This is a genomic window from Pseudomonas sp. Lb2C2, assembly GCF_052112205.1.
GTDB lineage: Bacteria > Pseudomonadota > Gammaproteobacteria > Pseudomonadales > Pseudomonadaceae > Aquipseudomonas > Aquipseudomonas kilonensis.
The window spans coordinates 628,381-740,033 of record NZ_JAUTYW010000002.1; the positions used below are offsets into that span (position 1 = coordinate 628,381).

Here is a 111,653-nt window from a genome sequence, read left to right on the forward strand (position 1 = left end):
AGTCTGGGGCCGTGGGCAAACCACGCGTCTGACCCAGTTGTGGATCAAGCAGAAGTACTTCGACAGCAAACTGGATGTCAAAGCCGGTTATTTCGGTGAGGGCGAAGACTTCAACACCTTCCCGTGCGAGTTCCAGAACCTGGCGTTCTGCGGTTCGCAAGCGGGTAACTGGGCGACCGGCATCTGGTACAACTGGCCGATCATGCAGGCGGCGATTCGCGTCAAATACAACCTCACGCCTGAGCTCTATGCGCAAATCGGCGCCTACAACCAGAACCCTTCGCAACTGGAAAACAACAACCGCTACAAGCTCAGCGGCAGCGGTACCAAGGGTACCCTTATTCCGGTCGAGTTGGTCTGGTCCCCCAAGATCAATAACCTGCCGGGCGAATACCGTGTCGGTTACTACAAAAGTACGGCCAAGGCTGATGACGTCCGTGAGGACGAGGATGGCAACGACGCCGCGACCACCGGCAACGCCTATCGCAGCCACAGCAGCAAGGACGGCTACTGGCTCGTCGTGCAACAACAGCTCACCAGCCACAACGGTGATGCTTCGCGCGGCCTGAACATCGCGGCCAACGCGACTTTCCATGACAAGGAAACCAACGTCGTCGACAACTACCAGTCGTTGATGTTCGTGTACAAGGGGCCGTTCGATGCACGTCCAAAAGACGATGTCGGGATCGGTTTCTCGCGTATCCATGTCAACGAAGACGTGAAGAAAAACGCCGAGTTGGTCAACGCCGCCAATGGCGTCAGCGACTACGATGATCCGCTGTTCTCGCCGCTGCGCAGCACTGAGTACAACTACGAGATCAACTACGGTTTCCACGTGACCAACTGGCTGACCGTGCGTCCGAACCTGCAATACATCACTCACCCAGGTGGTGTGGATGAAGTCGACAACGCGCTGGTGGCCGGCCTGAAAATTCAGTCGGTGTTCTAACGCTGTTGCGATAAGCTCCTCTCTATGTGCGCATATTTGCGGACGGCCAAGGCTGTCCGCTTTTTTTTGGAGTGCGTGTTTGGTTGCGCGCGCAGAACCTGTGGGAGCAAGGCTTGCCCGCGATGAAGACAACGCGGCCTCCCAGGGAAGCGAGGCGCTTGCATCGCGAGCAAGCTTTGCTCCCACAGATAAATCGCCTTGCCGCAACAAGCGTTGCAAACAGATGAGCAATTCAATGATTTCCAGGACCGCGGCCCATGCATGAGCATCCGCTACAACGCTTTTTCAGATCCTTGCGCGAACGCCCGGTGTTCGCGTGGGAGCGCTATCGGCAGCGCGATGTGTTGGTGATCGATCACCCGTTGTGCCAGGCGGTGTTCAGTCGCCAGGGCGCACAGTTGCTGCATTTTCAGCCCAAAGGCCAGAAACCCTGGTTGTGGTGCGCGTCCAAGTGGCCGCAAGTGGGGGCGATACGCGGCGGGGTGCCGGTGTGCTGGCCGTGGTATGGCCGCCATCCCAGCGAAAACGCCTGGCCGTCCCACGGCTGGGCGCGGTTGATCGACTGGAAACTGCTCGACAGTCGCAGTGATGACGACGGTGTGCATTTGCACTGGCAACTGCAGTTGTGCGACTGGCAAGTGGACCTGCATGCGGACCTGGGTGAGCGCATGGAATTGCGCTTGAGCACCGAGCACCAGGACAGTCTGCCATGCCAGTTGAGCCAGGCCTTGCACGCCTATTGGCGTATCGGTGACGTCGGTGAGGTAGCGCTGTCTGGTCTCGAAGGCGCCCAGGGCTATGACCAGTTGAGCCGTGCTGTTTGCCAGCAGGAAGGCGAGTTGCGGGTCGAGGGTGGCTGCCAGCGGGTGTTCCAGCATGAGGGGGAGTTGCAGCTCAAGGACCACGCCTGGCAGCGCGAATTGTGCATCGACACCGGCGACAGCGCCGACACCGTGGTCTGGCATCCCGGCGCACGGCCGTTGCTGGGGGTGAGTTGGGATGAAGTCAGCGAATTCGTCTGCGTCGAAGCGGCCAGTGGCGGCACCGACAGCTTGTGCCTGGCGCCGGGGGAGCGGGCGCATTTGAGTTTGCAGGCGCGAGTGGGGGCTTGATTCAGGTTAGTGGGTGAGACTAATGGTCCCTTCGCGAGCAAGCTCGCTCCCACAGGGGTTTTGTGAACACCAAAGATCCAGTGTGGGAGCGAGCTTGCTCGCGATGACGGCTTATCAGGCAATAAAGCAATCAGGCTCGGTCAGTTGAACTCATCCCCCACCGGATACCGGCTGGCGTTCAAGCTTTCCTTGATCTTGCGCAGATGCGGCTGGAAGTCCACGCCCCGACGCAGGGTCATGCCGGTGGCGAGCACGTCCAGCACGGTGAGTTGGATGATCCGTGAGGTCATCGGCATATAGATATCAGTGTCTTCGGGCAGGGGAATGTTCAGGCTCAGGGTACTGGCCTTGGCCAGTGGCGAGCCTTCGGCGGTCAGGCCCAGCACCGACGCGCCGTTTTCCCGGGCAATGCGCGCCACTTCCACCAGCTCGCGGGTACGACCGGTGTAGGAAATGATCACGAACAGCTCGCCCGTATGGGCCACCGACGCGATCATGCGCTGCATCAGTACGTCGGCGTGGGCGGTCACCGCCAGGTTGAAGCGGAAAAACTTGTGCTGGGCATCCAGCGCCACCGGGGCGGAGGCGCCGAGGCCGAAGAAGTGGATTTGCCGGGCCTGGATCAGCAGGTCCACGGCGCGGCTGATCAAATTGGGATCAAGGGCCTGGCAGGCGCTGTCCAATGAGGCAATGGCACTGCCAAAGATTTTCCGGGTGTAGGCTTCCGGGTTGTCGTCGGCCTCCACCGCACGGCTCACATAAGCAGCGCCGCTGGCCAGGCTTTGGGCCAGTTGCAGCTTGAGTTCCGGGTAACCGCTGACGCCAAACGAGCGGCAGAAACGGTTGACGGTCGGTTCACTGACCGAAGCCGCCTGGGCGAGGGCGGCGATGCTGAAGCGGGTCGCCTGCTGCGGGTTGAGCAGGATGATCTCGGCCACCTTGCGTTCGGCCTTGTTCAGGTCTTCAAGGCGACTCTGGATCTGTTCCAGTAAATTTCGCACGCGGTCCATACAAGATTCCTAGGAAGACGGGTCTTTGATACGACCCTTTGCGGTGGCCTATCCTACTGATGGCTCCGACGGACCACCACTCGGAATCGGTATTTTCGAAAAATGTTGTGGTTATTACTACATTTTTCCTTGAGTGATACCTTGAAAAAAGGTATTTGTAGTTTAACTTGATAAAAGAACAAACATCATGCCTTCGATTACGGTTGAACCGTGCACCTTTGCCTTGTTCGGCGCGTTGGGCGATCTGGCCTTGCGCAAGCTCTTTCCTGCCCTGTATCAGCTCGATGGCGCCCAGTTGTTGCACGAGGACACGCGAATCATTGCGCTGGCCCGTGAACCCGGCAGCGAGCAGCAGCACCTGGCATTCATCACCGCCGAACTGCGGCGCTACGTCGGTGAAAAAGACCTGGACGAAGGCGTACTCGAGCGCTTCCTGGCACGATTGACCTACCTGCACGTGGATTTCCTCAAGACCGACGATTACGTCGCCTTGGCCGAAGCGGCCGGCTCGACCCAACAGGTCATTGCCTATTTCGCCACCCCGGCGGCGGTGTATGGGGCGATCTGCGAGAACCTGGCGAAGGTCGGTTTGAGCGAAAATACCCGTGTCGTGCTGGAGAAGCCCATCGGCTCGGACCTGGAGTCTTCGCGCAAGGTCAACGACGCCGTGGCGCAGTTCTTCCCGGAAAACCGTACCTATCGCATCGATCATTACCTGGGCAAAGAGACGGTCCAGAACCTGATCGCACTGCGGTTCGCCAACAGCCTGTTCGAAACCCAGTGGAACCAGAACTACATTTCCCATGTGGAAATCACCGTGGCCGAGAAGGTCGGTATCGAAGGCCGCTGGGGCTATTTCGACAAGGCCGGTCAACTGCGGGACATGATCCAGAACCACCTGTTGCAGTTGCTGTGCCTGATCGCCATGGACCCACCGGCCGACTTGTCCGCCGACAGCATCCGTGACGAGAAGGTCAAGGTGCTCAAGGCCCTGGCGCCGATCAGCCCGGAAGGCCTGACCACCCAGGTGGTGCGCGGCCAGTACATCGCCGGCCACAGCGAGGGCAAGGCAGTGCCTGGCTACCTCGAAGAACCCAACTCCAACACCCAGAGCGACACCGAGACGTTCGTCGCCCTGCGCGCCGACATCCGCAACTGGCGTTGGGCCGGGGTGCCGTTTTACCTGCGTACCGGCAAGCGCATGCCGCAGAAGTTGTCGCAGATCGTCATCCACTTCAAGGAACCGTCCCACTACATCTTCGCGCCCGAGCAGCGCTTGCAGATCAGCAACAAGCTGATCATCCGCCTGCAACCGGACGAAGGGATTTCCTTGCGAGTGATGACCAAGGAGCAGGGCCTGGACAAGGGCATGCAATTGCGCAGCGGTCCGTTGCAACTCAACTTCTCCGACACCTATCGCAGCGCACGGATTCCCGATGCCTACGAACGGTTGTTGCTGGAAGTCATGAACGGCAATCAGAACCTGTTTGTCCGTAAAGATGAAATTGAAGCCGCGTGGACGTGGTGTGACCAGTTGATCGCCGGCTGGAAGAAATCCGGCGATGCGCCCAAGCCGTATGCGGCTGGGTCCTGGGGGCCGATGAGCTCCATTGCACTGATCACGCGGGATGGGAGGTCATGGTATGGCGATATCTGAATTGAAACTGCCGCAGGGCGTTAGCGCCCATGAATTCAAGAACCCGGTGGTGCTGGCCGAAGGCCTGGCGCTGAACGTGGCCGAGCAGTTGCGCAATGCAATCGAGGCACGCGGTGCGGCGACCCTGGTGGTCTCCGGTGGCCGCAGCCCGGTGGCGTTTTTCCAGCACCTGGCCAAGCAGGCGCTGGACTGGTCCAGCGTGGTGGTCAGCCTGGCCGACGAGCGCTGGGTACCGGTTGAACACGCCGACAGCAACGCCGGCCTGCTCAAGCGTTACCTGCTGCAAGGCGCGGCAGCCAAGGCCCAGTTCCTGAGCCTTTACAGCGCCAGTGCCAACCTGGAAGCGGCTGCCGAGCAGGCCGATCGTCTGTTGGCCGAGTTGCCGCCGATCGATGTGCTGATATTGGGCATGGGCGATGACGGGCACACCGCCTCGCTGTTCCCTGGCAGCCCGAACCTGGCCCAGGCCCTGGACGCCAATGGCACACGTCGCTGCTGGCCGATGCTGGCGCCGACCGTGCCGCACCAGCGCTTGACCATGAGCCGCGCCTTGCTGGCTTCGGCGCAACACAAAGTGCTGTCGATTTCCGGTCAGTCGAAATTGACCACCTTGAACGCTGCGGTGGCGGGTGACGATGTCGCCGAAATGCCGATCCGCGCGTTTTTGCAAACTACGTTAGAGATTTACTGGTGCCCATGAACCAAGGATCAGCCGCTATGACAAACCCATCCCCGACCGTTTCCATGGCGGACAAAGTTGCCCTGATCGACAGCCTCTGCGCCAAGGCGCGGATCCTGCCGGTGATCACCATCGCCCGTGAACAGGACATCCTGCCGCTGGCCGATGCCCTGGCCGCCGGTGGCCTGACTGCGCTGGAAGTGACGCTGCGTTCCCAATACGGCCTCAAGGCCATCCAGGTGCTGCGCGAGCAGCGTCCGGAATTGGTGACCGGTGCCGGCACGGTGCTCGACCGCCACATGCTGGACGCCGCCGAGGCGGCCGGTTCGCAGTTCATCGTCACTCCGGGCATCACCCGTGATCTGCTCGAGGCCAGCGTCTACAGCCCTATCCCGTTACTGCCCGGCATCAGCAATGCCTCGGGCATCATGGAAGGCTACAGCCTGGGCTATCGCCGCTTCAAACTGTTCCCGGCCGAAGTCAGCGGCGGCGTCGCGGCCATCAAGGCCTTGGGTGGTCCGTTCGGCGAAGTGAAATTCTGCCCGACCGGCGGCGTGAGCCCGGCCAACATCAAGAGCTACATGGCGTTGAAAAACGTGATGTGCGTGGGCGGAAGCTGGATGCTCGATCCTGAGTGGATCAAGAACGGCGACTGGGCCCGCATTCAGGAATGCACCGCCGAGGCCTTGGCGCTGCTGGACTGATTGTTTTACCGAACCTCGTTGGGTGTTCTACGGTTTTACGGTGCGCTTGGTCGGCGCGCCGTTTTTTTTGCCTGGGTTTTATCTCTCCAAGCAGGGTGAACACTGAATTTGTGGCGAGGGGATTTATCCCCGCTGGGCTGCGCAGCAGCCCCAAACAAGGTTGACTCAACCTATCTGACGCACCGAGTTGTCAGGTTTTGGGGCCGCTGCGCGCCCCAACGGGGATAAATCCCCTCGCCACAACTACATTCGGCTCAGGTGAATAAGTGCTTTGGTCAACCGCTCGATATCACTCGCCAAGGTAATCAGCCCCGGGGTAATGCGAATGCACGGCCCGACGCTGGTGTGGCGCACCACCGTGAAGATCCCGTGCTCATTGAGCAATCGATCGGCCATCGCCTGTTGATCGGCGTGGGCGGTGAAGCGCATCGCGGTGATCGCGCAATAGAGACGCTGGTCATCCGGGGTCATGACTTCGATGCCCGGCACATCGCGCACGGCGCTCACCCACAGATCACGCAGATAACAGAGGCGCGCGCCTTTGGCCGAAGCGCCGCCCAGGGCCTGGTGTTCTTCGAAGACCAGCGGCAGGGTGAGCAAGGCAGGGATGTTGGGCGTGCTGTGGGGCGTACGTGAGCGGACGTCGGTGGCGGGGTAGCTGTCTTCGTCCATGTCCGGGTCGATGTCGGCCAAGCGCTGCGGGGCGATGTACAGGAAGCCCTGGGAGAGGGGCCCGCCGATCCACTTCTGCAGGTTGAACCCGGCGAATTCGATCCCGAGCTTCTTCAGGTCGAAATCGATCTGGCCCAGGGCGTGGGCCCCGTCGAGGATGATGTCGACGGCGAACTCGCGGGCATTCTCGGCAATGGCCTGGACCGGCATCACCAGCCCGGTGAGGTGGTTGACGTAGGTCAGCGCCATCAGCTTGAGGCGCGGGTAGCGAATGAACGCTTCGCGATAAGTGCCCACCAGGCTTTCGAAACTGGCAGGGTGCTGGTGGACGATTTCGATCACCTCCACGCCACGCTGGCGGGCCAGCCAGCGCATGGCGCTTTTGACCGAGGCATATTCCAGATCACAGATCAGCACTTGATCGCCCGGCTTGAGGCCGTTGTAGTTGCGAATCAGCGTCTGCAAGGCATCCACCGCACTGCCGGCCAACCCGACGCACTGGGGTGAAGCGTGGATCAGCCGGGCTACCTGCCGACGAATGGCTTCGCCGTGTTCACGGTCGAAATGCTGGCGCACGTACACCGAGTTGCCTCGGTTGATGAATTCGATGTTGCGCTGGTACTCCTCCACCACGGTGCGGGACATGCGCCCGAAGTAGCCATTTTCCAGATTGAGTGGCCCGGCGGGATCGATGTCGTAGCGGCCGACAAACGTCTGCCAGAAAGCTTCATCATGGGCGCGTAGCGTGTTTTCGGGCATGACGGGGCTCAACTGATCAGGGGCGAGGCTTGGGTTTGCCGTGTTTGGCGCGCAATGGATCGAGCAGGTCCGACAGCCCGTTATGATCGATTTCCTGCATCAGTGCCAGCAAACCACCCAGTTCACCGTGAGGAAAACCCTCGCGGGCGAACCAGTTCAGGTATTGACCGGGCAGGTCAGCCAGGATTCGACCCTTGTATTTGCCGAACGGCATTTGACGCGTGATGAGCAATTCGAGCTTTTCCGGGTTCATGGCAATCGTCTTGATTCGAATCTGCTTCGAAAATACAGGCATTCTGCATGCAGGCCAAATGACAGATCATGCAAATAACGCGGATACAGTTTTCTTATTTTTTTATAACTAATTGATTTTTAATGAAATTAATCAGGTTCTTGGGCTGGCATGGCCGATGCAATATCCCTTGCAGGTTTTCTATTCACCCAGCAAAGGAACTGAAAAATGACTGACATCAACAAAGAATCCATCTCCGTCTTGAACGACCTGATCGAGACCAGCAAAGATGGCCAGGAAGGCTTCAAGACCTGCGCTCAAGACATCAAGCACCCACAACTCAAGGCGCTGTTCGTTCAACGTGCTGCGGATTGCGCGACCGCTGCGGCCGAGCTGCAAGCGGCGGTTCGTTCCCTGGGCGGCGATCCGGAAACCTCCACCAGCGTTGCTGGTGACCTGCACCGTCGTTGGGTGGACGTGAAATCCATGTTCACCGGCAAGGATGAAGAAGCGGTGCTCAACGAAGCCGAGCGTGGCGAAGACCATGCGCTCAAGGCCTACAAGGAAGCGCTGGAGAAAATCAGCAAACACAACCTGGTGGGTATCCGTGATCTGGTTGAGCGTCAGTACCACGGCGTGCAACGCAACCATGACCAGGTCAAGGCTCTGCGTAACCAGGCGCGCGCCAGCTAACAACGCGTCCTGATCGAAAAAAACGCCAGCTTGCTGGCGTTTTTTGTGGGGACGACTCAGATTTAAGGTGAACACTCGTGTGGCGAGGGAGCTTGCTCCCGCTGGGCTGCGCAGCAGCCCCAAAAATCAGGGTCGCTGCGCAACCCAGCGGGAGCAAGCTCCCTCGCCACGAAAGCCTTCGCATGGTGGGGCGACAATCACCTCTAGACTCTGATAGATAGCTAGCTAATAATTGCACCGCCGATCCCTCGCATTGCATCTATTGTTACTGGCGTCCCCCAAAGAGTTTATCGCGTGCCCATAACCTTCCAGGCCTTGTTTGCCCCTGACCGCCTCGCTTTGCAGTTCGCCATCAAGACCGTGCTGGGTGCTGGGCTGGCGTTGTGGCTGGCGTTGCGCTGGGGGCTGGAGCAGCCGTCATGGGCGCTGATGACCGCGATCATCGTCGCCCAGCCACTGTCCGGGATGGTGGTGCAAAAGGGCTTGGCGCGCTTGCTCGGCACGTTGGTGGGCACCGTCATGTCGGTGGTGTTCATGGGCCTGTTTGCCCAGGCGCCTTGGTTGTTCCTGCTGGCCCTGGCGCTCTGGCTGGGGTTGTGCACAGCCTGTTCGACGCTGCTGCGCAGTGCCTGGTCGTATTCATTCGTGTTGGCCGGCTACACAGTGGCGATCATTGCCTTGCCGGCCATTTCCCACCCGCTGGGTATATTCGACCAGGCGGTGGCGCGCTGCACCGAGATCAGCCTGGGCATCGTCTGCGCCACGGCGGCCAGTGCCTTGCTCTGGCCGTTGCGGGTCGAGCGGCAATTGGCTGGTCAGGCGTTTGCTGCCTGGCAGAGCGGCATGCAGGCCGCCCGTGCCACCCTGGCAGGCGATGCCCAGGCCCGTAAAGGGTTGCTGGAAATCCTGGGCAGGATCGTCGCGGTGGATGCCCAGCGCGAACATGCCTGGTTCGAAGGCAGCCGTGGCCGACAGCGCGCCCGGGCTATCAGCGGCTTGAGCCAGAAATTGCTGATGCTGCTGCGCCTTTCGCGCTCGGTGCGTCGGCAGTGGAAACAGCTCGACCCCGAGGAGGCCGAGGCCCTCCAGCCGTGGATGAACGAGGTGCAGCAGGCCCTCGACGCCGACGGTGCGACCCTGCAAGCCTTGCGCCCCCGGGTATGGGATGCGTCCCACGACCCGCAGATCAGCTCGGCGCAAAGTTACTGCCTGGCACGGTTCGCCTTGTTGCTCGATACCGCCCTGGCCGCCTGCGCGGCCTTGACGGCGGTGCAGGAGGGCAGGGCGGCGGCGGATCCACCGCGAACCCTGGCGCCTCATCGTGATCTGTCCCTGGCCATGGTCTTCGGTGCGCGCAGCGCCCTGGCGTTCTTGGTCGTTGCCGGTTTCTGGCTGGCGACCGCCTGGCCCGCCGCATCGGGCGCGATGCTGTTGACGTGCGTGGTGTGCAGCCTGTTCGCCAGTCGCGAAAACGGCGCGCAGATCGGCATGAGTTTTCTGCGCGGCATTCTGTTGGCCGTGCCGACGGCGTTCGTGATTGGCGAGCTTTTGCTACCGCAATGGAGCAGCTTTGCGATGCTGTGCATGGCCATGGGCGTGCCGTTGTTTTTCGGTGCGCTGGGTATGGCCAAGCCGCAGATCTTCGCCACGGCGACGTCGTTCTGCCTGCATTTTGTGGTGTTGATTTCACCGCTCAACGCCATGAAATATGACGTCGCAGCGTTCTTCAACAATGCCCAGGCGATGTTGATCGGTGTAGGCGCGGCGGTGCTGGCTTTCAATCTGCTGATTTTGCGCAACCCGGCCTGGCACAGCCGCCGCCTGCTGGCCGCGACCCTCCACGATCTGGTGCGTTTGACCCATCGCAGCCTGCGTGGCGCCGAGAGCTGGTTCGGCGGGCGCATGGCCGACCGGCTGTTGCAACTGGCGCGGCATTACCCTGAATTGCCGGTGCAGGCGCGCAGCCGTTGGGATGATGGTTTGCTTGGCCTGGACATAGGCGATGAACTGTTGCATTTGCGCCTGAGCCTGGCCGTCGCCCAAGTGCCCGATTCCCGCGCTCAGCGTCGTTATTTCGCAGCGCTGGAGCAGGTGCTTGAACGCGGCCCGAGCGGTGACCAGGCCGATGCGTTGGCCCCGGCGAGCGCCGAATTGCTGAGCGTGTTGTCGACCCAGCCGCCCGGTGACGCATTGAAGCTGGCCCAGGGCGCGGTGGTGCAATTGCAAAACAGCTGGCGCGCCTGGTGCCGCCAGCACGAACCTGAACGACGGGAGCACAGCCATGGGCTTGCGTGAGTGGTCGATTGGCGGGGTGTTGCTCAGCCCGTTCCTGATTTATGTGGTGCTGGCGTTGCTGGTGACCGGTGCGTTGCGCCTGTTGCTCAGCCTGGTGCCGGCCGGGCGCTGGATCTGGCATGAAGCCTTGTTCGACTGCGCCCTGTATGTCTGTGTCCTGACCGTTATTACCGTGGTCCTCGGGCCGCTATAGGAGTTGAACATGCGTACATCCGTACGTGTCGCCGTCACGCTGTGCATGGTGGCTGTGGCGATCTTCGCCGGGTTTCACTTGTGGCAGTACTACATGCTCACACCCTGGACCCGCGATGCGCGGATCCGCGCCGACGTGGTGGTGATTGCCCCCGACGTGTCGGGTTGGGTGCGTGAGCTCAAGGCGGTGGATAACCAACAGGTCAAGGCCGGCGATGTGTTGCTGAGTATCGACCGTGAGCGTTTCGAGGCAGCGCTGGGGAAGGCACGGGCCGTGGTGCAGACGCGCCAGCAGCAACTGAGCCTGCGTGAACACGAAGCCAGCCGTCGCGCCGCCCTTGGGCCTCAGGCCATCAGCGCCGAACTGCGGGAAAACGCCCAGATCAACGCCGGCATCGCCCGAGGCGAACTGCGCGAAGCCCAGGCCGAGGCCAAGGTCGCCGAACTGAACCTGGCGCGCAGCCAGGTCCTGGCCCCACGCAACGGTCACATCACCAACCTGCGCCTGGCCGAAGGCAACTACGTGAATGCCGGACAGCCGGTGATGGCGCTGATCGACGACTCGACGTTCTATGTGCAGGCCTATTTCGAAGAAACCAAGTTGCCGAGGATTCGCGTGGGCGATCCGGTCAAGATCTGGCTGATGAGCGCCGGCCATGCGCTGGAGGGTCATGTCGAGAGCATCAGCCGTGGCATTACCGACCGCAACACCAACCCCGATGCGCAGTTGCTGGCGGAGGTCGAGCCGACCTTCAACTGGGTGCGCCTGGCCCAGCGGATACCGGTGCGGATCAAGTTGGACAAGGTGCCGGAGGGGGTGAACCTGAGCGCGGGGATGACGGCGAGCGTGCAGGTGCGCGAAGACTCGCCTTAAATGTGGGAGCAAGGTTTGCCCGCGATGAAGATAACTCGGTCTCTCAGGGAACCGAGGTGCCTGCATCGCGAGCAAGCTTTGCTCCCACACAACCGCTCACCACAAGTCACTCACCGTAGGCGCCTGTGAATCAACCCACAGTAATCGCCGGCAACGTCGGCAAGGTCACGGTCTGCTGCTTGCGCGGTGCGAGGATTTCGGCTTCGCCGTCCACCACCAGCTCATCGCGCTGGTTGAACACGCGGGTGGCGATGCGTACACGAAACTTCGGCAGTTTTTCCAGGATTTCCAGGCGCACGGTCAGGGTGTCGCCGATTTTCACCGGTTTCTGGAAGCTCATCTGCTGGCCGATGTAGATGGTGCCCGGCCCAGGCAGCTCGCAGGCCACCGCCGCGCTGATCAGCGCACCGCTGAACATGCCATGGGCGATGCGCTCCTTGAACATGCTCGCTGCGGCGAACTCGGCGTCCAGGTGCACCGGGTTGTGATCGCCCGACATCGCCGCGAACAGCTGGATGTCACGCTCTTCGACGGTCTTGCTGTAGCTGGCGGTCTGGCCAATTTCGAGGGCTTCGTAAGGGGTGTTGGTAACCTGGGTCATCTGTTTCAAATCCTGTGACGGGGTAAAGGAAAAACGCGGCAAGCCTACTCGCTGCGTGGCGGCCGCTTGTGGCTCAGGGCCTGGGCAATCCAGGCCAGCACGTCGGCGGTCACTTCATCGCGGTTGGTTTCATTGAACAATTCGTGCCGGGCCTGTGGGTAAATCGTCAATTGCAGGTGCTGGCTGCCGGCGTCGCGCAGGGCGTCGGCCAGATCCTTCAGACGCTTGCCTTCGCTCACCGGATCACATTCGCCGCCGATCACCAGCAGGGGCAGGCCCGGATCGATCTGGGCGAGATTGGACGCTTTGCTGATTTGCTGCAAGCCACCGAGCAGATCGACCCACAGTTGATTGGTGCAGCGAAAGCCGCACAGCGGGTCGTGGACGTACTTGTCGACTTCGGCCGGGTCGCGGCTGAGCCAGTCGAAGGGGGTACGCGTGGGTTTGAATTTCTTGTTGAAACTGCCGAACGACAGCCACTCGATCAACGCGCTGCGCCCCGTGGCACCCTGGCGCCAGCGTTCGAAGCGGGCGATCAGGCGAGCGCTGCGGTAGAGCGTCACCGGCTGAAAGTTCGAACCGCTGAGAATTGCCCCGTGCAGGCTGGCGCTGTGATGCAACAAATAACCCTGGGCGATGTAGCTGCCCATGCTGTGGCCCAGTAGCAGGATGGGGGTATCGGGATATTGCTGGACGATGTGGTGGTTGAGGCTGGCCAGGTCGCCCACGACCTTGAGCCAGCCGTCCTCATCGGCAAAGTGACCGAGAATCGCTTCCTCGCCCGTCTTGCCATGGCCGCGCAGGTCCACAGCGCAGACACCGTAGCCCTCGTCGCACAGTGCCTGGGCCAGGCGGGCGTAGCGGCCGCTGTGTTCGGCCATGCCATGGGCCAGCATGATCACCGCCAACGGGGCGGTTTCAGGCAGCCACTGGTTGACGAACAGGCGGCTATGGTCGGTCGCGGTCAGCCAGAACGTTTGGTGGATCATGGCGATTCCTTTGCACAAAGTCAGACGCAGCGTCGCTGCATTGTATAGCGCATCCGTTGCGTCTCGCCTGATCAGGCCACACCTAGGCAAGAAGATTCACACAATCTATGACGCAGGTTGCCATATTTGCCTGATTGGCCATAGCTGCTAGTGTCCCAGGAGCTCCGCCTCTGCAAGCGATACAGACGCGGCCCCGGACATGCTCAGGTAAAGAGGACAAAAACAATGCAGCCTGATTTCTGGAATGACAAACGCCCGACCGGCGTGCCCCTGGATGTTGACCTTGGGGCCTACAAGTCGGTGATCGAGGTGTTCGAGCGTTCCTGCAAGAAATTCGCCGACCGTCCGGCGTTCAGCAACATGGGGGTGACCCTCACCTATGCCGAGCTCGAGCGCTATAGCGCAGCCTTCGCCGGCTACCTGCAAGCCCATACCGACCTGGCGCCAGGTGATCGAATCGCAGTGCAGATGCCCAACATCCTGCAATACCCGATCGCCGTGTTCGGTGCCTTGCGCGCCGGGCTGGTGGTGGTCAACACCAACCCGTTGTACACCGCGCGGGAAATGCGTCATCAGTTCAAGGACTCCGGTGCCCGGGCGCTGGTGTACCTGAATATGTTCGGGCAGAAAGTCCAGGAGGTGTTGCCCGATACGGACCTGCAGTACCTGATCGAAGCGAAGATGGGCGACCTGATGCCCACCGCCAAGGGCTGGCTGGTCAACACGATGGTGAGCAAGGTCAAGAAAATGGTCCCGGCCTATTCGCTGCCCCAGGCCATTTCCTTCAAGAGCGCCTTGCGCCTGGGGCGCGGCCAGGGCATCAAGCCGCTGAACGTCAGCCTCGATGACATTGCGGTGTTGCAGTACACCGGCGGCACCACCGGGTTGGCGAAGGGCGCGATGCTGACCCACGGCAACCTGGTGGCCAACATGCAACAGGCCCGGGCCTGCCTGGGGCAGCTCGGCGATGACGGCCATCCACTGTTGCGCGAAGGCCAGGAGGTCATGATCGCGCCGCTGCCGCTGTACCATATCTATGCGTTCACGGCGAACTGCATGTGCATGATGGTGACCGGCAACCACAACGTGCTGATCACCAATCCGCGGGACATCGGTGGTTTCATCAAGGAGTTGAAGAACTGGCGTTTCTCGCTGCTGCTGGGGCTCAACACGCTGTTCGTGGCATTGATGGACCATCCGGATTTCAAGACCCTGGATTTTTCCAATCTCAAGGTCACCAACTCGGGTGGCACGGCGCTGATCAAGGCCACCGCCGAGCGTTGGGAGCAGATCACCGGTTGCGGCATCACCGAAGGTTATGGCCTGACCGAAACCTCGCCAGTGGCCAGTGCCAATCCTTATGGCGGCAAGTCCCGGTTGGGCACGGTGGGGATGCCGGTGCCGGGCACGCTGATGAAAGTGATCAACGACGATGGCGTCGAGCAGCCCCTGGGCGAGCGCGGCGAGCTGTGCATCAAGGGCCCGCAGATCATGAAAGGCTACTGGAACAAGCCTGAGGCCACGGCCGAAGTGCTGGACCACGAGGGCTGGTTCAAGTCCGGCGATATCGCAGTGATTGACCCGGACGGTTTCGTGCGGATCGTCGACCGCAAGAAGGACATGATCATCGTCTCGGGTTTCAATGTGTACCCCAACGAGATCGAAGACGTGGTGATGGCCCATCCCAAGGTGGCCAACTGCGCAGTGATCGGCGTGCCGGACGAACGTTCGGGGGAGGCGGTGAAGCTGTTCGTGGTGGCGCGGGAAACCGGCGTCAGCCTTGAAGAGCTCAAGGCCTACTGCAAGGAGAACTTCACCGGCTACAAGATTCCCAAGCACATCGTGCTGCGGGAGTCGTTGCCGATGACCCCGGTTGGCAAGATTTTGCGGCGGGAGTTGCGGGATATCGCCTGAGGCCAGAGAAGTCCAGTAGAAACCCCTGTGGGAGCGAGCTTGCTCGCGATGGCGGTGTATCAGCTAAATAAGATTCAGCTGGTCCACCGCTATCGCGAGCAAGCTCGCTCCCACAGTTTTTTTGGGTATTCAGGGCGATTCAGATGAGGCTTAGAATTTTTACTCTAAAAGTGACCATAAAATATTCATGAGTCATGTTTGTGACTGTGGGGGCTGCTTTTGGCTCTAGGCGGCCCTCGGCAAAGCTGCTACTCTCGGCGCGCTTTTGTGACTTCTCGGCCTTGATTCAAGCCAGATTCACCAATAAACACACACCAATAATAATCGCATCAAATGCGGTGAGAATTCGCGTTGCTGAGGAGTGGGCTTCCATGATTGAAGACTTTTGGAAGGATAAGTACCCAGCTGGGATTGCTGCCGACATCAATCCAGACGAGTATCCGAATATTCAGGCGGTGTTGAAGCAGTCCTGCCAACGCTTTGCCAACAAGCCGGCATTCAGCAACCTCGGCAAGACGATCACCTACGGTGAGCTCTACGAGTTGTCCGGTGCCTTTGCCGCGTACCTGCAACAGCATACCGATTTACAGCCGGGCGATCGAATCGCCGTGCAACTGCCCAATGTTCTCCAGTACCCGGTGGCCGTGTTCGGTGCGATCCGCGCCGGGCTGATCGTGGTCAACACCAACCCGCTGTACACCGCGCGGGAAATGGAACACCAGTTCAATGACTCCGGGGCCAAGGCGCTGGTGTGCCTGGCGAACATGGCGCACCTGGCCGAGACCGTGGTACCCAAGACGGGCGTCAAGCACGTCATCGTCACCGAAGTTGCCGACTTGCTGCCGCCGCTCAAGCGCCTGTTGATCAACAGCGTGATCAAGTACGTCAAGAAGATGGTCCCGGCCTATCACTTGCCCAAGGCCATCAAGTTCAACGACGTGCTGAGCAAAGGTCACGGCCAGCCCGTGAGCGAAGCCAACCCCACCAGCGACGATGTCGCCGTGCTGCAATACACCGGCGGCACCACCGGCGTGGCCAAGGGCGCGATGCTCACCCACCGCAACCTGGTGGCAAACATGTTGCAGTGCAAGGCGCTGATGGGCTCCAACCTCAATGAAGGTTGCGAGGTCCTGATCACGCCGCTGCCGCTGTACCACATCTACGCCTTCACCTTTCATTGCATGGCGATGATGCTGATCGGCAACCACAACATCCTGATCAGCAACCCGCGCGACCTGCCGGCGATGGTCAAGGAGCTGTCGAAGTGGAAGTTCAGCGGTTTCGTCGGCCTCAATACCCTGTTCGTGGCCCTGTGCAACAACGAAGCCTTCCGCAAGCTGGATTTCTCGGCCCTGAAAGTCACCCTGTCTGGCGGCATGGCCCTGCAACTGGCAGCGGCTGAGCGTTGGAAGGCGGTGACCGGTTGCCCGATCTGCGAAGGCTACGGCATGACCGAGACCAGCCCGGTGGCCACGGTCAACCCGATCCAGAAGATCCAGATCGGCACCATTGGCATTCCGGTGCCGTCGACGCTGTGCAAGGTGATCAATGACGCGGGCGTCGAACAGCCATTGGGCGAAATCGGCGAATTGTGTGTGAAAGGTCCGCAGGTCATGAAGGGTTACTGGCAGCGCCAGGACGCCACCGACGAGATCCTCGATAGCGAAGGCTGGCTCAAGACCGGTGACATTGCGCTGATTCAGCCGGACGGCTACATGCGCATCGTCGATCGCAAGAAAGACATGATCCTGATCTCCGGTTTCAACGTTTACCCCAACGAACTGGAAGATGTGCTGGCAACCCTGCCGGGCGTGCTGCAATGCGCGGCCATTGGCATTCCGGACGAGAAGTCTGGCGAGGCGATCAAGATCTTCATCGTTGCACGGCCGGGTGTCACGTTGACCAAGGAACAGGTGATGGAACACATGCGTGCCAACGTCACCGGATACAAAGTGCCCAAGGCCGTGGAGTTCCGTGATGCCTTGCCGACGACCAACGTGGGCAAGATCCTGCGACGCGAGTTGCGCGATGAAGAGCTCAGGAAGTTGGGGCTGAAAAAGTAAGCGTGTTGCCAACAAGACGTCCTGCAAATATGGCTAATGCCAGTCAGTCAAGCTGACTGGCATTAGCCATTCAGAGCCGGTTTTTACATCCCCCCTCCGTCGACGACGTGGCTGGCCGGCTCCTTCCTTCACGGTACCTGGAGCGCTCGCGATCAGGCCGGCCAGATCTTGGCTCGGGCCGGCTGGCTGTCGAGAGGGTATTTGTAGTCCTTGGTGTCCGATGCCTCGATGTTGAAGTGCTTCAACGCAGCGGCGACCCATGTTGCAGAGAGGTCGTGATTGGCGAACTTCTCTTTGCTGCAGTAAGTGGTGCGGGTCGATTTCTGCAGGAACGACTGATATCCCTTAGGCATTTCAATACTCCTTTCAAATAGGGGGTTAGAGCACACGACTGACGTTACTTGGCGACCAGCGCAGTTCCGTGTCACGACCACGGTACGACGCCACTCTCACGCGCCGATCTCCAAAGGCACGCAGGTCCCAATTCGGCTGATAGGACAGGCACAAAATAAAGGGGTAGCGCAGGTCCCACAGGTTGATGTCGAGATTGGGCGCGAAGGGCCGCAGCACCGCTTCCTTCTCCTGGGCCGCGCCACCGCTGTCCCATTGCAGAACGCCGCAGGTCTGGGCGTTGATCAGGTAGAAGGGGTGCATGCCGTATTTTGGCCCCGCCGGCTGCGCGTACCACAGGGCCTTGGCGGCATCGCCCGCGCTATCGTCTTCCAGGGTGACGCGCTCCGGGACATGGGGGTCGACGGCGATCTGCCATGTGTTCCAATGCTGGCTGCGGAACTTCAGGAAGGGGATGGCTTCTCCCTTGAAGATGTCGTTGCAAGTGAACTTCGCCGTACCGTCTTCAGTGGTGTAGAGGTCGGCGAAGATCTCAAGCTCTGGCCGCAGAGTTCGCTCCGGATCGCCGAAGCCGATCACGTAGGCATCCCCACCCTTGTCACGGGAGGTGCTGCTGCCGTAGCCGATCAGCCCATAGCTGACGCCGGCATAGGGACACGGCACGCAGCGAAGGGAGTCATCGCGCCAGCGATGCAGTGTCGCCTCCGAGCCGCCGCATTTATTTTTCAGGAAAGCGATGATGTGATCCGGCGGGCTATAGCGGCTTTCCCGCGGCCAGCATTCCGTCGCTAGCAGTATGATGGCGTGCTCAAGCCCCATGGACTCGATACCGGACTTGAACACACTCCAGAACTGGTTGATGTCGGACATGGCGCTACCGATGGCGGGGGCCGCGAAATACTCTTCCCGTCCCTGCAACGTTTTGCGATCAACCACGCGCACTTTGATACCGGGCGTGCCGACGGCACCGGCCTCCAGCTCTCGCCGTGTCATGTTGCCGACGGTCAGGCTGCTATAGCCCCAGGTCGAATGGACGCTCAGATAGCGGCCCATATAGTGATCCAAGGCCTTCTGTGCCGCCATGCGCCGCTCGTCGTCGGCAATGAAGGCGTGAACAGGCTTGAATTCCCGCCCGACGACAACCGGTTTTTTCCCGACGGAAGCGATCCATTTGTTCGTCTTGTCGTCATACTTCTTCGGCTTCGTGAAGATGACGCCGGAGAAGATGTCATTGTCGCCGCCCTCAGTGGTGACCGAGGCGTCGCGGCTCTCCATGTATTGCTTGCGCTCGATCGTATCATCGATCGAACCGTCGGCCGTGAAGAAGATGCCGTACTCGGCCTCCAGTTCGACCTTGATCTTTTCGAGTTCCGTCACTTTGGATTTCTGTACCAGGGCCTGGAAGTACAGATTTCCGCCCAGCGTGATCGAAGTCACTACGTCGGTCCCGAACATGTCGAAGAACCTATAGAATTTATTCGCCTGCTCGTGGCTGAACGTCATCGGCAGACGGGCGACTTCTTCGATGAACTTGGGCGAGAGCGCTGCGGTCGAGACCGCATCGAGCTTCGCGCCGCCGAAGACGAGGCGCAGGATGCGCACGGCGGCCGTGTTGTCTTGATGGGAGGTATATTTCTTTTCAAAGTTGAGGTGGAATTCGGCCGAGAATTCACCGTAGCTGGCAGTCGAATTGAATTCGGCCTTTGTTGTGTGGCGATAGTCCAGAATCGATCTGAAGAACGACGAGTAATCTTCGCGTCGTGTATCTGCATGACGATTGATGCCGGCGCCGGATGCCGGGTCAAATACGCGTTCATCCGGGGCACGGGCTGCGCTGAGGCGGTTTCGACCATAGCCTAGATCGCCGTTGAGCATATTGGAATCCTCGGCTTTGATGACACTTGCCATGTCCGTTTCGTCATTCATGGTTTGCTCCTGCCCAATAATTGGTTAATAGAAAATTGCGTTATGCAGTTTGGCCTTGGCCTTATCGGGTAGAGCCAATATGGGGCGGCGGCGCTCATGGCGACAGGCCACGGCGGTATCAGCTCGGTATCAGTTCGGTATCAGTCTCAACGATGAGAAATGAGCGAGCCGCCGCTCTGCGCCGCCGAGGCGAGAACCGCGTCGCTGGGAAGGGTTGTTCAAGGGCCTGCTCGAGGTGGGGCAGTTCCAGTGCCCAGGCGAGACGCATAAAAAAATCCGATGCCTGTTCAGGCATCGGATTTTGATTTCTTGCGGTCAAAGGTCTGCGATAGGGGTTAACGGATCGGCATTAGTCAGTGCGGGGATTTTGCTTGGGTTGATCGCGACAACAGCTCCCCCACTGCAGTTAGCTTGGGATTACAACCTGAACTGCGCAAAATCCAGATGGGTGCCACCTGGCCGCATGTCCTGCAGGTAGGAATCCTTGTCGGCGCTCAGTTCCAGGCTCAGGGCTGCCTTGCGCTTGCCCTGGTTGCGCACTTCCAGGCCTTCCATCTTCTCGCGCAGGAACACGGTCGGCACCTTCAGGTGCAGCAGCTCATCGGTGGCTGGCGTGTGCAGCAGCAGGTGGATCCATTCGTATTGACCGATGGCCAGGCGCGCCACCGGGATATTGAACCAGAAGATGTTGCGGTTGCGGTTCAATTCGCTGAAGTGGCAGTTGTTGACGCCCAGTACGGCGCCGCCCAGTTCCTGGTTTCTGCGGGCGATGGCCTGCTTTTTATCGAGTTTCATAACGTTCCTACGGGGTTGGAGCTTCAGGCCGCAGCCTGAATACGTGGGGCATTCTCGGTGGTTGCCGGGCAAACATAAAGCCCCGCCTGTAGGAACAATGAAACTTGGTTCGGCAATCGTCGGTCAATTCAGCGTCGGGCATGAAAGACGAAATTGATCCAAGGTCGCCAAACAGGCTACTTTGTTGTGATAACGGCCCTTGAGTCGCCAAGCGACCCCCCCCCTTTTTTGCGGCGAAAGGAGACGCACATGATGTTCCCGGCCTTGAAAGGCTTACCCTTGCATCGTGTGATGATGCGCACCGTGACCGAGTTTCTCGACGACGAGATGTCGACCTACGCCTCGGCATTGGCTTACCAAATGCTGTTTTCGCTGTTTCCTTTCATTCTCTTTTTGATCGCATTGATCGGCTTCCTGCACCTGCCGGACTTCTTCTCCTGGCTGCGCCTGCAATCGGAGCTGGTGTTGCCGCCCCAGGCCCTGGAGCAGGTCAACCCGGTGATCGACCAGCTCCAGCAATCCAAGGGCGGGTTGTTGTCGGTGGGTATCGTCATTGCCTTGTGGACCGCCTCGGCGGGCGTGCGGCTGATGATGAGCGCGATGAACGCTGCCTACGACGTAGTGGAAGGCCGCCCGGCCTGGAAGCGTTTTCCGCTGTCGATCTTCTACACGGTCGGCATCGCCGGCATGCTGCTGGCCGCTGCGGCGCTGATGGTGCTCGGGCCGCAGGTGATGGGCTGGATTGCGGCCCAGGTCGGCTTGGAGGAGTTCATCGTCACGCTCTGGACGATCGTGCGCTGGCCGGTGATCGTGATCTTGCTGATGGTGGCCGTGGCGCTGATCTATTACGTGATGCCCGACGTCAAGCAGGAGTTTCGCTTCATCACGCCGGGGTCGGTGCTGGCAGTGGTGGTGTGGATCATCGCCTCCCTGGGCTTCGCGTTTTACGTCAAGACCTTTGCCAACTACAACGCCATGTATGGCAGCATCGGTGCGATCATCGTGTTGTTGCTGTATTTCTATATTTCTTCGGCGGTGCTGTTGCTCGGTGCGGAGATGAATGCGGTGATCGAGCACATGTCCGCCGAGGGCAAGAACCCGGGCGAAAAGAGCGCGGGCGAGCACGAAAAGCAGCATGTGTCGGGCCTGGGCCGCGACCATTCCATCCCTCATCCCCACCCTGACGAAGCTCGACCATGATCCGTGAAATCCTGAAAATGGGCGACGAACGCCTGCTGCGCATCGCCCCGCCGGTGCCCGCCGACATGTTCGACAGCCCAGCGTTGTGGCAATTGATCGACGACATGTTCCAGACCATGGAAAGCGTCGGCGGTGTCGGCCTGGCGGCGCCGCAGATCGGTGTGGACCTGCAACTGGTGATCTTTGGCTTCGAGCACAGCGAGCGCTACCCCGACGCCGAAGCGGTGCCCCAGACCATCCTGATCAACCCGCTGATCACCCCGCTGGGCCCGCAGATGGAAGAGGGTTTCGAAGGTTGCCTGTCAGTGCCGGGCTTGCGCGGTGCGGTCGAGCGCTACCAGGACATCCGCTACGAAGGCTTCGATCCCAAGGGCGAGCCGATCGTGCGTTACGCGTCGGGCTTTCATGCGCGGGTGGTGCAGCATGAATGCGATCACCTGATCGGGCGCTTGTACCCGTCGCGCATCAGTGATTTCAGCAAGTTCGGGTTTGCCGAAGTGATGTTCCCGGACCTGGACCCCGCGGCTGACGATTGATCCCCCACCCCGAACCCTGTGGGAGCGAGCTTGCTCGCTCCCACAGTGGGCTGTGTTGATCTTTAGGGCTTTGAGGGTTCCAACCCCATCGCAATCATCGGCTTGCTCCGCGCATACCGGCTCAGGCGTTCGGCCATCGCATAGGGCAGTTCGGGGCCGAAGCTGAAACCACGCCGCTCATAAAAACCACGCAAGTCCGGGTGGCAGAACAGCCACACCGGCTCGTTCACGCCGTTCACCGCCTCGGCGATCAACCGCCCTGCAACGCCCTGTACGCGGTACGCCGGGTCGACGAACAACCCCGTCAACCAATGCCCGCCCGACACCGGTCGCAGGCATAGGGCGGCGACGATCTCATCGCGCCACGCCACCCAAAGCTGCGCATCACGCACGGCTTTCATCGAGGATTGGTGGGCGCGATAAAACTTGTTCATCAACGGCCAAAGCGATTCTTCGAGCACTGCGTAATGGATTTCGGGCATGGCAGGGTCGTGGGCGATAAGGGGAGGGCGATTATAAAAGAACGCAGGTGCGGCGATAGGTGTATACCTGACTTCACATCCCGTATGAGTGGAGTACGTATCATGGCCAAAGGCATGGATTCAAAAAAAGCGGCAAAGAAAAAACCGGCGAAGACTGCCGATGAAAAGCGCGCCGACAAAAAAACCAAGAAGGTGAACCTGTTCGGTCATTGAACCGATACTGCCTCGGTTGGCCTCAGGTTTGAGCTGGGGCGCTAACCCCAGCTCAAACGCTGCGCAATGTGCCGAGGCTTAAAGCGAGGCGAGAAACATGTCCGTGGCCGAGGCTTTGTCGTCGGTGCGGCTCTGCTGGGCCTTTTCCACTTGTGCAATCGCCGACTTGTCCTGCATGCGCTGGGCAATCTCCTGGCTGACCGCCATCTGCTTCTGGGGCGGCATCGCCTCGAACTCTTCCTCAGTAATGCCCATCTCTTCGAGAATGCTGTCGCGCAGGCGCTCTTCGGGCGTCTTGCTCATGTAGTCCTTGAATTCTGCTGTCGCAGAACCACCCAGTGTCGTGGTTTCTTCGGCCGCTGGTGAAGCCACGGTCTGCAAGTGCACACGGGTCTTGGCGAACGCCTCGTCCACCTTGTCGCTGATGGCGGTGGCGGCGTTGACCTGTTGCGTGGCTTGTTGGGTGAAGGAATCCTGGACCTGGGTACTGCCCTGGCTGGCCTGGGCCTGGACGTTATCGCGCAAGGCCTGCAACACGGCGCTTTGCAGGCCGCTGGCGGCTTCGGCGGTGGGATCCTCCCCCGGGCGTTTGAGCGGCAAGACCATCGCTTGCTGTTTGGCACTGACCAACATGATGAACACCTGTGGGTAATGGCTGAGCGATGGGCAGGAGCAATTCCCATGCCGTCGCCGCAAGGCCCCGTATTCCAACGCGATGGGCTGGCGCGTGGCGAGCGGGGCGGCCAATCCTTGCCGTTCGTCGGCATGGATCGACCGCATCGTGCCGGGCTCAGGTGCTTTCGCGAACCTTGAGCTCAAAGCCCATGTCCACCACTGGCTGCGCGATGCGGTTGCCAGCCATCAACGTCAGCATTTGCTCGGCGGCGCGACGGCCGATGGCTTCCCTTGGCGTGCTGATGCTGCTCAGGCGCGGCACCATGTGGGCCGAGGCGGGCAGGTCGTTGAAGCCCAGGACCGAGACCCGCTCGGGAATCTTGATGCCGCAGCGAAGGGCCTCGAACAGGGCACCGTGGGCCAGGTCGTCGTTGCCGAAGAAGATCGCATCGACGTCCGGGTGGCTGTCCAGCATTTGCAGGAACAATTCGCCGCCCAGGCCGACCGATGACGGGCGAGGGGTCAGCAGCTCCAGGTCCGGGTCATACAGGCCGGCTTTCTGCAGGGCGCGTCGAAAGCCTTCGCCACGCAGCAGGGTGCGTTGGTCCAATTGCGCGCCGATATAGGCCAGGCGCTTGCGGCCCTTGGAAATCAAGTGCTCGGCCGCCGTTTCGCCGGCCTTGAGCTGGGAAAAGCCGACGCAGTTGAGCCCCGCGCCGGGGTCCAGTTCCATCATGTACACGCAGGGAATGTTGCTGGCCTCGATCATGCGCCGGGCGCTTTCGGTGCGGTCGAAACCGGTCAGCAGCAAACCGCGCGGCTGATAGGCCATGTAGTTGCGCAGCAGGTCTTCTTCTTCGTCCCGGGAGTAGTGGTAGTTGCCGATCACCACTTCGAAGCCCTTGGGCCGCAGCACCCGATGAATGGCTTCCAGGGTGTCGATGAACAACAGGTTGGACAACGACGGCACCAGCACCACCACCGAATGGCTCTGGGCCGAAGCCAGGGCGCGGGCGGCGGGGTTGACGACGTAGTTGAGCTCCACGGCGGCCTGGCGGACTTTTTCCACCAGTTCCGAGGCAACGGTGCTGACGCCGCGCAGGGCACGGGAGGCCGTGATTGGGCTGACACCGGCCAGGCGTGCGACTTCATTGAGCGTGGGGCGACCAGTGGTGCGAGTATTCTTATCGTTTTTAGGGACGGTCATCAGGGCGGCTTGCCAAACAAAAATCAAGGTACTAAGGTAGCGCTGTCTCGACGCCGCTGCAAATGCGTGAATGGGGGTTGCCTGATCTCCCATCCGTTGGCGTCCTGAACGAACATGCTGCAACCACAAAAATGACAAGAAGGCGTCGGCAACTTCTGCTTTTGCTGCGGTGTCATAACTGGCAAAGGTAGCGCTGTCTGCGCGCTGAGGTGTTACATGAACAATCCCATCACCGCCCTGGTCATCATGGGCGTTGCCGGTTGCGGCAAAACTTGCGTCAGCCAGGCCTTGTGCCAATTGAGCGGCGCCACCGCCATCGAAGGCGACACGTTCCACCCCGCGGCCAACATCCAGAAGATGAGCGCCGGTATTCCCTTGAACGACGACGACCGTGCCGGCTGGCTCGACAGCCTGTGCGACGAGTTGCGCCGTGTCGACGCCACGGGCGAGCGCCCGGTGCTGACCTGCTCGGCCCTCAAGCACAGTTATCGCGAGCGTCTGCGCAGTGCCTTGCCCGGCCTGGGCTTCGTATTCCTTGAATTGACCCCCGAAGTGGCCGCCGACCGCGTTTCCCATCGTCCCGGTCATTTCATGCCGTCGACCTTGATCGACAGCCAGTTTGCCACCCTTCAATCCCCTGTCGGCGAGCCCCTGACCCTGGCTCTGGACGCGTCCAGCCACAGCGTTGAGGAGTTGGCGCATCAGGCTTACGTCTGGTGGCTGGACCATGGTTTGAAGCTTGCCGGCTGAGTTTCAAAAAATTTGCGTCAGAAAGATAGCGCTACCCCGACGGCTAACCAATAACTGCTTCAATAACAACAACAAATCAGGAGACACCTCCCATGTTCGGCATGTCCCACGAGACGTTCCTGCTGCTTGATGCAGTGGTCACGGTGATCGGACTCATCATCCTCATCACCAAGTTCAAATTCCACCCGTTCATTGCCCTGACCATCGCCGCCGCGTTCCTCGGCCTGACGTCGGGCATGCCGGCCGGCACCATCATCAAGGCGTTCCAGGACGGCTTCGGTGGCGTGCTGGGCTTTGTCGGCATCATCCTGGCGCTGGGCACGATGCTCGGCAAAATGATGGCCGAGTCGGGCGGGGCCGATCAGATCGCCCAGACCCTGATCCGCGCCTTCGGCAAGGACAAGGTGCAGTGGGCCATGATGTTCGCCGCGTTCCTGGTGGGCATCCCGCTGTTCTTCGAAATCGGCTTCGTGTTGCTGATCCCGCTGGTGTTCATCGTTGCGCGCCGTACCGGCGTGTCGATCATCAAGATCGGTATCCCGCTGCTGGCCGGCCTTTCCGCAGTCCACGGCCTGGTGCCGCCGCACCCGGGGCCGCTGCTGGCGATCGGCATATTTGGCGCTGACATCGGCAAGACCATTCTCTACGGCCTGATCGTGGCGCTGCCAACGGCCATCATTGCCGGACCGATCTTCGGTACGTTCATTGCCAAGCACATCCCCGGCCATCCGAACCAGGAACTGGTGGATCAACTGGCCCGCGAGACGAACGCCGCCGAGCTGCCAAGCTTCAGCATCACCCTGATCACCGTACTGTCGCCGGTGTTCCTGATGCTGCTCAAGACCTTTGCTGACGTAGCGCTGCCGGACGGCAACCTCTTCCGCGTCTGGATGGACATGATCGGTCACCCGATCTCGGCCTTGCTGCTGGCGTTGCTGCTGTCGCTGTACACCTTCGGCTACAAGCAGGGCATCGGCTCCAGCCAGATGCTCAAATGGCTGGACGCAAGCCTGGCGCCGACTGCCGCGATCATTCTGATCATCGGTGCCGGTGGCGGCTTCAAGCAGATGCTGGTGACCAGCGGCGTGGGCGATGTGATCGGCCACATGGCGGTCAGCGCGCAAATCTCGCCGATCCTGCTGGCCTGGCTGGTGGCGGCAGTGATTCGGATTGCGACGGGTTCGGCGACGGTGGCAACCATTACCGGTGCCGGGATCGTGGTGCCGGTGGTGGGGATGATGCCGGGTGTGAACCGTGAGCTGCTGGTGCTGGCGACCGGTGCCGGCTCGTTGATCCTGTCCCACGTCAACGACGCGGGCTTCTGGCTGGTCAAGCAGTACTTCAACATGACCGTGGCCGAAACCTTCAAGACCTGGACCGCGATGGAAACCATCCTGTCCGTGGTGGGGTTGATCTTTATCCTGCTGTTGTCGCTGGTGGTCTGAACCAGAGCAATACCCAACTGTGAGAGCGAGCTTGCTCGCGATGGCGGTGTAACAGTCGACAGAGATGCTGACTGTTATGTCGCTATCGCGAGCAAGCTCGCTCCCACACTGGTTTCGGGTGATCAACAGATCCAGGGTGGGAGCAAACTCCCACCGTTGTTTTTGCGTCAGGCGCCAGGTTTGTTTACCAAGCCATCGGCCCGAAACATCCCTCGGATCCCGCGCACAGCCTGGCGAATCCGATCCTGGTTTTCGATCAGCGCGAAGCGCACGTGATCATCCCCATATTCCCCGAACCCCACCCCCGGCGAGACGCAGACCTTGGCTTCGGCCAACAGCTTCTTGGCAAACTCCAGTGAGCCCAGGTGGGCATAGGCCTCGGGAATCTTGGCCCAGACGTACATCGACGCCTTGGGGTTTTCCACCATCCAGCCCAGCTCATGCAGGCCCTTGACCAATACGTTGCGGCGCTGGCGGTACTGCTCGGCGATGTCGCGTACGCATTGCTGGTCGCCTTCGAGGGCGGCGATGGCGGCCACTTGCAGCGGGGTGAAAGTGCCGTAGTCGTGGTAGCTCTTGATCCGCGCCAGAGCGTTGACCAGTTCCGGGTTGCCCACCATGAAACCGATGCGCCAGCCGGCCATGTTGTAGCTCTTGGACAGGGTGAAGAACTCCACCGCGATGTCTTTCGCGCCGGGCACTTGCATGATCGACGGGGCTTTCCAGCCGTCGTAGACGATGTCGGCGTAGGCCAGGTCGTGGATCACCAGCACGTCGTACTGCTTGGCCAGGGCGATGACCCGTTCGAAGAAATCCAGCTCCACGCACTGGGCTGTGGGGTTGGAGGGAAAACCGAGGATCATCATCTTCGGCTTGGGAATCGAGCCGCGAATGGCCCGCTCCAGTTCAGCGAAGAAATCCACGCCCGGCACCAGCGGTACCGAACGCACCTGGGCGCCGGCGATCACCGCACCGTAGATGTGGATCGGATAGCTGGGGTTGGGCACCAGCACCGTGTCGCCCTGGTCCAGGGTCGCCAGCATCAGGTGAGCCAGGCCTTCCTTGGAACCGATGGTGACAATGGCTTCGGTTTCCGGGTCGATGTCCACCTCGTAGCGGTCCTTGTACCAGCGCGAAATGGCACGGCGCAGGCGCGGGATGCCTTTGGAGGTGGAATAGCCGTGGGTGTCTTCCCGCTGGGCGACGGTGACCAGCTTTTCCACGATGTGTGGGGGCGTGGCGCCGTCGGGGTTACCCATGCTCAAGTCGATGATGTCTTCGCCGCGCCGACGCGCAGCCATCTTCAGCTCGGCAGTGATATTGAATACGTAAGGGGGGAGTCGATCGATGCGCGCAAAGCGGCGCGGCGAACCTTGTTCGGCCATTGTTGCCTCGAGATACGTGAGCGCCCGGAACCGTCCGAGCGACGTTGGCCACTGCGGTGGCCTGCGGCGCAAGATAATCGGGCGGATGTCGGATTGTCCAGTAGCGGCGCGCAACTATTTTCGACGACACTGTCGACCTCGCCACGCAGCCATCAACGCCGGCTGCGGGCAGTTGAATTCGCTGTAGCCCAATCGAACGGAATGAATGATGGAATTTTCCAGCGGTTTCCTGCTGAGTCTCTCCCTGTGCCTGGACATAGGCGTGGCCAATATCGCGATGATCACCCTGGCGATGCAGCGCGGTTACTTCCAGGGTTTCGCCCTGGGCCTGGGCACCTGTGTAGGCGATCTGGTCTATGCCGTACTGGCCCTGGCCGGCATGACCGTGCTGCTGCAATACGAAGCGGTGCGCTGGGTGCTGTGGCTCGGTGGCTCGGTGCTGTTGCTGTATTTCGCGGCGAAGATGATCCATTCGGCGATCTATCACAGCGCCGTGCTGGCCGAGGCCGGCGAGGTGCAGGGCAACTCCTCGCGCCAGGAGTTCTTTCGCGGGATTTTCCTGGCCATGTCATCGCCCAGTGCCATCCTCTGGTTCGCAGCGGTGGGCGGCACACTGATCGCGCGTTCGGGTGGTGGCACCTTGCTCAGCTCGGCGCTGTTCCTCAGTGGTTTTCTCTGCGCCGGGTTGTTGTGGTGCGCGGCCCTGTGCCTGGCGGCAACCCAGGGCGGCAAATTGTTGGGGGATAAACTGCTGCGTTACTCCTATTGGGCATCCGCCGCGATCTTCTGCTATTTCGCGGTGTACGTGATTGTTTCTGGCTACAACGAGTTTGTAGGGAAGACCCTCGCCAGCGCCCTGCCAGGCATCTGACAAGCGAAACGATCCTGGCAATCACGGTTTGGCTTCTATACTGCCAAACCCGACTTCACGTTTTGCTGGAGTGTTGCCGCATGGAAAAGCCCAAACGCGATTACACAGCTCAACCACGCTTTGAACAGGGACGTTTTCAGCTTATCGCCGGCTTTGGTGCTCGGTTCACCCAGGACACCGCCCAAGACATCCCTTTGCTCTGGGAAAAGTTCCTGCCCTGGCTCGGCAAGGTGCCAGGGCAGAAAGATGAAGTGACCTACGGCGTGTGTTGCAACCCGGACGGGAAGGGTGGGTTCGAATACATTGCCGGCGTGGAAATCAGCCGGCTCGACGATCTGCCGGAACAATACCGCTGGATCGAAATCCAGCCTGGGTATTACGCCGTCTTCGAACACAAGGGGCCGTTGAAACAACTGCCGGACACGTTCCAATACATCTGGAACGAGTGGCTGCCGCATTCCGGTCACACAGCGGCGCAATTGCCGGAGTTCGAGCGCTACAGCGAGGACTTCAACCCCAGGACCGGCGAAGGCACCCTGGAGATCTGGATCCCGCTCAGGCCGAGTTGATCGTCGCTACTTCAGTACAGGCTGGCCTGCACCCGCGCAGGTGCTTCACGGTCATAAGTCTCGGCATCGAACTGCCCATCATTCAAGCGCTTGTGGATCGCTCCGGCGCTGGGCAGGGCCGAGCGCTCGAGTTGGCGAGCTGGATTCCACAGGTCTGAGCGCACGATGGCTTTGGAACAATGGAAAAACGCCGCTTCGACCGTCACCAGCAGCACCGTGCGAGCCGGCTTGCCGTTGACTGCAAAACGCTCCAGCAGTGCGGGGTCGGCGCTGATCCGGGCGGTACCGTTGACCCGCAAGGTTTCGCCAATCCCGGGGATGAGGAACAGCAGCGATACCCGCGGATCGTGCAGGACGTTGCGCAGGGTGTCGATGCGGTTGTTGCCGGGGCGGTCTGGCAAGGCCAGGGTGCGTTCGTCGAGGACCTGCACGAAACCCGGCACATCGCCCCGGGGCGAGCTATCGAGGCCGTCGGGTCCTGCCGAACCGATGACCACCAGGGGCGAGGCCCGGACCATCGCCTGGTAATCCTCGTTCAGGAAGGGGATCTGTTTGCGCACTGCCCGTTCGTGGGGCAGGCCATAAAGCGCTTCCAGCTGTTCAATCGACGTCAACATCATCCATTCATCCTGAGTCTATGGGTCAAGGTCCATCAGAACGCCAACCCCATTCGCCGCTCGTAACCGATGCGGCCCTTGTAGGCTTCGCCACTGTCGACCCAACCCAGCCGGGTGTACAGGCCGATGGCCGAGTCGTTATCGGCGTCGACCGAGAGCTCCAGCCCGCGGATTTCCGGCCAGGCGGCTAGCGCCACGGCGGGCAGCGCCCGCAGGCAGGCCTTGCCATAACCTTTGCCCTGGACCCGGTGGTCGACTTGCAGGGCATGCAGGGTGGCGCTGTGTTCATTGGCCCAGGCGGGCAGTACCGGCGGGCGCTTGAGCAGCAGGAACGCCACCGGCACCTCCTCGGCCAATAACGCAAACCCTTTGACCCCGGGGCCGGGCCTGGACAGCAGCATGTGCAGGGCACCGTGGATATCGCCAGCGAACTTGATCTGTTCGGGGTGGATTTCGATCGCGGTGACCTGTTCGCGTTGGAGCGGGGTCAGGTCTTCGTAGGGTACGAGCTGAGCGGTCACAAAAAACGTCCATTGTCTGCCAGCAGAATAGGGTTGGGATTCTAGCGTTTTTTTTTCTTTGAATTATTTTTGTTGGGTTGTCGATTCGCTGTTTCTCCAAACGACAAAGGGTGTCTTCAACAAAAAAACTGCGGAGAATTCACCATGAATACCCAAGTCACTGAAACCGAAATCCAGGCCCTGATCGACACCTATCGCCAAGCGGTCATGGCCAAGGACGTCGAAAAGGTCATGGCGCTCTATGACGAAGACATCGTCTCGTTCGATGCCATCCAGGCCTTGCAATTCAAGGGCAAGACCGCTTACCGGGCCCATTGGCAAGCCTGCATGGAGATGTGCCCCGGCCCGCACAAGTTCGACTTTCATCAGGTCAAGATTACCCCGGCCGAGAACATCGCCTTCGCCCACTGGCTGGCCTATTGCGGCGGCACCAACGAAAAAGGCGAGGAACAGGCCTGCTGGATGCGCGTGACGGCCTGCTATCAGCGTGTAGCCGGGCAGTGGCGGATCGTCCACGAACATTGGTCCGCACCGTTCGACCCAATGGCCGGTACGGCGCTGTTCGACCTGCAGCCCTGATCGTCGGTTTTTTTGCTGAGCGTCATTCTGCCGTCCATAGTTGATCAGTCCGATCACGGAGCCTTCCATGAAGTACCTATGCCTGGTGTATAGCAACGAACACACGCTGCACAACTCGCCCGACAGTCCGGAGGACGCCGAGTGCATGGCCTATGCCGAATCGATCCAGGGCAGTGGGCGGATGCTGGCCGCCGAGGCCCTGGAGTCGGTGCAGACCGCCACCACGGTACGCATGCGCGGCGGCAAGCTGTCGATCACCGACGGTCCGTTCGCCGAAACCAAGGAGCAACTGGCGGGCTTCTACCTGATCGATGCCAAGGACCTCAACGAAGCCATCCAGGTCGCCGGCAATATTCCGGCGGCCCGGGTCGGCTGCGTCGAAGTGCGACCGGTACGCCAACTGAACCCCTGAACAACAAATACAAACAGGACTTCATTCATGAACCTTGCAGCTGTCCCTTATGGGTTATCCATCAGCCGAATGATCGACGCCCGGCGCCAGAAGATTTTCCGCGCCCGGAGCGAGCCGGCCTTACGGGGCCAAGGGTGGGGCCCCCAAGGCATGCCCGACTGATGTCGGTCGAAGCGGTCAAGGCGCGGGTCGAGCAGGTTTATCGGCAAGACTCGCGGCGGATCCTGGCGACGTTGATTCGCCTGCTGGGGGATTTCGACCTCGCCGAAGAAGCTTTGCACGAGGCCTTCTTCATTGCGGTCGAGCGCTGGCAGCGCGACGGGGTGCCGGACAACCCGCGGTCCTGGCTGGTATCTGCCGGGCGTTTCAAGGCCATCGACAGTTTGCGCCGGCGTGCACGTTTCGCCGCGTCCCGGCCGATGTTGATCGCCCAGCTCGAAGCGCTGGAGCAGGGCCAGTGGAGTGACGAAGACGTGGAAGACGATCGCCTGCGGCTGATTTTCACCTGTTGCCACCCGGCCCTGGCGGCGGATGCGCAGGTGCCCCTGACGCTGCGGGAAGTCTGCGACCTGACCACCGAGCAAATCGCCCGGGCTTTCCTCGCCGCCCCGGCGGCGATTGCCCAGCGTATCGTGCGGGCCAAGGCGAAAATCCGCGATGCCAGGATCCCCTACCAAGTGCCGTCCCGCGCGGAACTGCCGGAACGGCTGGACAGCGTGCTGCGGGTGATCTACCTGGTGTTCAACGAAGGTTATTCGGCCTCGATGGGCGCCGAGCTGACCCGCGAAGACCTGACGCGCGAAGCCATCCGCCTCGGGCGCCTGCTGATGGAGTTGCTGCCCGAGGCTGAGGTCATGGGGTTGCTGGCGTTGATGCTGTTGCACGAGTCCCGGCGCCCGGCGCGAACGTCATCGACCGGTGAACTGATCCTGCTGGATGAACAGGATCGATCTTTGTGGGACGCCGAGCTGATCACCGAGGGCTGCACGTTGGTGGAAGCTGCGCTGAAAACCCGGCGGTTCGGGCCGTACTGCCTGCAAGCGGCGATTGCGGCGGTGCATGCCGAAGCACCGACGGCGCAGGAGACCGACTGGCCGCAGATCGTCGGGCTTTATGATGTGCTGTTGCGGGCCGTGCCGTCACCGGTGATCGAACTCAACCGCGCCGCTGCCCTGGCCAAGCGCGACGGACCGGAAGTCGGCTTGCGCCTGGTCGAGGCGATCCTGGGGCGTGGGGAATTACTCGACTATCACCTGGCCTACTCGGCGCAGGCGGAGTTCTGTCGTCAACTGGGACGATTGGACGAGGCGAGGGCGGCGTATCGACGCGCGCTTGAGTTGACGCAGCAATTGCCGGAACGGCGGTTTATCGAAGGGCGGCTGGCGGGGTTGCAGTGATGACCACAAGCAGCACCCCCCCTGTGGGAGCGATGACTGATCACACATTTTCGAAACCCCAGAAACCACTGTGGGAGCGAGCTTGCTCGCGATAGCGGTAGACCAGCCAACATCAATGTTGACTGAAAGACCTCAATCGCGAGCAAGCTCGCTCCCACAGGTTTTGTGGCTTGGCTGGCTGCGTTAATCCGCTTCAGCCAGCCGGCATTGATCAGAACTCGTGATCAGCGCTGTCCGGGTTCAAGTCGCTGATGCCCAGTTTGCCCGCAGCCTGTTCGATCGAACCGGTCTGCTTGACCAGGGCGGCGATGGCGTCGCGCACGATCTGGTTGCCCGCGGTGTTGCCGGCGGCGATCAGTTGGTCGTAGTGCTCACCCTTGTTGGCGTGATCGACCATGACCTGGATCTTGGCCTCGGTGTCGGCCAGGTCGGCCTTGAGCGCGGTGTCCGCGGCCGGATCGGCCTTGGCGACCAGGGACGACAGGCTCGCGCCGGTCATCTTGGTGCCGTCTACGCGGGTGTATTCGCCCAGGTACACGTTACGCACGCCCTTGGCGTCGTAGAAGTGCGAGTTGTGGGTGTTGTCGCTGAAGCAATCCTGCTCGTCTTCTGGCGAGTTGGCTTCCAGGGACACCTTCATGCGCTCGCCCGCCAGTTCACCCAGGGACAAGCTGCCCATGCCGAACAGCATCTTGCGCAGGCCGCTTTCGCCTGGCTCGGCTTCCAGGGTGGCGCGGTAGTTGTCGGTCACGTTCGGCTTCCAGTTGCCGACCATCTCTTCCAGATCGTTGACCAGCAATTGGGTCACGGACTTGAGGTAGGCACGACGACGGTCGTTGTGGCCACCGGTGGCGCCGGTACCTTCCAGGTAGTCGGACGCCGGGCGGTTGCCGGCACCCGGGCCGGTGCCGTTGAGGTCCTGGCCCCACAGCAGGAATTCGATGGCGTGGTAGCCGGTGGCGACGTTGGCCTCGGAACCGCCCAGTTCGTTCAGGCCGGCGAGTTTTTCCGCAGTGATGTCTTTGACGTCGACCTTGTCTTCGCCGACCTGGACTTCGGTGTTGGCGATGATGTTGGCGGTGGCGCCCGGGTTACCCAAGGCGTGCTCGTAGGATTTGTCGACGTAGTCGATCAGGCCTTCGTCCAGCGGCCAGGCGTTCACTTGGCCTTCCCAGTCGTCGATGATGGTGTTGCCGAAGCGGAACACTTCGCTTTGCAGGTAAGGCACGCGTGCGGCAACCCAGGCAGCCTTGGCGGCTTTCAGGGTCTCGGCGTTCGGCTTGGCCAGGAACGCGTCGACGGCGGTTTGCAGGGTTTTCGCTGTGGATTCGGCATCGCTGTAGACGGCATAGACGATGTCGGCGTAGTGCGCGACAACGGCCTTGGCGGCAGCTTCGTCGACTTTGCCGGCAGCAGCAGGGGCGACCGGTGCCGCGGTGCTGGCGGCAGGCGTTGGCGCTTGCGGCGCGGCGGCCTTGTCTTTGCCTTCGCCGCAACCGGCGAGGGAAATAGCGATGGCCAGCAGACTGGCGGTAGCCAGGGGCATACGAATCATGGCGAACATCCTGCTTCGGTGATGGATGGGACAGGCGCGAGGGTGCGCAAAAACTGCGACATAATGCGAAAGATTTGCATTATGTGTAAAGGGTTATGGTTGTAAATATTTCTTATTTAATGATGTGGGTCGCTGCCTTTCGACAGCGCCTACAGGGGCTTGGCGCCCAGGAGAGAAATCAGATGATGGAAACCTTGCTGCGCTCGGCCTGCTTCAGGTAAGCGCCCAATTCCCGTGCCGGCAGCGGTTTGCTGTAGTAATACCCCTGACCTTCGTGGCAGCCCTCGGCGATGATGTAGGCTTCCTGCTCGACCGTCTCGACGCCCTCGGCAATGACCTGCATGCCCAGGCTCTTGCCCAACTGGATGATGGCCCGGACGATGGTTGCGTCGTCCTCGTCGTCGAGCAGGTCCTGGACGAAGCTCTTGTCGATCTTGATCTTGTCCAGCGGCAGGCTCTTGAGGTAGCTCAAGGACGAATAGCCGGTCCCGAAGTCATCGATGGCAATCAGCGCTCCGGAGCGGCGCAGGCTCAACAAATGCTGGGCTGCGGTGGTGATGTCTTCCATCAGGCCGGTCTCGGTGACTTCCAGTTCCAGGCTGCGCGGCGGCAGCCGGTACATTTGCAGGAGATTGTTCACCACCCGCGGCAGTTCGGCGTGGTGCAGTTGCACCGTCGACAGGTTGACTGCCATGCGCAGGTCGAGGAAGCCCTGGTCGTGCCATTCGCGCAGTTGCTTGCAAGCCTGGTCCAGCACCCACTCACCGATGGCGATAATGGTGCCGTTCTGCTCGGCCAGGGGAATGAACAGGTCCGGCGGCACCAGGCCGTGCTCGGGGTGGTGCCAGCGGATCAGGGCTTCGGTGCCCACCACTCGCAGGTCGCGGTAGCTGATCTGTGGCTGATACACCAGGCTGAACTGCTCGCGGGCCAGGGCCTCGCGCAAGTCTTTTTCCAGTTCACGACGGCGACGCATCTCGCTGTCGACGCTGGCAATGTAGAACTGGTAGCGATTGCGCGAGCGGCTCTTGGCCAGGGTCATGGTCTGCTCGGCTTTCTGCAACAGCTTCTCGGTACTGTCGCCATCCTCGGGGAAAAGGGTGATGCCGATGGTGGCCCGCAGGCGGATTTGCTGATCGTCGATGGCGAACGGCGCTTCCAGGTCATCAAGAATGCTCTGGGCCAGTTCGGCGGCCTCGTAAGGCTGTTCGATGTCGGCCTGGACCAGGGCGAACTGGTCGCCCCCCAGTCGCGCCAGTGCGCCGAGCCGACCACTGTGGGCCCGCAGCCGATCGGCCAGGGCCAGCAGCAGTTGGTCGCCGGTCTGATAGCTGAACTGTTCGTTGATGCCCTTGAAATCATCCAGCCCCACACATAGCACCGCCACCCGGCGTTGCAGGCGCCCGGCGTCCACCAGGATCTTGTCCAGTTGCTGTTGCAGCTGCTGGCGGTTGGGCAGGCCGGTGAGGAAGTCGTACTGGGCCATGCGTAGCAGGCTGTTTTCCGCTTCGTGGCGCAGGTGCGTGTTGCGCTCGATGGATTCGAGCAGTTGATTGGCCGTATTGATCCACAGGCCCAGCTCGTTTTGCTCGTGGCCGCGCAACTGCGGGATCTTGTGTGCGCTGGGGCGGTCAGGGTTGATTTCGGTCAGGTGCTCAATGATCCGCGACAACGGCTTGGTCAGCAGCCAGTGGTAGACCAGGTACAACACCAGGCCCATGGCCAGGGCCCGCAGCATCCCGGAAATGAAGATGATCACCGAACTGACGATGAAGGCTTGGCCGTAGGTGGCGGTGTCGAGGGTAATGCTCAGGTCGCCGTAATATTCGCTGTAGGGGCCGCGTCCCACCAGTTGCGTGGTGAACGTGCGCTCCTTGCCCAGGATCAGGTCGGTCAGCCAGCGGCTTTCGGAGTGCTGCAAGGGCCGGGTTTTTTCGGCGAGCATGGTTTCGCGGGGATGGCCGATGGAAGCCATGCGTACGGCTTCGTCCTGGAACAGGCCCTCGATCACTTGCATGCCCATCTCCCGGTCCAGGCTGTAGACGGCCTGGGTCGAAGGATCGCGGAACATGTCGAGGATCCGCTGGGCGTCACTGGCGACGGCCTGGTTGGTTTTGTAGGCATCGAACACGATCTGGGCGCAGCTCAAGACCATGCCAACGATCAATGCCGAGAGGAGCACGACCCGGAGCAACTTCACAGACAAGCTGTTCTTGAGTTCCAGCTTCAAAGAGTGGTTCCTTGTTCCGTGCGGGTAGCGTCAAGTTGCCATGAGTATTGGCAATCCTGTGATGTCAGTCAAAGGGACAATCAAACACAAGGGTTTTCGCTTGAAACCTGACCGATGTACGTTTTTTCCAGAGTGATTGCTCTACGACCATTGTGTCGGTTGGAAGGCGCCGCAACTTGAGGCCTCCAGGGATTTTTTCTTGGGTTCCAGACGCGAGGTATTTTGCCTGCGGTCATTTTTGCCCGGCAAAAAAAACCCGGCACGGTGCCGGGTTCTTTTGTCTGGCATCGGCGCTTAAGCGGTGAAGGCTTTGCCTTCGAACTGCTCGGCGACGAATTTCCAGTTGACCAGGTTCCAGAACGCTTCGACGTATTTCGGACGAACGTTGCGGTAGTCGATGTAGTAGGCGTGTTCCCAGACGTCGCAGGTCAGCAGCGGAGTGTCGCCGCTGGTCAGCGGGTTGCCGGCGCCGATGGTGCTGGCCAGGGCCAGGGAACCGTCAGCCTTTTTCACCAGCCAGCCCCAGCCGGAACCGAAGGTGCCGATGGACGTCTTGCTGAATTCTTCCTTGAACTTGTCGAACGAACCGAAGGCATTGTTGATGGCTTCAGCCAGCGCGCCGGTTGGTTGACCGCCGGCGTTTGGCGCCAGGCAGTTCCAGTAGAAGGTGTGGTTCCAGACCTGAGCGGCGTTGTTGAAGATACCGCCCGAGGAAGTCTTGACGATTTCTTCCAGGGTCTTGCCTTCGAACTCGGTGCCAGGCACCAGGTTGTTCAGGTTCACGACATAGGTGTTGTGGTGCTTGTCGTGGTGGTATTCCAGAGTCTCTTTGGAGATGTGCGGCTGCAGTGCATCGTGTGGATAGGGCAGCGGCGGCAATTCGAAAGCCATGGTGATTCTCCTAATCAGGTCAGGTGCGGTGAGCGCAAGGCCGATCACGGGCGGCCAGACTAGCGCCGGGGAGTTTGTACTCTTTGCGGCGCAGGAGTCGGATCATAGCACCGGGGGTGCGGCATAACCACGCAACAACTGTGTGGAATAGAGGTTCCAGAGCGGTTTGGAATAATCAGCCGTTGACGATCAATTGCACCGCCACGGTAAACATCATCACCGCCACCAGCAGGTCGAGGATCCTCCAGGTGCTGGGACGAGCCAGCCAGGGTGCCAGCCACGCAGCGCCGAAGGCCAGGGTGAAGAACCACAGCAGCGAGGCACTGGCTGCGCCCACGACATAGGCGCCGGGCACGCTCTGCTGGGCACCGAGGGAACCGATCAGCAGCACGGTGTCGAGGTAGACGTGGGGGTTGAGCAGCGTCACTGCCAGGGCGCTGAGCAGCACTGCCCGCAGCGAGCGCACGGCCTGGTTTTCACCTTGTTGCAGGCTTTGCTTCGAACAAGCCCGACGCAACGCCTGGCTGCCGTACCAGAGCAGGAAAACTGCGCCGCCCCAACGGGCAATGGCCAGCAACATCGGGCTCTGGGCCAGCAGCGTTGCCAGTCCGAACACGCCAGCGGCCACCAGCAGTGCATCGCAGGTGATACACAGCGCAGCTACCGGCAAGTGATGCTCGCGGCGCAGGCTCTGGGCCAGTACGAACGCGTTCTGCGCGCCGATGGCCATGATCAGCCCGAGGGCCACCAGCAGTCCGTTCACATAACTTTGCCACATGATTTTTACTCCCCATCGATACCTGAATGCTGGCCATTCTCCGGTGGCAAGCTGTATAAGAAAAACCAATCCTGCTGATTGCTCATTAGGAAAACTGATGTTCGATTACAAATTGCTCTCTGCCCTGGCTGCCGTGGTCGAGCAGGCCGGTTTCGAGCGCGCGGCCCAGGTGTTGGGTTTGTCGCAATCGGCCATTTCCCAGCGGATCAAGCTGCTGGAGGCGCGGGTCGGCCAGCCGGTGCTGGTGCGTGTCACGCCGCCCGCACCAACGGAAATCGGCCGACGGCTGCTCAATCACGTCCAACAGGTGCGTCTGCTTGAGCGCGACCTGCAAAGCCTGGTGCCGGCCCTGGATGAAGAGGGCCTGCCCGAACGGCTGCGTATCGCCCTGAATGCCGACAGCCTGGCGACTTGGTGGGCGGCGGCCGTGGGCGATTTCTGCGCCGAGCAGCATCTGTTGCTCGACTTGGTGGTGGAGGACCAGACCGTTGGCCTCAAGCGCATGCGCGCCGGTGAAGTGGCGGCATGTGTCTGCGCCAGCGAACGCCCGGTGGCTGGCGCCCGTAGCGTGTTGCTGGGGGCGATGCGTTACCGGGCGCTGGCCAGCCCGGGGTTCATCGCCCGGCATTTCCCCGGCGGCGTGCGGGCCGATCAACTGGCCCGTACGCCGGCATTAGTGTTTGGCCCGGATGATTTCCTGCAGCACCGCTACCTCGCGTCCGTGGGCGTGGAGGGCGGTTTCGAGCACCATCTGTGCCCCTCGTCCGAAGGTTTCATTCGTCTTGCTGAAGTCGGGCTCGGCTGGGGGCTCGTGCCGGAGCTGCAGGCGCGCGAACAGCTGGAGCGCGGCGTGCTGGTGGAATTGCTGGCAGATAAACCGATCGATGTGCCGCTGTACTGGCATCATTGGCGCAATGGCGGGCAGTTGCTTGGCTTGTTGACCGAACAGTTGATCCGCGCCTCCCGGCAGTGGCTGGTGCCTTGGGAGGCGCCGTAGACGTCAAGCTGCAGGTAAAAGCGGCGCACAGATAAATTTGCAGGTTGTAGCGCGAGGCTCGTAACCGCATTTCTTAGGAGCATTCATGAAAATTCTGGTCACCGGCGCGAGCGGTTTCATCGGCGGGCGCTTTGCGCGTTTCGCCCTGGAGCAAGGCCTGGATGTACGGGTCAACGGTCGCCGGGCCGAGAGCGTGGAACACCTGGTGCGTCGCGGTGCACAGTTTGTCCAAGGGGATCTGAGCGACCCGCTGCTGGCCCGGGATTTGTGCCTGGATGTCGAGGCCGTGGTGCACTGCGCCGGCTCCGTGGGGCTCTGGGGCCGCTACCAGGATTTCCACCAGGGCAATGTCCAGGTCACGGAAAATGTCGTCGAGGCCTGCCTCAAGCAGAAGGTTCGTCGCCTGGTTCATCTGTCCTCGCCGTCCATCTACTTCGACGGTCGTGACCACCTTGGGTTGACCGAAGAACAAGTGCCCAAGCGCTTCAAGCACCCTTACGCGGCCACCAAGTACCTGGCCGAGCAGAAAGTCTTCGGCGCCCAGGAGTTCGGCCTCGAAGTGTTGGCCCTGCGCCCGCGTTTCGTGACCGGTGCCGGTGACATGAGCATTTTTCCGCGTTTGTTGAAAATGCAGCGCAAGGGGCGCCTGGCGATTGTCGGCAACGGGCTCAACAAGGTGGATTTCACCAGCGTGCAAAACCTCAATGAAGCGCTGCTCAGCAGTCTGCTGGCTACCGATTCGGCTTTGGGCAAGGCCTACAACATCAGCAACGGGGCACCGGTTCCGCTGTGGGATGTGGTCAATTATGTGATGCGCCAGATGGAAGTCCCACAGGTCCGGCGTTATCGTTCCTACGGCTTGGCTTACAGTGTCGCCGCCCTGAATGAAGGTTTCTGCAAATTGTGGCCGGGCCGCCCCGAACCGACGCTGTCGCGCCTGGGCATGCAGGTCATGAACAAGAATTTCACCCTGGACATCAGCCGGGCCCGGCATTATCTCGATTATGATCCGCAGGTCAGCTTGTGGACCGCCCTTGATGAATTTTGTGCCTGGTGGAAGGTCCAAAGTGCCCGCTGATCGCCCCGTCATGAACCGAGTGCCGGGTTTGGGGTCAATCGGTGCGGCGGGCGAGGGGGTTATACTCGCCGAATCAAGCCATCACCGGTTTCCCAAAGGTTGAACCATGCCCATGCGTAACGATGCCAACGACGACTTCGATGATGTACCGAGCCTGCGGATGCGGGCCGACATTCCCGATGACGATGATTTCCTGCCCAACCGCCAGCCTCACGTGCAAGCGCGCCCGGCGCCCGTTGCCGCGGCCAAGGTCAAGGGGCCGAGCACCGGGCCACTGTGGGCATTGGTCGGCGCGCTGCTGTGTGCGTTCGGTTTCCTGGCCTGGTGGAGTTTCCAGCAGATTTCCCTGATGGAACAGCAACTGGTGGCCACCCAGGAAAGCTTCGCGCGGATCAGTGAAGATGCGGCGGGACGCCTGCAGGAGTTTTCCGGCAAGGTCGTCGCCGGCCAGTCCAATGTGATGAGCGACAGTGAGGCCTTGAAACTGCAAATCAAGCAGTTGGAAAGCAAGCTGCAGGATCAGGGCAAACAATTCGACAGCAAACTGCTGGAGCAGTACAAGCAACAGCAAGCTACCTTCGGTCCGTCCGCCGACCTGGACAAGGAACTGGCCCAGCTCATTGCCCAGGCCACTGAACAGCAGAACACCAACACTCAGTTGCAAGCTTCCAACAAGGAGCTCCAAGCCCAGGTCAAGACGCTGGTGACTGAAGTTAACGCCCTGAAAAGCCAAGGCGAGGGTGGTGCCCTGGATGCTCAGCTCAAGAGTATCGGTGCCGACATCACCGCCCTGAAAAGAGCCACCTCCAATTCTGCCATCGAACGCCTGGAACAGGACGTGATCGTGCTCAAGAGCCAGCAGGATAACGGTAACACTGCCGAGTTCGACGCCTTCCGCGGCCAGGTCACTCGCAACATCAATACCTTGCAAGCGCAGATCCAGAACTTGCAGCAGCAACTCCGCGCTGGGACTCAATAAGCCTGTGGGCGTTTGTTCGCGATAGCGATTCTGAATGTGCCGCCGCTATCGCGAGCAAGCTCGCTCCCACAGGAAATGCTGTCCAGTGTGGGAGCGAGCTTGCTCGCGATGGCGCCACCTCAGTCAATAACCATACCCACTGACTCTCCCGGCTCCCCAGCAATTCCCTGAATACTCCAACATCACCCCACGCCGTCTACGCTCTTGAAACACCAACAAGAACGAGGGGCGCGCATATGGTTTTTTTTCACAGGATGGCCTGGCTGGGCGCAATGCTTGTGCTGGGGCTGGCATCGGTTCAGGCAGCGACGCCGGATGACGGCCAGGCGGCCCGCTCGCTGCTGGAAAAGGCCTTGGCCTATTACCACGACAACGGCGACAAAGCCTTTGCCGCCTTCAGTCGCCAGGGGGAATTCGTCGACAAGGATCGCTATGTGTTCGTGGTGGATACCCAGGGTGTGATGCTCGCCAGCGGCGGGCCTTCCTCGGCGTTGATCGGGCGAGACGTGTCCGAAGTGCTGGGCCCGGACCTGCGCAAAGCCTTCAAGGACGCCTTGAAAACTCCCGAGGCCAGCGGCATCCAGCAAGCCGAGTACCGTTGGCAGAACTGGGCGGACGGCAAGGTCGAGCGCAAGCATGTGTATTTCCAGCGCGTCGGCGAACGAATCCTGGCCGTCGGCTACTACCTGCCACGGGCTTCCGCCGAACAGGCCAGGGCGTTGCTGGACAAGGCCTCGAGTGACCTGCTGAAAAACGAGAAAGCCACGCTGACGGCGGTCAATTCCCTCAAGGGCGGTTATCTGCAGGATGACCTGTATGTCTTTGTCGTTGACCTCAATACCCGGCGCTATGTTGGCCATGGCACTAATTTGCGCTTGATCAATACCGACTTCACCAAGGTCAAGGACCCCGATGGCAAGCCGGTGGGCGAGCCGATCCTGGCCATGATCGGCAAGCAGGACGTGGGGGAGTATGAGTATCGCTGGAAGAACCCGGTGACTGGCAAGGTCGAGGACAAGCATGCGTACTTGAAGAAGGTTGGGCATTTTCTGGTGGCGGTGGGGTATTACAGTCCTTGAGGGGTTAGGGCTGGGTTTTGGGTGTATATCCGTTTCTTTGGTAACGGCGGCTTAGGGTTCCGCCCTGACGGCGGCTCACTTTTGAAAAGCGCAAAAGTAAGCAAAACGCTTTTGCCCCACCACTTGGTGCCTCGCTAGGGCTCGGCATGCCCGAACGAAGGCATTGCTCCGTGGGCCCGCCGCGAAGGGCCATCCATGGCCCAGCGCGGCTATCCCGGCATCCATGCCGGGATGCCCACTGCGCTATACCTTCGTTCAGCCAGCGTGGTTAATGGGGCGCCCCAGATCAAAAACAAAACCGAGGCGGCCTGATAGCCGACCTGGTTCTTGGTGGGACCGCGTTTTTCCTGTGGGAGCGGGCTTGCTCGCGAAAGCGGTGGATCAGTTTGCAATGATGTTGGATGGTACCGACGCCTTCGCGAGCAAGCCCGCTCCCACAGGGTTCTGCGGCGTCTGGGCATCTTGTGGCTGCCGAAAATCCATGTGGGAGCGAGCCTGCTCGCGAAGGCGGTGCTCCAGTCGATGAAAATGTTGGATGTGCTGGCCTCTTCGCGAGCAGGCTCGCTCCCACTGTGGCTCTGTGTTGAATATAAATTTTGTGTCCGCTGAAAGTTGGATGTGGGAGCGAGCTTGCTCGCGATGGCGGTGGTTCAGTCACATGGATGTTGAGCTGACTGGCCCCATCGCGAGCAAGCTTTGCTCACACAGATCTGATGGGTGTACGACCGGGAGAGCCAGGTCGGCTACTAGGCCGCCTCGCGGTGGACGTTGATCTCAGCGCCCCGTTAACCACGCTGGCCGAACGCAGGCATTGCGCAGTGGGCATCCCGGCATGGATGCCGGGATAGCCGCGCTGGGCCATGGATGGCCCTTCGCGGCGGCCCACGGAGCAATGCCGGAGTGAGGGCACACCGAGCCTAAGCGAGGTGCCAAGTGGTGGGGCAGAAGCGCTTTGGTTACTTTCGCGCTTTTCGAAAGTGACCCGCCGTCAGGGCGGAACCCTAAGCCGCCGTTACCAAAGAAACGGATATACACCCGATAAAAGCACCACAGCGGGCCCCCAGCCAAACTCAGCCCGCCACCAACACCCGAATCGCCTCCAAACGCAACGCCGCCTTCTCAAGCATCGCCAGCCCTTGCTCGCGCTGTTGACGCAGGGCTACCAGTTCGCTGTCGCGCACGGTCGGGTTGACCGCTTGCAGGGCGGTCAGGCGTGCCAGTTCCTCGTCGGTATCGGCGGCCAGGCGACGCTGGGCCTCGGCCACGCGCTCGGCGTGACGCGGGGCGATCTTTTCTTCGCCGGCATTGATCCGTGGCGTGAGCTGGTCGCGCTGGGCCTGGATGAACTTGTTGGCGCTGGCACGGGGCACGCTTTCGAGCTGGTCGTTCAAGGTTTCGAACGAGACCCGGGCGGCCAGGTCGTTGCCGTTGGCGTCCAGCAGGCAGCGCAGGGCGGCCGGTGGCAGGTAGCGGCCCAGTTGCAGCGAGCGCGGGGCGACCACTTCACTGACGTAGAGCAGTTCCAGCAACACGGTGCCGGGCTTGAGGGCCTTGTTCTTGATCAGCGCCACGGCGGTGTTGCCCATGGACCCGGACAGCACCAGGTCCATGCCGCCTTGCACCATCGGGTGCTCCCAGGTGATGAATTGCATGTCTTCGCGCGACAGCGCCTGGTTGCGGTCGTAGGTGATGGTCACGCCTTCGTCGTCGCCCAGCGGGAAGCTGGCGTCGAGCATTTTTTCGCTCGGCTTGAGGATCAGCGCATTTTCCGAATGGTCCTCGCTGTCGATACCAAAGGCATCGAACAAGGTTTCCATGTAGATCGGCAGGGCAAACTGGTCATCCTGCTCAAGAATGGCTTCCACCAGCGCATCGCCTTCACCGGCGCCCCCGGAGTTGAGCTCCAGCAAACGGTCGCGACCGGTGTGCAGCTCGGCTTCCAGGCGCTCGCGTTCAGTACGGGCCTCGTCGATCAGCGCTTGCCACTGGCCATCGTCGGCTTCTTCCAGCAATGGCAGCAGGCGTGGGCCGAACTGGTGTTGCAAGGCGTTGCCGGTCGGGCAAGTGTTGAGGAAGGCATTCAGCGCTTCGTGATACCACTGGAACAGCCGCGCTTGCGGGCTGGTTTCCAGGTACGGCGCGTGCAGTTCGATGGTGTGTTTCTGGCCGATCCGGTCCAGACGACCGATGCGTTGTTCCAGCAAGTCCGGGTGCGCCGGCAGATCGAACAGCACCAGGTGATGGGCGAACTGGAAGTTGCGGCCCTCACTGCCGATTTCCGAGCAGATCAGCACCTGGGCACCGAACTCTTCGTCGGCGAAATAGGCCGCCGCGCGGTCGCGCTCCAGGATGTTCATGCCTTCGTGGAACACCGTGGCCGGGATGCCGGAACGCACGCGCAATGCGTCTTCCAGGTCCATGGCGGTTTCGGCGTGGGCACAGATCACCAATACTTTGGTGCGCTTGAGCATCTTCAGGGTGTCGATCAGCCACTCGACCCGCGGGTCGAAACGCCACCAGCGTTCTTCTTCGCTGGCGTCCGGCTGGGCCTGGAAGCTGACTTCCGGGTACAGCTCGGGGTGATCGCCCAGGGGCAGCTCGAGGTATTCGTCCGGGCACGGCAGCGGGTAGGCATGCAGCTTGCGTTCGGGGAAGCCCTGCACAGCGGCGCGGGTGTTGCGAAACAGCACGCGGCCGGTGCCGTGGCGGTCCAGCAACTCACGTACCAGGCGGGCACTGGCTTCGACATCGCCATCATTGACGGCGGTCAGCAAGGCTTCGCCTTCGTTGCCCAAAAAGCCGTGGATGGTCTTGTGGGCCTCAGGCGAGAGACGGCCCTTGTCCAGCAGCTCCTGCACGGCTTCGGCCACCGGGCGATAGTTTTCGCTCTCGGCGCGGAAGGCCTTGAGGTCGTGGAAGCGATTCGGGTCCAGCAGGCGCAGGCGGGCGAAGTGGCTGTCCTGGCCCAGTTGTTCCGGGGTCGCGGTCAGCAGCAGCACGCCCGGGATTGTCTCGGCGAGTTGTTCGACCAGCGCGTACTGCGGGCTGGCCTGGTCTTCGTGCCACACCAGGTGATGGGCCTCGTCGACCACCATCAGGTCCCAACCGGCGGCGAACAGCGCGTCCTGGGCCTTCTCGTCGTCCACCAGCCATTCCAGCGCCACCAGGGCCAGTTGAGTGTCTTCGAACGGGTTGCTGGCATCGCTTTCAATGAAGCGTTCTTCGTCGAACAGCGCGACCTGCAGGTTGAAGCGCCGGCGCATTTCCACCAGCCACTGGTGCTGGAGGTTTTCCGGCACCAGGATCAGGACGCGGTTGGCGCGGCCGGACAGCAACTGACGGTGGATGACCAGGCCGGCCTCGATGGTCTTGCCCAGGCCCACTTCGTCCGCCAGCAACACCCGCGGCGCAATGCGGTCGGCTACTTCTCGGGCAATGTGCAATTGGTGGGCAATCGGCTGGGCACGGACGCCGCCCAGGCCCCAAAGCGAAGACTGCAACTGGCGACTGGTGTGTTCCAGGGTGTGGTAGCGCAGGGAGAACCAGGCCAGTGGGTCGATCTGGCCGGCGAACAGACGGTCGCTCGCCAGGCGGAACTGGATAAAGTTCGACAGTTGGGTTTCGGGCAGGGTGACGACTTCGTTCTGCCCGTTGAGGCCGTGGTAGACCAGTAGCCCATCGACGTCATCGACTTCGCGCACGGTCATTTTCCAGCCTTCGAAGTGAGTGATCACATCGCCCGGCGAAAACCGTACACGGGTGAGCGGCGCATTCCGTAGCGCGTACTGGCGAGTGTCGCCAGTGGCCGGATAGAGCACGGTCAACAAGCGGCCGTCCTGTGCCAGAACGGTGCCTAAACCCAGCTCGGCTTCGCTGTCACTGATCCAGCGTTGCCCCGGTTGATACTGCTGCGCCATGCTGCCTGACTCCCGCCTTGAAAAAGCCGGTTATCTTAACGGAAGGATCCTTCAGACCAAAGGATTTACGTACGCTGATTCATTACCGGTGGCACGGAACTTAAGCTTGCCCAGGAATCAAACAAGCTTGGCCCCGGGGATCGCTGCAATGCCAACTGGGTCACAAGTTTCGGACCGGCGGTTCAAGCTGCCACTTTCCCAGCCGACAACCTGAAGACAGGAGACCTTTATGTTGCCACCCATGCTCCCTTTGAGCGCCGTACCCGTCACCGCTCAACAGGATCCGGTTCGCCAGCGACCGGACATACCGCCCGTGGTCCCGGTGCAGCAAAGCTCCAACGAAAGCACCATCGACCTGAAAAACCGCGACCCGGAAGAGGCCGCGTTGCTGTTGCGCGAGGAGCAGCGTCGCCGGCAGGAGCGTGACAAGCGCCACCGCGAGGCCGATGAAGACCCTGAAGAACACCTGGCCGTACCGGGCACCGAACTCAACGCCGACAACACCGTGCCGGTGGTGCCGCTGATAGACGACGAGTCGCGCCAGGGCTTGTGGGTCGATATCCAGATCTGATTCAGGTGTTTGCCGACGTGCGCAGGCTGGTCAACGCCGCCGACAGCCCGCATCATGGGTGCATCCGCAATTCACTGCATGATGCCCACACGCCATGAGCCAAGACGACAAGCTGATCGACCTCAGTGCCGAACGCGCCAAGCGCGTTCACGACCTCAACGAAAAACGCCTCAATGAAGTCCGTCAGGCTTTCGAGCAGGCCATGCCGTTGGGCAAGACCAAGAAAAAGTCGAAAAACAAACCGAAAAAGCGCTGAACCCCCTCGATCCATTGATGCAGATCAGTTATTTCCCCACCTTTTCGCCCGCTTGCGGGCGTTATTGACCCCGGTCAATTTTCATCCAGGCCTGATTGGTTAACTTGAACCCATCGCAACAGGGGCAAGACCAGGAGGCCAGTCATGTTTTTCGATAATGTGGTGTTTGCCGGAGTGCTGACGGTTGGCCTCATGGTCGTATTTTTCGCAGGCTTTGGATTATTCATCTGGAAAGACGCACACAAGCGCAAAAAACCGTAGGTCTTTCCGGTTACAACGAGCACGCAAGGCATTTTGGGCGACTTCGGTCGCCCTTTTTTTTGTCCGTGATTCTTCAGCCAGATACCAATCAACTGTGGGAGCGAGCTTGCTCGCGATAACGGTATATCTGTTGATACTTGTGTTGACTGACCCACCGCCATCGCGAGCAAGCTCGCTCCCACAGGTGTCTGATGTCAGGGCATAAAAAAAGGTGCGAGCCGCAAGGGTCGCACCTTCTTTTTTGAGCCGCTGGAATCAGCTGCCCAGGGCCTTGGACGCCAGCCAGAACAGCGCGGCGGACAGCGCCACCGTCGCCGGCAGGGTCAGCACCCAGGCCAGCAGAATGGTACGGACGGTGCCACCTTGCAGGCCGCTCTTGTTGGCGACCATGGTGCCAGCCACGCCCGAAGACAGTACGTGGGTGGTGGAAACCGGTAGGCTGAAGATGTTCGCCATGCCGATCATGCACGCGGTGGTGATCTGCGCCGACATGCCCTGGGCGTAGGTCATGCCTTGCTTGCCGATCTTCTCGCCGATGGTCAGGACCACACGCTTCCAGCCGACCATGGTGCCCAGGCCCAGCGCCAGGGCGACTGCCAGGATCACCCAGAACGGGGCGTATTCGGTGGTGGCGGTCAGGTCCTTGCGCAGCTTGTTCAGGTCGTCTTTTTCACGGGCTGCCAGGCCTGGCAGCTTGCCGACCTTCTTCGCTGTGTCGTCCAGGCAGAGCAGGTAGCGACGAACTTCGATGCGTCGTTCCGACGGCAGCGAATGGTAGTCCGCCACGCCTTTGAGCGTGTCGAGCAGGGCATTGATGGTCGGCTCTGTCTGCTGCGGGTTGCAACGGAATTTCTCTGGCAGATCGCCTTTCACGCTTTTGCCCAGTGCCAGGTATTCACCCAGGGACTCGCTGTTGCGTTGGTAGAACTGGCTCAGGTGCAGGGTCGCGTCACGGGTCCGCTCGATCTGGTAGGTGGTGCTGCCCAGGTCGAGTACGAACTGCGCCGGCACGATACCGATCAGCACCAGCATGATCAGGCCGATACCTTTCTGACCATCGTTGGAACCGTGGACAAAGCTGACGGCCATGGCCGAGATCACCAGCACCAAGCGGTTCCAGAACGGCGGGTGCTTCTTGTCGTCGATCTGGCGGCGCTGCTCCGGCGTCTTGTGCATCTTCGACAGCGGACGCCACCATTTCAGGCTGATCAGCACCAGGGCGGCGATCAGGAAACCGGCCATGGGCGAGAACACCAGGGAGGCGCCGATATCGATCGCCTTCTGCCAGTTCACCCCGTCGGCCAACGGAATATCGTTGATCAGCGCGTTGGCCAGGCCCACGCCGAGGATCGAGCCGATCAACGTGTGGGAACTGGACGCCGGGATACCGAAGTACCAGGTGCCCAGGTTCCAGGTAATGGCCGCTGCGAGCAGCGAAAACACCATGGCCAGCCCGTGTCCGGTGTTCACATTGATCAGCAGTTCCACGGGCAGCAGGTGAACGATGGCATACGCCACCCCCACGCCACCCAGCAGCACGCCGAGGAAATTGAACACACCGGAAAAGAACACCGCCAGATGAGGCGGCATGGCTTTGGTGTAGATAACAGTGGCAACCGCGTTAGCGGTGTCATGAAAGCCGTTGATGAACTCGAAGGCGAGGACAAAAGCCAGGGCGAGCAAGAGGCTCACAAGCACCCAAGCATCCAGTCCGCTGAATAAATCGATCATGAAGGTTTTCTGACCCGGTCATAAGGGGGCGCGATTATGCCAGAAAACCTTGGTAATCGATGCATTGCCTGCTCATCGGTAACATTCTTCAACGAAATAATTTGTAGGAAAGCCTCTGGAGCGAGGTTTTCCGCGGGGTGCGTAACCCTTTGATTAGGTAGCGCAAAGCGCACCCGAACAGGATCGCCGCCCACTGACGGACGCCTCACGCGGTTGTATGAAATATCTGAAAAGGAGGTCGGCCATGACCCTTCCAGGCCGTCGGACGGGAGCGGATGGCGGCCCGCTCATGGCGGGCGTGCGCTATGGTTTCCGGCCTGGGTGGTGGTCGGAGACCTCTTCACAAGAACATCAGGCCCAGAGCGTCATTGCTCTTCGGCTTTGAGTTCTTTTTCCATTTTCTGGAGTTCCTGGGTGAAGGCCTGGTCCTGAACGGTGGCGCGCTTACGCCAGGGTTTGCGTTCCGGTTCAGGTTGCGCGGCGTAGGTGGTGACTTCCCCGCCGTAAACTTCCTTGTAACGTTGTTCCTGACGCTCAAGTTCCGCGCGCAGTTCGTCTTTCGTCACAGTTTTACCTAATTAATTGAAATTGAATCTGGTGATACGCACTGCATGCAGAACATGCAGACGGCCACGGCACCAGAGCTGACAGCTGACGTAGCATCAGGGCTTCGTGTTGTTGCCAATACAGGGGAAGCGACCCTAGAGGTGCTTCGGGCGCCACGGTGTTAACCAAAGGTGCCGGCGTACGGGAGCGGTCGATTGGCCGTACCGTCGCTGAATTGCATTATAGCGGTCCAGCTGAATAACACTATCGGGAAAAATTCGAAGGGCCTGTTGTTTGTGTGAATTGATGTTTGTATGTGCAAACTTGTGTCAATCAGGTTTCAGAAGATGCCTGCTAGTGCAGGTATCCTGATGCCCTTCAAGGCGACAAGTTCAATATCGGCCACACCTTCCGTCAAATCGCTTGTCACTCTTGCTCAACTTGTTATCGAGCGTTCGACGGCTGGCAAATCCATGATGGCTGGCAGGATTGCGATTATCGGTTGCTGGTTCGATAATCGAACACTGTTGGCGGTCCGCCCCTTGTCTGTCCGTCAGGCAGCCGCTTGTAATAGCCGTCATTCCCGGGGAAGGACCAGACATGAACGACCAATTGCGCAATGCTTTCACTTCAGTCGCGCCACCGATCGTCGCTTCGCCGGCCAAGCGGATCCAGGCCCTGACCGGCGATCCTGACTTCATGACGTCCCTGGCCCGCGGATTGGCTGTGGTCCAGGCCTTCCAGGAGCGCAAGCGGCACCTGACCATCGCCCAGATCAGCCATCGCACGGAAATCCCTCGCGCCGCCGTCAGACGTTGCCTGCATACCTTGATCAAGCTCGGCTACGCCACCACGGACGGACGCACCTATTCGCTGCTGCCCAAAGTGCTGACGCTGGGGCACGCCTATCTGTCCTCGACGCCTTTGGCTGTTTCTGCCCAGCCGTACCTGGACCGCATGAGCGAGCAATTGCACGAAGCCTGCAACATGGCCACGCTTGAAGGCGACGATATCCTCTATATCGCCCGGTCAGCCACCACCCAGCGCCTGATTTCGGTCGATCTGTCGGTCGGCGGGCGCCTGCCAGCCTACTGCACCTCAATGGGCAGGATTCTCCTGGCGGCCCTGGATGATGCTTCGTTGCGCGACTACCTCGACCACGCCGACCTGCAAGCCAAGACCAGCCGCACCTTGCATACCCCCGAGGCATTGCTCGAATGCCTGGAACAGGTACGGCAGCAAGGCTGGTGCATCGTCGACCAGGAACTGGAACAGGGCCTGCGTTCGATTGCCGTGCCGGTCTATGACGCTTCCGGCCAGGTGGTCGCGGCGCTGAATGTCAGTACCCATGCCGGGCGGGTCAGCCGCAATGAGCTGGAACAGCGCTTTCTGCCAGGCCTGCTGGGGGCCAGCCGCGACCTGAGCGCGCAGCTGTTCACTTAAGCTGTTCGATAAACGCACACAGTCGGCGGCGATGAATTGACGGTATTTGCCTGCCCTCATTAATGTCGCGCAGCGTCATCCGGCGGGTTTCGCCGGTCCCTGATCGTTCGCCTGCGTTTATCGCGTGGAATAAAAATAAAATGAACCAGCCCCAGACCTCCGTAGGCAACTGCCTCGACGTGCAGTCCTTCATCAATGCCCAACCCATTTCGCGCTACCAGTGGCGGGTGGTGATTCTCTGTTTCCTGATTGTTTTCCTCGACGGCCTCGATACAGCGGCCATGGGCTTCATCGCCCCGGCGCTGTCCCAGGACTGGGGCATCGATCGCGCCAGCCTTGGCCCGGTGATGAGCGCCGCGCTGATCGGCATGGTGTTTGGCGCATTGGGCTCAGGGCCGCTGGCTGATCGCTTCGGACGAAAAGTCGTGCTGGTGGGCGCGGTCCTGCTGTTCGGCGCGTTCAGCCTGGCGTCGGCCTACAGCACCAACGTCGATCAATTGCTGGTACTGCGTTTTCTGACCGGCCTGGGATTGGGCGCCGGGATGCCGAACGCCACCACCTTGCTCTCGGAATACACCCCGGAACGCAAGAAATCCCTGTTGGTGACCAGCATGTTCTGCGGCTTCAACCTGGGCATGGCCGGCGGCGGGTTCATCTCCGCCAAGCTGATACCGGCGTTCGGTTGGCACAGCCTGCTGCTGATTGGCGGGATCCTGCCGTTGATCCTGGCGGTCGTGTTGCTGTTCTGGCTGCCAGAGTCGGCGCGTTACCTGGTAGTGCGCAATCGCGGTACCGACAAGGTGCGCAAGACCCTGGCGCCGATCGACCCGAACACGGTGGCCCAAGCGGCGAGCTTCAGTGTGCCGGAACAGAAAACCGTGAAAGCCCGCAACGTGCTGGCGGTGATCTTCTCCGGTACCTACAGCGCCGGCACCTTGCTGTTGTGGCTGACCTATTTCATGGGCCTGGTGATCGTCTACCTGTTGACCAGCTGGCTGCCGACCCTGATGCGCGACAGCGGCGCGAGCATGGAGCAGGCCGCGTTTATCGGTGCGCTGTTCCAATTCGGCGGCGTGTTGAGCGCCGTCGGGGTGGGTTGGGCGATGGACCGGTTCAATCCGCATAAGGTCATCGGCATTTTCTATCTGATGGCCGGGGTGTTTGCCTACGCGGTGGGGCAGAGCCTGGGCAACATCACCTTGCTCGCGACCCTGGTGCTGGTGGCCGGCATGTGCGTCAACGGCGCGCAATCGGCGATGCCTTCCCTGGCCGCGCGTTTCTACCCGACCCAAGGCCGCGCCACCGGTGTCTCGTGGATGCTGGGCATCGGTCGTTTCGGCGCGATCCTCGGCGCCTGGATGGGCGCGACCCTGCTGGGCCTGGGCTGGAACTTCGAACAGGTCCTGACCGCCCTGGTCATCCCAGCAGCTCTGGCGACCACGGCAGTGGTGATCAAGGGCATGGTCAGTCATGCGGATGCGACCTGAGCCCACGGACATAACCCCTGTGGAAGACAAATCTGAGGGCATGCAGGACCCCTGTGGGAGCCGAGCTTGCTCGCGATAGCGGTGGATCAGGGCATGTATCCATCGCTGACACATCGCTATCGCGAGCAAGCTCGGCTCCCACAGGGGCTGCTCCCACAGGGGCTCTGTGTGCTTGGGCGAATATAGATAGCCAAACAACAATCTGTTCGATAAACGAACACTCAGTCGATTATCGGATTGTTTGGCTTTTCCCCCAGGCTTAATCTTCAGTCACTCCGGCGCTTAACCTCGCGCCTTTTTCTTCATGTCGGTCTACTGGAAAACGGGAGCCTGCCCCATGGCTGAAATCCTTTCGCTGCACGACGCGGTGAAGCAATTCGTCAACGACGGCGATACCGTCGCGCTCGAAGGCTTCACTCACCTGATTCCTACGGCGGCGGGTCATGAAATCATTCGTCAGGGCAAGAAAGATCTGACCCTGGTACGCATGACGCCTGACCTGATCTACGACCAGTTGATCGGCGCCGGTTGTGCTCGCAAGTTGATTTTCTCCTGGGGCGGCAACCCTGGCGTCGGATCGTTGCACCGCTTGCGCGATGCTGTGGAGAAACAATGGCCGCACCCGCTGGAGATCGAGGAACACAGCCACGCCGACCTGGCCAACGCCTACGTCGCTGGCGCCTCCGGCCTGCCGTTCGCAGTGCTGCGAGCCTACGCCGGTTCCGACCTGCCGAAGGTCAACCCGCTGATCAAGAGCGTGACCTGTCCTTTCACCGGTGAAGTATTGGCCGCTGTACCTTCGGTGCGCCCGGACATCACGGTGATCCACGCTCAGAAAGCCGACCGCAAGGGCAACGTGCTGCTGTGGGGCATTCTCGGTGTGCAGAAAGAGGCCGCCCTGGCCGCCAAGCGTTGCATCGTCACCGTGGAAGAAATCGTCGACGACCTCAATGCACCGATGAACGCCTGCGTGCTGCCGACCTGGGCATTGAGCGCCGTGTGCCTGGTACCGGGTGGTGCCCATCCGTCCTACGCCCATGGCTACACCGAGCGTGACAACCGTTTCTACCAGGCGTGGGATCCGATCGCCCGTGACCGTGAGACCTTTACCGCCTGGATCAATGAATACATCCATGGCACTAAAGACTTCAGTGAATTCCAGGCCAGACTGGCAGCCGCTTCGCAGGTGAAACCATGACCTACTCCACCAACGAAATGATGACCGTCGCCGCGGCGCGTCGCTTGAAGAACAATGCCGTGTGCTTCGTTGGCATCGGCCTGCCGTCGAAAGCGGCCAACCTGGCGCGGCTGACGTCGTCGCCGGACGTCGTGCTGATCTACGAATCCGGCCCGATCGGTGCCAAGCCCAGCGTACTGCCACTGTCCATCGGCGACGGTGAGCTGGCGGAAACCGCTGATACCGTCGTACCGACCGGTGAGATTTTTCGCTACTGGCTGCAAGGCGGACGCATCGACGTCGGTTTCCTCGGCGCAGCCCAGGTCGACCGTTTCGGCAACATCAACACCACGGTGGTGGGCGACTACCATCAGCCGAAAGTCCGCTTGCCGGGTGCCGGTGGCGCGCCGGAAATCGCCGGCTCTGCCAAGAGCGTGTTGATCATCCTCAAGCAGTCGGCTCGCTCGTTTGTCGACAAGCTGGATTTCATCACCTCGGTCGGCCACGGTGAAGGCGGCGATTCGCGCAAACGCCTGGGCCTGCCGGGCGCCGGTCCCGTCGGTATCATCACCGACTTGTGCATCATGGAACCGGAAGTCGACACCCATGAGTTCGTGGTCACCGCGCTGCACCCTGGTGTGACCCGCGAGCAAGTCATTGCGGCCACCGGGTGGGCGATTCGTTTCGCCGATCAGGTGCAAACCACCGCCGAACCGACCGAAGTGGAGCTGCGCGCACTGCGCGACCTGGAAGCTCGTACCGCGGCGGCCCACGGCCAGGCACCGGGAGAAGCCTGATGCGCGACGTTTATATCTGTGATGCGATTCGAACCCCCATCGGTCGGTTTGGCGGCGGTTTGTCCGCCGTGCGTGCCGATGACCTGGCGGCCGTGCCGATCAAGGCGCTGATGGAGCGCAACCCATCGGTGGACTGGAGCGCGGTGGACGAAGTGTTTCTCGGCTGCGCCAACCAGGCCGGCGAAGACAACCGCAACGTGGCGCGCATGGCGCTGCTGTTGGCGGGCCTGCCGGAAAGCATTCCCGGCGTGACCCTCAACCGTCTTTGCGCCTCGGGCATGGACGCCATCGGCACGGCGTTTCGCGCCATCGCCAGCGGTGAAATGGAACTGGCCATCGCTGGCGGCGTGGAGTCGATGTCCCGTGCGCCGTTCGTAATGGGCAAGGCCGACGCGGCGTTTTCCCGCAACATGAAGCTGGAAGACACCACCATCGGCTGGCGTTTCATCAACCCATTGATGAAAGCCCAGTACGGTGTGGATGCGATGCCGCAGACCGCTGATAACGTGGCTGATGACTACGCCGTGTCCCGCGCCGACCAGGACGCTTTCGCCTTGCGCAGCCAACAGCGCACGGCAGCGGCCCAGGCGGCGGGTTTTTTTGCCGAAGAAATCGTTCCGGTGCGCATCACCCATAAAAAAGGCGAAACCGTGGTCGAGCAGGACGAACATCCTCGCGCCGATACCACGCTGGAAACCTTGAGCAAACTCAAACCGGTCAATGGCCCCGACAAGACCGTCACCGCCGGCAACGCCTCGGGTGTCAACGACGGCGCGGCTGCACTGATCCTGGCGTCGGCCGAAGCGGTGAAGAAACACGGCCTGACGCCGCGCGGCAAAGTGCTGGGCATGGCCAGTGCCGGCGTGGCGCCCCGAGTGATGGGCGTCGGTCCGGTGCCGGCGGTGCGCAAGCTCACTGAGCGTCTGGGCCTGGCGGTCGCGGATTTCGATGTGATCGAACTCAACGAAGCTTTTGCCAGCCAGGGCCTGGCGGTGTTGCGCGACCTCGGTCTGGCGGACGATGCGCCTCAGGTCAACCCGAACGGCGGGGCCATCGCCCTCGGCCATCCCCTGGGCATGAGCGGGGCGCGCTTGGTGTTGACGGCGTTGCACCACCTGGAAAAGACCGGCGGCAAGAAAGGCCTGGCGACCATGTGCGTCGGAGTCGGCCAGGGTCTGGCGCTGGCGATCGAACGCGTCTGACGCGTCGTTCTACTAATAAGAAATCGAGGAACGCTGCATGACTGACAAGCCTGGTTATCGTCGCCCCCAAGCGGGCACCCAGCCGGAGTATCTGCACCCACCGTACCAGTCCACCAACCTGCGCTCGCCGTCCAAGCCGTTGGTGTTCCTGCCTCATTCTCTGTCGGAAATTACCGGCCCGATTGTCGGTGCCGACCGCCTGCAGGAGAAGGACCACGACCTGACTGCCCAGCATGCCGGTGAGCCGCTGGGGGAGCGGATCATCATTCACGGGCGCGTGCTGGATGAGCATGGCCAGCCGGTGCCGGGCATCCTGGTGGAGATCTGGCAGGCCAACGCCGCCGGTCGCTACAACCACGACCGCGACAACCATGACGCGCCGCTGGACCCGAATTTCACCGGCACCGGTCGTACCGTCACCGACGCCGACGGCTGGTATCAGTTCCAGACCATCAAGCCTGGGGCCTATCCGTGGGGCAACCACCACAACGCCTGGCGCCCGGCGCACATCCATTTTTCACTGTTCGGGCCGAGCATTCTGACGCGCCTGGTGACGCAGATGTATTTCCCTGGCGACCCGTTGCTGGCCTACGACCCGATCTACAACTGCGTGCCGGACACCCGTGCCAAGGAACGCCTGATCGCCAGTTTCGACCTGGAAAAAACCGTCCCTCACTACGCCCTCGGTTACCGCTGGGACATCGTCTTGCGCGGCCGCGATGCCACGCCGATGGAGAAATAAGATGACGCTCACCGCCACCACGTCCCACACCGTTGGCCCGTACTACCACATCGGCCTGACCTGGCTGAACCGCGAAGACCTGACCGTCGCACAAACCCTCGGCCAGCGCGTGGCGATCACCGGGCAGGTGGTCGACGGCAATGGCCAGTTCGTCAACGACGCGATGCTGGAAGTCTGGCAGGCCAACGCCGCCGGCAAATACGCCCACCCGGAAGACGACCAGGACAAACCCCTGGACCCGCACTTCGAAGGCTTCGGCCGGGTGCCGGTGGATGCCGAAGGGCGCTTCCGCTTCACCACCATCAAGCCGGGCACTGTGCCAGGGTTGAACGGTACGACCCAGGCACCGCACCTGGTGGTGCTGGTGTTCGCTCGCGGGTTGGTCAAGCATTTGCTGACGCGCATCTACTTCGACGGCGAACAGGCCAACGAAACCGACCCGCTGCTGGCCTGCGTGCCTGAGGAGCGTCGCGCCACGATCGTGAGCAAACCCGATGCGTCGGGCGTGTACCAGTGGAACGTGATCCTGCAGGGCACGGATGCCGAGACGGTGTTCTTCGATTACTGAGTGAGCCAACCGTGGAGCCATCGCGGGCAAGCCTTGCTCCCACAGGGGTACACGACATGTGGTTGAGCAATGGCAACAACCCCTGTGGGAGCAAGGCTTGCCCGCGATAGCGTCAGTCCAGGCAATGCAATACTGTGGAACGGGACTGTTACTAAGTGTGTCTAGAACTTCGTCAGTCCCCAACGAGTGAGTAACCCATGGCCATCCCAATCAGCCATTACACCGGTGAAGAACGCAGCAAGCGCATCTTCGCCATCGTCGGCGCCTCATCCGGCAACCTGGTCGAATGGTTCGACTTTTACGTCTATGCGTTCTGTGCGATTTATTTCGCGCCGGCGTTCTTCCCCTCGGACAACCCTACGGTGCAACTGGTCAACACGGCCGGTGTGTTCGCCGCCGGGTTCCTGATGCGACCCATCGGCGGCTGGATTTTCGGCCGGGTGGCGGACCGTCACGGGCGCAAGAACTCGATGATGATCTCGGTGCTGATGATGTGCTTCGGCTCGTTGCTCATCGCCTGCCTGCCCACCTACAAGGACATCGGCGTCTGGGCGCCGCTGCTGCTGTTGTTCGCGCGCTTGCTGCAGGGCCTGTCGGTAGGTGGCGAATACGGCACCACCGCCACCTACATGAGCGAAGTCGCCCTCAAGGGCCAACGTGGCTTTTTCGCCTCGTTCCAGTACGTGACGCTGATCGGCGGGCAACTGCTGGCGGTGTCGCTGGTGGTGATCCTGCAACAGTTTCTCAGCGAAGACGAACTGCGCGCCTATGGCTGGCGGATTCCATTCGTGGTGGGCGCTGTGGCGGCGTTGATTTCCCTGTTCCTGCGACGCTCTTTGAAGGAAACCAGCAGCAAGGAAATGCGCGAGAACAAGGACGCTGGCAGCATCGCGGCGCTGTTTCGCGACCACAAGGCTGCGTTCATCACCGTGCTGGGCTACACCGCCGGCGGCTCGCTGATTTTCTACACCTTCACCACCTACATGCAGAAATACCTGGTGAACACCGCCGGCCTGCACGCCAAGACCGCCAGCTACATCATGACCGGCGCGCTGTTCCTGTATATGTGCATGCAGCCGTTGTTCGGCATGCTGGCGGACAAGATTGGCCGGCGTAATTCCATGCTCTGGTTCGGTGGCCTGGGGGCGTTGTGCACGGTGCCGATCCTGCTGACCCTCAAAAGCATCAGCAGCCCGTTCCTGGCGTTTGTCCTGATTACGTTGGCGCTGGCGATTGTCAGTTTCTACACCTCCATCAGTGGCCTGGTGAAAGCGGAAATGTTTCCACCTGAAGTGCGGGCACTGGGAGTAGGGTTGGCTTACGCGGTGGCCAATGCGATTTTTGGCGGTTCGGCGGAGTACGTTGCCTTGAGCCTGAAGGCCCAGGGCATGGAGAACGCCTTTTACTGGTATGTCACGGTGATGATGGTGGTGGCGTTCCTGTTCAGCCTGCGCCTGCCCAAGCAGCCGGCGTATTTGCACCACGACCTTTGACCCAACCGCGCCGGCCGTGAGGCCGGCGCACCCAAGGACTGTTTATGAGCGAACGACCGGGCAATCAGCTGTTCGATGCCTACTTCACCGCCCGCGACATGCGCGAGGTGTTCTGCGATGCGGGGCGGGTCCAGGCCATGCTGGATGTCGAAGCCGCGCTGGCCCGGGCCGAGGCTCGGGTAGGGTTGATTCCCCAGGATGCGGTGGCGCCGATCGAGAACGCCTGCCGTGCCCAGCTGTACGATTTTTCCGCGTTGAGCGATGCGATTGCCAGTGCCGGCAATTCGGCGATCCCGTTGGTCAAGGCGTTGGGCAAGCTCATCGCCACTGAGAGCGCTGAGGCCGAGCGCTATGTGCACCTGGGCGCGACCAGCCAGGACGTGATGGACAGCGGGCTGGTGCTGCAACTGCGCCAGGCGTTGGGCTTGATCGAGGCAGAACTGGCGCAGTTGGCCGTCACCCTGGCCCGCCAAGCCGAACGCTACGCCGCCACACCGCTGGCCGGGCGCACTTGGCTGCAACACGCGACACCGGTGACCCTGGGCATGAAAATCGCCGGTTGGCTGGGAGCAATCACCCGCAGTCGCCAACGTTTGAAAGAACTCAAGCCGCGCTTGCTGGTACTGCAATTCGGCGGTGCCTCCGGAACGCTCGCCGCGTTGGGTGAACAGGCGCTGCCTGTCGCCGAAACCCTGGCCGCCGAGTTGCAACTGAACCTGCCGGAACAGCCGTGGCACACCCAGCGCGATCGCCTGGTGGAGTTCGGCGCGGTGCTGGGTTTGATCGCCGGCAGCCTGGGCAAACTGGGCCGCGACATCAGCCTGTTGATGCAGACCGAGGCCGGCGAAGCGTTCGAGCCGTCGGCGCCGGGCAAGGGCGGTTCGTCCACCATGCCGCACAAGCGCAACCCGGTGGGCGCGGCAGTGCTGATCGGTGCGGCGACGCGAGTGCCTGGCTTGTTGTCGACGCTGTTCAGCGCCATGCCCCAGGAACACGAGCGCAGCCTGGGCCTGTGGCACGCCGAATGGGAAACCCTGCCGGAGATCTGCTGCCTGGTGTCCGGTGCCTTGCAACAGGCGCGGCTGCTGGCCGAAGGGCTGGAAGTGGACGCGGCGCGCATGGCCCGCAACCTGGAACTGACCCAGGGGTTGGTGCTGGCCGAAGCGGTGAGCATCGTCCTGGCCCAGCGTGTGGGGCGCGACACGGCGCACCATCTGCTGGAGCAATGCTGCAAGCGCGCCGTGGCCGAGCAACGGCATTTGCGTGATGTGCTGGGGGATGAACCTCAGGTCACTGCGCAGCTATCCGCGACCGAGCTTGATCATCTGCTCGACCCGGCGCACTACCTTGGACAAGCCCAGACCTGGGTCGCCCGGGCCGTGGCCGAACACCTTGCCTTGAACGCCTGAAAGGAGATTGTTGTGGGATTCGTCAAACTCGCCGAGGGCGATCTGAACTATCGTTTTGATGGGCCGCAAGACGCCCCTGTGTTGGTGCTCTCCAATTCCCTGGGCACTGACCTGCACATGTGGGACGAGCAGGTCGCGGCTTTCAGCGAACACTTTCGTGTGCTGCGCTTCGACACGCGCGGCCACGGTCAATCGCTGGTGACCGAAGGCCCCTACAGCATCGAACAACTGGGCCGTGATGTGCTGGCGATGCTTGATCAGTTGAACCTCGACAAGGTGCATTTCTGTGGCTTGTCCATGGGCGGGTTGATCGGCCAGTGGCTGGGGATCAACGCCGGCGAGCGCCTGCACAAACTGGTGGTGTGCAACACCGCGGCCAAGATCGGCGACCCGACGGTGTGGAACCCGCGAATCGAAACCGTGCTGCGTGACGGCAAGGCGGCGATGGTGGCGTTGCGCGATGCCTCGATTGCCCGCTGGTTTACCCCTGACTTTGCCGAGGCCCAGCCTGCGACGGCAAAAAAAATCACCGACATGCTCGCCGCCACTTCGCCTCAGGGCTATGCGGCCAACTGCGCGGCGGTGCGTGATGCCGATTTTCGCGAGCAGTTGTCGTCGATTCGCGTACCGCTGCTGGTGATCGCCGGCACCGAAGATGCCGTGACGCCGCCGTCGGGTGGGCACTTTATCCAGGAGCGGGTCCGTGGGGCCGAGTACGCCGAGTTCTACGCCGCGCACCTGTCCAACGTCCAGGCCGGCGCCGCGTTCAGCGCGCGGGTGCTGGATTTCCTGCTCGATTCCGGCCGTGCCTGAGGAGTTTTTTGTGGACGAGAAACAACGTTACGACGAAGGCATGCAAGTACGCCGCGCGGTGCTGGGCGATGCCCACGTCGATCGCAGCCTCAATGCCCTGACCGAGTTCAACAGCGAATTCCAGGAGATGATCACCCGCCACGCCTGGGGCGACATCTGGACCCGCCCGGGCCTGCCGCGCCATACCCGCAGCTTGATCACCATTGCCATGCTGATCGGCATGAACCGCAACGAAGAACTCAAGCTGCACCTGCGCGCCGCCGCCAACAACGGCGTGAGCCGCAGCGAGATCAAGGAAGTGATCATGCAGAGCGCCATCTACTGCGGCATCCCGGCGGCCAACGCCACCTTCCACCTGGCCGAATCCGTCTGGGATGAACTGGGCGTCGAATCGCGGGCTTGAGAACCACCGCCAGTCCCTGTGGGAGTCAATACTGTGGGAGCAAAGCTTGCTCGCGATGCAATGCCACTGACCCACCGCCATCGCGAGCAAGCTTTGCTCCCACACTGGATTTTCAGTGAGCACTGATTTTGTGCTCGGCACTGACCCCCTGTGGGAGCGAGCCTGCTCGCGATGACGGTGGTACAGCCTCCCTCCTTGTCTGGCTTTTACAGCAAGCTGATCGGGTAGCTGACAATCAACCGGTTCTCATCGAACTCATTGGTGCTGTAATCCCGACGCATCGTCGAGTTACGCCACTTCACATTGAGGCTCTTCAGCGCGCCGCTCTGCACGGTATAAGCCAGCTCACTTTCACGGCCCCATTCCTTGCCATCGTTGACCGTGGCGGTGTGCACGTTGTCGCCGCTGATGTAGCGGTTCATCAGGGTCAGGCCCGGCACGCCGACGGCGGCGAAGTTGAAGTCGTGGCGCACTTGCCAGGATTTTTCCTGGGCGTTGTCGTAGCTGGAGTTGTAGCTGTCGTTGGCCAGGGTGCCGCCGCTGGTGCCGTTGACGCGCATCCAGGCATCGTCACCACCGACTTTCTGCAGGCCGACGTAGAAGGTGTTGCCGCCGTATTTGGCCGAGAGCAGGGCGAACGCGGTTTTGTTGTCCAGGTCGCCGGCCAAGGCGCTGCCGTTTTCCTTGCCAGTGAAATAACCGAGGTTGGCGCCCAGGGTCCAGTCGCCGATAGGCTGGCTGTGGGTCAGGTTGAAATATTGCTGCTGGTAGATGTCGGACAGTTCCGCGTACCACACGCCGACCTGGGTGCGTTTTTCGTTGAAGGCGTATTCACCGCCACCGAAGTTGAAACGGTCGGAGGTGAACGCGCCGCGGCCGTTCATCGACATGTCTTCCATGCTCGCGTCGTTGCGCGGGCTGTTGGCGCGGAACTGGCCGCCGTAGAGGCTCAGGCCGTTGATTTCGGTGGAGGTCACCTGGCCGCCGCGGAAGGTTTGCGGCAAGGAACGGCCATCGTCGGAACGCAGGATCGGCAACACCGGCATCCATTCACCGACCTTCAGCTCGGTCTTCGACACCTTGGCCTTCAGGGCCACGCCCAGGCGACCGAAGTCGTCGGCGGGGCGACCATCATCATGCACAGGCAGCAATTGCGTACCGGCCGTGCCGCGGCCGCCGTCGAGCTTGACCGAGTACGTGCCCAGCACATCCACGCCAAAACCGACCACGCCCTGGGTGAAACCGGACTTGGCGTCGAGGATGAAACTCTGGGTCCATTCCTCGGCTTTGCCCTGGGCATTGTTCGGGTTGGTGAAGTTGCGGTTGATGTAGAAGTTGCGCAGGTTGAGGTTGACCTTGGCATCCTCGACAAACCCCGATTCCGCAGCCAGGACGGGCAGGGCGGTACTGGTCAGGGCTACGGCAATGAGGCTGGGGAACAGGTGCTGTGTGGGCTTCATGGGCGTTGTCTCTATTTTTTATGGACGAAGCGAGTTGTTGCCGCACGTTTGAGGTGCTGGCGGTAAGGGTGGAGCCAGGGGCGTCAGGGCGATCGAGGATCAGCCGGGTGAGGCGGGGTGTAGGGGCATGGCGTCGAACCTGTTGTTATTGGTTTTGTGCGAGCGATGGTGAAGGGCCGCCCGGGATCGGTTCAATTGCCGATTGTGGGTTTTGGGCGATTATCGAACGGCAAAAAACTGATTGGATGGACGCATTCCACTGTGGGAGCGAGCTTGCTCGCGATGGCGGCCTGTCAGTCTTGGCTGAGTACATATCCATTGCTGCGGTAACGGCGGCTTAGGGTTCCGCCCTGACGGCGGCTCACTTTTGAGAAGCGCAAAAGTAAGCAAAACGCTCATGCCCCACCCCTCGGTGCCTCGCTAGGGCTCGGCATGCCCGCACTCCGGCATTGCTCCGTGGGCCGCCGCGAAGGGCCATCCATGGCCCAGCGCGGCTATCCCGGCATCCATGCCGGGATGCCCACTGCACAATGCCTGCGTTCGGCCATCGTGGTTAACGGGGCGCCGAGATCAACGTCCACCGCGAGGCGGCCTTAGAGCCGACCTGACTCTCCTGGTCGTACACCCATCAGACCTGTGGGAGCAAAGCTTGCTCGCGAGGCGGCCTGACAGCCGACCTGATTCTTCCGGTCGTACCCCGATCCCATTGTGGGAGCGAGCTTGCTCGCGATGGCGGCCTAACAGTCGACCGGGTTCTGGCAGCTGTACTTCGACCCAACTGTGGGAGCGAGCCTGCTCGCGAAAGCGGCCTGACAACCGACCTAGCTCTGGCGGCTGTACTTCAATCCAAGTGTGGGAGCGAGCTTGCTCGCGAAGGCGGTATCACAGTCGGTGGAGATGTTGAATTTGCCGGCCTCTTCGCGGGCAAGCCCGCTCCCACAGGGAAAACGCGGTCCCACCAAGAACCAGGTCGGCTACCAGGCCGCCTCGTGGTGGACGTTGATCTCGGGCGCCCCGTTAACCACGATGGCCGCACGCAGGCATTGCGCAGTGGGCACCTCGGCATGGATGCCGAGGTAGCCGCGCTGGGCCATGGATGGCCCTTCGCGGCGGCCCACGGAGCAATGCCGGAGTGCGGGCATGCCGAGCCTAGGCGAGGCACCGAGGGGTGGGGCATGAGCGTTTTGCTTACTTTTGCGCTTCTCAAAAGTGAGCCGCCGTCAGGGCGGAACCCTAAGCAGCCGTTACCGCAGCAATGGATATGTACCCGATCAACAAAATCTTGGCCAGCCGTAAGGCCGCCATCGCGGGCAAGCCTTGCTCCCACATAGGCCAGCGTTAAAGCGCACACAAACAAAAAGCCCACCTTTCGGTGGGCTTCATGTTCAGCATTCAAACATCAATCAGAACAACTTCATCTTCGGCGCTTCTTCTTTCACCGGTTCGTTCTTGCCCGTCTCGGCATTCCAACCACCGCCCAATGCCTTGTACAGATTGACCTCGCTGGTCAGTTGCGCAAGACGGTCAGTGATCAGCGATTGTTGCGCGCTGAACAACTGGCGTTGGGCGTCGAGGAAGGTCAGGTTGCTGTCGACGCCGATGCGGTAGCGACGCTCGGCCAGGCGGTAGTAGTCCTGGTTGGCAGCGACGAAGTCGGTCTGGGCCTGCAACTGTTCGTTGTAGGTCTGACGCGCGGCCAGGCCGTCGGAGACTTCCTGGAACGCTGTCTGAATCGACTTCTCGTACTGCGCGACGTTGATGTCTTTCTGGATCTTGGCGTAGTCCAGGCTCGCACGCAGACTGCCGGCGTTGAAGATCGGCAGGTTGATTTGCGGCGCGAAGGTCCAGGTGCCCGAACCACCCTTGAACAGGCCGGACAGGTCCGGGCTCAGGGTGCCGGCGTTAGCCGTCAGGCTGATGCTTGGGAAGAACGCTGCCCGCGCGGCGCCGATGTTGGCGTTGGCGGCCTGCAGGTTGCGTTCGGCCTGGAGGATGTCCGGACGACGTTGCAGCAGGTCCGACGGCAGCCCGGCCGGCACTTCGCTGAGCAGGTCATCGCTCAACGGTTGCGAGCTCAGGTTGGTCGGCAGGCCGGTGCCCAGCAGCAGGGTCAGGCTGTTTTCGTCCTGGGCGACCTGGCGGGTGTACCGGGCCAGTTGCACGCGGGCGTTTTCCACGGCGGTGCGCGCCTGGCTCAGGTCCAGGGCCGAGGCCACGCCGACTTCGGCGCTGCGCGAGGTCAGCTTGAAGCTTTGCTCGTAGGCCCCGAGGGTTTCCTGGGTCAGCTTGAGCAGTTCCTTGTCGGCCTGCCAGGTCAGGTAGGCATTGGCGACGTTGGCCACCAGGCTGATCTGGGTGCTGCGCCGGGCTTCTTCGGTGGCGAAGTAGCTTTGCAACGCTTGCTCGCTCAGGCTACGAACCCGACCGAACAGGTCCAGTTCATAGGCGCTGATGCCCAAGGTCGCCGAGTAGGAACTGCTGATCGCCGCTTCACCGGTTTGCGAAGCCCGTGCCGGTACCCGCTGGCGGCTGCCGGAGCCGGTGGCCGAGACCGCCGGAAACAGGTCCGCGCGCTGGATGCGGTACTGCGCGGCGTAGGCATCGATGTTCAGCGCCGCGACGCGCAGATCGCGGTTGTTTTCCAGGGCAACCTGGATCAGCTGTTGCAACGCCGGGTCATGGAAAAACTGCTTCCAGCCTTGCTCGGCGGCGGCCTGGCCGGGCGCATTGGCCGCCTCGTAGGCCGGCCCTTGCGGGTATTGCGCCGCGACCGGTGCTTCGGGCCGCTGATAGTCGGGGATCAGCGAGCAACCGCTGAGCACGACGGCGGCGATTGTCAGGGAGAGTAGCGACTTGCTCATTGGCCAGCCTCTTTGGAAGTTTCAGGAGTGTCGTGCTCGTCGGTATTTTTGCGACGGCCTATCGACGACACGGTCACGAAGAACAATGGCACCCAGAAAATCGCCAGGATGGTCGCGGTCAGCATACCGCCGATCACACCGGTACCGATGGCGTGCTGGCTGCCTGAACCGGCGCCTGTGGAGATCGCCAGCGGGACCACACCGAGGACGAACGCCAGGGACGTCATGATGATCGGCCGCAGACGCATCCTACAGGCTTCAACGGCGGCTTCCACCAGGGTTCGGCCCTGTTCGTGGAGTTCCTTGGCGAACTCCACGATCAGAATGGCGTTTTTCGCCGCCAGGCCGATGGTGGTCAGCAAGCCCACCTGGAAGTACACGTCGTTGGACAGGCCGCGCAGGCTGGTCGCCATCAGGGCACCGATGATCCCCAGCGGCACCACGAGCATGACCGCGATCGGAATCGACCAGCTTTCATACAGTGCTGCCAGGCACAGGAACACCATCAGCAGCGACAAGGCGTACAACGCTGGCGCCTGGGAGCCCGACAGACGTTCCTCGTAGGACAGGCCCGTCCAGGAAATGCCGACACCGGCCGGCAGCTTCTTGGCGATGGCTTCGACTTCGGCCATGGCTTCACCGGTGGAATAGCCAGGCGCCGGGGTGCCGAGGATTTCCATCGCTTCCACGCCGTTGTAACGAGCCAGTTTCGGCGAACCGTAGACCCACTCACCCTTGGCGAACGCCGTGAACGGCACCATGGTCCCGGCGCTGTTGCGCACGTACCACTTCTGCAGGTCTTCGGGGCTCATGCGCGCGTTCGGCTGGCCCTGGACGTACACCCGTTTCACCCGACCACGGTCGATGAAGTCGTTCACATAGCTACTGCCCAAGGCAATCGACAGGGTGTTGTTGATCTCCGAGAGGGTAATGCCCAGGGCACTGGCCTTCTCGTCATCGATTTCCAACTGGTATTGCGGTTCATCGTTCAGGCCGTTCGGACGCACCTGGGCCAGTATCTTGCTCTGGGCCGCCATGCCCAGGAACTGGTTGCGGGCTTCCATCAGCTTGTCGTGACCGATGCCGGCGCGATCCTGCAGGAACACGTCGAAACCGGTGGCGTTACCCAGTTCCATCACCGCTGGCGGGGCGAAGGCGAACACCATCGCGTCGCGGAAGCTGAAGAAGTGTTGCTGGGCGCGGCCGGCGATCTTGAACACGGTGTTATCAGCGTTACGCTCTTCCCACGGCTTGAGCATGATGAACGCCAGGCCGGAGCTCTGGCCACGACCGGCAAAGTTGAAGCCGGTCACGGTGAACACCGAGGCCACGCCATCGCCTTCGCCGCCGTCCTTGCTCGGCCGCAGCAGGAACTCACGCATCTTGTCCACCACCACTTGGGTACGCTCGGCGCTGGAGCCGGCCGGCGTCTGTACCTGGGCAAACAGTACGCCCTGGTCTTCTTCCGGCAGGAACGCCGTCGGGATGCGGGTGAACAGCCAGACCATGCCAACCACGATGATGATGTAGGCCAGTAGGTACGGGGCCTTGTGCTTGAGCATATTGCCCACGCCGCGTTCGTAGCTCCTGACGCCACGGTCGAAGGTGCGGTTGAACCAACCGAAGAAGCCGCGTTTCGGCGTGCCGTGCTCACCCTTGGGGATTGGTTTGAGCATGGTGGCGCACAGGGCCGGGGTGAAAATCAGGGCCACCAGGACCGACAGGGCCATGGCCGAGACGATGGTGATGGAGAACTGCTTGTAGATCACACCGGTGGAGCCGCCGAAGAACGCCATCGGCAGCAGTACAGCCGAGAGCACCAGGGCGATACCCACCAGGGCGCCCTGGATCTGGCCCATGGATTTCTTGGTGGCTTCCTTGGGCGACAGGCCTTCTTCGCTCATGACCCGTTCGACGTTCTCCACCACAACGATGGCGTCGTCCACCAGCAAGCCGATGGCCAGTACCATACCGAACATGGTCAGGGTGTTGATGCTGAAGCCGAACGCCGCGAGGATGCCGAAGGTGCCGAGCAGTACCACTGGCACGGTCATCGTGGTGATGATGGTGGCGCGGAAGTTCTGCAGGAACAGGAACATCACCAGGAACACCAAGACGATCGCCTCGACCAGGGTTTCAACCACCCCCTTGATCGATTCGCTCACCACTGGCGTGGTGTCGTAAGGGAACACCACTTCCAGGCCTTGCGGGAAGAACGGCTTGAGGTCGTCGACGGTCTTGCGCAGGGCCTTGGCCGTGTCGAGGGCGTTGGCGCCAGTCGCCAGTCGCACCGCCAGGCCAGAAGCCGGGGCACCGTTGAACTGAGCGTTGATGCTGTAGTTCTCACCGCCCAGGGCCACGTCGGCCACGTCGCCGACACGCACTTGCGAGCCGTCCGGGTTGACCTTGAGCAGGATTGCCTTGAACTGCTCGGCGGTCTGCAGGCGGGTCTTGCCGATGATGGTGGCGTTCAGTTGCTGGCCGGGCATGGCCGGTAGGCCGCCGAGCTGGCCGGAAGCGATCTGGACGTTCTGCGCGGTAATCGCCGTGCTCACATCCACCGGGGTCAGGTTGAAGTTGTTCAGCTTGGCCGGGTCGAGCCAGATCCGCATCGCGTATTGGGCGCCGAAGACCTGGAAGTCACCGACACCAGCGGTGCGCGAGATCGGGTCCTGCATGTTGGATACGATGTAGTTGGACAGGTCTTCCCGGGTCATGCTGCCGTCGCGCGACACCACGCCGATCACCATCAGGAAGTTTCTCACTGACTTGGTCACGCGGATGCCCTGTTGCTGCACTTCTTGCGGCAGCAGCGGGGTGGCCAGGTTCAGCTTGTTCTGGACCTGGACCTGCGCGGTATCGGAGTTGGTGCCTTGCTCGAAGGTGGCAGTGATGGTCATGCTGCCGTCGGAGTTACTTTCCGACGATACATAACGCAGGTTGTCGATGCCGTTGAGTTGCTGCTCGATCACCTGCACCACGGTGTCCTGCACGGTTTGCGCGGATGCGCCCGGGTAGGTCACCTGGATCGCAATGGCCGGCGGCGCAATGCTCGGGTACTGGTTGATCGGTAGCTTGAGGATCGATAGAGCCCCGACCAGCATGATCACCAGGGCGATCACCCAGGCGAAAATCGGACGGTCGATAAAAAATTTCGACATGGTTTACTCCCCTTTGCCGCCGGCGGCTTTATCAGCTGCCTGTGCGGGGGCCGGGTTCTTGGTATCGACGTTGGTGGCTTCGGTGGCTTTGACTTCCACGCCTGGGCGTACGAACTGCAACCCTTCGGTGATCACGCGATCGCCGGCCTTGAGCCCGTCTTCGATCAGCCATTGGCTGCCGACGGTGCGGCTGGCCTTGAGCTGACGCAGTTCGACCTTGTTGTCCGGGCCAACGACCAGGGCGGTCGGAGCACCCTTGAGGTCACGAGTCACGCCTTGCTGTGGTGCCAGGATCGCCGCGCTGTTCACGCCGGCCTGCAGTTGCGCATGGACGAACATGCCCGGCAGCAGGGTGTGGTCAGGGTTGGGGAATACGGCGCGCAAGGTCACCGAACCGGTGGTCTGGTCGACCGACACTTCGGAAAATTCCAGCTTGCCTTCGTGTGGGTATTGGCTGCCGTCTTCCAGGGTCAGCTTGACCATGGCTGCATTGTCACCGGCCTTCTGCAAACGACCACTCTGCAGCTCGCGGCGCAGTTGCAGCAGCTCGACCGAACTCTGCGTCACGTCGACGTAGATCGGGTCCAGTTGCTGGATGGTCGCCAGGGCGTCGGTCTGACCATTGCTTACCAACGCGCCTTCGGTCACCGAGGAACGCCCGATACGGCCGGAGATCGGCGCGTAGACCTTGGTGTAGCGCACATTGATCTGGGCGGTCTGCAGGTTGGCTTCCGACTCCAGGCGGTTGGCCACGGCGGTGTCGTATTCCTGACGGCTCACCGCCTGTTCGTCCACCAGTTGCTTGTAGCGGTCGGCAATCGACTTGGTGGAACGCAGGTTGGCCTCGGCGCTCTTGAGGGTCGCTTCATAGACGGCGGGGTCGATCTGGTACAACTGCTGGCCGGCCTTGACGTCGGCGCCTTCCTTGAACAGGCGCTTGAGAATGATGCCGTTGACCTGCGGACGTACTTCCGCGACGCGGAACGCGCTGGTGCGTCCCGGAAGCTCCGACGTCAGGGTGAAAGGCTGGGTCTTGAGGGTTACGACACCGACCTGAGGAGGCGGAGGAGCAGGTGCGGCCTCTTCCTTTTTGCATCCGCTGAGCAGCGATGCCAGGGCGATGGCAGTAACCAGGGCAGTAACAGCTGGCTTGAATTGCATGGAAATCCTCGGGTCCAGGCGCGTAACGGGCGCACTCGAAGGTGGAAAGGTAAAAAGCAGCAGTAATTCAATTAGTAGGATGCTAAGAAATATACTTACGTACATGGTTGTTTGTAAACAGCCAAATTGCGTAACATCCGGCTTTACAAAAGCCTGACAAAGGCCAGCGTAGATCGGGGACGCGTTCCAAGATACGTCGCCTCATATTTTGTTCCGCTGATTCTTACGCGTTGCTGACGCGTTGCTGACGCATCCTGATTGAGGTGTTTACTGCCATGGTCCGTCGTACCAAAGAGGAAGCCCAGGAGACTCGCAGCCAGATACTCGAAGCGGCCGAAAAGGCCTTTTTCGAGCGTGGCGTGGCGCGTACGACCCTGGCCGACATCGCGACACTGGCCGGTGTGACGCGCGGTGCCATCTATTGGCATTTCAGCAACAAGGCGGACCTGCTCCAGGCCATGCTCGATACCCTGCACGAGCCCCTTGATGAGCTGGCCCGTGCCAGTGAAAGGGAAGAAGAGCTTGATCCGCTGGGCTGTATTCGCAAGCTGCTGGTCCGGTTGTTCCAGGACGTGGCCCTGGACCCGAAAACCCGGCGCATTAATGAGATCCTGTTCCATAAGTGTGAATTCACCGATGAAATGTGCGATTTGCGCCAGCAGCGACGCGAGGTCAGCCTCGACTGCAATGTGCGCATCGCCCTGTCGTTGCGCAATGCGATGAGACGCGGCCAGTTGCCGGATGATCTGGACCCCGAAAGGGCGGCAGTTGCCATTCATGCCTATATCGACGGCATTTTGTACCAGTGGCTTCTGGCCCCCGACAGCTTCGCCCTGGCGGGTGAGGCCGAGCGCTGGGTGGAGATCGGGCTGGACATGCTGCACTTGAGCCCCAGCCTGCGCAAATGAAACAAAATGCGTAACTGCGTCGGTTTGTGTCGATACATCCGCGTAAGGGTGCTTTTATAAACCGACACGGGCGCGGTTGATAGGCAATAGGCGGCGAATTTTGTAGGAAATTTGTTTCGCTCCTGTCAAAACGGATGAGAATTCCGGTCAGAGAAGGGCGTCTGAAGCGGTAGGCAGATGCCCCGTCAGACCGATCTGACGGGGTCGCCTGTTCAGCTCAGTGTGATCTCCACGGTAAAACCATACGGTTCCTCATTGGACGAATGAATGATCCGGGTCACGCATTTGATGGCGGTTGTGCCGATAGAGGCCACTTTGTTTGTCCGGACGGGCGTCAGCGTCGGTGAAATAACACCGAAAGAAGTATTGACGCGCAAACCGAAGTCGAAGCGAAAGCCGAGTGCCTGGTCTCCAAATATAATAAAGCGCTTGAAGATGTCCTGGCTGCGACTGCCCAATGGCCTGGAATAAAAGAAGTCGAACTTCAAGGCCTGGATGTCCCAGGGGAGAATATTCATGAATGCTTGTTCATTGGCACTCAAATTGAGATTGTTTTCACCGACCTCAAGAGCCTGCTCGGTATGATTGATTAACTTCACCAGGAAACGGCTGCGGTTTGGGCGCACGCTTTCCTGTTCCCAGGTTTGAAGCTGCCGGTTGACATCGTCGTTCTGCCTGGCCTTTTCCATCAAGGCTTTGAGCACCTGGGTGTAGTCTTGCGTGTCGAGCGACTTGATGTATTCGTACAGTATTGTCAGTGGCGCGTAGTTGAATTGGGAGAGTAGGTTTTCATAAATACTGCTGCTGGTCGGTTGAGTGTTTTCAGTGAAGTTGTTCACTTTGAATTCCTTTTCAATAGTGCTTGTTAGTGGCTGCGCTGCGACAGCTCGGGTTGTTTTATTGTTGGCGATAATATGAAGAGTTGAACGGCTTTTAGAAAGTTTGGAAGTTTGACTGGATATTTAAAGGCAAATAAAAAGCCCTGGCTCTTTCGAGGCAGGGCTTTTTACCGGCTATTGATTAGAGCACAGGGTAATCGATGTACCCCACCGGCCCTTTGCCATAGAACGTTTCCGGATGCGCCTCGTTCAGCGGTGCATTGGCTTTCAAGCGTGCCGGCAGGTCGGGGTTGGCAATGAACGGCACTCCGAAGGCCACGGCATCGGCCTTGCCCTCGGCCAGCCAGGCATTGGCGCTGTCCTTGGTGAAGCGTTCATTGGCGATGTACGGGCCGCCGAAAGCCTGCTTGAGTTGCGGGCCGATGCTGTCGTCGCCTTCCTTCTCACGGGAGCAGATGAAGGCGATGCCACGCTTGCCCAGCTCGCGAGCCACGTAGCTGAAGGTTTCCAGGCGGTTCTCGTCACCCATGTCATGGGAGTCGGCGCGCGGTGCCAGGTGCACGCCAACCCGGCCGGCGCCCCAGACTTCGATGGCTGCGTCGGTCACTTCCAGCAGCAGGCGGGCACGGTTTTCCAGGGAACCGCCGTAGCTGTCGGTACGCTGGTTGGTGCTGCTTTGCAGGAACTGGTCAAGGAGATAGCCGTTGGCGCCGTGGATTTCCACACCGTCGAAACCGGCGGCCTTGGCATTCTCGGCACCGACGCGGTAGGCGTCGACGATGTCGGCGATTTCAGCGGTTTCCAGTGCGCGTGGGGTCGGGTAGTCGGCCAGCGGACGCACCAGGCTCACGTGGCCTTTGGGCTGGATCGCGCTGGGCGCCACCGGGGTTTCGCCGTTCAGGTACGACGGGTGGGAGATCCGCCCCACGTGCCACAGTTGCAGGAAGATCTTGCCGCCAGCGCCGTGGATCGCCTTGGTGACGTTGGACCAGCCGCGCACCTGGTCGTTGGACCAGATGCCCGGCGTGTCCGGATAGCCCACGCCCATCGGCGTGACCGAGGTTGCTTCGCTGAGGATCAGGCCGGCGGATGCGCGTTGCACGTAGTACTCGGCCATCAGCGCGTTGGGCACGCGACCTGCGTCGGCGCGGCAGCGGGTGAGCGGGGCCATGATGATGCGGTTCTTCAACTCGATGTCGCCGAGTTTGATGGGGTCGAAAATAGTCGCCATGAAATACAAACCTCGAAAGTGGAAGGGTTAAAAGTCAGTGAGTTGCCGGCGCCAGGTCGGCATTGCCGCCCTGGCGGAAAGTGATCAGGGTGACCAGCAGCGCCAGCACGGCCAGCGCGCCGGCGGCCAGGGGCACGGAGGTCAGGCCCAGGCCATGGTCGATGACACTGCCGCCGATCCAGGCGCCCAGGGCGTTGCCGATGTTGAAGGCGCCTATGTTCAGGGTGGAGACCAGGTTCGGCGCGTCTTTGCCGAAGGTCACCACGTTGACTTGCAGGGCCGGCACGGCGGCGAAGCAGGCGGTGGCCCAGAGGAACAGGGTGATTTCGCTGGGGATCAGCGCCACGCTGGTCCAGCTCAGTACGGTGGACACCACGGCCATGGTGATGAAGACGCCCATCAGCGTGTTCGCCAGGCTCTTGTCCGCCAGCTTGCCGCCGATGATGTTGCCCAGGGTCAGGCCCAGGCCGATCAGCACCAGGGTCCAGGTCACGCCACGGGGCGATACGCCGGTCACTTCACCCAGCAGCGGTGCGACATAGGTGAACAGGGTGAACACCGAGGCGGAGAACAGCGCGGTCATGCTCAGGGACAGCCACAGACCAGCACCCTTGAGCGCCACCAGTTCCGAACGCATGTCGAGTTTTTCTTCATCGCGCTTGGCCGGCAGGAAGCGAATCAGGCCGATCAGCGCCACCACTCCAATGATGGTCACGGCCCAGAAGGTCGAACGCCAGCCGGCTTCCTGGCCCAGTGCGGTGCCCAGCGGTACGCCGAGCACGTTGGCCAGGGTCAGGCCGGTGAACATCAGGGCCACGGCCGAGGCGCGCTTGTTGGGCGCCACCAGGCTGGCAGCCACCACCGAACCGATACCGAAGAACGCGCCGTGGCACAGGGCCGTGACGACCCGGGCAAACATCAGCACGTTGTAGTCGCTGGCAATGGCGCAGAGCAGGTTGCCGACGATGAAAATCCCCATCAACGCTACCAGGGCGGCCTTGCGCGGCAGCCGGGCGGTGGCCAGGGCCATGAACGGCGCACCGATGGCCACGCCCAGGGCGTAGCCGGTCACCAGCCAGCCGGCGCCAGGAATCGACACACCCAGGTCGGCCGCCACTTCGGGCAGCAGGCCCATGATGACGAACTCGGTGGTGCCGATGGCGAAGGCGCTCAGGGCCAGGATCAGGAGTGAGAGGGGCATGATGGATCCTTGTCAGGTCAGAGCTCTTGGCTCATTTGCTTGAGGAACTGCTGGATCACGTCCTCGTTGCGTTTGAAGAAGTGCCATTGGCCGACCTTCTGGCTGGTGATCAGCCCCGCCCGTTGCAACACCGCCAAATGCGCAGACACCGTCGATTGCGACAGGCCGCAACGCTGGTCGATCTGCCCGGCGCAAATGCCGAATTCGTGGTTGTGCAACTGTTCGGGGAACTGGACCTTGGGGTCTTTGAGCCAGTTGAGGATGTCTCGCCGTACTGGGTGCGCCAGGGCTTTTATTATTTCGTCGAGGTCGAGGGTCATGGGTGGCAAGCTCGGGGGTGAGTAAAACGCTATATCGCGATGAGGCGAACTTTAAATCGTTACTTCGCGATATACCAATATGGATTTGATCTGAATGCCGAATAAATCGCTATATCGGGTTATAACGATATTGGCCTGGGGGTGCTAAGCTGCAGGCCATGAATTATCTCGCGCACCTGCACCTCGGCGGCCCCGGCCGGGAACAACTACTCGGCAGCCTCTACGGCGACTTCGTCAAGGGACCGCTGCAAGGGCTCTACGACCCACGGATCGAAGCGGCGATTGCCCTGCATCGGCGCATTGACATGTACACCGACCGCCATCCTTTGGTGGACATCGCCCTGTCGCGCTTTTCCACGGTGCGACGGCGCTATGCCGGGATCGTGCTCGATGTGTTTTTCGACCACTGCCTGGCCCGGGACTGGACGTTGTACGGCGAAGGGCCGCTGCTGGATTTCACCTCCCGGGTTTACCAGGTGCTCAGCACCGAACCGCAGCTACCGGGGCGCCTGGCGCACATCGCGCCGCACATGGCGGCGGATGACTGGCTGGGGTCTTATCAGGAGTTCGAGGTGCTTGGGCAGGTGCTGCGCGGTATTTCCCGCCGCCTGTCCCGACCCGAGGAGCTGGCTGGGGCGATGCCGGAGTTGATCAGGCTCTATGAGCCGTTGAGCGAAGACTTTCGGTTGTTCTACCCACAGCTTCAGGATTTTGCTCAAAACCAAGTCACGCTGCAGGACTAATTGTGGGAGCGAGCTTGCTCGCGATAGCGGTGTATCAGCCAGCACATCTGCTGAATGTTAAGCCGCTATCGCGAGCAAGCTCGCTCCCACAGGGGGTTGCGCAGAGATCCGGGTCAGGCCGCAATCGCAGCAGGCCGCACCGGCAATTGCTGTTTCTCTGGAATTATCCCGAACAACGCCTTGTGTACCGCCTGCTGCGCCTGGAAGGCCAGTGCCGCGCGTTCCTGGCCGTGGCAGGCAATCGGTTCCAGCAGATGGATTTCCACCTCACCCCGATCATTGGCGAACAAGCGCATCAGATGCGAGAGCAAATCATCATCGCCAATGAACGGTGCCAGCGAGTCCGGTTCACCGTTGCGCAGGTAACGGATCGCCACCGGCTGCAACGCGACATCGGCGTCGATGGCCGCTGACAGCAGGCGACCGTGGAAGGTGCGCAAGGTCTGGCCATCGGTGGTGGTCCCTTCGGGGAACATCAACAGCGAATGGGCCTGTTCCAGATGGCGGCTCATCTGCTTGCGGATCAATTGGCTGTCGCCCGAACCGCGCCGGATAAACAGGCTGCCGGCCTTGGCTGCCAGCCATCCGGCGACCGGCCAGGTGCGCACTTCGGCCTTGGACAGGAACGACAGCGGCGTGAGCATGCCCAGCAACGGGATGTCGGTCCAGGACACATGGTTGCTGACCCACAGCATCGGTCGTTGCGGCAGTTGACCGTGGACAGTGACGGAAAAGGGCAGGGCATGGCTCAGCCGTGCCATGAAGAACCGCGACCAGCGCTGGCGACGGACCATCGAGTTGGCGATCCCCAGGCGTTCGAACAGACCGAAGACGCTGGCCATGCTCAGGCCCAGTGTCACCACCAGCAACACTCGCGCGATACGCGCGTACACCCGCAACCGACTCATTACACCGCTGCCTTGAAGTGGCGGGCGTAGCGCGGGCAGAGTTCGTCGCGCTTGAGCAGGATGAACACGTCGGCCACCTGGAAATCCTCGTCCCAGCACGGCTCGCCGCAAATCTTCGCGCCCAGGCGCATATAGGCCTTGAGCAGCGGTGGCATCTCGGCGATGACGTTGGACGGCACGTCCAGGGTCGGCAAGGGTTTTTTCGGCACGGCTTGCAGGTGTTCGGTGCACAGGTAGCGTTCGCGCAGGCGCTGCATGATCGCCTGGGCCTGGATACCGCCATCCTGCATCGGAATGCTCGCGCAGCCCATCAGGTAGCTGTAGCCACCTTCGTTCAGGACTTCGGCCAGTTCGCCCCAGAGCACCGCGATGGTGCCGCCGTTGCGGTAGGCCGGGTCGACGCAGGTACGGCCGATTTCCAGGATCGGGCCCTTGAGATGGACCAGGCCGTGGAGGCTGAATTCTTCTTCGCTGTAGAACCGGCCCAGGCTGCTGGCGGCCTGGTGGTCGAGCAGGCGAGTGGTCGCCACGAGGCGGCCGGTGTTCAGGTCGCGTACGCCGATGTGGTCGCAGTGAACATCATAGTCATCCATGTCCAGACCCATTTCCGCGCCCTTGAGCTTGGCGTTGAATTCGCCGCTGAAGACGTTGAAGCGCAGGGCCTGTGCTTCTTGCAAGGCTTGGGCGCCGATCAGGCGTTCGGCTTGCAGGCGGCGTTCATTGCCGGTGTCGCTGATGCGGGCGATCTGGGTCATAGCGAATCTCCGTGCGGGCTGTTCAGTTGCAGCCTGTCGACTTTCTTTATGCAGCCATGTTGTGCAAAGTCAGGCTATGTAGCCCCGGTGTCATCGCCATGAAGCTTTGGTGATGCTTATGTGACAGCCCTCAAGGAGCCTCTTATGCCTTGGCACACACTGATCGAACGCGGCGAGCGCCTGCCCGCCCATCCGGACCTGGCCGAAGGTTATTCAGCGTTGCTGCAACGCCTGGGGCCGGTGACGCCGTTCGAACTGGCCGTGACCGGGGCACGTTTGATGGCCACGCCGGGCCTGGCGTTCCTGGTGGGGTACCAGGCGGCGCTGCGGGTGCTGTGGCCCAGCGCGCCGCAGAGCCTCGGTGCCTTGTGTGCCACCGAACAGCGCAGCCTGCGCCCGGCGGACATGCAAACCCGCCTCGACGACTTGCGCCTGAGCGGACGCAAGGATTTCGTCACCGCCGGCGACGCCGCCGAGTGGCTGCTGATTGCCGCTCGCTGCGAAGCGCCCGGTGAAACGCCACGGCTGAACCTGGCAGTCGCCTATGCGGGTGAGCCCGGCGTCACCCTGGAAAAACTGCCCGCCATTGCCCTGATGCCGGACATCAGCCATGGCCGCGTCCTGCTCGACGGCGCGTTGTGCGAGTTGCTGGCGGGCGACGGTTGGGACGCCTACGTCAAACCGTTCCGCACCCTGGAAGACCTTTATGTGCTCAGCGCGATGACCGCCTGGTTGTATGGCGTCGGGCAGGAATGTGCCTGGCCCCAGGCGTTGCAATTGCGCCTGCTGGCGTTGCTCGCCGGTTGCGCGGAGGTCAGTCGACATAACCCTTCCAGCGCTGCCGGGCACGTGCTGCTGGGCGGGTTGTTCGCTCAGTTCCAGGGGCTCGACGGCGAACTCAACGCTGCCCTGGCCGCCGGGCCTGCGACGTGGCGCGAGATGTGGACGCGGGATAAAGGGGTGATGGAGATTGGGGCGGGGGCGCGGGCCAAGCGCTTGGCCAAGGCGTTGGGTTAGTCCTTCAAGCGACTGACCCCTGTGGGAGCGAGCTTGCTCGCGATAGCGGAGTGTCAGCTAAGCATATGGCGACTGACAAACAGCTATCGCGAGCAAGCTCGCTCCCACAGGGGGTCACACAAGCCTCGAAACTGTCATCAAGTCTGAATAGGCTCTGAAGGTTCAATCCTGCGAGCCCCGAGCATGTCCAAAGGCTGGTTCCTGATCCCGCTGCTGTTGCTCAGCCTGAGCGCCCACGCCGAAGACTGGCCCGGCGAGCAATGGCCAAGTGGCCCGCCACCGAGCGGGCCGGCCATCGAAGCCTTGGAGCAATACGCCTTCCCACCCCGGGACGATGCGAGCCGCGAGGGCATCCGCACCGATGCGCTGCTGGTGATCCAGGACGGTCGGCTGGTCTACGAACGCTACGCCGGGCCGACCACCGCCCAGACTCCGCACCTGACCTGGTCCATCAGCAAAAGCCTGCTGGCGACGGTGTTCGGCGTGGCCTACGGTGAAAAGCTGTTTGGCCTGCAAGACCCGGCCGCCAAGTACTACCCGCCACTGAGCCGGCACCCGGGCCTGACCCTGGCCGATCTTTTCCACTGGGCCTCAGGCCTGGACTGGCAGGAAGACTACGAATACGCACCGCTCAACTCTTCGGTGGTGGCGATGCTCTATACCCGTGGGCGTCATGACATGGCGGCGTTCACTGCGCAGCATGAGAGCTTCAGCCTGCCGGGGCAGGCGTTCCGTTATTCCAGCGGTGACAGCAACTTGCTGGCGGCGGCCTTGAAGACCATCGTCGGCCCGGCGCGCTACCCCGACTACCCCTGGACGGCCTTGTTCGAACCCCTGGGCATCCGCTACGCCACCTGGGAAACCGACGCCAGCGGCACGTTCGTGGGATCGTCCTATGCCTACCTCACCGCACGGGACCTGGCGCGTGTCGGGTTGTTGCTGCAGCGGGACGGCCGCTGGGGCGAACGGCAACTGATCCCCAAGGCCTGGGTCGCGTTCAATCGTGAACCTTTTGCCCACTTCCAGGCCGGCCAGGACGAAGCCGTGCCCGGCGGGCATTGGTGGCTCAACCGCGCCGCCGATCCGGCGATCCATCCCTGGCCCGATGCGCCGCCGGATACCTTTGCCGCGTTGGGCCATTGGGGCCAGGCGCTGTACATCATTCCCAGCGCCAAACTGGTGATCGTGCGCTACGGCGACGACCGCGACGGCGGCTATCGCCATAACGAACTGCTCAAGCGCGCCATGGCGGCGTTCGCCGGGACGGTGCAGCCATGAAGCGCAAAGTGTTGCTCACCCTGTTGTCGATACTGCTCATCGCCCTGTTCAGTTGGGTCTGGCTGGAGCGGGTGGCATTGCGGGCCTTCCCCGACATCATCAGTGCCTACACCGCCAAGGAATACTGCTCGTGCCGCTATGTAATGCAACAACCGGTCGAGTATTGCCGGGGTTATGTGAAGCAGTCAGTGCCCACCGATGATTTTTTCGATGCGCCTGAAGCCAAACGCGTCACCGTCAGCGGGTTGGGGCGTAGCAACAGTGCGCAATGGGTGGGTGAGCGGCAGGGGTGTCGGTTGGAGCCCTGAACTAACCGTTGGCAACAAGGCCTGTGGGAGCAAGGCTTGCCCGCGATGGCATCCTTGAGGCCGCCATCGCGGGCAAGCCTTGCTCCCACAGATAAACCCCTTCACCCCAGGTTCTGTGTCTTCCTGGCCGTTATTGAAACAGACAGTTTGCAAGCGCCCTCGGCCCGGTTAAGGTTCGCCACAGGTTTATCTGCCCCCCGAGTGTGTATGTTCAAGCGGTTTTTCCCTCACGCGGCCGCCAGCTTGCTGCTGGCCTGCGCAGCGCTGCCGGCCCAGGCCGACTGGTACCTGGATAGCGAATCGTCGCGGCTGTCGTTCATCAGCAGCAAAAACGGCAACGTCTCCGAGGTCCAGCGGTTCCTGGTGCTGCACGGTCAAGTCCAGCCCGAGGGCTTGGCGCGCCTGGAAGTGGAGCTGGAATCCATCAACAGCGGCATTCCCCTGCGTGATGAACGCATGCGGGCCGAGCTGTTCGAGATCCAGCAATTTGCCGAAGCCACTGTCACCGCAAAGATCGACCTGGCGCCGATCCAGGACCTGGCCAACGGCGCGCAGTTGGAGTTGCGTCTGCCGCTGACGGTGAACCTGCACGGCAAACAACATGAATACCCCGTCGAACTGCTGGCGACGCGCCTGGATGAACGCCGCTTCCAAGTGGTGACCTTGGAACCGGTGGTGCTCAACGCGGCGGATTTCGATCTGGCGCCGGGGCTGGAAAAGCTGCGCAACCTGGCCGGGTTGTCGGCCATCAGCCTCTCGGTGCCGGTGAATGCGGTGCTGATTTTCACGGCGCGCTGACATGAGCGGCCCGATATTTCCCTGGCGTGAAGGCAATCGCTTCGAGCTGTTGATCGACGGCCCGCAGTTCTTCCCGCGCATGCTGGTGGAAATTGCCCGTGCCCAGGAACAGGTCGAGCTGGAACTGTACCTGGTAGAGGCGGGCACTTGCGCCGAGGCGATGGTCCAGGCGCTGGTGCAGGCCGCCGAACGTGGTGTTCGCGTGCGCTGCCTGTTCGATGACTACGGCAGCCTGGCGTTTACCCTGGCCCTGCGCAAGCGTCTGACCGAGGCAGGGGTGGAGTTGCGTTTCTACAATCGCCTGAGCTGGCGCCGCTGGGTGCGCAACCTTTACCGGGATCACCGCAAGCTGCTGTTGGTGGACCAACGCCTGGCCGTTGTCGGCGGCACCGGGGTGACCGATGAATTCTGGAACCCCCTCGACGACCGCAGTGAGTGGCACGAAGTGATGGTGGAAATCGTCGGCCCGCTGGTGCTCGACTGGCAGTTGCTGTTCGACCGCCAGTGGCTCGCCAACCGCCATCGGCGAGCCTGGAAACCGGCGTCCAACTTCGGCTTGCCGCGCCTGCCGCGGGTACCGCCGGTGGGCGAGGGCATGGGCCGGGTGGCGTATGCCGACGCCCGCCAGCATCGCGACATCCTGCAATCGCTGTCGCGGGCATTGAACAGCGGCCAGAAACGCATCTGGATGGCGACGCCGTATTTTTTGCCGACCTGGAATGTGCGCCGCTCCTTGCGCAAGGCCGCCGCCCGCGGTATCGACGTGCGCCTGCTGCTGACGGGCCCGCGCACCGATCACCCCTCCGTGCGCTACGCCGGGCACCGTTACTACCCGCGACTGCTCAAGGCCGGCGTGCAGATTTTCGAATACCAGCCGTGTTTCCTGCACCTGAAGATGGTGCTGGTGGACGACTGGGTCAGCATCGGCTCCTGCAACTTCGATCACTGGAACCTGCGCTTCAACCTGGAAGCCAACCTCGAAGCCTTGGATTCCAGGCTCAGCAGTGCCGTGGCGGCCAGTTTCGAGCGGGATTTCGCCCAGAGCCTGCAAGTCAGCCTCGACGCCTGGCAGCGCCGGCCATTGTGGAAGCGCTTCAAGCAGCGGCTGTGGGGGTTGGTGGATCGGGTGGTGGTGAACTTGCTGGATCGACGCGGCTAGCCCGCCCCCCAGATAAAACTGTGGGAGCGAGCTTGCTCGCGATGGCGGTCTGATATTCAACATCTGAGTTGAATGTTAAGCCGCTATCGCGAGCAAGCTCGCTCCCACATGGGTTGTGTTGCCTGGGGATCAGAGCAACTCAAAACTCTGCTGCTTCACGTCCTGGGAATCCAGGCCGATCTGCACGTTGAACTTGCCCGGCTCCGCCGCGTACTTGAGTTGGGCATTGAAGAACTTCAGGTCGTCTTCGGTGATGGTGAAGTGGATGACTTTCTTCTCGCCGGCCTTGAGCATCACCTTGCGGAAGTTCTTCAGTTCCTTCACCGGGCGAATGATCGAGCCGGTCACGTCCTGGATGTACAGCTGCACCACGGTTTCGCCGTCACGCTTGCCGGTGTTTTCCAGCGTCACGCTGGCATCGAGCTTGCCGGTCTTGTTCAGCGTGGTCGACGACAGGGCCATGTCCGACAGGCTGAACTCGGTATAGCTCAGGCCGTAGCCGAACGGATAGAGCGGGCCGGTGGTGTCATCGAAGTACTGCGAGGTGTAGTTGCCCGGCTTGCCTGGCGTGAATGGCCGGCCGATGCTCAGGTGGTTGTAGTAGGTCGGAATCTGCCCCACCGAGCGTGGGAAGGTGATTGGCAGCTTGCCCGACGGGTTGTAGTCGCCGAACAGCACATCAGCGATGGCGTTGCCGCCTTCGGTGCCGCTGAACCAGGTTTCCAGGATCGCATCGGCCTGCTGTTTCTCGTCCAGCAACGACAGCGGACGGCCATTCATCAGCACCAGCACCAGCGGCTTGCCGGTGGCTTTCAGGGCCTTGATCAGCTCGCGTTGGCTGGCCGGGATGTTCAGTTCGGTACGGCTCGACGATTCATGGGACATGCCACGGGACTCACCCACGGCGGCCACCACCACGTCGGCATCCTTGGCGGCTTTCACCGCTTCGTCGATCAGCACCTGGGCCGGGCGCGGGTCGTCTACCACTTCCGGGGCGTCGAAGTTGAGGAAGTTCAGGTAGTCGAGCACCTTCTTGTCGCCGGTGATGTTGGCGCCACGGGCGTAGATCAGCTTCGAGTCAGCGCCCAGGGCGCGGGTCATGCCGTCGAACAGGGTGACCGATTGCGCAGGACGCCCGGCTGCAGCCCAACTGCCCATCATGTCGATCGGTGCCTTGGCCAACGGGCCGACCAGGGCGATTTTCGCCGTCTTCTTCAGGGGCAGGGTCTGGTTGCGGTTTTCCAGCAGGACCAGGCTGCGACGCGCCACGTCACGGGCATCGGCGCGGTGCATGCGGCTCTCGGCATAGGTATCGGCCGGGTCGTCCTCGGCCTTGCCGATGCGCAGGTACGGATCCTTGAACAGGCCCATGTCGTATTTCGCCGCGAGCACTTCGCGCACTGCGTTGTCGATGTCGCTCTGCTCGATTTCACCGGCCTTGAGCAACCCTGGCAGTTCCTTGCCATAGAGCGAGTCGTTCATGCTCATGTCGATACCGGCCTTGATCGCCAGTTTCGCCGCTTCGCGACCGTCCTTGGCGACGCCGTGCTTGATCAGTTCGAAAATGGCGCCGTGGTCACTGACCGCCAGGCCCTTGAAGCCCCATTCCTTGCGCAGCAGGTCGTTCATCAGCCAGGTGTTGGCGGTCGCCGGCACGCCGTTGATGGAGTTCAGCGCGACCATCACCCCCCCGGCACCCGCGTCGATGGCGGCGCGGTAGGGTGGCAGGTAGTCCTGGTACATTTTCAGCGGACTCATGTCCACGGTGTTGTAGTCCCGGCCACCTTCCACCGCGCCGTACAGGGCGAAGTGCTTGACGCTGGCCATGATGCTGTCGGCCGCGTTGGCGCCGTTGCCCTGGAACGCCTTGACCATCACCCCGGCGATGCGCGACACCAGGTAGGTGTCCTCGCCGAAACCTTCGGAGGTGCGGCCCCAGCGCGGGTCACGGGAAATGTCGACCATCGGCGCAAAGGTGATGTCCAGGCTGTCGGCGGCCGCTTCCTTGGCCGCGATGCGGCCGGAGTGGTAGATCGCGTCCATGTCCCAGCTCGAGGCCAGGGCCAGGGGGATCGGGAAAATCGTGCGGTGGCCGTGGATCACGTCATAGGCGAAGAACATCGGGATCTTCAACCGGCTGCGCATGGCCGCGTCCTGCATCGGACGGTTTTCATCGCGCGTGATGGAGTTGAACGTGCCACCGATGTTGCCGGCGGCGATTTCCTTGCGAATCATCTCCCGGGGCATTTCCGGGCCGATGCTGATCAGGCGCAATTGGCCGATCTTCTCTTCGAGGGTCATCTGCTTCATCAGGTTGCTGATGAAGGCGTCCTTGTTCTCTATGGGGGCTGGCAGGTTGTCGGCCAATACGGAGTGACTGGCCAGACTGACAAACAGACCCAGCAAACACAGCTTCTTCATGAATAATTTTCTCGCAAGCCTAAAGGGCGGTAATCAGGACACGCCGGTCAGCCAAAATGTGAGGAGCGGCTATTGTTGTTCAGTTAAATGCAGCACACTTTCGAACCCATTGGGCTGAACTTAGTTTCGCACTGCGCATCTTTTAGCCCATCGACCCGTTTCAATCCAGTGCGGCGGCAGATTATGCCCCAGGCGCCGGTGAGATAGGTGGCCGGGTTTTTCCAATGTCATGCAAGGGAGAGCTCCACCCGATGAATCCACGACTGAACCACCTTCGCAGCTTGCCGATGCTGGCCCTGATGCTGCTCACCACGTTGCTGGCCGGTTGCGGCATCAATAACATCCCGACCCTGGACGAACAGGCCAAGGCCGCTTGGGGCCAGGTGCAGAACCAGTACCAGCGCCGCGCCGACCTGATTCCCAACCTGGTGGAAACCGTCAAGGGCTACGCCCAGCACGAGCAGGAAACCCTGACTGCGGTGATTGAAGCGCGGGCCAAGGCGACGTCGATCCAGGTGGATGCCAACACCTTGAACAACCCGGAACAACTCAAGCAGTTCCAGCAGGCCCAGGACCAGTTGACCGGCGCGTTGAGCCGGCTGATGGTGGTGTCCGAGCGTTACCCGGACCTCAAGGCCAACCAGAATTTCCTGGCGTTGCAATCGCAGCTCGAAGGCACCGAGAACCGCATCGCCGTGGCCCGCCGCGACTTCATCCTGGCCGTGCAGAAGTACAACACCGAAATCCGCACGTTCCCGGGGCGCCTGTGGCACAGCGTGATGTACAGCGACCTGCCGATCCGCGAAACCTTCGAGGCCACCAGCCCGAATGCCGAAAAAGCCCCTGAAGTGAAGTTCTGAAAAAACTGTGGGAGCGATGCGAGTGTTGAAATTTGGCCTTGTGCTGTTGTTCTGGGTGTTTGCCATCACGGCCCAGGCCGAGCTGAAGTTTCCGGCATTGACCGGGCGGGTGGTGGACGCCGCGCAGATGCTCGAACCGTCGGTGAGCGCGCAACTGGAAGCGCAGCTCAAGGCCCATGAACAGGCCACCGGCGAACAGGTGGTCGTCGTGACCCTGGCGGACCTGCAAGGCAGCAGCATCGAAGACTTCGGTTATCAACTGGGGCGCCACTGGGGCATCGGGCAGAAGGATAAAAACAACGGCGCACTGCTGATCGTGGCCCGGGATGACCGTAAACTGCGCATCGAGGTGGGCTACGGCCTGGAGGATCGCCTGACCGACGCGCAGAGTTCGGTGATCATCAACCAGGTGATCACCCCGGCCTTCAAGACCGGCAACTTCAACAAAGGCATCAGCGACGGCGTCGCGGCGATGCTGGTGGTGCTGGGCGGCAGCCCGTTGGACGAGCCGGCGCCGGCGTACAGTGCGGACGGGCAGCAAGAGCCGAGTGATTTCGTCGAGCGCCATCCCGGGCTGTTCATCTTCCTGGTGATACTGTTTATTTTGACGATATTGGTCTGCCAGATGCTCGGTATCCTGCCGACCGGAAGCGGTGGCTCCAGCCGTTCGGGCGGTTCCGGTGGAGGCTTCGGCGGCGGAGGCGGCGGGGGCTTCAGTGGCGGCGGTGGCAGTTTCGGGGGCGGCGGTTCGTCGGGCGGCTGGTGATAATAATAATGAGCAGGCACTTTTAACATGGCATTACTGACTGAACACGAACAACGCAAGGTCGCCGAGGCCATCGCCCGGGTCGAGCGGCATACCGACGCCGAACTGGTCACGGTGCTGGCCGCCCGCGCCGACGACTACGCTTATATCCCGCTGCTCTGGGCCAGCCTGCTGGCCCTGGTGGTGCCTGGCGTGGTCCATTACCTCACCGGCTGGTTGGCCATGCACAGCCTGTTGCTGGTGCAGTGGGTCAGTTTCATTGTGCTGTGCCTGGTGTTTCGCATCCCCAGGATCACCACGCACCTGATCCCCCGTTCCGTGCGTCACTGGCGGGCCTCCAACCTGGCGCGCCGGCAATTCCTCGAGCAGAACCTGCACCACACCGTGGGCAGCACGGGGATGCTGATCTTTGTCTGTGAGGCTGAGCGGTACGTGGAAATCCTGGTCGATGAAGGCATTTCCAAGCGCCTGGACAACAAATGCTGGGATGCCATCGTCGCAGCGTTCACCCAGCAGGTTCGCCAGGGGCAGACCTTGCAGGGTTTCGTGACCTGCATCGAAGCTTGCGGCGAATTGCTCAAGGAGCACGTGCCGGTGACCCAGGAGCGCAATGAGCTGCCGAATCGGTTGGTGGTGCTGGGCTGAAAATTCCCTGCCAGCACAAGCCTGTGGGAACAAAGCCTGTGGGAGCAAAGCTTGTTCGCGATGAACGATAACGCGGTGAGCCTGCACTATCGCGGCGTATTCATCGCGGGCAAGCCTTGCTCCCACAGAGGCTACTGCTCGCCACACCAACTTTTCCGTGCCCTCGCTGCCCATCCCCCCTAAAATACCGCCATTCCCGATTCGCCCCGCCCCGAGGCCGTTTTTTCATGTCTGCCACCGCAACGCCCGTCCGTCCCGCGCCGGATCACCACACCCAGTTCATCGAGCTGCTGCACACCAGCCTTGAACAAAACGCTTTCATCAAACTGGTGCTGGCCAAGTACGTGGGTGACGAAGCGGACCTCCAGCGGCTGATCATCAAGCAGCTGACGGTCAAGGACCAGCCGTGCCTGTCCTTCGTCTACCGCTACAAGACCCGCGACATCACCAAGAATTTCCCCCTGGCCGAAGGGGTGGAAACCATTGCTGCGCTGTTGCCGGCATCGTTCAAGAACGCGCATTTACTGGCGGTCACCGACGAGGCGCAGCTGGAGTACAGCAAGAAGGGCAAGAGCTCGCTGTTCAAGAGCAAGCCCCAGCAACTGCGGGAAGTGCCATCTGCCGAACACAACCGTGAGAAAAATCGCTTCCTCGACCTGAGCCGGCCATTTCTGGCCGACCTGGGCGTGACCAACCACAAGCACGAGCTGATTCCGGCGATGTCGCGCAAGTGGAAGCAGATCAACAAGTTCATCGAGGTCTTCAGCCATGCGCTGACGTCTTCGCCGCTGGCCCTGGACAAACCGGTGCGGGTCTCGGATTTCGGTTCGGGCAAAGGCTACCTGACGTTCGCCATCCACGATTACCTGCGCAACACCTTGCAGGCCGAAGGCGTGGTGACCGGTGTCGAGCTGCGCGAAGACATGGTCAAGCTGTGCAACGAAGCCGCCGCGCGCCTGGAACACCCGGGCCTGAGCTTCCAACACGGTGACGTGCGCAGCGTGGCGCCGAGCGCGGTGGACGTGATGATCGCCTTGCACGCCTGCGACATCGCCACCGACTACGCAATCCACATGGGCATTCGCTCGGGCGCCTCGATCATCATGTGTTCGCCGTGCTGCCACAAGCAGATCCGCTTGCAGATCCAGAGCCCGGCCTTGCTCAAGCCGATGCTGCAATACGGCCTGCACCTGGGCCAGCAGGCGGAAATGGTCACCGACAGCTTGCGGGCGCTGTTCCTGGAAGCCTGCGGCTACGAGACCAAGGTCTTCGAGTTCATCTCCCTGGACCACACCAACAAGAACAAGATGATCCTGGCCGTCAAACGCACCGAACCGGTGGACCCCACCGAGCTGCTGGCCAAGATCCAGGAACTCAAGGCCTTCTACCACATCACCGAGCACTGCCTCGAAACGTTGCTGCGGGCTGATGGTTACCTCGCCTGAAGCAGCTATACCGAACCCTGTGGGAGCAAAGCTTGCTCGCGATAAGGGCGACACGGTTCAACTGCTGGAACCGCGTCATCGTTCATCGCGAGCAAGCTTTGCTCCCACAGGACTCGCTCCCACAAGGGTAGAGGTGCAGCCCGTCAGGTAATCAGCGCTTATCCCTCATCTATCGACGTAGCGGACTACCTTTAATGCGTTAACCACCCACGCATCCCCAAAGGAGCCCACCCCATGCCCGCCAAGAAAATCCTCATGCTGGTCGGCGATTACGTCGAAGATTATGAAGTCATGGTGCCGTTCCAGGCCCTGCAGATGGTCGGCCACACCGTGCACGCCGTGTGCCCGGACAAAACCGCCGGACAGACGGTGCGCACGGCGATCCACGATTTCGAAGGCGACCAGACCTACAGTGAAAAACCGGGGCACTTGTTCGCCCTCAACCATGACTTCGCCAACGTCCAGGCCGCCGACTACGATGCGCTGCTGGTGCCGGGTGGGCGAGCGCCGGAATACCTGCGCCTGAATGAAACCGTCCTGCAACTGGTGCGCGATTTCGATCTGGCGGGCAAGCCCATTGCCGCAGTGTGCCACGGTGCGCAATTGCTGGCGGCGGCGGGCATCCTCGAAGGCCGTGAATGCAGCGCCTACCCGGCGTGTGCTCCGGAAGTCCGGCTGGCGGGCGGGACCTATATCGACATTCCCGTGACCCAGGGCCATGTCCAGGGCAACCTCGCAACGGCACCGGCCTGGCCTGCGCATCCGAACTGGCTGGCGGGTTTCCTGACGCTGCTGGGCACGGCCATCACTTTGTAATAACGCCGCACAGCGGACTGGCAAGGCAAGCGCAGCGGGTCTTTACTCTCGGGGCATGTCTTCATTGCCAGGAGAAAAATCATGTCCGGATGGTACGAAATCAGCAAAAGCAGCAGCGGCCAGTTTCGGTTTGTGCTCAAGGCGGCCAACGCCGAGACAATCTTGACCAGTGAGCTGTACACCACCCGCAGCGGTGCCGACGGTGGCATTGCTTCGGTGCAGAAAAACAGTCCGTTGGCCGAGCGCTATGAACTCAAGAACACCAAGGACGGCCATCCGTATTTCAACCTCAAGGCGGCCAACCATGAAGTGATTGGCAGCAGTGAGGCTTATTCATCGGACGCGGCCCGGGACAAAGGCATCGCCAGCGTCAGGGCCAACGGACCGACGACGGTCATCAAGGACAAGACGGTGGCTGCGCTCTGACAGAACGGCAACAAGGGCGCCTAGCCTGTGGCGGGGGAATTATGTGTGGGAGCAAGGCTTGCTCGCGATGCAGGCGCTGCGGTTGTGCAGGCTAACCGAGTCATCGTTCATCGCGAGCAAGCTTTGCTCCCACACATGGATCCCCCCTCCACACGTGTTTTAAACCTCCACCGGCACCGACAACTTCGGATCGCCCAGCGGATGGCTCTTCGCATCGAAGAAGCGCAACTGCACCTCCAGCCCCTGGAACACCTTGGCGTAATGCCGCTTCTGATGCTGGATGAACGCCTGGCTACGGGGGTAGATCGAAATCGCCACGGTTTTCGGTGCGGCCAGGCGCAGGGCATGGACAATGTGCCGGTCCTGTTCGCCCAGGGCATGGCCGAACAGGCACAGGTTGTCGCCATGCTGCAGTAACTGGTCGTAGCAGAACGACAGGTAATCGCTGCTGCGGATGGTCTTGAGCTTGTCCTGGCTCGGGCCTTCATTGACGAACAGCGGCACATCGTCGAGGGTCTTGATCGTGTTGTTGATGGCGAAACTGCCCAGCAAGGTGCCTTCGGTGGACGTGAGCTTGCGCGCCGTGCCGTCCTGGTTGCGCACCAGGTGCAGGCCGCCGTGCAGGTACAGCAGGCGCGGTTTGTCCGTGCTCGCCTGGCTCAGGTCGAAACTGTGGTCATCGCCGAAGAACAGATCGCTGATGCTCTCGGGCGCCTGCTGGCTTGCCCAGTAGTTGAGCAGGTCGTAGTTGGTGGTGAACACCGTGCGGTAGCGGCTCAGCTCCTGGTTGAGCGTCGCCAGGGTCGACGGTTGCACCAGGCGCCATGGGATGTGCACCGCATGCACGGTGTTGATCAGTGCTTCCTTGATCGCGTAATAGCGATTGCGCGGCGCGGCAGAGCTGACGGCCAGGGCCTTGTTGACCCGACTGGTGGTTTTCAGCGCAGCGAGCACCTGCTCGAAACTGCGCGTCTGCATCGCGTCGAACACGCTCAGCTCCGACGGGCTCAGGGGTTTTTCCTCGACGGTGCGGGCATTTTCGAACAGCGAGTCATAGCCGAAATCATCCCACACCGCGCGGCTGGCGCCGTTGCCCAGCAGCAGGCCGTTGAAGGCGGTGTCGGCGCGCAGGGCCTCCCAGTCTTCGAGCCGGGTGTCGTATTCCTGGAAATCGGTCATCGCAAGGATCATCTCAAAACGTGGCAAAGGCAGGGCGCGACTTTATCACGACCCAGTCTTGAGCCAGATCAAGATGCGTCATGACTAGTCGGTCATTCTGTAGGCCCTGCCGATCCGGCCTCAACCAGGAGCGTGACCCCATGAGCAGCACTTTTTTCATTCCCGCCGTGAACATCATGGGGCTGGGCTGCCTCGATGAAGCGATGACCGCTATTCGCAACTACGGCTTTCGCAAAGCCCTGATCGTCACCGACGCGGGGCTGGCCAAGGCCGGCGTCGCCACCAAGGTGGCCGAGTTATTGGCGATACAGGACATCGACTCGGTGATTTTCGACGGCGCCAAGCCCAACCCAAGCATCGCCAATGTCGAGCTCGGGCTGGGGCTGCTGAAGGAGAGTCAGTGTGATTTCGTCGTGTCGCTGGGCGGTGGTTCGCCCCACGACTGCGCCAAGGGCATCGCCCTGTGCGCCACCAACGGCGGGCAGATTCGTGACTATGAAGGCGTCGACCGTTCGAGCAAGCCGCAGTTGCCGCTGATCGCCATCAACACCACGGCGGGCACCGCCAGCGAAATGACCCGTTTTTGCATCATCACTGACGAGACCCGTCACGTGAAAATGGCGATTGTCGATCGCAACGTGACCCCATTGATGTCGGTGAACGACCCGGCGCTGATGGTGGCGATGCCCAAGGGCCTGACGGCCGCCACCGGCATGGATGCACTGACCCACGCGATCGAAGCTTATGTTTCTACCGCCGCCAATCCGATTACCGATGCCTGCGCTCTGAAGGCCATCACCCTGATCAGCAACAACCTGCGCCTGGCCGTGCGTGACGGCAACGACCTGACAGCCCGGGAAAACATGGCCTACGCGCAGTTTCTCGCGGGGATGGCGTTCAACAATGCATCGTTAGGTTTCGTGCACGCAATGGCGCATCAGTTGGGTGGCTTCTACGACCTGCCTCACGGGGTGTGCAACGCGGTGCTGTTGCCTCATGTGCAGAGCTTCAACGCTTCGGTGTGCGCCGTTCGCCTGACCGACGTGGCCCATGCCATGGGCGCCGATACACGGGGTTTCAGCCCGGAAGAAGGGGCCCGGGACGCCATTGCGGCGATCCGCAAACTGGCCCTTGATGTAGACATTCCGGCCGGTTTGCGTGACCTGGGCGTACGCCTCAATGACGTACCGGTGCTGGCCGCCAACGCCTTGAAAGACGCCTGCGGCCTGACCAACCCACGGGCGGCGGACCAGCGGCAGATCGAAGAGATTTTCCGCAGCGCGTTCTAGGCTTTGTATGAAAAGTCGCCGAGCGGCGATCAGGCAAGGCGAAAACAGGCGAGGAAGCGGAGTTTACGGGTTGTAAATGAGCATTCCGAGCCTGTTTTCAACGCAGCATGATCGTCGCGCAGGCACTTTTCGTACAAAGCCTAAGCGACCCGGGGTGGCACGAACTTCACACAGAGCATCGCCGCCGTCCCCAACAGCGCGCACAACGCCGCCAGCGGCCAGGCCTGTTGGCTCAACAACAGGCTGGCCATGGCACCGATCACCGAGGCCATCAGTTGGTGCAGGAACCCGCTCAACGCCATGGCATAAGCGCCGGCCACCGGTGAGCCTTCGTTGGCCAGGGACAGGCTGATGGGGTAGATCAACGACTGGCCAAACACCGCGAAGCAATACGGCAGCCAGAAGAGCAGCGCGATGCTGCTCAGGGTGAGGCTGCCTGCCAGCATGGTCATGCTCCCGCCCAGCACCAGGGCGATGCCCCAACCCATCATTCGCCGTTGGCCGGTACGCAGTACAAAAGCGTTCACCGCCAGCGCCCCAAGCAAGTACGCCGCACTGACCGGCCAGCCCAGCAGGCCGTATTCGATGGGCGACCAGTGGAAGCTCTCCTGCAGGATCAGCGGCGCGGCGGTGTTGAAGGCGACGATCACGCCGTAACCCAGCCCACCGGCCAAGGCCGGCAGCAGGAACGCGCGTCGGCGCAGGATGTGCCCGTAGATCCCCCACGCCGATTGCCCGTTGCCGGCTTGCACCAGCACCGGGAACCTGGCCCGGGACACCGCCGCTGCCATGGCCAGGCTGACGGCGCCCAAACCGTAGAAAATCGCCTCCCAGCCGAAAGCGGCCTGGATCAGCGAGCCCAGGTACTGGCCGATACCGAGGGCAATCACAAAGGCGATCGATATCCAGGACAGGGCCTTGGCCAACAGGTCGCCGCTGAAACTGTCCCGAATCAAGACCCGCGCCATCACCGAGATACCGCTGGCGCCGATGCCCTGGATCAACCTGAGCGTCAGGAACGCCTCCACGGTTGTGCCCAGCGGCAGGGCCAGGTTGGCCAAACCGTACAACCCCAAGGCCGCCAGCAAGACCGGCTTGCGCCCCAGCCGCTGGCTCAGGCTGCCCCACAGCAACATCGGCAGCGCCATGCCGATCAGGTACACCGACAAGCCCCAGGAAACCCGGGACGCATCGGCGTCCAGGTCCCGGGCGATATCGGGCAGGGCCGGCAAGTAGATGCTCATGCCCAGTTGGGCCAGGAAAACGGTGGTGCAGGTGACGATCAGGGTTGTACGGTTCTTCATCGAGCGTCCTGTCTCAAGGGCGGATGTCACGCCCGTGGGTCAGCAGCAGTTCGGTGATCTTTTCGCAAAACGAGCGAATCACGTTCGGCTCCATGTCGGCGCGCAGGGTAATGCGAATGGCGGCCTTGCCTTGCGGCACCACGGGAAAAAAGACCGCTGAAGTGAAATACCCCAGTTCGGCCAGTTCGACGGCCAGGCTGTTGGCCAGGGCCGCTTCACCGCAGGGCATCATGCGGATCGCCATGGGGTTGCCGTGCTGTTCAGTGCGCACGAGGCTGTCGAAGAAGCGGATATTAGCTTGCAAACGCTCCTGCAGGGCGCTGAATTCTCGACTGCGGTGCAGGCGGATCGACGCCATGCCGGCGCCGATGGCCGCTGCGTTCAGGCTCTGGGACCAATTGCTCGGCCCACCGTAACGCTGCACCAGCGCCTTGTGCCGTTCACTGCCAAACATGACCAGCCCGCCACTGGCGCCGAAGGACTTGGCCAATGAGGCAACGATCAGGGTGCGTTCATCCACGGCCGGGACGCGCGAACGGACCAGGCCTGCGCCGGACTCCCCGACCGCAGACAATGCGTGGGAGTCATCCAGGTAGAGAAACAGGCCATAGCGCTGCTTGAGATACATCAGGCTGTCCAGGTCCGCCAATCCGCCCATGCTGTAGGCGCTGTCGGCCACGTATGCCACGCAGCGCTGGCGTTTGCACAGGTCTTCGATGAAATCCATGTCGTTGTGCGGGCAGGTGATGACCTGGGTTTCATCGGCGCAGGCGGCCTTGCTGTGGTTCATCGAGTAATGGGCGTATTTGTCGAACACCATGACCGGCGAACACTGGTTGGTGAACGCGCCGCTGGCCAGCAGCGGCAGGATTCCGGCGCTTGCCGCACTGCACGACAGGGCACTGAGGCAACTGGCCCCGAACAGCTCCGACAATTGGGTTTCGTACTGGTCCAGGATCGCCAGCTTGCAGCGATTCCTTGAGTTGGCGACCCGCAGGGTCCCGGTTTCCCACAGGGCAGTCATGGCACCGTCCAGCAACGCGGGGTGATAGTCCAGGCCCAGGTACGACGTAGTACAGAAGTGATGAAAGGTGCGACCGTATTGGTCGACCAGTACATTGGGTGTCTTGACCTCGACATTCAGCCCTGAGATTTTTCCGGCTTCGGTGCCCTGCCAGTTCTGGTCTGCGAGGGTAATTACCTTGCGGTAGTGGGTGAAGTGATGGGGCGCTTGAGCAGTCTGGTTCATGGTGCGATTACATTCCTTGGTGAGTGGTGCTGTCCGTGGGGTGTTTCGATAGAGGTGTGTTTCCAGACTTTACAGATTGTTGTGCAGGGCTTTGAATCGGCTGTTTCCGGCGTGTTTGAGTGTCACTGGAGAGTTCTGCGTAGGACTTTGCCTAGGGCCTTGGACGGGGAATCCGTCGGCGATGTCGGAGCTTGGAAATACCCTGGGTTCGCCCCAAGCCCGCTGGGTTATCACTCTTTTCTGAAGGTTGTTTGCTAATGCTCTCAGGCCTCAATCATCTGACCCTTGCCGTCACCGACCTGGACCGCAGTGTGGTTTTTTATGGCGAGCTGTTGCAGCTGAGTCTCGAAGCCAAGTGGGACCGCGGGGCCTATTTATCGCTGCCGGGTTTGTGGTTGTGCCTGTCTTTCGACCCGTTACGCCGCCCCGAACCGGTGGCGGACTACACCCATTACGCTTTCAGCATCGCTGCCGAGGATTTTCCGGTGCTGGTGGCGCGGCTGAACGCGGCCCAGGTGTCATCGTGGCGAGACAACCGCAGCGAGGGTGATTCGTTCTACTTTCTCGACCCGGATGGGCACAAGCTCGAAGTCCACGTGGGCGACCTGGCGTCGCGGTTGAAGGCCTGTCGGCAGGCACCGTATGCCGGTATGGCGTTTTTTACGGAGTGACGGGGTTGCGTTGAAGCGAGTGGCTGCACCTCCTGGGCGTTTCGTTCCCTACAGTTGATCCCCTGCGCTATCCTCATCGGTACAGGGGGCGCGTCGGTCTCGCTCTGATGTATCGGCGTCATGAACTGACGATCACCCGCTTCGCTCACCGTTGCATTATCCGGATGACCTCCAGCCCCATGGACACTCGAAGTTCCGCGCCGCTGGCCAGCTACATCGACCTTCTGATGGACGCCGTGTGTGCCGTCGACGGCCAAGGGCGTTTCGTGTTTGTCAGTGCTGCCTGCGAACAGATTTTTGGCTACACCCCGCAGGAGCTGATCGGCCAGCCGATGATCGACCTGGTGCACCCCGCCGACCGCCAGCGGACCCTCGAGGCGGCGCGGGAGATCATGGACGGCGAGCCCAAGCTCAATTTCGAGAACCGTTACCTGCGCAAGGACGGTCGGGTGGTGCACATCCTGTGGTCGGCACGCTGGTCGCCGGCGGACCAACTGCGCATTGCCGTGGCCCGGGACATCACCGAACGCAAGCAGGCCGAGTCCCGACAGGCGGCGTTGTATGCGATTTCCGAGGCAGCCCATGCCGCGGCGGATCTGCTGGCGCTGTTCAAACGCATCCACCTGATTATTGGCGAGTGGCTGCCGGCGCTGAATTTTTCGGTGGCGCTGTATGACGAACAATGTTCGCAACTTAACTTCCCCTATCACGTCGATGACCGGGAAGGGCAGCCCGAATTGCCGGGCACGGTCACCGGGCGTTTGTGCGCCGAGGTGATTCGCAGCGGCCAGCCAATCCTGCTGACGCCCGGTTGCAGCCACTTGCCGCCGGGGTTCGACGACCTTGTGGCGCAGCCGGATGCGCCGTGTTGGCTGGGCGTGCCACTGAACTCGCAGAGCGGCACGATTGGCGCGCTGATCGTCAAGAGCGCGCCGGACAACGTGCGCTACACCGAGCAGGACAAGGAGTTGCTGCAATACGTTTGCGCGCAACTCACCATCGCCATCGAGCGCAAGCAGTTGCATGCCCGGTTGCAGCACATGGCTCAGTACGATCAGTTGACCCAGGTGCCCAACCGCGAATTGCTCCGTGAACGGTTCAAGTACGCCTTGGCAACCGCCCGTGCTGCGTCCGGGCGCATGGCCTTGCTGTATATCGACCTGGACCGTTTCAAGCAGGTCAACGACACCTATGGCCACGGGGTGGGCGACATGCTGTTGCAAGCGGTGGCCAATCGTCTCAAGGGCTGCATCCGCGACACCGACACCGTGGCGCGTATTGGCGGCGACGAGTTCGTGGTCCTGTTGCACAGCATCCAGGCCTTGGAGGATGCCCACAGTGTGCGGGAGAAAATCCGCCATGCACTGGCCCAGCCGCTGCGTCTGGACGGGCACTGCCTGAGCATCGAACCGAGCATCGGCGTGGCCTGTTTCCCCGACCATGGCACCGAAGATGTCGCCCTGTTCCGCCACGCCGATGAGGCGATGTACGCCGCCAAACGTCACAATCACCGGGCGTTCGGCATCTGATAGCGCGTCACCGTTCGTCGTGGCGCTGGACGTTTTTTCAACCTTTCAAGCGTGACCTTTTCAGATGTCAGGCGGGCCCCGCTCGCCGGAAACATTGTCCATGATCGAACGAAGATGTCTGGAGCGGGTCGCAGAAGGGGGAGAACCACTCAGCCGTACCTGGGTCAGACGTTTCGTTGATCATCATGGGTGGTTCTGATTCAGAGGCGGGAAACCCGCCAGAACTTTTATCAGAGGAGGGCGCGACCATGAGCCGTATGGCCAGCTTTTTTCGCACCACCAGTCTCGTCGTGCTGATGGGCCTGGGTGCCAACAGTGCCTGGGCCCAATCGCCTGCCGAATTCATCAACGATGCTTCAGCCAAAGGCATGGCCGACATCGAGGCCAGTCGCATGGCCCATGGGAAAGCCGAATCCAGGGAGGTCAAGGATTACACCATCATGGTTATCAACGACCGCACCACGGCCAATCAACACCTGGCGAAGATCGCCAAGAAGCTCGACTTGCCTGTCGCCCCCCGTGAGGAGGTGGCTGACAAGGCCAAGGCCCTGATGCCGCAGGTCAAGGAAGGCGAGTCGTTCGAAGCTGCGTATGCCGCCAGCCAGGTCAAGGCCACCGAGGAGGCCATCGCGCAGATCGAGCAGCAGGCCCAGACCACCGAAGTGCCGGAGATCAAGGCCTTCGCCGATGAAACGCTGCCTAAACTGCAGACCCATCTCGAAATGGCCAGGGCGCTGCAGGCCAGCCGCTGATCTGCTGTGTTTTTGTATTCAGGGCCGGGACGTTCGCGTCCCGGCTGATTTTTGCCCGCCAAAAGGAGAACCTTCCAGCGCATCTGCGTCAGCACTGGTTCAGGTCTACTTTGTTCTTTTCTTCCAGCCCTTCAAGACTCTTGGCTTCGCCCTGGCCCATGGCCTGGTAATGCTTTCTCAGCGCCTCCAGTTGCTTGAGGTCCAGCGACTCAAGGCCGAGCATTGCATTCTGTGCCTCCTTGGTCGCTCGTAATAACTCATCGACCTTGAGGTGCAAGATGTCGGTATCGCGGTTCTGCGTGTTTTGAATCAGGAATACCATCAGGAAGGTAATGATCGTTGTTGATGTGTTGATGATCAGTTGCCACGTGTCATTGAACTGGAAAAAAGGCCCGCTGAGGGCCCAGAGTGCCAACAACACGATGGCCCCCAGAAACGTCTTGGGGCTCCCCGCCCAAAGGGCCAGTTTTTGCGCGATTTTTGCGAAGGTCATTGCTGTGTTCCTTATGGATGCACCTGTCCTTTGTGACAGCAATGAATTGATGAAAATTCTGCTTACATTTTCAGGCGCCGCTGTTCGGCAAGGATTTTTCGTGCAGCCTGAAAATCATCGCAACCAATTGCCGTGTTGGCAGGTCACTCCTTAAGGTCCTCAGCTTCGGAGTCCACCATGAACCTCGCACGCACTGTTTGCCTTGCCTGCTGTTTGTTCGCCCTGCAAGGCTGCTTCGACAACTCGGGTAACGAGACCAAGGACAACACCGATGGCACCAAGTCCTCGGTGCAGATGCAAGAGTCTGGAGCGGAAAAGAAATAGGCAGCCCGCAACCCCTCGAATGGGCTGTCGCAAAACCCTGTGGGAGCGAGCTTGCTCGCGATGGCGGTGGATCAGTTCGCAGTGATGTTGGATGTGCCGACGCCTTCGCGAGCAAGCTCGCTCCCACAGGTTGGGGCGGCTTTCTTAGCGCCCTTGCTGCAACACCTTCAGCGCTGCCGAAGCGAGGAAGCCGGAACGGCTCTTCTCTTCAGGATGGTGCAACACATATTCATCGATTCGGTTGAGCAGGTAGCCGGGCAACGTGATGTTGAGTTTCTGCGCCTTGCCCAGGTACTTGGTCACATCGATGTCCACCAGAGCCCAAGTGCAGCCGGCATATGTCGGATTGGCGGCGTGCAAGGTGACGGTGTTGGCCGACGGAATCGGCGAGCCGTCTTCAGCCAGAATCTCGAAATGTCCCTCGATGGCCTCACGCGCCATCGCCATGGCCTCGTCCAGGTCGTCGCCTGCGGAAAAACATCCGGGAATATCCGGCACTTCAACACCCCAGGCGTGCTTGTCATCGCCCATGGAAATCGCAATCGGGTAAAGCATATTCATCGTCCTCCGGGAACGTCGCGCAACGGGTCGGCTGAAGCAGCGCCTGTTGCAAAATACTGATGGCCGTTTTCTTGAGCAGGTCCTTCTTCTGATGAGGAACCGTGACCAGCCCCGGCTTGGTCGGGTGCTTGAAGTGATGGTGGCTGCCCCGAACTCGTACCAGATACCAACCGTCTGCAATGATCTGGCTTATCAAAAATCGGCTATTCACAACACCTCCGTGTGGTGTGCTTGGTGGGTACTATACCTACTGAAAATGAATGATCAACACTATAACCACCGAGGGTGACCTCGGCAGGCATGCACAGCCACTGCAACGAAGTCTAGAAGTGGCGTCGCACAAGGGCGGCAGAGGGGCGGGGTGGGTTTATTTCGGGATGTGAAACAAGGCGAAAATGCGTGTGTGGCGAGGGAGCTTGCTCCCGCTGGGGTGCGAAGCAGCCCTGGATTTACAGCTCAAATACCAGGAGCCACTTCGCGAAACTGCGGTCGCTATGACTGCTGCACAAACGTCAGCCGTAGCGCAAAACCAATCAGAAGACTGCCAAACAACCACTGCTGCACGCGCTGGGCCGAAGGTGATCGCTGAAGCCAGCGACCTAGTGCGACACCCGCCAATGCATAGGCGCTATCGAACAGCAGGCCGACGCCGACCAGCACCACGCCCAGGGTCGCGAATTGCCCCAGCACCGGCCCGTCTTGTGGATCGATGAATTGCGGCAGCAACACTGAGCAAAACAGCAAGGCCTTGGGGTTGAGCAGGTTCGTCAGCAGCCCACGTCGAATCGCCTGGTACCAGCGGCGCTTTCCGGCTCCCACACAGGCACCTTCAAAACTCGGCAACAAGGTGGTCCGCAGGCATTGAAAACCGATCCATAACAAATAGGCAGCACCGGCCAGACGCACGATGTCGAACGTCCACGGCGCGGTCTTGAACAAGGCCGAAAGCCCCAACGCCGCCAATGCAACATGACACCCCCGAGCAATCCCCAGGCCCACCGCCGTCGCCAGTGCCGCGCTCCTGCCCTGACGGGCACCGGTTTGCAGCAGCAGAATCATGTCCGGCCCGGGCAACAGATACGCCACCGTCAACGCCATCAAAAACAACCCGAGCTCTGCCATGCCACACCCCTTCATCAACGATTCGCAAGTGCCCAGTCTATGGCGGAGGGGCGGAGCAGGTGGTTGCGAAGTCATCTTCTAAAGCTTCGTGAATTGGCATAACCTGCCACGTATCTGCATCATCCAATCGGAAAATGCCAACTTATGAAACTGGACACCTTCGACCGTAAAATCCTCGTCGCGCTGCAACGAGACGGCCGCCTGAGCAACGTGCAACTGGCCGAAGAAATCGGCTTGTCCCCGTCGCCCTGCTTGCGCCGCGTGCGGATGCTTGAAGAAGCCGGTGTCATTCGCGGTTATCAAGCCGTCCTGGACCGTGACGAAGTGGGCCTCGGGCTGACGATCTTCGTCGGCGTCAAGGTCGAACGGCACAACGACGAGCGAGCCGAAGCATTTCGCCAGGCAGTGACGGCATTGCCCGAAGTGATCTCGGCGTTCCTGGTATCGGGCGAGTCGGATTTTCTACTGCAAGTCGTGGTGCCGGACCTGCGGGCTTATGACCGTTTTGTCACGGGGCATTTGTTGAAATTGCCCGGGATCAGCGATATCCGGAGTAACTTTGCGATTAATACGGTGAAGACGCCGGGGGCGTTGCCGTTGGGGCATTTGCCTGGGGCTGAATAGTTTTTACGATGGGGATTTACCCCACGTACTAGTAACATTCGCTGTTTGAATGCGTCGGGATTGAATGGGCGAGGGGGGCCGCTGGACTCACCGTCTTCAAGGGCCGAGCGAATAGTCTTCAGTTCAGCCTTATGTCTCTGGATGGGCTGATTGGCCACGGTGATGGTTTTTCGAACGGTTCCCATGCTTGAGCCTCCTAGGTACGTCGGTATTGCTAAGCCCCGCTGCGAAAGAAGCAGGGCTTAGCGCTGTCTATCGGATGGGGTTCCCTATGTCCCCATTCTCAGGACTTACTGTCGATCTACTGCGCCTCGGATTTTTTCTTGGACTCAGCCGCCGGCCTTGGCGTAATGACCTTCACAACGTCATCAATCACCGCCTTGCTCATCTCCAACAAAAAGTGCGCAGCCCAGGCGTAGCGGTCGGTGCTCTTTTCAAACGCCGCGTCTTCGGCAAGCCGGTGAGCGAGATGCAAAAGATCTGACGCCCGTTCCAATGCCTCTTGGATGGGGACACCGCCGTTGACACGGAACAGTGCTCGATCAGCGGAATAGTTGAAGGGGGTGTAGCCGATGGTTTTTAGCTCAGTGTTTTCGTTCATGGCCTGCCCCCGTCGATCGAGAAACAGTAGGTTCGAGGCCTGTGCTTTGGCTGGTTTGAAAGTGATTTAATTTGCTGCGAGGTACGCATTGTCTAGCTCCCGTGAAGCGCGGTTGCTTGACTCACGGGTTTCCAAGCCCGATCGCCTGATTTGCAGCGACGTCTAGAAGGGTAACCACGGAAGACAAACCCAACAAGTCGGCACACCGCCTAAAAAGCGTAGTTAGCGTGCTCCTTACGCAACGCTCGGAATTTCCCTACAAATATTCGTGAGAGCCAGAGGATACTTTATGTGACGATGTTCAACGAGACACTGATCGTCGTTGCCTTCGTCCGTATGGGTAACGATCAACGTTCTAAGTTTGGATCAAGTAAAACAGGTCGATGTCGGTATGACGCCAGAAGAAATTGCTATCGAGCAAGCCGCCCTTGAATTCGCTAGAGTGAATCGAGCTTCCTTGGCTCGGCATATTGCGGACACCGCTGTGTACCTCAGTGAGGAGGTACCATTCACGGTGTTCATGGCGGGGTCGCCTGGGGCTGGCAAGACGGAAATAGCCAAGGCTATGGCTGACGATTTGGACGAGAGAAATCTGAGCCTTTACTCCAAACGTGTTCTTCGTATCGATCCTGATGATTTTCGAAGTCTGATTCCCGGCTACGACGGACGCAATTCATACCTTTTTCAGCGTGCGGTTACGAAGATTCTAGAAAAGGTGTTGGACCGCGCGTTCAAGAAGCGGCTTTCGTTCATTCTGGATGGGACGATGGCCAACCTTGGGGTAGCGAAGCGGAATATCGACCGCGTCTTGGGAAGTGGCAGGAAAGCCCAGATTATGTATGTCTACCAGAGACCAGAACTCGCCTGGCAGTTCGTGCAGGCTCGGGAAGTTACAGAGGGCAGGAACATTCCGCTGCAGGAGTTCGCCAGACAGTTTGTTGCCGCACGGCGTAATGTCATTGAGTTGAAGTGCATCTACGGTAGCCAGATCCACATCGATTTGCTTATCAAGGACTTTGATGGCGACGACGCTCAACAGGTTGAGCTTGATGTGGCTGGGGATACGATTGACGCTCTGATTCCCCAGATCTATGATCAGGCTCAGCTCGTTGAGCTGTTAGCAGAGGTTTGAAATCAATGAGTACAGATAAGATCAAGAAAACCAGCGCTTTGACTGAGTTTTTCACTAACACTCCCGCCGAGACTAGAAAAGAAATCTTGATGGGCATCATTGGCAAAGCTAACGCCTCGCAACGTGATGTTGTGCAGAAAGCAGAGGCTATCAAAGCTGCGCGGGCCTCTGCTCAGGCACACTGAGATGTTGCCGTCAAATCAGCCCAAGGTTCATTAGGCTCTGTTCAAAGTCTCGTCGAACTCGTGGTTTCCTTGCGCGAGCTGATGGGCGAAACGCTGTCGCTATATCCGCGTTACGTTGCTGCCGTTCAGCATCGGTGCTGCGTTCGCCCTGACTCTGTTTGCCGTCGTCGCTTTTGTCGCAAAACATGTTTGATTCTTTGTCGCCCAAATACTTTTTTCGGCATAGCTCAATCCGGTTCGGTCGGCACCCTTGCCGCCTACCAGTTCCCCTCTTGGCGAGGGCGCGGTGAAATCTTCTTCATGAGCGCTCATTCATGCTCTTGGCGTACTGCTCTTCAAAGCACCTGCTGCACAACGCCTCGCAATAGCCTTCAGCATGCGCCGACGAATAAGCCCGCTGACCGGGCGAATCAAATACCAATACGACGTAAAACTTCGCAACGCATCCGCGTCGAGGCAATGCACCCGTGTCTGCGTGGTGACCCTCGTCAAGCCCGGTCGCAGCAACTGGCAGGTGAAGCTTATGACCAGCTTCACATTCCCCGGCTCATTGAATAGTTCAAACGCTTCGGCATCCGCCACAACGACTTGGCCGTAGTCGGCTTTCCACAGTTTGCCGGCGAGCCCGTAAGCGACCTCTACGTCGCCGTTGCGCTGAAGCAACGTGAAATTATCCATGCCGAATGAAGCGCGTTGATCAGCGTCTGGATGCGGAGATCGACCCAGCAGGCGCATGGGGAGTTCGCGAAGCTTGATTGCATACCGAAAAAAACGGTCGTCTTCGGGACGGTGGGCGAGGATTGCCGCCATGGCATGGGAAGGGTCTACGGGGATGTCCGCGGTATGCAATTCACTGAACTGATACGTAGGCAGATATGAGTCAATCAGGTGCATCCTTGCTCTCCTTCATAGGTACTCGGTGTGAACTTCAGGGGCGCAACTCCTACAAACTCCAGACCAAAAAAAACCGGCCACCAGGAGCCGGTTTTTTAATCCCTCGCCAAAAAACATACGACGCAGGACCAGAATTCGATTGGAGCGGGTGAAGGGAATCGAACCCTCGTTATCAGCTTGGGAAGCTGGAGTAATGCCATTATACGACACCCGCTCAGAGCGGCTGACTTTGTACCAGATGTGGGCACGGATTTGAAGTTTTTCTTCACACAGCGTGCGGTCAGTCGTCTACGCGAGCCTCAAACCAGAGCGGTCGTTGGCGGGCAAGCCCCGTTGCTGAAGGCGCAGGACGGGGCTTGCTCGCCAGGACTCGGTTTCAGATGGCCGGTGCATGGTAGCCCTGTACGTAGCTATAGCGCGGTCGGCTTTCGTGGTGTTCCGGTGTGAGGAAACCCATCAAGGCGTTACGGCTGTCGCGGCAGGCGGCTTTGTGTTCCATGTCCAGGAAGTGCCCGGTGGCTTGCAGCGTGCTGAAGCTGCTGTGCTGCACGTGATCGGCAAAGAGCTTGGCGTCGTCGGCCGCGGTGTATTCGTCCCATTCGCCGTTCAGGAACAACACCGGCACGTTGATTTTTTTCGCTGCGTTGACGTAGCACAAGCGGTCGCTGTGGAGCACATCGCTGATGTGGAAGTGCATCTGCCCGTACTCATGTTCGGCCAGGCTGCTGACATGGCGATAGTTGAAGCGCTTGAACAGCGGCGGCAAATGCTTGCCGATGGTGCTGTTGACCAAGTGCCCGACACGGTCGCCGTCCAGGCTGCCGAGGTAATCCACACCGCGTTCCAGGTAGTCGCGCATCGGCGCATTGAGCACCGGCGAGAACGAACTGATCACCGCTTTTTCGATGCGCCGTGGCCGCTGCGCCAAGGCGGTCAGCGTGGCGGCGCCGCCCCAGGAAAACGACAGCACATGCTCGGCGGCGAAGTGGTCGATCAGTTCCAGGAGAATCTGGCCCTCGATCTCTTTCGTCAGCATTTGCTCATGTCGATTGTGAGCTTTTGACTTGCCCGCGTAGGGTTGGTCGTACAGCACAACGTTGAATTGCGGGTAGAGGTTTTTGGCGGTCTGTGCAAACGACGCGGTGGTGGCCATTGAGCCGTTGACCAGAATGATGGTCTTTTGTGCGGCGTCTGCGCGATAGAACTCCGTGTAAACCCGATACTGACCCTGTATATCCAGCACAGCGATTTCTGGCCTCATGTCATAAGACTCCTGGCAAGCGGGTATGCGCGCAATGAGATTGCACGGGCAATGTGACAGGTAGGCATACGCCTGGAAGATAAAGCCCATGTCGATCCAAAAAAACGGTCGACGGGTGTTGTTATAGGCGGGCAGTTCGCCGGCGGGACAAGGCGGAACCTGAGGGTTCCAGCCGGCAAAAAGTTTCTTGGAAGTATGTTGTGACTAATCGGTCACATTTCGGCCGACGGTTTGATTCAAGCAGGGGGGCGACCGTTGCGCAAGTACCTATCGGAAAATTGTTCGACACTTCTGCCCAGCGGTAGCGGGTTCAGATGAGATGGACTTCTTCAGGGCTCAAGGCGCGGTACTGGCCCGGCTCGAGATGGGCATCCAACGTCAGCGGGCCCATGCGCTCGCGGTGCAGGCGCAGCACCTTGTTGTTGAAGTGGCCGAACATGCGCTTGACCTGGTGATAGCGTCCTTCAACGATGCTCAAGCGCGCCGATCTGGGCCCCAGCAGCGTCAGCTCTGCAGGTTGGGTGGTGAGGTCTTCGAAGGCAAAGTACAGGCCCCGGGCAAAGGTATCGGCGTATTCGGCCGTGATGATTTGCTCGGTTTCGACGTAGTAGACCTTGGGCAGTTTGGTCTGTGGTTGGGTCAGGCGCCGTGACCAGGCGCCGTCATTGGTGATCAGCATCAGTCCGGTGGTGTTGAAATCCAGGCGCCCGGCAATGTGCAGGTCGTCCTTGTCCGGTTCGTCCAGCCAGTCGAGGACGGTGGGGTGTTGCGGGTCGCGAGTCGCACTGACACAGCCGGGCGGCTTGTGCAGCATGAAGTAGCGCGTCGGCCGGCCCGTTTGCAGCACTTCGTCGTCGACCTCTACACGGCTGAATTCACGGACTTGTGCATGGGGATCGCTGACGGTCTGGCCGTCGATCCGCACCCGGCGTTCCACCAGCAACAGGCGCGCTTGTTGGCGATTGAATCGCGGCAGATTACTGAGGAAACGGTCGACGCGCATGGGTAGTTCAGGCAAGGCAACGGAGGGCGGGCATCTTACGCGATCGGTTGGGGCTTGGCGCGCAACTGGGCTTCGACCTGGGCGCAGCGTGGGCACAGGCAGGACTGATCGCGCAGTTCGACTGGCAATGCCTCGAGCACGGCCGGGTCGATGCTTACGCCGTAACACCAGCAGGCCCGGTCGGCGGTTCGTGGGTTGGCCAGGGTGCAGTCGTTGGTGCCGCCGCAGGCCGGGCAAAGGTCGGGTTTATTCATAACTGGAGTGAGGCATTTCCACGCAGGTTCGGTTGCACCCGGTCTGTCGGGCGCGTTGCAGCGCATGATCGGTCCGCGACAGCAGGCTGTGCAAGGTGTCTTCGTCCTGCAAGGTGGTGAGGCCGAGGCTGACGGTGACCAGCAATTGTTTTCCGCTGCAGAAATAGCGCTGCTTTTCGATGTGCTGACGAATTTTCTCTGCGATCTTCAGACCGGTCTGTCCGTCGGTGTCCTTGAGCAGGACGGCAAAGGCTTCAGTGCTCCAGCGACACACGATGTCCGAATGCCGCAGGCTTTGCGTCAGGTCGCGGGCGAACCCTGTCAGCAGTTGTTCGGTGGCGATATGACCATGGGTGCTGTCCAACCGCTTGAACTCGTCCAGTTCCACCAGCACCGCAGTCAAGGGTTTTGGCTCGCGCTGGGCTTCATGCAGGGCTTGCACGGCCAGCAGGTCGAAGCCACGGCGATTCGGCAATTCGGTCAGGCTGTCGAGGGTGGCCTGGGCGTCGATGCGTTGTTGGTAGCTGTTGATCAACCGATAAAGGATTGCCAGCACCGCCAGCGTCACGAGCATGCCGATCAGCAGGTTCAGATACAGCGTCTTGAGGATGTTATCGCGTACCGAGGCATGGGCTGCGTAGTAGCCCAGCAACGCAATGATCAGGAAACCTGTACCGAGCAGCGCCACCACGGCCAGGAGCGGCTTGCGCTGGGAATACAACGGCGAACGGAGCGACATGGCGATTCCCTTGGCGCAGACCCAATGGAATCAGTTTAGTGGCCTTGTGGGAAAAGACATTCGGATTTGCAGGTTTGTAGGACGGTGATGAGGGAACAAGTGCCCTCACCACCGGTTCAGCCTTATTCCAGGCTACGCAGATAAGTCCGCCATCCCCCCAGGTGACTGATGTCCCGCGCGCCTTCCAGGCCATACGACTCGCAGATGAATCCGCTTTCCCAGCGACCATCGGCCAGTTGCACCTTGCCCAGCCCCAATGGTGCGGGGATGCCGGTCAGGAATGAACCCAGTTCGCTGCTCGGCAGCTCCCAGACCTCCACCTCGATCGCCACGCCGCCCTCGATGACCCGAAGCATGCCGGGGCGCAGGGGCGGGCCACCGGCCAAGGCGTAGAGGCGGTAATCCGCTGAGCTTTGGGTGGCCTCGATCAGCCGCGCGCCGCGTTGCTTGAGTTGCCAGTTCAGCGCCAACCCATCCAGGTGTGCGCCACACACCACCAGCCGCGCCCGGTCGTGGCGCGCCGGGTTGGCGGGCGCTGGCAAGGCCGTGTCCTGTTGACGCTGCAAGGCATCGGCCACGCTCAAGAGGTATTGGTCGGTGAAGGCTCGACCGAACAACGTCACGCCCCAGGGCAAGCCGTTGGCCATGAACGCACTGGGTACGGCGACGGCGGCGTAGTCCAGCAGGTTCATGAAATTGGTGTAGTACCCCAGCTCGGAGTTGCGCAGCACCGGGTCGGCGGCCAGTTCGGCGAGGGTCACCGGGCGGCCGATGGTCGGGGTGAGGACGCAATCGAGCGTATCCATGGCCCGGTCGCACTGGGCCTTGAGGGCTTGCAAACGGTAGCGGGCGCGGAAGGTTTGTACGCCATCCACCGTAGGCGCTTTCGCCAGGACGGCGCGGATGACCGGCAGTACGGCCTCCGGCTCACGTTCCATCAAGGCGCCGGCAACACTGTAGCGTTCGGCCACCCAGGGGCCTTCATACAGCAGCCGCGCCGCTTCCAGGAACGGCGACAAGTCCAGTTCCACGGCTTCACCGCCCAGGCGTTCGAGCCGCTCGATGGCTTCCTGAAACAGTTGCGGACCTTCCTGGCAGCCGAAAAATTCCAAGTCCTGTTGGCGCGGCACACCGAAGCGAAAGCGCCGGGGCGCGCCGAACGCGGCGCCATCGTTCCACTGCGGGTTGTGGCGGCTGTAGTCGTCACGAGGGTCTGGACGGGCTGTCAGCGCCAAGAGCTGGCTGGCTTCCTTGGCCGTCGCCGTGAAGGTGGTGACGCAGTCCAGCGTGCGACAGGCTGGGACCACGCCCGCCGTGGAGATCAACCCCAAGGTGGCCTTCAACCCCACCAGGTTGTTCAACGCTGCGGGCACCCGACCGGAGCCGGCGGTGTCGGTGCCCAAGGCAAAACTCGCCACGCCCAGGGCCACTGCCAGCGACGAGCCGGCGCTCGAACCGCCTGCCGGATAGTCGGGCAGCACGCTGTTACGGCAGGCGCCGTAGGGCGAGCGAGTGCCATTGAGCCCGGTGGCGAATTGGTCGAGGTTGGTCTTGCCCAGAGGGATCGCGCCCAGTGCCAGCAATTGCTCGACAATGGTCGCCGAACGGTCTGGCACGTAGGCAAACGCCGGGCAGGCGGCGGTGGTCGGAATGCCGGCCAGGTCGATGTTGTCCTTGATGGCAAACGGCACGCCGTACAGCGGCAGGCTCTCCAGGTCGCGGCTTTCCAATGCGGCCAGGTAGGGTTCCAGTTCTTCGGCCGTCAGCAGGTGGATGAACAGGTGATAGTCCGGGTTCAGCGCCGCGGCTTTTTCCCGCAGGGCCAACAGCAATTGGCGTGGCGTCAGTTCGCCGCTGCGGTAGGTATTGCGCAGGTCGTCCAAGCGAAGAGAGAGGTTCATGGTGTTAATCCTTTGATTGAGTTCAGTCACGGTCCAGCACGACGACGCGCTGTCCGGCGCGCACTGCGGAACCGGGCTGGACGCGCACCTCGCGCACCACGCCGGCCGAGGGCGCAAGCAGCGGGATTTCCATTTTCATCGACTCCAGGATGACCAGCACATCACCGGCGGCGACCCGTGCGCCAACGTCTACCTGCACCTGCCAGAGGTTGCCGGCGATGTGGCTGTCGACACTTAATTGACCGTCGTTCAGCGGCGAATCTTCGCTGGGTGCGATGGCCGCTTCTTCACTGTCGAAGTGCGCTTGGCCACTGGCGATCCAACGCTCGCGCTCGGCGTCGAAGGCGCCTTGTTGCCGTTGGCGGAACGCGGCGATGCCGTCGGCTTCCTGCACCAGGAAACGCTGGTAGTCGGCGAGGTTGAGCTGGCTGTGCTCGATCTCCAGGTCGAAGCGGCCCAGGGGGAAGTCCCGCCGGATGCGCAGCAGTTCATCGGCGCTGACCGGATAGAAGCGGATCTGGTCGAAGAACCGCAGCAGCCACGGCTTGCCGTCGAAGGCGGCGACGTCCCGATAACGGTTCCACATCTGCAAAGTGCGCCCGACGAACTGATAGCCGCCAGGCCCTTCCATGCCGTACACGCACATATAGGCGCCGCCGATGCCCACCGAGTTTTCCGCGGTCCAGGTGCGGGCCGGGTTGTATTTGGTGGTCACCAATCGATGGCGCGGGTCGAGCGGCGTGGCGACCGGCGCGCCGAGGTAGACGTCCCCCAGGCCCATCACCAGGTAGCTGGCGTCGAACACCGTGCGTTGCACTTCATCGAGGTTGGGCAGGTCGTTGATGCGCCGGATGAACTCCAGGTTGCTCGGGCACCAGGGCGCGTCCTTGCGCACCGTGGTCATGTATTTTTCGATGGCCAACTGACAGGCCGGATCATCCCAGGACAGCGGCAGGTGAACGATGCGCGATGGCACTTGCAGGTCCTGCGCCGCGCACACGGCGTCCCACTCACCGGCGACGATGCTCAGCAGATCGGCCAGGGGCATTTGCTCGGGTTGGTAGTGCACTTGCAGCGAGCGAATGCCCGGCGTCAGGTCGATCACGCCGGGCAGGTGTTTGTGTTCCAACGCCTGCATCAAGGCATGGGCGCGAAAGCGCAACACCAGGTCCAGTTCGGGGGCGCCGATTTCCAGCAGCAGGTGGGTGTCGCCCGATAGCCTTGCCACCAGGCGCGTATCGTCCTGGCCGATATCCAACACCACAGGCGACCCCAGCCCCTGTGGGAGCGAGCTTGCCCGCGATAGCGGCGGGACATCCAAAATCGATGGGACTGACAGACCGTTATCGCGAGCAAGCTCGCTCCCACATTGATCCCATTTCAAGGCGAGAGATCGCGCGGTGGAGATATCCACCGGCACAAACCGCACCTTGTCCCCCGCCTTGAGCTGCCCCAACTGCCAGAGGTCCGCTTCGATCACCGTCACCGGGCAGACGAAGCCGCCCAGGCTCGGGCCGTCGGGGCCGAGGATGACGGGCATGTCGCCGGTGAAGTCCACGGCGCCGATGGCGTAAGGGTTGTCATGGATATTGGAAGGATGCAGCCCGGCCTCGCCGCCGTCGGCGCGGACCCATTCGGGTTTCGGCCCGATCAGGCGCACGCCGGTGCGGCTGGAGTTGAAGTGCACTTCCCAGGCCGTGTCGAAGAACGTCTGGATGTAGCGCTCGGTGAAGTATTCGGGCGCACCGTGGGGACCGTAGATCACGCGGATCTGCCGCACGCTTGGCAGTTCCAGGATCGGCGCGCTCGTTGGCGGCAGCGTCGTGTGTTCGTCCAGCGGCGCCAGGTGCAACACGTCGCCGGTACACAGCGCTCGTCCGCCGTGGCCGCCAAACTGGCCGAGGGTGAAGGTGCTTTTACTGCCCAGGTAATCCGGCACGTGCACGCCGCCTTGCAGGCACAGGTAGCTGCGCGCCCCGGCGCCAGCGATGTTGCCAATGGCGAGGGTGGCGCCGGCAGCAATCGACAACGGCGTGTTCATAGGCACCGCTTCGCCGTCGAGCGTGAGGGCAATCACCGCACCGGTCACCGCCACCCGGGCAGCGCAGTTGAAGCGCAGCAGCGGCCCGTTCATGGTGATTTCCAACGCCGCCGCACCTTCTTCGTTGCCGAGCAGGCGATTGCCCTGGCGCAGCGAACGGCTGTCCATCGGCCCCGACGGCGGCACACCCACCGCCCAGTAACCGAGGCGGCCGGGATAGTCCTGGACGCTGGTCTGGGTGCCGGGGCTGAGCACTTCGACGGTGTTGGCGCGATAGACCAACGCCTCCAGGCAGCGGGTCCAGGGCTGGCCGCTGGCAAACGGCGTGTCGAGGAGAATCTGTTGCAGGTAGTGGCGGTTGGTCTCGACGCCGTACAGCAGGCTTTCGTCCAGCGCTTGATGCAAGCCCAGGCGTGCCTGCTCGCGGGTCGGCGCCCAGCGAATGACCTTGGCGATCATCGGGTCGAAGTAGGGCGGGATCTGGCAACCGGCCTCGACCCAGGTGTCGATGCGCAGTGCCTTGCCGTCGGCCTGGGGAAATTTCACGGCGGTCAGCAGCCCCGGGCTTGGCTGGAAATCCCGACCTGGGTCCTCGGCATACAAGCGCGCCTGGATCGCGTGGCCCTCGGCTTTCAAACCTTGGCCGAGCTCGCTCAGTGGCGGCAAATCACCGGCCGCCAGTTGCACCATCCAGCGCACCAGGTCCACGCCCCACACCTGCTCGGTGACGCCGTGCTCCACTTGCAGGCGGGTGTTCACTTCCAGGAAATAGAAGCGCCCGGCGTCGCTGTCGAACACGAACTCCACGGTGCCGGCGCTGCGGTAGTTCACGGCTTGGGCCAGTTGGATCGCCGCTGCGCAGAGTTCGTCGGCCATGCCCTCGGGCAGGTTCGGCGCCGGGGTTTCCTCGAGGACTTTCTGGTTGCGCCGTTGCACCGAGCAGTCGCGCACGCCCAAGGCAATCACTTGGCCCAAGCCGTCGCCGAATACCTGCACTTCCAGATGCCGCGCACGTTCGATGTACTTCTCGATGAACACCCCGGCGTCGCTGAAGTTGTTCTGGCCCAGGCGCTTGACCGCTTCGAAGGATTCGCTCAGGTCGGCGGCGCTGCGACACACACGCATGCCGATACCGCCGCCGCCGGCGGTACTTTTGAGCATCACCGGATAGCCGAGCTGTGTGCCGGCCAATAGCGCGGCGTCGAGGCTGTCGAGCAGTTCGGTGCCTTCGAGCAGTGGCACACCGTGCCGGCGCGCCAGGTCGCGGGCGGTGTGCTTGAGGCCGAACACGCGCAGTTGTTCTGGCGTCGGACCGATGAAGGCAATACCGGCAGCTTCGCACGCTTGCGCGAAGGTGGCGTTTTCCGAGAGAAAGCCGTAGCCGGGATG

The 111,653-nt window shown here is 61.1% G+C and carries 106 protein-coding genes, 1 tRNA gene and 2 pseudogenes (2 of these 109 only partly in view); 59 read left to right on the forward strand and 50 right to left on the reverse strand.

Features of this window, described 5'->3' with window-relative positions; genetic code table 11:
* Positions 1-949 carry the 3' portion of a carbohydrate porin gene (locus Q7F16_RS07145; RefSeq protein WP_046065411.1) on the forward strand. 398 nt of this gene lie to the left of the window's left edge, so the window shows 949 of its 1,347 coding nt (coding positions 399-1,347); its start codon lies beyond the left edge, outside the window; it ends in the stop codon at positions 947-949.
* 257 nt (positions 950-1,206) lie between these two features.
* Entirely contained in the window at positions 1,207-2,061 is an 855-nt protein-coding gene (locus Q7F16_RS07150; protein WP_014336920.1) for a D-hexose-6-phosphate mutarotase, read from the forward strand.
* 140 nt (positions 2,062-2,201) lie between these two features.
* Here the strand turns inward: Q7F16_RS07150 and Q7F16_RS07155 are convergent, their stop codons facing one another.
* On the reverse strand, positions 2,202-3,062 hold the full coding sequence (locus tag Q7F16_RS07155) for a MurR/RpiR family transcriptional regulator (RefSeq protein ID WP_170842276.1): 861 nt from the start codon (positions 3,060-3,062) through the stop codon (positions 2,202-2,204).
* A 196-nt stretch (positions 3,063-3,258) separates the two neighbouring features.
* Between Q7F16_RS07155 and zwf the strand changes: the two genes are divergently transcribed.
* The 3 genes from zwf to Q7F16_RS07170 are packed head-to-tail and all read left to right on the forward strand — an operon-like array spanning position 3,259 to position 6,111.
* Positions 3,259-4,728 (forward strand): glucose-6-phosphate dehydrogenase, encoded by a 1,470-nt coding sequence (gene zwf, locus Q7F16_RS07160; protein ID WP_046065410.1) that lies wholly within the window; start codon positions 3,259-3,261, stop codon positions 4,726-4,728.
* The gene (gene pgl / locus Q7F16_RS07165) at positions 4,715-5,428 is read left to right on the forward strand and encodes a 6-phosphogluconolactonase (RefSeq protein ID WP_409555859.1); all 714 of its coding nucleotides are present in this window, start codon (positions 4,715-4,717) and stop codon (positions 5,426-5,428) included. The genes zwf and pgl overlap by 14 nt, the downstream gene beginning before the upstream one ends.
* 17 nt (positions 5,429-5,445) lie before the next feature.
* Positions 5,446-6,111 (forward strand): bifunctional 4-hydroxy-2-oxoglutarate aldolase/2-dehydro-3-deoxy-phosphogluconate aldolase, encoded by a 666-nt coding sequence (locus Q7F16_RS07170; protein WP_013692437.1) that lies wholly within the window; start codon positions 5,446-5,448, stop codon positions 6,109-6,111.
* A gap of 243 nt (positions 6,112-6,354) precedes the next feature.
* Here Q7F16_RS07170 and Q7F16_RS07175 read toward each other — a convergent pair whose 3' ends face one another.
* Positions 6,355-7,542 carry an aminotransferase class V-fold PLP-dependent enzyme gene (locus tag Q7F16_RS07175; RefSeq protein WP_409555858.1) on the reverse strand — a complete coding sequence of 396 codons (1,188 nt, stop codon included), beginning with the start codon at positions 7,540-7,542 and terminating at the stop codon, positions 6,355-6,357.
* A 16-nt stretch (positions 7,543-7,558) separates the two neighbouring features.
* The gene (locus tag Q7F16_RS07180; protein WP_014336924.1) at positions 7,559-7,795 is read right to left on the reverse strand and encodes a DUF3820 family protein; all 237 of its coding nucleotides are present in this window, start codon (positions 7,793-7,795) and stop codon (positions 7,559-7,561) included.
* A 207-nt stretch (positions 7,796-8,002) separates the two neighbouring features.
* Here Q7F16_RS07180 and Q7F16_RS07185 point away from each other — a divergent pair, with 207 nt between their 5' ends.
* The 4 genes from Q7F16_RS07185 to Q7F16_RS07200 all read left to right on the forward strand — a co-directional run bounded on the left by Q7F16_RS07185 (position 8,003) and on the right by Q7F16_RS07200 (position 11,828).
* Positions 8,003-8,467 carry a ferritin-like domain-containing protein gene (locus Q7F16_RS07185; protein ID WP_014336925.1) on the forward strand — a complete coding sequence of 155 codons (465 nt, stop codon included), beginning with the start codon at positions 8,003-8,005 and terminating at the stop codon, positions 8,465-8,467.
* A gap of 294 nt (positions 8,468-8,761) precedes the next feature.
* Complete coding sequence (locus Q7F16_RS07190) at positions 8,762-10,762, forward strand: FUSC family protein (protein WP_409555857.1); 2,001 nt, start codon at positions 8,762-8,764, stop codon at positions 10,760-10,762.
* On the forward strand, positions 10,749-10,955 hold the full coding sequence (locus tag Q7F16_RS07195) for a DUF1656 domain-containing protein (RefSeq protein WP_003198565.1): 207 nt from the start codon (positions 10,749-10,751) through the stop codon (positions 10,953-10,955). Before Q7F16_RS07190 ends, Q7F16_RS07195 begins: the two co-directional genes overlap by 14 nt.
* A gap of 9 nt (positions 10,956-10,964) precedes the next feature.
* The gene (locus Q7F16_RS07200; protein ID WP_409555856.1) at positions 10,965-11,828 is read left to right on the forward strand and encodes an efflux RND transporter periplasmic adaptor subunit; all 864 of its coding nucleotides are present in this window, start codon (positions 10,965-10,967) and stop codon (positions 11,826-11,828) included.
* Positions 11,829-11,958: 130 nt separating this feature from the next.
* Here the strand turns inward: Q7F16_RS07200 and Q7F16_RS07205 are convergent, their stop codons facing one another.
* Both Q7F16_RS07205 and Q7F16_RS07210 read right to left on the reverse strand, forming a co-directional pair.
* Positions 11,959-12,429 carry a MaoC family dehydratase gene (locus Q7F16_RS07205; RefSeq protein WP_014336929.1) on the reverse strand — a complete coding sequence of 157 codons (471 nt, stop codon included), beginning with the start codon at positions 12,427-12,429 and terminating at the stop codon, positions 11,959-11,961.
* Between the two features lie 44 nt (positions 12,430-12,473).
* Positions 12,474-13,418, reverse strand: coding sequence for an alpha/beta hydrolase (locus tag Q7F16_RS07210; protein WP_018611002.1), 945 nt, complete (start codon positions 13,416-13,418; stop codon positions 12,474-12,476).
* Between the two features lie 225 nt (positions 13,419-13,643).
* On the opposite strand from Q7F16_RS07210, the gene fadD2 reads away from it, so the two are divergent.
* The gene (gene fadD2 / locus Q7F16_RS07215; protein ID WP_014336931.1) at positions 13,644-15,332 is read left to right on the forward strand and encodes a long-chain-fatty-acid--CoA ligase FadD2; all 1,689 of its coding nucleotides are present in this window, start codon (positions 13,644-13,646) and stop codon (positions 15,330-15,332) included.
* Between the two features lie 371 nt (positions 15,333-15,703).
* Complete coding sequence (gene fadD1, locus Q7F16_RS07220; protein ID WP_046065649.1) at positions 15,704-17,395, forward strand: long-chain-fatty-acid--CoA ligase FadD1; 1,692 nt, start codon at positions 15,704-15,706, stop codon at positions 17,393-17,395.
* Positions 17,396-17,547: 152 nt separating this feature from the next.
* Here fadD1 and Q7F16_RS07225 read toward each other — a convergent pair whose 3' ends face one another.
* From Q7F16_RS07225 to Q7F16_RS07235, 3 genes are all read right to left on the reverse strand, one after another.
* On the reverse strand, positions 17,548-17,748 hold the full coding sequence (locus Q7F16_RS07225) for a hypothetical protein (RefSeq protein WP_014336933.1): 201 nt from the start codon (positions 17,746-17,748) through the stop codon (positions 17,548-17,550).
* A gap of 25 nt (positions 17,749-17,773) precedes the next feature.
* Positions 17,774-19,672, reverse strand: coding sequence for an MAC/perforin domain-containing protein (locus Q7F16_RS07230; RefSeq protein ID WP_409555855.1), 1,899 nt, complete (start codon positions 19,670-19,672; stop codon positions 17,774-17,776).
* Between the two features lie 417 nt (positions 19,673-20,089).
* Entirely contained in the window at positions 20,090-20,467 is a 378-nt protein-coding gene (locus Q7F16_RS07235; protein ID WP_014336935.1) for a hypothetical protein, read from the reverse strand.
* Positions 20,468-20,716: 249 nt separating this feature from the next.
* On the opposite strand from Q7F16_RS07235, the gene Q7F16_RS07240 reads away from it, so the two are divergent.
* Positions 20,717-21,667, forward strand: a complete 951-nt coding sequence (locus Q7F16_RS07240) for a YihY/virulence factor BrkB family protein (RefSeq protein ID WP_046065652.1) — start codon at positions 20,717-20,719, stop codon at positions 21,665-21,667.
* Positions 21,664-22,203 (forward strand): peptide deformylase, encoded by a 540-nt coding sequence (gene def / locus Q7F16_RS07245; protein WP_046065653.1) that lies wholly within the window; start codon positions 21,664-21,666, stop codon positions 22,201-22,203. The genes Q7F16_RS07240 and def overlap by 4 nt, the downstream gene beginning before the upstream one ends.
* Positions 22,204-22,265: 62 nt before the next feature.
* Here the strand turns inward: def and Q7F16_RS07250 are convergent, their stop codons facing one another.
* The 3 genes from Q7F16_RS07250 to Q7F16_RS07260 form a co-directional block, all read right to left on the reverse strand.
* Entirely contained in the window at positions 22,266-22,685 is a 420-nt protein-coding gene (locus tag Q7F16_RS07250; RefSeq protein ID WP_409555854.1) for a GNAT family N-acetyltransferase, read from the reverse strand.
* Positions 22,686-22,976: 291 nt separating this feature from the next.
* Positions 22,977-23,531 carry a hypothetical protein gene (locus Q7F16_RS07255; RefSeq protein WP_046065676.1) on the reverse strand — a complete coding sequence of 185 codons (555 nt, stop codon included), beginning with the start codon at positions 23,529-23,531 and terminating at the stop codon, positions 22,977-22,979.
* A 157-nt stretch (positions 23,532-23,688) separates the two neighbouring features.
* Positions 23,689-24,720: a LacI family DNA-binding transcriptional regulator gene (locus Q7F16_RS07260; RefSeq protein WP_041475769.1), complete on the reverse strand. Its 1,032-nt coding sequence runs from the start codon at positions 24,718-24,720 to the stop codon at positions 23,689-23,691.
* Positions 24,721-24,936: 216 nt separating this feature from the next.
* Here Q7F16_RS07260 and Q7F16_RS07265 point away from each other — a divergent pair, with 216 nt between their 5' ends.
* Positions 24,937-25,470, forward strand: a complete 534-nt coding sequence (locus tag Q7F16_RS07265) for a gluconokinase (RefSeq protein ID WP_014336941.1) — start codon at positions 24,937-24,939, stop codon at positions 25,468-25,470.
* A 92-nt stretch (positions 25,471-25,562) separates the two neighbouring features.
* Positions 25,563-26,915, forward strand: coding sequence for a GntP family permease (locus tag Q7F16_RS07270; protein ID WP_014336942.1), 1,353 nt, complete (start codon positions 25,563-25,565; stop codon positions 26,913-26,915).
* 167 nt (positions 26,916-27,082) lie between these two features.
* Here the strand turns inward: Q7F16_RS07270 and alaC are convergent, their stop codons facing one another.
* Positions 27,083-28,300, reverse strand: coding sequence for an alanine transaminase (gene alaC, locus Q7F16_RS07275; protein ID WP_014336943.1), 1,218 nt, complete (start codon positions 28,298-28,300; stop codon positions 27,083-27,085).
* Between the two features lie 208 nt (positions 28,301-28,508).
* On the opposite strand from alaC, the gene Q7F16_RS07280 reads away from it, so the two are divergent.
* Both Q7F16_RS07280 and Q7F16_RS07285 read left to right on the forward strand, forming a co-directional pair.
* Positions 28,509-29,171: a LysE family translocator gene (locus tag Q7F16_RS07280; RefSeq protein ID WP_409555853.1), complete on the forward strand. Its 663-nt coding sequence runs from the start codon at positions 28,509-28,511 to the stop codon at positions 29,169-29,171.
* Positions 29,172-29,251: 80 nt separating this feature from the next.
* A complete protein-coding gene (locus tag Q7F16_RS07285) occupies positions 29,252-29,740 on the forward strand; it encodes a GyrI-like domain-containing protein (protein WP_046065655.1) in 489 nt (162 codons plus the stop codon).
* Between the two features lie 11 nt (positions 29,741-29,751).
* On the opposite strand, the gene Q7F16_RS07290 is transcribed toward Q7F16_RS07285, so the two are convergent.
* Together Q7F16_RS07290 and Q7F16_RS07295 are read right to left on the reverse strand one after the other, a co-directional pair.
* Positions 29,752-30,357 carry a pyridoxamine 5'-phosphate oxidase family protein gene (locus tag Q7F16_RS07290; protein WP_409555852.1) on the reverse strand — a complete coding sequence of 202 codons (606 nt, stop codon included), beginning with the start codon at positions 30,355-30,357 and terminating at the stop codon, positions 29,752-29,754.
* Positions 30,358-30,392: 35 nt separating this feature from the next.
* Positions 30,393-30,878: a GNAT family N-acetyltransferase gene (locus Q7F16_RS07295; protein ID WP_046065656.1), complete on the reverse strand. Its 486-nt coding sequence runs from the start codon at positions 30,876-30,878 to the stop codon at positions 30,393-30,395.
* Positions 30,879-31,022: 144 nt separating this feature from the next.
* On the opposite strand from Q7F16_RS07295, the gene Q7F16_RS07300 reads away from it, so the two are divergent.
* The 3 genes from Q7F16_RS07300 (at position 31,023) to Q7F16_RS07310 (ending at position 33,266) form a co-directional block, all read left to right on the forward strand.
* A complete protein-coding gene (locus tag Q7F16_RS07300; protein WP_046065657.1) occupies positions 31,023-31,457 on the forward strand; it encodes a YybH family protein in 435 nt (144 codons plus the stop codon).
* Positions 31,458-31,524: 67 nt separating this feature from the next.
* Positions 31,525-31,869 carry a YciI family protein gene (locus Q7F16_RS07305; protein WP_003198606.1) on the forward strand — a complete coding sequence of 115 codons (345 nt, stop codon included), beginning with the start codon at positions 31,525-31,527 and terminating at the stop codon, positions 31,867-31,869.
* Positions 31,870-32,030: 161 nt separating this feature from the next.
* Positions 32,031-33,266 carry an RNA polymerase sigma factor gene (locus tag Q7F16_RS07310; protein ID WP_409555851.1) on the forward strand — a complete coding sequence of 412 codons (1,236 nt, stop codon included), beginning with the start codon at positions 32,031-32,033 and terminating at the stop codon, positions 33,264-33,266.
* A gap of 211 nt (positions 33,267-33,477) precedes the next feature.
* On the opposite strand, the gene Q7F16_RS07315 is transcribed toward Q7F16_RS07310, so the two are convergent.
* From Q7F16_RS07315 to Q7F16_RS07330, 4 genes are all read right to left on the reverse strand, one after another.
* Positions 33,478-34,821, reverse strand: a complete 1,344-nt coding sequence (locus Q7F16_RS07315; protein WP_409555850.1) for an imelysin family protein — start codon at positions 34,819-34,821, stop codon at positions 33,478-33,480.
* A gap of 178 nt (positions 34,822-34,999) precedes the next feature.
* On the reverse strand, positions 35,000-37,051 hold the full coding sequence (locus Q7F16_RS07320) for a putative bifunctional diguanylate cyclase/phosphodiesterase (RefSeq protein WP_046065661.1): 2,052 nt from the start codon (positions 37,049-37,051) through the stop codon (positions 35,000-35,002).
* A gap of 294 nt (positions 37,052-37,345) precedes the next feature.
* A complete protein-coding gene (locus Q7F16_RS07325) occupies positions 37,346-37,942 on the reverse strand; it encodes a superoxide dismutase (protein ID WP_046065662.1) in 597 nt (198 codons plus the stop codon).
* Between the two features lie 175 nt (positions 37,943-38,117).
* Entirely contained in the window at positions 38,118-38,720 is a 603-nt protein-coding gene (locus tag Q7F16_RS07330; RefSeq protein WP_046065663.1) for a LysE/ArgO family amino acid transporter, read from the reverse strand.
* Between the two features lie 97 nt (positions 38,721-38,817).
* Here Q7F16_RS07330 and Q7F16_RS07335 point away from each other — a divergent pair, with 97 nt between their 5' ends.
* The 4 genes from Q7F16_RS07335 to Q7F16_RS07350 all read left to right on the forward strand — a co-directional run bounded on the left by Q7F16_RS07335 (position 38,818) and on the right by Q7F16_RS07350 (position 42,853).
* Positions 38,818-39,717 (forward strand): LysR family transcriptional regulator ArgP, encoded by a 900-nt coding sequence (locus Q7F16_RS07335; RefSeq protein WP_046065664.1) that lies wholly within the window; start codon positions 38,818-38,820, stop codon positions 39,715-39,717.
* Positions 39,718-39,802: 85 nt separating this feature from the next.
* Positions 39,803-40,795 carry an NAD-dependent epimerase/dehydratase family protein gene (locus tag Q7F16_RS07340; protein WP_003198621.1) on the forward strand — a complete coding sequence of 331 codons (993 nt, stop codon included), beginning with the start codon at positions 39,803-39,805 and terminating at the stop codon, positions 40,793-40,795.
* A 106-nt stretch (positions 40,796-40,901) separates the two neighbouring features.
* Positions 40,902-41,774, forward strand: coding sequence for an ATPase (locus Q7F16_RS07345; protein WP_409555849.1), 873 nt, complete (start codon positions 40,902-40,904; stop codon positions 41,772-41,774).
* Between the two features lie 236 nt (positions 41,775-42,010).
* On the forward strand, positions 42,011-42,853 hold the full coding sequence (locus Q7F16_RS07350; RefSeq protein ID WP_409555848.1) for a cache domain-containing protein: 843 nt from the start codon (positions 42,011-42,013) through the stop codon (positions 42,851-42,853).
* A gap of 1,070 nt (positions 42,854-43,923) precedes the next feature.
* Here Q7F16_RS07350 and rapA read toward each other — a convergent pair.
* On the reverse strand, positions 43,924-46,770 hold the full coding sequence (gene rapA / locus Q7F16_RS07355; protein ID WP_046065667.1) for an RNA polymerase-associated protein RapA: 2,847 nt from the start codon (positions 46,768-46,770) through the stop codon (positions 43,924-43,926).
* Positions 46,771-46,999: 229 nt separating this feature from the next.
* On the opposite strand from rapA, the gene Q7F16_RS07360 reads away from it, so the two are divergent.
* The 3 genes from Q7F16_RS07360 (at position 47,000) to ccoM (ending at position 47,858) form a co-directional block, all read left to right on the forward strand.
* A complete protein-coding gene (locus tag Q7F16_RS07360) occupies positions 47,000-47,341 on the forward strand; it encodes a hypothetical protein (protein WP_014336958.1) in 342 nt (113 codons plus the stop codon).
* Between the two features lie 94 nt (positions 47,342-47,435).
* Positions 47,436-47,597: a hypothetical protein gene (locus Q7F16_RS07365; protein WP_095963529.1), complete on the forward strand. Its 162-nt coding sequence runs from the start codon at positions 47,436-47,438 to the stop codon at positions 47,595-47,597.
* A 144-nt stretch (positions 47,598-47,741) separates the two neighbouring features.
* Positions 47,742-47,858: a cytochrome c oxidase subunit CcoM gene (ccoM, locus tag Q7F16_RS07370; protein ID WP_014336959.1), complete on the forward strand. Its 117-nt coding sequence runs from the start codon at positions 47,742-47,744 to the stop codon at positions 47,856-47,858.
* A 255-nt stretch (positions 47,859-48,113) separates the two neighbouring features.
* On the opposite strand, the gene Q7F16_RS07375 is transcribed toward ccoM, so the two are convergent.
* The gene (locus Q7F16_RS07375) at positions 48,114-49,589 is read right to left on the reverse strand and encodes an inorganic phosphate transporter (protein WP_041475774.1); all 1,476 of its coding nucleotides are present in this window, start codon (positions 49,587-49,589) and stop codon (positions 48,114-48,116) included.
* A gap of 365 nt (positions 49,590-49,954) precedes the next feature.
* Positions 49,955-50,155: a hypothetical protein gene (locus Q7F16_RS07380; RefSeq protein WP_003184509.1), complete on the reverse strand. Its 201-nt coding sequence runs from the start codon at positions 50,153-50,155 to the stop codon at positions 49,955-49,957.
* Positions 50,156-50,735: 580 nt separating this feature from the next.
* Between Q7F16_RS07380 and pcaR the strand changes: the two genes are divergently transcribed.
* The 11 genes from pcaR (at position 50,736) to pcaC (ending at position 61,669) form a co-directional block, all read left to right on the forward strand.
* The gene (gene pcaR / locus Q7F16_RS07385; RefSeq protein WP_014336961.1) at positions 50,736-51,578 is read left to right on the forward strand and encodes a pca regulon transcriptional regulator PcaR; all 843 of its coding nucleotides are present in this window, start codon (positions 50,736-50,738) and stop codon (positions 51,576-51,578) included.
* A 140-nt stretch (positions 51,579-51,718) separates the two neighbouring features.
* On the forward strand, positions 51,719-53,065 hold the full coding sequence (locus Q7F16_RS07390) for an MFS transporter (protein ID WP_046065668.1): 1,347 nt from the start codon (positions 51,719-51,721) through the stop codon (positions 53,063-53,065).
* Between the two features lie 337 nt (positions 53,066-53,402).
* Complete coding sequence (locus Q7F16_RS07395) at positions 53,403-54,263, forward strand: CoA transferase subunit A (RefSeq protein ID WP_003198638.1); 861 nt, start codon at positions 53,403-53,405, stop codon at positions 54,261-54,263.
* Positions 54,260-55,039: a CoA-transferase subunit beta gene (locus Q7F16_RS07400; RefSeq protein ID WP_409555847.1), complete on the forward strand. Its 780-nt coding sequence runs from the start codon at positions 54,260-54,262 to the stop codon at positions 55,037-55,039. The genes Q7F16_RS07395 and Q7F16_RS07400 overlap by 4 nt, the downstream gene beginning before the upstream one ends.
* Positions 55,036-56,241, forward strand: a complete 1,206-nt coding sequence (gene pcaF, locus Q7F16_RS07405) for a 3-oxoadipyl-CoA thiolase (RefSeq protein ID WP_409556032.1) — start codon at positions 55,036-55,038, stop codon at positions 56,239-56,241. The genes Q7F16_RS07400 and pcaF overlap by 4 nt, the downstream gene beginning before the upstream one ends.
* Before the next feature lie 37 nt (positions 56,242-56,278).
* Complete coding sequence (gene pcaH / locus Q7F16_RS07410) at positions 56,279-56,983, forward strand: protocatechuate 3,4-dioxygenase subunit beta (RefSeq protein ID WP_095963531.1); 705 nt, start codon at positions 56,279-56,281, stop codon at positions 56,981-56,983.
* A 1-nt stretch (position 56,984) separates the two neighbouring features.
* On the forward strand, positions 56,985-57,551 hold the full coding sequence (gene pcaG, locus Q7F16_RS07415; protein WP_013692452.1) for a protocatechuate 3,4-dioxygenase subunit alpha: 567 nt from the start codon (positions 56,985-56,987) through the stop codon (positions 57,549-57,551).
* A gap of 197 nt (positions 57,552-57,748) precedes the next feature.
* Positions 57,749-59,044 (forward strand): MFS family transporter, encoded by a 1,296-nt coding sequence (locus Q7F16_RS07420; protein WP_046065671.1) that lies wholly within the window; start codon positions 57,749-57,751, stop codon positions 59,042-59,044.
* A gap of 44 nt (positions 59,045-59,088) precedes the next feature.
* Positions 59,089-60,453: a 3-carboxy-cis,cis-muconate cycloisomerase gene (locus Q7F16_RS07425; protein WP_409555846.1), complete on the forward strand. Its 1,365-nt coding sequence runs from the start codon at positions 59,089-59,091 to the stop codon at positions 60,451-60,453.
* A gap of 12 nt (positions 60,454-60,465) precedes the next feature.
* Positions 60,466-61,266 carry a 3-oxoadipate enol-lactonase gene (pcaD, locus tag Q7F16_RS07430; RefSeq protein ID WP_046065673.1) on the forward strand — a complete coding sequence of 267 codons (801 nt, stop codon included), beginning with the start codon at positions 60,466-60,468 and terminating at the stop codon, positions 61,264-61,266.
* Positions 61,267-61,276: 10 nt separating this feature from the next.
* Positions 61,277-61,669 carry a 4-carboxymuconolactone decarboxylase gene (gene pcaC / locus Q7F16_RS07435; protein ID WP_014336968.1) on the forward strand — a complete coding sequence of 131 codons (393 nt, stop codon included), beginning with the start codon at positions 61,277-61,279 and terminating at the stop codon, positions 61,667-61,669.
* A gap of 206 nt (positions 61,670-61,875) precedes the next feature.
* On the opposite strand, the gene Q7F16_RS07440 is transcribed toward pcaC, so the two are convergent.
* The 5 genes from Q7F16_RS07440 to Q7F16_RS07460 form a co-directional block, all read right to left on the reverse strand.
* Entirely contained in the window at positions 61,876-63,129 is a 1,254-nt protein-coding gene (locus tag Q7F16_RS07440) for an OprD family porin (protein WP_409555845.1), read from the reverse strand.
* Positions 63,130-64,103: 974 nt separating this feature from the next.
* A complete protein-coding gene (locus Q7F16_RS07445) occupies positions 64,104-64,271 on the reverse strand; it encodes a hypothetical protein (protein WP_409556043.1) in 168 nt (55 codons plus the stop codon).
* Positions 64,272-64,532: 261 nt separating this feature from the next.
* Positions 64,533-65,990 (reverse strand): AdeC/AdeK/OprM family multidrug efflux complex outer membrane factor, encoded by a 1,458-nt coding sequence (gene adeC / locus Q7F16_RS07450; protein WP_409555844.1) that lies wholly within the window; start codon positions 65,988-65,990, stop codon positions 64,533-64,535.
* Positions 65,987-69,151: an efflux RND transporter permease subunit EmhB gene (gene emhB, locus Q7F16_RS07455; protein WP_409555843.1), complete on the reverse strand. Its 3,165-nt coding sequence runs from the start codon at positions 69,149-69,151 to the stop codon at positions 65,987-65,989. The genes adeC and emhB overlap by 4 nt, the downstream gene beginning before the upstream one ends.
* A 3-nt stretch (positions 69,152-69,154) precedes the next feature.
* Positions 69,155-70,312 carry an efflux RND transporter periplasmic adaptor subunit gene (locus Q7F16_RS07460; protein ID WP_046065172.1) on the reverse strand — a complete coding sequence of 386 codons (1,158 nt, stop codon included), beginning with the start codon at positions 70,310-70,312 and terminating at the stop codon, positions 69,155-69,157.
* Positions 70,313-70,587: 275 nt separating this feature from the next.
* Between Q7F16_RS07460 and Q7F16_RS07465 the strand changes: the two genes are divergently transcribed.
* Complete coding sequence (locus Q7F16_RS07465; protein ID WP_046065171.1) at positions 70,588-71,220, forward strand: TetR family transcriptional regulator; 633 nt, start codon at positions 70,588-70,590, stop codon at positions 71,218-71,220.
* Between the two features lie 212 nt (positions 71,221-71,432).
* Here Q7F16_RS07465 and Q7F16_RS07470 read toward each other — a convergent pair whose 3' ends face one another.
* The 4 genes from Q7F16_RS07470 to Q7F16_RS07485 form a co-directional block, all read right to left on the reverse strand.
* On the reverse strand, positions 71,433-72,059 hold the full coding sequence (locus Q7F16_RS07470) for a hypothetical protein (protein WP_046065170.1): 627 nt from the start codon (positions 72,057-72,059) through the stop codon (positions 71,433-71,435).
* Positions 72,060-72,240: 181 nt separating this feature from the next.
* A complete protein-coding gene (locus Q7F16_RS07475) occupies positions 72,241-73,290 on the reverse strand; it encodes an alkene reductase (protein WP_046065169.1) in 1,050 nt (349 codons plus the stop codon).
* A gap of 34 nt (positions 73,291-73,324) precedes the next feature.
* A complete protein-coding gene (locus tag Q7F16_RS07480; RefSeq protein WP_409555842.1) occupies positions 73,325-74,491 on the reverse strand; it encodes an MFS transporter in 1,167 nt (388 codons plus the stop codon).
* A 17-nt stretch (positions 74,492-74,508) separates the two neighbouring features.
* Positions 74,509-74,811 (reverse strand): ArsR/SmtB family transcription factor, encoded by a 303-nt coding sequence (locus Q7F16_RS07485; RefSeq protein WP_014336977.1) that lies wholly within the window; start codon positions 74,809-74,811, stop codon positions 74,509-74,511.
* 158 nt (positions 74,812-74,969) lie between these two features.
* Here Q7F16_RS07485 and Q7F16_RS07490 point away from each other — a divergent pair, with 158 nt between their 5' ends.
* Positions 74,970-75,554, forward strand: coding sequence for an acyl carrier protein phosphodiesterase (locus Q7F16_RS07490; RefSeq protein ID WP_046065167.1), 585 nt, complete (start codon positions 74,970-74,972; stop codon positions 75,552-75,554).
* Positions 75,555-75,667: 113 nt separating this feature from the next.
* Here the strand turns inward: Q7F16_RS07490 and Q7F16_RS07495 are convergent, their stop codons facing one another.
* Both Q7F16_RS07495 and olsB read right to left on the reverse strand, forming a co-directional pair.
* The gene (locus Q7F16_RS07495; RefSeq protein WP_409555841.1) at positions 75,668-76,462 is read right to left on the reverse strand and encodes a lysophospholipid acyltransferase family protein; all 795 of its coding nucleotides are present in this window, start codon (positions 76,460-76,462) and stop codon (positions 75,668-75,670) included.
* Entirely contained in the window at positions 76,462-77,217 is a 756-nt protein-coding gene (gene olsB / locus Q7F16_RS07500) for an L-ornithine N(alpha)-acyltransferase (RefSeq protein ID WP_046065165.1), read from the reverse strand. The genes Q7F16_RS07495 and olsB overlap by 1 nt, the downstream gene beginning before the upstream one ends.
* 144 nt (positions 77,218-77,361) lie before the next feature.
* On the opposite strand from olsB, the gene Q7F16_RS07505 reads away from it, so the two are divergent.
* The 5 genes from Q7F16_RS07505 to Q7F16_RS07525 all read left to right on the forward strand — a co-directional run bounded on the left by Q7F16_RS07505 (position 77,362) and on the right by Q7F16_RS07525 (position 81,777).
* Positions 77,362-78,234: an acyl-CoA dehydrogenase gene (locus Q7F16_RS07505; protein ID WP_046065164.1), complete on the forward strand. Its 873-nt coding sequence runs from the start codon at positions 77,362-77,364 to the stop codon at positions 78,232-78,234.
* A 183-nt stretch (positions 78,235-78,417) separates the two neighbouring features.
* Positions 78,418-79,512 (forward strand): serine hydrolase domain-containing protein, encoded by a 1,095-nt coding sequence (locus Q7F16_RS07510; protein ID WP_409555840.1) that lies wholly within the window; start codon positions 78,418-78,420, stop codon positions 79,510-79,512.
* Positions 79,509-79,820 carry a hypothetical protein gene (locus Q7F16_RS07515; RefSeq protein ID WP_046065162.1) on the forward strand — a complete coding sequence of 104 codons (312 nt, stop codon included), beginning with the start codon at positions 79,509-79,511 and terminating at the stop codon, positions 79,818-79,820. The genes Q7F16_RS07510 and Q7F16_RS07515 overlap by 4 nt, the downstream gene beginning before the upstream one ends.
* Positions 79,821-80,027: 207 nt before the next feature.
* Positions 80,028-80,618, forward strand: a complete 591-nt coding sequence (locus Q7F16_RS07520; protein WP_046065161.1) for a YceI family protein — start codon at positions 80,028-80,030, stop codon at positions 80,616-80,618.
* A gap of 1 nt (position 80,619) precedes the next feature.
* The gene (locus tag Q7F16_RS07525; RefSeq protein ID WP_079303745.1) at positions 80,620-81,777 is read left to right on the forward strand and encodes a phospholipase D-like domain-containing protein; all 1,158 of its coding nucleotides are present in this window, start codon (positions 80,620-80,622) and stop codon (positions 81,775-81,777) included.
* A gap of 129 nt (positions 81,778-81,906) precedes the next feature.
* Here Q7F16_RS07525 and bglX read toward each other — a convergent pair whose 3' ends face one another.
* Positions 81,907-84,198, reverse strand: a complete 2,292-nt coding sequence (bglX, locus tag Q7F16_RS07530) for a beta-glucosidase BglX (RefSeq protein WP_014336985.1) — start codon at positions 84,196-84,198, stop codon at positions 81,907-81,909.
* 251 nt (positions 84,199-84,449) lie between these two features.
* Here bglX and Q7F16_RS07535 point away from each other — a divergent pair, with 251 nt between their 5' ends.
* The 6 genes from Q7F16_RS07535 to Q7F16_RS07560 all read left to right on the forward strand — a co-directional run bounded on the left by Q7F16_RS07535 (position 84,450) and on the right by Q7F16_RS07560 (position 89,156).
* Positions 84,450-85,058, forward strand: coding sequence for a LemA family protein (locus Q7F16_RS07535; RefSeq protein WP_079303749.1), 609 nt, complete (start codon positions 84,450-84,452; stop codon positions 85,056-85,058).
* A gap of 16 nt (positions 85,059-85,074) precedes the next feature.
* Positions 85,075-85,824 carry a TPM domain-containing protein gene (locus Q7F16_RS07540; protein WP_046065157.1) on the forward strand — a complete coding sequence of 250 codons (750 nt, stop codon included), beginning with the start codon at positions 85,075-85,077 and terminating at the stop codon, positions 85,822-85,824.
* 27 nt (positions 85,825-85,851) lie between these two features.
* Positions 85,852-86,469, forward strand: coding sequence for a TPM domain-containing protein (locus tag Q7F16_RS07545; RefSeq protein WP_014336988.1), 618 nt, complete (start codon positions 85,852-85,854; stop codon positions 86,467-86,469).
* Positions 86,470-86,696: 227 nt separating this feature from the next.
* Entirely contained in the window at positions 86,697-87,914 is a 1,218-nt protein-coding gene (locus tag Q7F16_RS07550) for a class I SAM-dependent methyltransferase (RefSeq protein ID WP_014336989.1), read from the forward strand.
* 234 nt (positions 87,915-88,148) lie between these two features.
* Positions 88,149-88,730, forward strand: coding sequence for a DJ-1/PfpI family protein (locus Q7F16_RS07555; RefSeq protein WP_014336990.1), 582 nt, complete (start codon positions 88,149-88,151; stop codon positions 88,728-88,730).
* A gap of 81 nt (positions 88,731-88,811) precedes the next feature.
* Positions 88,812-89,156, forward strand: a complete 345-nt coding sequence (locus Q7F16_RS07560; protein WP_014336991.1) for a YegP family protein — start codon at positions 88,812-88,814, stop codon at positions 89,154-89,156.
* A 159-nt stretch (positions 89,157-89,315) separates the two neighbouring features.
* On the opposite strand, the gene Q7F16_RS07565 is transcribed toward Q7F16_RS07560, so the two are convergent.
* A complete protein-coding gene (locus tag Q7F16_RS07565) occupies positions 89,316-90,335 on the reverse strand; it encodes a DUF4917 family protein (protein ID WP_014336992.1) in 1,020 nt (339 codons plus the stop codon).
* A gap of 140 nt (positions 90,336-90,475) precedes the next feature.
* On the opposite strand from Q7F16_RS07565, the gene yiaY reads away from it, so the two are divergent.
* Positions 90,476-91,624 (forward strand): L-threonine dehydrogenase, encoded by a 1,149-nt coding sequence (gene yiaY, locus Q7F16_RS07570; protein WP_014336993.1) that lies wholly within the window; start codon positions 90,476-90,478, stop codon positions 91,622-91,624.
* A gap of 140 nt (positions 91,625-91,764) precedes the next feature.
* On the opposite strand, the gene Q7F16_RS07575 is transcribed toward yiaY, so the two are convergent.
* Both Q7F16_RS07575 and Q7F16_RS07580 read right to left on the reverse strand, forming a co-directional pair.
* Positions 91,765-92,928: an MFS transporter gene (locus Q7F16_RS07575; protein ID WP_014336994.1), complete on the reverse strand. Its 1,164-nt coding sequence runs from the start codon at positions 92,926-92,928 to the stop codon at positions 91,765-91,767.
* Positions 92,929-92,941: 13 nt separating this feature from the next.
* Positions 92,942-94,177, reverse strand: coding sequence for an aminotransferase class I/II-fold pyridoxal phosphate-dependent enzyme (locus tag Q7F16_RS07580; RefSeq protein WP_409556387.1), 1,236 nt, complete (start codon positions 94,175-94,177; stop codon positions 92,942-92,944).
* A gap of 257 nt (positions 94,178-94,434) precedes the next feature.
* Here Q7F16_RS07580 and fos point away from each other — a divergent pair, with 257 nt between their 5' ends.
* The 3 genes from fos (at position 94,435) to Q7F16_RS07595 (ending at position 97,129) form a co-directional block, all read left to right on the forward strand.
* Positions 94,435-94,848, forward strand: coding sequence for a fosfomycin resistance glutathione transferase (fos, locus tag Q7F16_RS07585; protein WP_046065155.1), 414 nt, complete (start codon positions 94,435-94,437; stop codon positions 94,846-94,848).
* Positions 94,849-95,027: 179 nt separating this feature from the next.
* Positions 95,028-96,377, forward strand: coding sequence for a sensor domain-containing protein (locus Q7F16_RS07590; RefSeq protein WP_095962874.1), 1,350 nt, complete (start codon positions 95,028-95,030; stop codon positions 96,375-96,377).
* Between the two features lie 248 nt (positions 96,378-96,625).
* Positions 96,626-97,129, forward strand: a complete 504-nt coding sequence (locus Q7F16_RS07595; protein WP_041475778.1) for a DUF4142 domain-containing protein — start codon at positions 96,626-96,628, stop codon at positions 97,127-97,129.
* Positions 97,130-97,217: 88 nt separating this feature from the next.
* Here the strand turns inward: Q7F16_RS07595 and Q7F16_RS07600 are convergent, their stop codons facing one another.
* Positions 97,218-97,622 (reverse strand): low affinity iron permease family protein, encoded by a 405-nt coding sequence (locus tag Q7F16_RS07600; protein ID WP_014336999.1) that lies wholly within the window; start codon positions 97,620-97,622, stop codon positions 97,218-97,220.
* 177 nt (positions 97,623-97,799) lie between these two features.
* Here Q7F16_RS07600 and Q7F16_RS07605 point away from each other — a divergent pair, with 177 nt between their 5' ends.
* A complete protein-coding gene (locus tag Q7F16_RS07605) occupies positions 97,800-97,946 on the forward strand; it encodes a hypothetical protein (protein ID WP_003198724.1) in 147 nt (48 codons plus the stop codon).
* Positions 97,947-98,090: 144 nt separating this feature from the next.
* Here Q7F16_RS07605 and Q7F16_RS07610 read toward each other — a convergent pair whose 3' ends face one another.
* The 3 genes and pseudogenes from Q7F16_RS07610 to Q7F16_RS07620 form a co-directional block, all read right to left on the reverse strand.
* Positions 98,091-98,501 (reverse strand): type II toxin-antitoxin system HicB family antitoxin, encoded by a 411-nt coding sequence (locus Q7F16_RS07610; protein ID WP_014337000.1) that lies wholly within the window; start codon positions 98,499-98,501, stop codon positions 98,091-98,093.
* Positions 98,502-98,541: 40 nt separating this feature from the next.
* Positions 98,542-98,718: pseudogene (locus tag Q7F16_RS07615) on the reverse strand (type II toxin-antitoxin system HicA family toxin); the annotation flags it as partial.
* Between the two features lie 281 nt (positions 98,719-98,999).
* Positions 99,000-99,629 carry a LysE family translocator gene (locus Q7F16_RS07620; protein WP_409556388.1) on the reverse strand — a complete coding sequence of 210 codons (630 nt, stop codon included), beginning with the start codon at positions 99,627-99,629 and terminating at the stop codon, positions 99,000-99,002.
* Positions 99,630-99,773: 144 nt separating this feature from the next.
* Between Q7F16_RS07620 and Q7F16_RS07625 the strand changes: the two genes are divergently transcribed.
* Positions 99,774-100,253 carry an Lrp/AsnC family transcriptional regulator gene (locus Q7F16_RS07625; protein ID WP_014337002.1) on the forward strand — a complete coding sequence of 160 codons (480 nt, stop codon included), beginning with the start codon at positions 99,774-99,776 and terminating at the stop codon, positions 100,251-100,253.
* A gap of 301 nt (positions 100,254-100,554) precedes the next feature.
* On the opposite strand, the gene Q7F16_RS07630 is transcribed toward Q7F16_RS07625, so the two are convergent.
* The gene (locus tag Q7F16_RS07630; protein ID WP_014337003.1) at positions 100,555-100,854 is read right to left on the reverse strand and encodes a DUF3077 domain-containing protein; all 300 of its coding nucleotides are present in this window, start codon (positions 100,852-100,854) and stop codon (positions 100,555-100,557) included.
* 391 nt (positions 100,855-101,245) lie between these two features.
* Between Q7F16_RS07630 and Q7F16_RS07635 the strand changes: the two genes are divergently transcribed.
* Positions 101,246-101,986, forward strand: coding sequence for a zeta toxin family protein (locus Q7F16_RS07635; RefSeq protein WP_046065152.1), 741 nt, complete (start codon positions 101,246-101,248; stop codon positions 101,984-101,986).
* Positions 101,987-101,991: 5 nt separating this feature from the next.
* Positions 101,992-102,171 carry a hypothetical protein gene (locus Q7F16_RS07640; protein WP_041475779.1) on the forward strand — a complete coding sequence of 60 codons (180 nt, stop codon included), beginning with the start codon at positions 101,992-101,994 and terminating at the stop codon, positions 102,169-102,171.
* A 99-nt stretch (positions 102,172-102,270) separates the two neighbouring features.
* On the opposite strand, the gene Q7F16_RS07645 is transcribed toward Q7F16_RS07640, so the two are convergent.
* The 9 genes and pseudogenes from Q7F16_RS07645 to uca form a co-directional block, all read right to left on the reverse strand.
* Complete coding sequence (locus tag Q7F16_RS07645; protein ID WP_152667599.1) at positions 102,271-102,483, reverse strand: hypothetical protein; 213 nt, start codon at positions 102,481-102,483, stop codon at positions 102,271-102,273.
* Entirely contained in the window at positions 102,484-103,065 is a 582-nt protein-coding gene (locus Q7F16_RS07650) for a hypothetical protein (protein WP_046065151.1), read from the reverse strand.
* Between the two features lie 140 nt (positions 103,066-103,205).
* Positions 103,206-103,279: transfer RNA gene (locus Q7F16_RS07655), tRNA-Gly, on the reverse strand.
* Positions 103,280-103,441: 162 nt separating this feature from the next.
* On the reverse strand, positions 103,442-104,326 hold the full coding sequence (locus Q7F16_RS07660) for an alpha/beta fold hydrolase (RefSeq protein WP_014337006.1): 885 nt from the start codon (positions 104,324-104,326) through the stop codon (positions 103,442-103,444).
* 310 nt (positions 104,327-104,636) lie between these two features.
* Positions 104,637-105,329: a pseudouridine synthase gene (locus Q7F16_RS07665; RefSeq protein WP_409556389.1), complete on the reverse strand. Its 693-nt coding sequence runs from the start codon at positions 105,327-105,329 to the stop codon at positions 104,637-104,639.
* Between the two features lie 35 nt (positions 105,330-105,364).
* The gene (locus Q7F16_RS07670) at positions 105,365-105,583 is read right to left on the reverse strand and encodes a cysteine-rich CWC family protein (RefSeq protein ID WP_046065149.1); all 219 of its coding nucleotides are present in this window, start codon (positions 105,581-105,583) and stop codon (positions 105,365-105,367) included.
* A pseudogene (locus tag Q7F16_RS07675) lies at positions 105,576-106,193 on the reverse strand (GGDEF domain-containing protein); the annotation flags it as partial. The pseudogene Q7F16_RS07675 and the gene Q7F16_RS07670, both read right to left, overlap by 8 nt.
* Positions 106,194-106,444: 251 nt before the next feature.
* Entirely contained in the window at positions 106,445-108,223 is a 1,779-nt protein-coding gene (gene atzF, locus Q7F16_RS07680; RefSeq protein WP_409556390.1) for an allophanate hydrolase, read from the reverse strand.
* 22 nt (positions 108,224-108,245) lie between these two features.
* Positions 108,246-111,653 carry the 3' portion of an urea carboxylase gene (gene uca, locus Q7F16_RS07685; protein ID WP_409556391.1) on the reverse strand. The gene runs 234 nt beyond the window's last position, so the window shows 3,408 of its 3,642 coding nt (coding positions 235-3,642); the start codon falls outside the window, past its right edge; it ends in the stop codon at positions 108,246-108,248.

What these genes read in the sequence shown, in the direction of transcription:
- Q7F16_RS07270 (WP_014336942.1), top strand. Translation starts at nt 25,563, where the DNA reads ATGTTCGGCATGTCCCACGAGACGTTCCTGCTGCTTGATGCAGTGGTC.
- Q7F16_RS07330 (WP_046065663.1), bottom strand. Translation starts at nt 38,720, where the DNA reads ATGTGGCAAAGTTATGTGAACGGACTGCTGGTGGCCCTCGGGCTGATC.
- ccoM (WP_014336959.1), top strand. Translation starts at nt 47,742, where the DNA reads ATGTTTTTCGATAATGTGGTGTTTGCCGGAGTGCTGACGGTTGGCCTC.
- Q7F16_RS07235 (WP_014336935.1), bottom strand. Translation starts at nt 20,467, where the DNA reads ATGAAACTCGATAAAAAGCAGGCCATCGCCCGCAGAAACCAGGAACTG.
- Q7F16_RS07250 (WP_409555854.1), bottom strand. Translation starts at nt 22,685, where the DNA reads ATGCCCGAAATCCATTACGCAGTGCTCGAAGAATCGCTTTGGCCGTTG.
- Q7F16_RS07605 (WP_003198724.1), top strand. Translation starts at nt 97,800, where the DNA reads ATGAACCTCGCACGCACTGTTTGCCTTGCCTGCTGTTTGTTCGCCCTG.
- pcaH (WP_095963531.1), top strand. Translation starts at nt 56,279, where the DNA reads ATGACTGACAAGCCTGGTTATCGTCGCCCCCAAGCGGGCACCCAGCCG.
- Q7F16_RS07555 (WP_014336990.1), top strand. Translation starts at nt 88,149, where the DNA reads ATGCCCGCCAAGAAAATCCTCATGCTGGTCGGCGATTACGTCGAAGAT.
- Q7F16_RS07635 (WP_046065152.1), top strand. Translation starts at nt 101,246, where the DNA reads ATGACGCCAGAAGAAATTGCTATCGAGCAAGCCGCCCTTGAATTCGCT.
- Q7F16_RS07375 (WP_041475774.1), bottom strand. Translation starts at nt 49,589, where the DNA reads ATGATCGATTTATTCAGCGGACTGGATGCTTGGGTGCTTGTGAGCCTC.
- Q7F16_RS07240 (WP_046065652.1), top strand. Translation starts at nt 20,717, where the DNA reads ATGATGTTCCCGGCCTTGAAAGGCTTACCCTTGCATCGTGTGATGATG.
- Q7F16_RS07475 (WP_046065169.1), bottom strand. Translation starts at nt 73,290, where the DNA reads ATGGCGACTATTTTCGACCCCATCAAACTCGGCGACATCGAGTTGAAG.
- pcaR (WP_014336961.1), top strand. Translation starts at nt 50,736, where the DNA reads ATGAACGACCAATTGCGCAATGCTTTCACTTCAGTCGCGCCACCGATC.
- Q7F16_RS07505 (WP_046065164.1), top strand. Translation starts at nt 77,362, where the DNA reads ATGCCTTGGCACACACTGATCGAACGCGGCGAGCGCCTGCCCGCCCAT.
- Q7F16_RS07525 (WP_079303745.1), top strand. Translation starts at nt 80,620, where the DNA reads ATGAGCGGCCCGATATTTCCCTGGCGTGAAGGCAATCGCTTCGAGCTG.
- Q7F16_RS07445 (WP_409556043.1), bottom strand. Translation starts at nt 64,271, where the DNA reads ATGCCCGCACTCCGGCATTGCTCCGTGGGCCGCCGCGAAGGGCCATCC.
- rapA (WP_046065667.1), bottom strand. Translation starts at nt 46,770, where the DNA reads ATGGCGCAGCAGTATCAACCGGGGCAACGCTGGATCAGTGACAGCGAA.
- Q7F16_RS07185 (WP_014336925.1), top strand. Translation starts at nt 8,003, where the DNA reads ATGACTGACATCAACAAAGAATCCATCTCCGTCTTGAACGACCTGATC.
- pcaG (WP_013692452.1), top strand. Translation starts at nt 56,985, where the DNA reads ATGACGCTCACCGCCACCACGTCCCACACCGTTGGCCCGTACTACCAC.
- Q7F16_RS07620 (WP_409556388.1), bottom strand. Translation starts at nt 99,629, where the DNA reads ATGGCAGAGCTCGGGTTGTTTTTGATGGCGTTGACGGTGGCGTATCTG.
- fadD2 (WP_014336931.1), top strand. Translation starts at nt 13,644, where the DNA reads ATGCAGCCTGATTTCTGGAATGACAAACGCCCGACCGGCGTGCCCCTG.
- yiaY (WP_014336993.1), top strand. Translation starts at nt 90,476, where the DNA reads ATGAGCAGCACTTTTTTCATTCCCGCCGTGAACATCATGGGGCTGGGC.
- Q7F16_RS07315 (WP_409555850.1), bottom strand. Translation starts at nt 34,821, where the DNA reads ATGATTCGTATGCCCCTGGCTACCGCCAGTCTGCTGGCCATCGCTATT.
- Q7F16_RS07565 (WP_014336992.1), bottom strand. Translation starts at nt 90,335, where the DNA reads ATGACCGATTTCCAGGAATACGACACCCGGCTCGAAGACTGGGAGGCC.
- Q7F16_RS07280 (WP_409555853.1), top strand. Translation starts at nt 28,509, where the DNA reads ATGGAATTTTCCAGCGGTTTCCTGCTGAGTCTCTCCCTGTGCCTGGAC.
- def (WP_046065653.1), top strand. Translation starts at nt 21,664, where the DNA reads ATGATCCGTGAAATCCTGAAAATGGGCGACGAACGCCTGCTGCGCATC.
- Q7F16_RS07170 (WP_013692437.1), top strand. Translation starts at nt 5,446, where the DNA reads ATGACAAACCCATCCCCGACCGTTTCCATGGCGGACAAAGTTGCCCTG.
- Q7F16_RS07400 (WP_409555847.1), top strand. Translation starts at nt 54,260, where the DNA reads ATGACCTACTCCACCAACGAAATGATGACCGTCGCCGCGGCGCGTCGC.
- Q7F16_RS07305 (WP_003198606.1), top strand. Translation starts at nt 31,525, where the DNA reads ATGAAGTACCTATGCCTGGTGTATAGCAACGAACACACGCTGCACAAC.
- olsB (WP_046065165.1), bottom strand. Translation starts at nt 77,217, where the DNA reads ATGACCCAGATCGCCCGCATCAGCGACACCGGCAATGAACGCCGCCTG.
- Q7F16_RS07395 (WP_003198638.1), top strand. Translation starts at nt 53,403, where the DNA reads ATGGCTGAAATCCTTTCGCTGCACGACGCGGTGAAGCAATTCGTCAAC.
- Q7F16_RS07300 (WP_046065657.1), top strand. Translation starts at nt 31,023, where the DNA reads ATGAATACCCAAGTCACTGAAACCGAAATCCAGGCCCTGATCGACACC.
- Q7F16_RS07335 (WP_046065664.1), top strand. Translation starts at nt 38,818, where the DNA reads ATGTTCGATTACAAATTGCTCTCTGCCCTGGCTGCCGTGGTCGAGCAG.
- Q7F16_RS07465 (WP_046065171.1), top strand. Translation starts at nt 70,588, where the DNA reads ATGGTCCGTCGTACCAAAGAGGAAGCCCAGGAGACTCGCAGCCAGATA.
- Q7F16_RS07360 (WP_014336958.1), top strand. Translation starts at nt 47,000, where the DNA reads ATGTTGCCACCCATGCTCCCTTTGAGCGCCGTACCCGTCACCGCTCAA.
- Q7F16_RS07545 (WP_014336988.1), top strand. Translation starts at nt 85,852, where the DNA reads ATGGCATTACTGACTGAACACGAACAACGCAAGGTCGCCGAGGCCATC.
- Q7F16_RS07205 (WP_014336929.1), bottom strand. Translation starts at nt 12,429, where the DNA reads ATGACCCAGGTTACCAACACCCCTTACGAAGCCCTCGAAATTGGCCAG.
- Q7F16_RS07325 (WP_046065662.1), bottom strand. Translation starts at nt 37,942, where the DNA reads ATGGCTTTCGAATTGCCGCCGCTGCCCTATCCACACGATGCACTGCAG.
- Q7F16_RS07230 (WP_409555855.1), bottom strand. Translation starts at nt 19,672, where the DNA reads ATGAATGACGAAACGGACATGGCAAGTGTCATCAAAGCCGAGGATTCC.
- Q7F16_RS07460 (WP_046065172.1), bottom strand. Translation starts at nt 70,312, where the DNA reads ATGCAATTCAAGCCAGCTGTTACTGCCCTGGTTACTGCCATCGCCCTG.
- zwf (WP_046065410.1), top strand. Translation starts at nt 3,259, where the DNA reads ATGCCTTCGATTACGGTTGAACCGTGCACCTTTGCCTTGTTCGGCGCG.
- Q7F16_RS07630 (WP_014337003.1), bottom strand. Translation starts at nt 100,854, where the DNA reads ATGAACGAAAACACTGAGCTAAAAACCATCGGCTACACCCCCTTCAAC.
- Q7F16_RS07560 (WP_014336991.1), top strand. Translation starts at nt 88,812, where the DNA reads ATGTCCGGATGGTACGAAATCAGCAAAAGCAGCAGCGGCCAGTTTCGG.
- Q7F16_RS07175 (WP_409555858.1), bottom strand. Translation starts at nt 7,542, where the DNA reads ATGCCCGAAAACACGCTACGCGCCCATGATGAAGCTTTCTGGCAGACG.
- Q7F16_RS07540 (WP_046065157.1), top strand. Translation starts at nt 85,075, where the DNA reads ATGCGAGTGTTGAAATTTGGCCTTGTGCTGTTGTTCTGGGTGTTTGCC.
- Q7F16_RS07265 (WP_014336941.1), top strand. Translation starts at nt 24,937, where the DNA reads ATGAACAATCCCATCACCGCCCTGGTCATCATGGGCGTTGCCGGTTGC.
- Q7F16_RS07550 (WP_014336989.1), top strand. Translation starts at nt 86,697, where the DNA reads ATGTCTGCCACCGCAACGCCCGTCCGTCCCGCGCCGGATCACCACACC.
- Q7F16_RS07255 (WP_046065676.1), bottom strand. Translation starts at nt 23,531, where the DNA reads ATGTTGGTCAGTGCCAAACAGCAAGCGATGGTCTTGCCGCTCAAACGC.
- Q7F16_RS07580 (WP_409556387.1), bottom strand. Translation starts at nt 94,177, where the DNA reads ATGAACCAGACTGCTCAAGCGCCCCATCACTTCACCCACTACCGCAAG.
- Q7F16_RS07610 (WP_014337000.1), bottom strand. Translation starts at nt 98,501, where the DNA reads ATGCTTTACCCGATTGCGATTTCCATGGGCGATGACAAGCACGCCTGG.
- Q7F16_RS07480 (WP_409555842.1), bottom strand. Translation starts at nt 74,491, where the DNA reads ATGCCCCTCTCACTCCTGATCCTGGCCCTGAGCGCCTTCGCCATCGGC.
- Q7F16_RS07485 (WP_014336977.1), bottom strand. Translation starts at nt 74,811, where the DNA reads ATGACCCTCGACCTCGACGAAATAATAAAAGCCCTGGCGCACCCAGTA.
- Q7F16_RS07650 (WP_046065151.1), bottom strand. Translation starts at nt 103,065, where the DNA reads ATGCACCTGATTGACTCATATCTGCCTACGTATCAGTTCAGTGAATTG.
- Q7F16_RS07425 (WP_409555846.1), top strand. Translation starts at nt 59,089, where the DNA reads ATGAGCGAACGACCGGGCAATCAGCTGTTCGATGCCTACTTCACCGCC.
- pgl (WP_409555859.1), top strand. Translation starts at nt 4,715, where the DNA reads ATGGCGATATCTGAATTGAAACTGCCGCAGGGCGTTAGCGCCCATGAA.
- Q7F16_RS07640 (WP_041475779.1), top strand. Translation starts at nt 101,992, where the DNA reads ATGAGTACAGATAAGATCAAGAAAACCAGCGCTTTGACTGAGTTTTTC.
- Q7F16_RS07670 (WP_046065149.1), bottom strand. Translation starts at nt 105,583, where the DNA reads ATGAATAAACCCGACCTTTGCCCGGCCTGCGGCGGCACCAACGACTGC.
- adeC (WP_409555844.1), bottom strand. Translation starts at nt 65,990, where the DNA reads ATGAGCAAGTCGCTACTCTCCCTGACAATCGCCGCCGTCGTGCTCAGC.
- Q7F16_RS07665 (WP_409556389.1), bottom strand. Translation starts at nt 105,329, where the DNA reads ATGCGCGTCGACCGTTTCCTCAGTAATCTGCCGCGATTCAATCGCCAA.
- Q7F16_RS07595 (WP_041475778.1), top strand. Translation starts at nt 96,626, where the DNA reads ATGAGCCGTATGGCCAGCTTTTTTCGCACCACCAGTCTCGTCGTGCTG.
- Q7F16_RS07510 (WP_409555840.1), top strand. Translation starts at nt 78,418, where the DNA reads ATGTCCAAAGGCTGGTTCCTGATCCCGCTGCTGTTGCTCAGCCTGAGC.
- Q7F16_RS07290 (WP_409555852.1), bottom strand. Translation starts at nt 30,357, where the DNA reads ATGTTGACGTCGATTGAACAGCTGGAAGCGCTTTATGGCCTGCCCCAC.
- Q7F16_RS07420 (WP_046065671.1), top strand. Translation starts at nt 57,749, where the DNA reads ATGGCCATCCCAATCAGCCATTACACCGGTGAAGAACGCAGCAAGCGC.
- Q7F16_RS07590 (WP_095962874.1), top strand. Translation starts at nt 95,028, where the DNA reads ATGGACACTCGAAGTTCCGCGCCGCTGGCCAGCTACATCGACCTTCTG.
- fos (WP_046065155.1), top strand. Translation starts at nt 94,435, where the DNA reads ATGCTCTCAGGCCTCAATCATCTGACCCTTGCCGTCACCGACCTGGAC.
- Q7F16_RS07660 (WP_014337006.1), bottom strand. Translation starts at nt 104,326, where the DNA reads ATGAGGCCAGAAATCGCTGTGCTGGATATACAGGGTCAGTATCGGGTT.
- Q7F16_RS07225 (WP_014336933.1), bottom strand. Translation starts at nt 17,748, where the DNA reads ATGCCTAAGGGATATCAGTCGTTCCTGCAGAAATCGACCCGCACCACT.
- Q7F16_RS07200 (WP_409555856.1), top strand. Translation starts at nt 10,965, where the DNA reads ATGCGTACATCCGTACGTGTCGCCGTCACGCTGTGCATGGTGGCTGTG.
- Q7F16_RS07600 (WP_014336999.1), bottom strand. Translation starts at nt 97,622, where the DNA reads ATGACCTTCGCAAAAATCGCGCAAAAACTGGCCCTTTGGGCGGGGAGC.
- Q7F16_RS07260 (WP_041475769.1), bottom strand. Translation starts at nt 24,720, where the DNA reads ATGACCGTCCCTAAAAACGATAAGAATACTCGCACCACTGGTCGCCCC.
- Q7F16_RS07490 (WP_046065167.1), top strand. Translation starts at nt 74,970, where the DNA reads ATGAATTATCTCGCGCACCTGCACCTCGGCGGCCCCGGCCGGGAACAA.
- Q7F16_RS07345 (WP_409555849.1), top strand. Translation starts at nt 40,902, where the DNA reads ATGCCCATGCGTAACGATGCCAACGACGACTTCGATGATGTACCGAGC.
- Q7F16_RS07575 (WP_014336994.1), bottom strand. Translation starts at nt 92,928, where the DNA reads ATGAAGAACCGTACAACCCTGATCGTCACCTGCACCACCGTTTTCCTG.
- Q7F16_RS07180 (WP_014336924.1), bottom strand. Translation starts at nt 7,795, where the DNA reads ATGAACCCGGAAAAGCTCGAATTGCTCATCACGCGTCAAATGCCGTTC.
- Q7F16_RS07195 (WP_003198565.1), top strand. Translation starts at nt 10,749, where the DNA reads ATGGGCTTGCGTGAGTGGTCGATTGGCGGGGTGTTGCTCAGCCCGTTC.
- Q7F16_RS07515 (WP_046065162.1), top strand. Translation starts at nt 79,509, where the DNA reads ATGAAGCGCAAAGTGTTGCTCACCCTGTTGTCGATACTGCTCATCGCC.
- Q7F16_RS07645 (WP_152667599.1), bottom strand. Translation starts at nt 102,483, where the DNA reads ATGAGCGCTCATGAAGAAGATTTCACCGCGCCCTCGCCAAGAGGGGAA.
- Q7F16_RS07350 (WP_409555848.1), top strand. Translation starts at nt 42,011, where the DNA reads ATGGTTTTTTTTCACAGGATGGCCTGGCTGGGCGCAATGCTTGTGCTG.
- Q7F16_RS07365 (WP_095963529.1), top strand. Translation starts at nt 47,436, where the DNA reads ATGAGCCAAGACGACAAGCTGATCGACCTCAGTGCCGAACGCGCCAAG.
- atzF (WP_409556390.1), bottom strand. Translation starts at nt 108,223, where the DNA reads ATGAACCTCTCTCTTCGCTTGGACGACCTGCGCAATACCTACCGCAGC.
- Q7F16_RS07310 (WP_409555851.1), top strand. Translation starts at nt 32,031, where the DNA reads ATGTCGGTCGAAGCGGTCAAGGCGCGGGTCGAGCAGGTTTATCGGCAA.
- Q7F16_RS07285 (WP_046065655.1), top strand. Translation starts at nt 29,252, where the DNA reads ATGGAAAAGCCCAAACGCGATTACACAGCTCAACCACGCTTTGAACAG.
- emhB (WP_409555843.1), bottom strand. Translation starts at nt 69,151, where the DNA reads ATGTCGAAATTTTTTATCGACCGTCCGATTTTCGCCTGGGTGATCGCC.
- Q7F16_RS07150 (WP_014336920.1), top strand. Translation starts at nt 1,207, where the DNA reads ATGCATGAGCATCCGCTACAACGCTTTTTCAGATCCTTGCGCGAACGC.
- Q7F16_RS07390 (WP_046065668.1), top strand. Translation starts at nt 51,719, where the DNA reads ATGAACCAGCCCCAGACCTCCGTAGGCAACTGCCTCGACGTGCAGTCC.
- fadD1 (WP_046065649.1), top strand. Translation starts at nt 15,704, where the DNA reads ATGATTGAAGACTTTTGGAAGGATAAGTACCCAGCTGGGATTGCTGCC.
- Q7F16_RS07625 (WP_014337002.1), top strand. Translation starts at nt 99,774, where the DNA reads ATGAAACTGGACACCTTCGACCGTAAAATCCTCGTCGCGCTGCAACGA.
- Q7F16_RS07520 (WP_046065161.1), top strand. Translation starts at nt 80,028, where the DNA reads ATGTTCAAGCGGTTTTTCCCTCACGCGGCCGCCAGCTTGCTGCTGGCC.
- Q7F16_RS07535 (WP_079303749.1), top strand. Translation starts at nt 84,450, where the DNA reads ATGAATCCACGACTGAACCACCTTCGCAGCTTGCCGATGCTGGCCCTG.
- Q7F16_RS07210 (WP_018611002.1), bottom strand. Translation starts at nt 13,418, where the DNA reads ATGATCCACCAAACGTTCTGGCTGACCGCGACCGACCATAGCCGCCTG.
- Q7F16_RS07340 (WP_003198621.1), top strand. Translation starts at nt 39,803, where the DNA reads ATGAAAATTCTGGTCACCGGCGCGAGCGGTTTCATCGGCGGGCGCTTT.
- Q7F16_RS07440 (WP_409555845.1), bottom strand. Translation starts at nt 63,129, where the DNA reads ATGAAGCCCACACAGCACCTGTTCCCCAGCCTCATTGCCGTAGCCCTG.
- bglX (WP_014336985.1), bottom strand. Translation starts at nt 84,198, where the DNA reads ATGAAGAAGCTGTGTTTGCTGGGTCTGTTTGTCAGTCTGGCCAGTCAC.
- Q7F16_RS07495 (WP_409555841.1), bottom strand. Translation starts at nt 76,462, where the DNA reads ATGAGTCGGTTGCGGGTGTACGCGCGTATCGCGCGAGTGTTGCTGGTG.
- alaC (WP_014336943.1), bottom strand. Translation starts at nt 28,300, where the DNA reads ATGGCCGAACAAGGTTCGCCGCGCCGCTTTGCGCGCATCGATCGACTC.